We start from the raw sequence: 115,343 nt of genomic DNA, 5'->3' as shown, positions 1-115,343 counted from the left end.
ACTATCAAACAAATAACTTTGAATATTCGCAGGTAGAGCCTCGTACAATACGATTAAGTCATGAGCATTAGACTTTTTAGGCAAAGCGTCTTTCTTGTTGAACTGATAAGTCTCATTTAACTTCCCATGATTGCTAGTTACAGTGGTATGGAAGCTTTTGAGTATAATCTCAATACTCAGTGCACACATTACTGTTTGGATCCCCATACGCTGATGAGGTGATGTGGTACTAATCATGTAATAGTCGTATGCATTTTCGATCATGTAGGGTCTAAAATCGACACCACCAATTCCGGCAATGCTCGGACAAAATCTAACTTCACTCAATAAATTATCCCTCTGTGCCATAACGCCGCATTAAGGGGTGAACAACGCCTCCACCCAACCTAAAGCATTGTACCGTAAACACTAAATTTGAAGTAGAAGCAAAAATGCCAAGCGTTGAGAATCCCTCTTAAATGCTTTGTTAGAGCGCTGATTCAAGGGCAGTGACTTACGCTTTCTTAACGTATTTTGCCGTTACAAACATTTCGCCTGCACCATCAAGCTTACAATCCAATTGATGATCCTTACCTTCCACAATCCGCTTTATTACACCTTTTGTGCCAATTTTAAGGTTCTGAGAACTACCTTTAACTTTGAGATCTTTCACCAATGTGATTTTATCGCCTTGCTCCAACTGATTTCCATTCACATCATGAACTGTGAATTGATTTTCAGCCTCTTCAACTGGGTTCCATTCATAGCCACATTCGGGACAAACAAGATGTGTTTGATCTTGATAAACAAATTCAGATTGGCAATTTGGGCAAGGAGGAAATGACATTAGTTATGACTTCTATTAATTGATTTAACTTATATTTTAATGATTTATCACGTTCAGTCTATGCATTATGAAAGCGACAATGAGCACTAAAACATGAAAATCCGACTCAAATTGGTCGTGCGCTATAACGCCGCGTTAAGTAGTGAGCAACGCTACCACTGAACCTAAACCATTACACCGTAAACACAAAACTCACTGAAATTGAAAACGCCGAGTGTTGCGAATCTGTCTTAAACGCTTTGTTAGCATTCGGTTTTCTACTGAACACGTTTCCCTTTCAGTTGCGAAAATTCAAATATTGGTAAGTATTCAACCTGCAAGTAGGCGTTGTATAAGCTAATTGCTAGATTTGGAATAAAATTCGAGAAATCAAAATAGGCTTGCTCTTTTGAAGTTTCATCATGCCAATATCTAATTTCTACAAACGAATTAGACCACCGATGTATTTCGTTTTCGAAAACCTCTTTTCGAATATCACCAACCAAATCAATGTACATGCGTCTCACCCAATCTTTCCGATCTTCAGGAAGGCGTTTATATAAGTACCAAAGACCATGCTTTTTCCCGGGATCGACGCCTTGTTCAGCTAACACTCCTTTAAGAAACAACTCTGAAGCGAAAGCAAAGCAGACCATGGCAGGAGCAACTAATCTATTATTTTCTGCACTTTTCGCTGCAGCTAACCCAGCAAGTACAAACTCTTCCGCAGTATGTGTAGCACCACCATGCATTTTTTTTACTGACATTTATGTATGACCTCCGTGAGAATGCTAACGCCGCATTAAGTAGTGAGCAACACTACCACCTTACTAAACCATTGTACCGTAATCACAAAACTCAACTTGAAATGAAAACGCCGAGTGTTGCGAATCTGTCTTAAATGCCTTGTTAGTTTACCTACATGATAAAGCCAAAGTTTAGCGCCAAGATGCTGAATTAGTTATAAAACTACTGGCTTTGAACGCAGATGTAAAACTGGAAACTACGAAACTCAAACCCAACTAACAAAACGAACTTGACTAAGAAGCGACATACGCTAAACAACCAAAATTGAAACCAATCAAACTGACAAAGGATTCGTTCGATGAGCCTGACAACCAAGTGCGACTAAAACCAATATTCACGAATTAGCCACCAAGAACAAGAAACCACACCAAAGAACCATTACAAAAAAGTTAGAGCCAGTAAGTGACTGCCTAACCGCGAACGCTTCCCTTATAGTGCCACCGGAAAGTTCCTGTGATTAGCAAACCAACAGGTGTAAATCACAATAACCGGACAAGCTCTCGGAATAAAACCCTTTTTCTACTCTTGTAAACTAACGCCGCGTTAAGTGGTGAGCAACGCAGACCACTGCACTTAAAGTATTGTGCCGTAAACACTAAACCTGAAGCAAACCAAAAATGCCAATCGTTGGGAATCCGTCTTAAACGCTTTGTTAGTCGCTTTTTTCACTAGCACCTAGCTCTTCATTTTTATAACGCCCCATACTAAAGAACTGTATACTTTCGATCTCCTGCATTGATACTATAAGCTTAAAATCATTTTGATTAATTATTGAACTTTCGGACAAAATATCACTTTCAACAAAGTGACTATAATTATTTGTTGTTATATTCAACGTTAACTTTTTATCATCTCGATACCCAGATAATAAAGGTAAAATTGAGATACACTGATGCTCATAGTTAGTAAAATCTTCTCCTAAACATATACCCACATAACATTTTCTCGAATTCATACTGATTAAAATAGGATTAGAAGTTGCGATCGCTTCCAGTATAAAGCCTCTTCGACTGTCGCTTTCGACTAATTTTGCAATCAAGTTGAGCCGTATAAATTTATTTGAATATAGAATTTGACTTAGGAAAACAAAAACCAAAGAAATAAGTACAGCAACCAGGTAAACAAAACTATCATATTGCTCACCCGATTTTAGAAATTCAGTAACTTTTTCAAGCAAACTAGTTGGTAAGAAAAAATCGAGGTACTTGTAAATGGATGGGAATGCGAAACAGAGAAAATATGAAAGTAAATATATTACCGCACCTCTAGCAACGATAAATGAGTAGTATGCCCATCCATTTACTCTGGCGATCACATATCGCCACGGCATGTGATAACGAGATACTATATACCCGCAAGTAATCACGACGATAATTATAAAAGTGTTCATGGCAATTCTACCTCTCGAATACTATCTATCTTTTCCTGGAGTGCTTTTCTCGACTCGATATTATTTAGATCAATAAATATTTTACCAAACTCATCAACACTTATCTTCTTTTCATGCCCTACTAATATATTCCTTAGTCCTCGAGGAGCAATTAACTTCTTGATAAAAGAACAAATTAAACACCTTAGTTGTATGAATTTTTGTTTCCATTCTTTCATTTTTCTTCCTTAGTAAGCAGGTTCACTGTGCTAAAGCGACTAACGCCCAATTAAGGTGCGACAACGCTATGAAACCTGAGCTAAACCATTGCGCCGTAAACACAAAATTGAAACCAGAGTGAAATCGCCAAGCGTTAGGAGTCACTCTTAAATTGTTTGTTATATTGCCCACACGATGAAGCCAAGTTTAGCGCCAAGGTGCTGAATTAATTACAAATCTACTGGCTTTGAACTCAGAAGTAAAACGAATAGTTCGAAACTCAATCATAGACAACAAAACGCACTTGGCTAAGAAGCGAAATGAGTTGAAATTGGAGTATTTCGATTAGCTAGAATGACAAAGAATTCGAGCGAGAAACCTGACAACAAAGTGCGCTGAAGCCACAACTTTCAATGAAGTCCCCACGAAAAAGAAGCCGCGCAAAATGAACTTGAGCCAGCAAAACTTACTAATGAGGAGACTTGCGTGACGTTGTAGCTAATTAACCGACAAACATTCTACGTGCGATGGTCATTTTGATGGCATTTTTCACGAAAAGAACAGGTGTGTAGTTCGGACGCAGAACAAAGATAAACGGATAATTTAACCCTTTGAATCTTATGCAATATAACGCCCAATTAAGGTGCGACAACGCTATAACACCCAAACTAAACCATTGCACCGTAAACACAAATTTCAAATCGAAGTGAAATCGGCAAGCGTTAGGAGTCACTCTTAAATTGTTTGTTAGAAGCGTTCTTAACCGTTATGTAGAACCTAGAATTTTGGATTCGAAAGACGTAATTACTTATTCACTAGAACCACATTTGACGCAAGCATCATAAGTTCGCTTGCCTTCGCTGATAACAATGTACTTGCCTACACACTTTTCACACAAAACCAGTTTAGGATAAGCCAATTTGTCTTTTTTAGAGGATGAATCCCCTTCAGTTACATAAATTTTTCTCATTTGAACTTTCACATAATCATCTTAATGCGAACAATTATACTATGATTGAAACGAAATTTAGAACTAAGCGAGATAAGATAAATAGTTACTATAATTCAAAGTTTTATCGAAGCTTCTAACGCCGCATTAAGGTGTGAGCAACGCTGCCACCTGACCTAAGCCACTGCACCGTAAACACAAAACCCAACGTTGAACTGAAAATGCCAAGCGTTGGGAATCACTCTTAAATGCTTTGTTATAGCTCTATTTAGTACCCTAGTTTAACGAGACCATTATGAAGATATGCGGGCAACTGATACTTGGATGCTACATAATCAACGGATTCTGAACTTTGTGAACCTAGAGCTTCAGCATATAAACCATCCCAGTCGTTTGCACTCTCGCCAGACGCACCTCGGCCGATTAGCATCAAAGTTTGTAGCTCCGCCAATTCTTCAGAAGTTAACGAAGACACTTTCTGATAAAGGTCTCTATTACCGGGAACTTCTTCAATTGCATCCGACAAAGAAACCACTTGTGGTCTCCCGGTAACTGGATAGCAAATTTCCGCCAATTCAATAACTTCGCGTACTGTTTCAATAGTTAAATGATTCATGAATACCTCGTTATATAAGCTAGTTTGATACTACAAACTAGCGATAATAGCATTTGATTTCATATTTATATCTAACAGTTTCAGTATGTTAAGTTACCAAAAATGAGCTATAACGCCGCATTAAGTGGTGAGCAACGCAGACCACTGAACTTAAAGAATTTTGCCGTAAACACCGAAGTTGAAGCAAACCAAAAGTGCCGAGCGTTGGGAATCCGTCTTAAATGCTTTGTTATATGCTTTTTAGCGTCTAGCTCTTCTTTGCTGATACTCTAATGACTCGTCCGATATAATATTTGTAACTTTTCCATTTTGACGCTGAAGATGTTCAAAGTTTTGTGCTGCTTTTCGTTCAAGTCGTCTAGACCACCACTTAACTTCAGTAACCATACGTTTAGCTTTATTTCGCAGATTTTCAGCATTGGCTGATTTAGCCGTTAATGAACATTGTGGAGGTTCGATCCCCTGTTCACGGCAGTACTCAAGAGCCTCAGCCAGCCCTTTCTTATTCAAGATCGAGCTTGCCTTAAGTGCATGAGACTCAGCATAAGACATTGCTTCGCTGACCATTTCATAAATATTAGGCATATTTCCTCCGCCTGCATATAACGCCGCGTTAAGTAGTGAGCAACGCCGCCACTGAACCTAACCATACCACCGTAAACACAAGACCCAACGATGAAATCAAAAATGCCATGCGTTGGGAATCTGTCTTAAACGCTTTGTTAACTGGCAAGTTATGAGAGTGTCAACTGTGAGATCAAATCAGAATATCGACTCATGTATTCCATGTATGATTCACCATAATCAGTAAGACTGTAATGATCTTGGCTCTTCTTGACCAATCCGGAGCTGAGCAAATAAGCCATATACTGATGCAAGTCGGTATGGGAGAAAATATGAGCATAGTTTAACTTAACAGACTCAAAATACTAATGAGCATCTTGTACGCTAATAGCATTACCATTTGTAGTCATAGTACTTAACAGTTCAAATTGCGACCTGTAGATAAACTTGTTTACATGGAAGTAATTGTTCGATGCTTGCGATTGAGAAAGTGCCACTTCAGCTATTTCTAACTGTTTTTCAACTGAAATCTTATACGAGTCTCGGTGCAGCCTGATTTGCTTAAGTAATGCTTTACTATGCTTACTTTCATTTTCCTTTTGATATTCGACAAGCACCTGATAGTCCTGACTGATACTCGATATATCCGAATGATCGCTAGTAACCTGCGCAGCTTCTTTTACTTGCGCCGATTCAGAAAACTTTGCGAAAAAGCCCGCAGCTCGTAATTCAGTGACATTATTCCGCTTGAAAAACATCTCAATCGCCTTGGACAACTTTCCTCTAGAAAGAAGAACGATAAATGTCGCAGCTATCGGCCATGAAACAGCCCTAACTAAGTCGACAACATCTTTAGCAGACCAAACTATTTCTATCTTTTCTGGATTCACCTAAAGTTACCTCTGTACTATATTTGCCAGTTAACGCCCAATTAAGGTGCGAAAACGCTATAACACCCAAGCTAAACCATTGCACCGTAAACACAAATTTCAAATCGAAGTGAACTCGCCAAGCGTTAGGAGTCACTCTTAAATTGCTTGTTAGTTGCCCTTGCTCAAGGCTAGTGCTAACATTTGTACACACGAAAACTTAGGAGCCATTCATGGATACTAGAATTCAATTCCGTATTGATGACGAAATTAAACGCTTAGCTCAACAAATGGCGGAGAGCCAAGGTCGTACACTTAGCGATGCTTGCCGTGAGCTTACAGAGCAAATGGCGGAGCAACAACGAAAAACATTATCTCATGACTCTTGGATAACTGAACAAGTAAACTTAGCATTTGAGAAATTCGACTCCGGGAAAGCTACATTTGTTGATCATGACTCAGCAAAAACTAGAATGGCTGAACGAAAAGCTAAAATTCGCAATCGAGGCCATCAATGATTTTATGGGAAGAAGAATCATTGAATGATCGTGAGAAAATATTTGAATTTCTTTATGACTTCAACCCTGACGCAGCTGAAAAGACTGACGAAATCATTGAAGATAAAGTTGAAAACTTACTTGAACAACCTTTAATGGGTGTTCAACGAGATGATATTCGAGGCCGATTACTAATTATCCCCGAAATCTCTATGATCATTTCATACTGGGTCGATGGTTCAATTATTCGTGTAATGCGAGTTCTACATCAAAAGCAAAAATTTCCTGCAAACTAATAGTTTCGCAGGGCAACTAACGCCCAATTAAGGTGCGACAACGCTATAGCACCCAAGCTAAACCATTGCACCGTAAACACAAATTTCAAATCGGAGTAAAATCGGCAAGCGTTAGGAGTCACTCTTAAATTGTTTGTTAGATTTTCTTAACCTTGAACTCGACTATAATTCCCATAAAATGATGGATTGTGCTCGTATCAAGTATCTCAACCCCTGCCTCATCAACGATTTCACCGACATAGTCACTGCTTATCGTATGCGCACACACATTGACATCCAAGTGACTAAGATTTCCAACCTCAGAAAGCCATGACTTATATTGCAGCTCAAGATTTTTCTTTCTTTCACACTCTTCGGCTTCGCATTTCACTTTGTTATAAGAGTACAATGCAGAAAATAATGTAGACTGGATAACACTATTACCAGTCTTACCAGTTATATTGAAATATTCTAAGTTCCGCTTGAGATCTTTAATAACTAGCTTTCTAGCTGGATTAAAGCCCTTAAGTTCAATGACACAAATTGGTTGATGAGTCATATGGCTGCTATTTACAATATGTTCATATACCGCGATATCAGCTCTCTCTTTAGTATTAATCGTTGGCTTTCTTTCTCTGAATACTGTTGAGCCACGTTCCCAACTGTTTCCCCATTTAATAGGAGGTAAGCAATCCCTAGACAATTCCTTACGACTTTTTTCTAGGAATATCCTGTAAGGCTCACCATAAAATGAATTGAGATTATCAATTTCCCTAGCTACAGCAACAGTAAATAAGTATTCTGCATTTATCGGTTTTCCTCTTTCACCAGAAAATCGAAACATATCTTCACATGCAGACTGAGTAGCATTAAAAACTTGTTTGTACACCTTGAACTCCAATAAAAATCTAACGCCCAATTAAGGTGCGATAACGCTATAAAAACAGAGCTAAACCATTGCGCCGTAAACACAAATTTCAAACCGGAGTAAAATCGGCAAGCGTTAGGAGTCACTCTTAAATTGTTTGTTATGAGACATTATTACACAGTATTTTTTCTTGTACTTTTTATACTCATAACCCTTTGCACACCAGTCGCAACCAGAATAAAACACTGCCCCAACTATAGTTATTAGATAAATTCTATACGATACAATTGGAGATAAATTTAAATAGAAATCGTTTTTAACGAATGCACCACCAAAAAAAAATGGAATACAGAGTCCTAAACCACGACTTAAAAAGTGTCTAAAAAAGCCTTTTCGTTGAATTTTCAACCACTCTACTCGTCTTTTTCTATCCATAAATTTACTGTAGTCCTCCAAATGACTCTGGTGTACCCCACAAAAAGTAGACAGTACATAACTACATACTTTCGTACTCAACGGGGCTGACATGCCCCAACGCTGAGTGTCTTCTTTTTCGATTGTAGAACACTTCGATATATTCGAAGATCCCCATTCGGGCTTCTTCGATTGTTTGATAATCTTCTGCGTAAATCAATTCGACTTTCAGTCGACTGAAGAACGACTCCATTACTGCATTGTCCCAACAGTTACCCTGACGGCTCATGCTTGGTACGCCTCCATGCTTTCGCATGAAGTCCTGATACTTATAAGCTCTGTATTGTACACCACGGTCTGAGTGGATTAAGACGCCTTTCGGCGGCTTGCGTGACTTAAACGCCATTTTCAAAGCGTTGGTGATGAGCACCTCTGTCATATTGGTGTCTAATGACCAACCCACAATGCGTCTCGAGTGAAGGTCTAACACTGTCGCAAGATAGAGCCAACGGCTCTTTACCCAGATATAGGTGATGTCGGTGACCCACTTCTGGTTGGGGCTCTCGGCCTCAAAGTCTCTACGCAATAAATTATCGGCGACATTCGTCATCGCCGCGACATCTTTACTGTATTTAAACCCTTTTCCATTTCGAGCCTTAATACCCTTTTTCGTCATAATATCAGCAATATAGTTCACACTGCAGGCATAGCCTGCTTTGTTTAACTCTTCAGCTAAGCGAACTGAACCATACCTAGCCCGATACTCGGCAAAGGTACACATAACTAGCTGTTCAAAGCGGCTTCGACGCTTTGCTCGCTCGCTAAGCGAGCGACCTAACCATTTGTAGTAACCACTCGGGGACACGCCTAATGCACAACACATAAGAACAACGGCATACTCACCCACATAACTTTCGATGAACTCGTACTTCACTCTTGCTGCTTCGCGAAGTACGCCGAGACCTTCTTTAGGAATTCCATCTCATCTTTAAGTCGTTTGTTTTCGCGCTTAAGCGCTCGCAGTTCTTCGGATTCTTTCTTGGAGTAATCAACACCGTCTAAGGTGTTAAACTGTTTATCAGACAAGCGGTTAAATTGACGCTTCCAGTTAGCAATCTGTTGGGCGCTGACGCCCAACTCTTTCGCAACGGATGCGGCTGTACGACCTGGAAGCTCGGACAGACGAACTGCTTCTTTGCGGAATTCTTCGGTATACGCTGGATTACGATGTTTAGCCATAAATCACCTCTCAATTAGACCCTAGATCTAACTTAGTAAAGTGTCTACTAAACGTGGGGTACTCGGGAGCCTAACGCCGCGTTAAGGTGCGACAAACAAGTGTGCCATACTTGAGCGAAGCGAAAACGGCACGCGTTTGGAGTCACTCTTAAACGCTTTGTTATGAAAATTTCTCACCACGTGCGCCTACCCCTTAACACCAAGCAAGATTGTACACTCAGAACGTCCTAGACCGTAAAAACTGGAACAAAGAAAACCATATTCAGAAATGTGGTTAGTGAGCTCTTTATTTACAGCTTCATACTCGTCTAGCTCTGTCCCTGCATGAGCAAGATAAACACCACCAACTATCACTCCAAACTCCTGAGCTGCCATAAAATCAAGAGCTGAACTTTTACGATTAAAAGCAAATAGGAAATCAGAAGATTGATTGAGGTTTCTAATGTCAGCAATATCGATATTATTCGGCATTTCATCTGAGAAAAGCTTACCAGTTAAGTTCTGAACAACATCATGGATTGCAGCTAAGTCGTTTGAGGGGTTTTCAAAATTAACCAACTCAAGTCCTTTACCTGCACACACTTGAACTAATTTTTCACTTTGCTCTGGGCACAGGCCAGAAACAAAAAGCGCATCAAAATTGGAAACCTGCAATGAAGAGCCCAAAATATCTTCAAGTGGAATGAAGGTACCATTTGGCACAGAATCCAGATCAGGAAGAGAAATAGCTAACTGCAATTCATCCATATCAATTTCAATTGGTTCAAACATGACATTCCCTATTTTATGCGATTTTCATAACGCCGCGTTAAGTGGTGAGCAACGCTACCACAAGACTCAAGACATTATGCCATAAACACTGATGCATATCTTTAAACTGAAACCGCCAAGCGTTGGGAATCCGTCTTAAACGCTTTGTTAGCACAGCACTTAACACCCAACAAACAAAACATCATGCCATTTATATAAAAAGGCAATTAGCGATGATACGATTGGTAGACTTACTATTACCCAAGAGTCACTATGAATAAATACAATCCTCCTAAAGTACAAACGGGCATACTTGCAGAGCTAAAAGAAAAGCAATCGGACTCACACCCAGATACCAGAGGTTACGTGAATATTGATGGAGTGATGTATTGGATAAGTGGCTGGAAAAAAGTTGTTCCAGCAGATGGTACCTCATTTCAAACGTTGGCATTTACTAAGTTTTCTCAAGCCGATATCGAAAAATATTTAGCTTCTGAAATACCAAAAAGTATCGAGACTGACGATACTCCTACTAAAGAGAATGATGAGGTTTCAATTAAAGAAAACGAATTAACACTTCTTATTGAAGAAATGAAACAGTATGGTTTTTTAACTAGTAAAGAGCTGTCTAGTTTTATCGTCAGAAACCCTCAGTTGAGGATGAAGTACTCTAATATATCAGGTGTAGTTAAGTTAAAAGAAAACAATCATGAATGGGATTTTCACGGTGGATTCCCTGCCGATATTTACAAGAAAGTATGTATAGCTTTAGGGCTGTCTGATCAAGGCAGCAATGCGAAATATGCGGGATTTAGAAAGTATGACGATAGTAACTATGATGACATCATATAGTTTTTACTGATCGACTACTATTGGCGATGAGCTTATTCGTGCTTGCTAACGCCGCGTTAAGTGGTGAGCAACGCTACCACTCTACCTAAACCATTGTGACATAATCACTTAACTCAAAGTAAGCGGAAAGTGCCAAGCGTTGGGAATCCGTCTTAAACGCATTGTTATGCTCGTACTTCAACACGATCCCCATGACTTGGTGGAGTAGATGTAACAACGAAATACAGGTCTGTTTGACCTCGATTACTCAGTTGGTGTGGAGTATCACTTGCCACATGAAAACCTTGATTTTCGAGTAATTCAAAAATTTCCCCGTTTACTTCTAATGTCGCACAACCAGATATAACAAAGAAAAACTGTTCTGACTTCTTGTGGAGGTGACGAACCTCAGAGCAACCAGGAGGAACTCGTTCTTGAATTACACTGAGGTTCTGAGACTTAACTAGGTGCCAACCATCGCACTGCTCACCCCATTGATAATGTTCAGAATTTTTCACGGATACTACTGCCAAATTTCCTCCTAGAGCATAACGCCGCATTAAGGTGTGAGCGGCGCTTGGCTATACTTGAGCGAAGCGAAACTGCCAAGCGTTGCGAATCACTCTTAAATGCTTTGTTATGCTACTGATTTCGAGGGTTTACCTTGAGTAAGAAAGACCCAAGCGAAGAACAACATAAAGACAAAGTCATTTAACCCGTAGATGCTGTAGAAAATACCTGCAAATAAGTCTTGTTCATAGACACTACCAAGACTGTTCTCATTAAACCAAAGTAACCAAGCAACCACATACACGAGTTTCTCGATAGCAAATGCGCCCGCTAACCATTTGACTCCAGATGTAATCGAAGCTGCACCTAGGTAAGCTAAGCCCCATACAACAATCATCAGCAAACCAAAGTTAGACATAACTACAGGGTCAAATTCATTGATAACAGAATTAGTAAACGCACGAGAGAAAATCAGTACACCACCGATATTCATCATCGCAGCAGCGATAAAACCTAACTTTACATTGTCGTATTTCATACTTTCTCCGCCACCCAAAGCTTTTATGACAGCTTAGGGTAATATTAAACTCAGCTCCCAGTTTAACAGCTCTTGTCGACAAACTGGATAAGTAGCATAACGCCCAATTAAGGTGCGACAACGCTATAACACCAAACTAAACCACTGCACCGTAAACACAAAATTCAAACCGGAGTGAAATCGACAAGCGTTAGGAGTCACTCTTAAATTGTTTGTTATGCGTTTTTTCCAAGCTCAGAATCTAACCCTAACTTACTGCTAAAAACGAGCATACAACTAACTAAAATACCTATCTCGAAAAGCTGACATAGAAAAGATGCCGTCTTAAGCACCAGACCTGAATCCATCCACGGTATTGCTATTTCGATTAGCACAGCGGTTAGAACCAAAGTATACCCAACTCGTTGATGCCATTTACCTAAAACTGAAGAAAAATGGTGGAAAGCTAACAAATAGAACACCGAAAAAAAAGGCATTATAAACCAGGTAAAATACTCAAGAATTTCAATCAACGAGTTACTACCTTCGCCCAAAGTCGCCATTAGAATCGGGATAATAAAATTGAGTATCATGTAAAGAAACGGATAGGTAAGAATACCCAAGGCAAGATACCGAACTGATTTTATAACTCTACTTTCCACTTGTACTACCTTCTCAAGTTGGAGTGACGCATAACGCCGCGTTAAGTGGTGAGCAACGCAGGCCACCTTACCTAAACCATTGTGACATAAACACTTAACCTGAAGAAAGCCGAAAGTGCCAAGCGTTGGGAATCCGTCTTAAACGCTTTGTTAGTTTTGTTCTAAAAACGACGACTCCATTAACTCTAATTTATCGTCACGCTTCCTAGCTTGGTTTATTCTAAAGTTCTCATGTTTGAGTTTATCGAAAGCTTCCGGATTTCGGACACAATGGTAGTGATGATGCTCCATTAGTCTTTGCTCCTCTTCCTTGGCAACCTCTGCTTCAGATTTGATTTTTTGACCATTAATTGCTAACCATTTATCTGCACATTTGTACCATGCGTAAATTAGCGATATCGCAGCAAATACTGGAGTTGACCAACCAAGAAACGAAATTATCGCCGGAAAAACCACCAAAGTTGTAACTGCCCAATACTTCAATAACTTCCTAGATCGTAAATCTGCGTTAATTTTCATTTGAGCTTCAGACGAAGTGGTAAATGCTAACCCTTTATATATCCGTTTAAGCTCAGTTTCTGTCGGCATAGCTTTATCCAATTCACTCTGAATAAACCCACCCCAGCGAAATTTGTGAAGTTCCTCGCCACACACATAGGAACCCCCAACCAATAGCGATATTCCATTTCAACGATTTCCTTACATTCAGAAATCGTAAGATCGTCTATAATACGAACAGAAACAAAGGGCTTACTCTCAGCATTACCTATTACTAAAGGGTCATATTTTACGTAATAACCTCCTCGCTTAATCTCTAGACTTTCAAACATCACCCAATTATTCATATATCCTCAAAAAACTAACGCCGCGTTAAGTGGTGAGCAACGCAGGCCACCTTACCTAAACCATTGTGACATAAACACTTAACCTGAAGAAAGCCGAAAGTGCCAAGCGTTGGGAATCCGTCTTAAACGCTTTGTTAGTTTTGTTCTAAAAACGACGACTCCATTAACTCTAATTTATCGTCACGCTTCTTAGCTTGGTTTATTCTAAAGTTCTCATGTTTGAGTTTATCGAAAGCTTCCGGATTTCGGACACAATGGTAGTGATGATGCTCCATTAGTCTTTGCTCCTCTTCCTTGGCAACCTCGGCTTCAGATTTGATTTTTTGACCATTAATTGCTAACCATTTATCTGCACATTTGTACCATGCGTAAATTAGCGATATCGCAGCAAATACTGGAGTTGACCAACCAAGAAACGAAATTATCGCCGGAAAAACCACCAAAGTTGTAACTGCCCAATACTTCAATAACTTCCTAGATCGTAAATCTGCGTTAATTTTCATTTGAGCTTCAGACGAAGTGGTAAATGCTAACCCTTTATATATCCGTTTAAGCTCAGTTTCTGTCGGCATAGCTTTATCCAATTCACTCTGAATAAACCCACCCCAGCGAAATTTGTGAAGTTCCTCGCCACACACATAGGAACACCCAACCAATTGCTCACAATAATGTTCACGAGACTTTTCATAACGAAGGTTAACTTGCAGTGGTACTGGGAATCTTTTAAACCAATAGCGATATTCCATTTCAACGATTTCCTTACATTCAGAAATCGTAAGATCGTCTATAATACGAACAGAAACAAAGGGCTTACTCTCAGCATTACCTATTACTAAAGGGTCATATTTTACGTAATAACCTCCTCGCTTAATCTCTAGACTTTCAAACATCACCCAATTATTCATATATCCTCAAAAAACTAACGCCGCGTTAAGTAGTGAGCAACGCCTGCCACCCAACCTAAACCATTGCACCGTAAACACCAAAACTGACTTGAACTGAAAATACCGAGCGTTGGGAATCTGTCTTAAACGCTTTGTTATGTGCTCATATCAACAAGTTGCATTTGATGGATTTTTATGTATAAATAACCACTGTTTATAAACACAGCTCAAATCAAGGCGAGGCAGTATGAAAAAAATATTATTTGTTGCAGCACTACTGACAGCAAGTAGCGTTTACGCTAAAGAACCACAAGATTACTTAATCAAAATAGTCAACGATGACAACCAAGTTGTTTACCAAACTGGTGCAGGTTCGGCAATTGGCTTTCAAGCCCATAGTAGCATCAGGGAGAAAGGTACACTAGTTAGGGAGTGTCACAAATCTAACGGAAAAACAAAAAGTATCGCAAAGTCAGAATCTTACGACACTGGATATAGTAGCGAAATAGACCTTACAAAAGGGAACGTGAACATTGCCATAAGTTCTGTCGATTATAGTGATTATTCTAAACCTGACAAATCACTCGAATGTGAAAACACGGGGCAACCAAAGCAACTAATCGAAAGGTATTCTATTTCTTTTGAAACCGATTTAGAAACCATACAAGAATTCAAGTTGAGCTCTAAATACCGATTACAAGTACAAACTCTAGACAGCATCTAGATAATGCCTGCCACCTCAAAAGGGTGGCAATTTTCTGGGCACATAACGCCGCGTTAAGTGGTGAGCAACGCATACCACCCTACCTAAACCATTGTGCCGTAAACACTAAAACTGAATCAAACCGAAAATGCCGAGCGTTGGGAATCCGTCTTAAACGCTTTGTTATGTGTATTTTCATTCGATTAACTCGGACAACTTCTTATCCGCAATTTGTTTACCCAATGCAAATACTACTTTGACAGTTTCGGCAGGACCGGAGTCCTTAAAAGATGTTTTGACCTTCTCAAAAACACCCGGTTTAACAAGATCTGCTGCAAACTGATGACCTTGAGCTGTTAGTCGAAGTGGTCGGAAACTAATCTTGTAAGTGGAACCAAAACGATTAAAGCCTAACCCTTGATTTTGACCTACGCTCTCTAATAAACCTTGATCCTCTAATATTGCCAGATGAAAAACTAATGTCTTAAGAACGTCTTCATTATCATGTAAGTGCTTAAACTTAGGTAAGTTCAACATAAAGTCAGGGCTATCATGGGCTAATACTGAGTCCAAAAAGCTTTTTAAATAATCCAAATCAATTCTCATAATTTCCCAAACCTCCGCATACACATAACGCCGCATTAAGGGGTGAACAACGCCTCCACCCAACCTAAAGCATTGTACCGTAAACACTAAATTTGAAGTAGATGCAAAAATGCCAAGCGTTGAGAATCCCTCTTAAATGCTTTGTTATATTGCCCGCATGACAGAGCCAAGTTTAGCGCCAAGGTGCTGAATTGGTTACAAATCTACTGGTTCTGAACTCAGATGTAAAATGGATAGTTCGAAACTCAATCATAGACAACAAAACGCACTTGGCTAAGAAACGAAATGAGGCAAAATTTGAATAGTTCAGTTAGCCAGAATGACAAAGAATTTGAGCGAGAAACCTGACAGCAAAGTGCACTGAAGCCACAACTTTAAATGAAGTCCTCACAAAAAAGAAGCCGCGCAAAATGAACTTGAGCCAGTAAAACTTACTAACGAGGAGACTTGCGTGACGTTGCAGCTAATTAACCGCCACACTTTCTACGTGCGATGGTCATTTTGATGGCAAATTTCACGAGACGAACAGGTGTGTAACTCGGACGCAGAACAAAGATAAACGAATAATTTAACCCTTTGAATCTTATGCAATATAACGCCCAATTAAGGTGCGACAACGCTGTAACACCCAAGCTAAACCATTGCACCGTAAACACTAAATTCAAATCGGAGTAAACTCGCCACGCGTTGGGAGTCACTCTTAAATTGTTTGTTATATTGCCCGCACGACAGAGCCAAGTTTAGCGCCAAGGTGCTGAATTAACTACAAATCTACTGGCTTTGAACTCAGATGTAAAATGGATAGCTCGAAACTCTGTCATAAACAACAAAACGCACTTGGCTAAGAAGCAAAATAAGTTGAAATTGGAGTTATTCGATTAGCCAGAATGACAAAGAAGTCGAGCGAGAAACCTGACAGCAAAGCGCGCTGAAGCCACAACTTACAATGAAGTTTCCACGAAAAAGAAGCCGCGCAAAATGAACTTGAGCCAGCAAAACTTATTAACGAGGAGACTTGCGTGACGTTGCACTTAATTAGCCGACAAACTTTCTACGTGCGATGGTCATTTTGATGGCAACTTTCACGAAACGAACAGGTGTGTAGCTCGGACGCAGAACAAAGATAAACGGAGAATTTAACCCTTTGAATCTTATGCAATATAACGCCGCATTAAGGGGTGAACAACGCCTCCACCCAACCTAAAGCATTGTACCGTAAACACTAAATTTGAAGTAGATGCAAAAATGCCGAGCGTTGAGAATCCCTCTTAAATGCTTTGTTATATGGTCCTGGCAACGTAACTAATTTTTGACGTTCATTTCTTTTGCGCGGTCATAGCAAGCACCGCAAAGTAGTGTTACGCCAGCAAAGGCTTCAGATTCATCATTCCACTCACCACCATCGCTATTTACTTTGTCTTCGCAAGCACTGCACCATGAATCTGGTCGTTCATTCCCAGGCTCAGGTTCTGCCGACCAGAATCCCCTCGGCTTTCCGTCGCGAAGGCTTTCTACGACATGCTGACATACATACGTAGCCTGCTGCTTTCCGTGAGTACAACACTCAACATATTGTTCTTCTTCATTCATACCTTTGAAACCTTATAACGCCGCATTAAGGGGTGAACAACGCCTCCACCCCACCTAAAGCATTGTACCGTAAACACTAAATTTGAAGTAGATGCAAAAATGCCAAGCGTTGAGAATCCCTCTTAAATGCTTTGTTATATTGCCCGCACGACAGAGCCAAGTTTAGCGCCAAGGTGCTGAATTGACTACAAATCTACTTGCTTTGAACTCAGAAGTAAAACGGATAGCTCGAAACTCAACCATAGACAATAACACGCACTTGGCTAAGAAGCGAAATTAGGCAAATTTGAGTCATTCGATTCGCCAGAATGACAAAGAATTCGAGCGAGAAACCTGACAACAAAGTACGCTGAAGCCACAACTTTCAATGAAGTTCCCACGATAAAGAAGCCGCGCAAAATGGACTAAAGCCAGCAAAACTTACTAACGAGGAGACTTGCGTGACGTTGCAGCTAATTAACCGACACACTTTCTACGTGCGATGATCATTTTGATGGCATTTTTCACGAAAAGAACAGGTGTGTAGCTCGGACGCAGAACAAAGATAAACGGATAATTTAACCCTTTGAATTTTATGCAATATAACGCCGCATTAAGGGGTGAACAACGCCTCCACCCAACCTAAAGCATTGTACCGTAAACACTAAATTTGAAGTAGATGCAAAAATGCCAAGCGTTGAGAATCCCTCTTAAATGCTTTGTTATATTGCCCGCACGACAGAGCCAAGTTTAGCGCCAAGGTGCTGAATTGGTTAAAAATTTACTGGCTTTAAACTCAGATGTAAAACGGATAGTTCGAAACTCAATCATAGACAATAAAACGCACTTGGCTAAGAAGCGAAATGATCTGAAATTAGAGCCATTCGATTAGCCAGAATGACAAAGAATTCGAGCGAGAAACCTGACAACAAAGTGCGCTGAAGCCACAATTCTCAATGAAGTACCCACGAAAAGAAGCCGCGCAAAATTAACTTGAGCCAGCAAAACTTACTAACGAGGAGACTTGCGTGACGTTGCAGCTAATTAACCGACAAACATTCTACGTGCGATGGCCATTTTGATGGCATTTTTCACGAAAAGAACAGGTGTGTAGTTCGGACGCAGAACAAAGATAAACGGATAATTTAACCCTTTGAATCTTATGCAATATAACGCCGCGTTAAGTGGTGAGCAACGCTAACCACCGTACCTAAACCATTGTGACATAAACACTTAAAATGAAGAAAGCCGAAAACGCCATGCGTTGGGAATCCGTCTTAAACGCTTTGTTATGTTTTAACACAAACGGTTGATTTATTTGGCAAAGAACTGCAATGCAGACCTAGATTTCTGAATCAAATCACAAGCTCGGACTCACTTGACCGCCAGATGCGCCAAGCCAGAAACACGTAAGCCCACTTCCCTGACAATGAGGCAACTCGATCAAGCCTCAACAAACGCCCTTTCTTAGCAAAAGCAGCGCAGAACAATGGTTAATTGCCGAGGCAACTGCCAAGGTTATCGGCTGATTGGGAAATAAGCCCAAAGCGACTTTGAGCCAGAGAAACAAGACGACTAAACCACCCTGAAACCTGAATGAAGCAACCCACGAACTTTGGCATGTTTTACGGGTTAAGTAAATCAAGAATGGGGACAGACAATAGTGATTTTCTGAGTCTACTCGCAACGAATAGCCAAAAGGGCAAAGAACGACTCAAAGGCATTTAAGCCATTGAAATACTAGTAAAACATAACGCCGCGTTAAGTGGCGAGCAACGCTACCACTGCACTCAAGACATTATGCCATAAACACTGGTGCATATCTTTGAACTAAAGCCGCCAAGCGTTGGGAGTCCGTCTTAAACGCTTTGTTATATTGCCCGCACGACAGAGCCAAGTTTAGCGCCAAGGTGCTGAATTGGCTACAAATCTACTGGCTTTGAACTCAGAAGTAAAATGGATAGTTCTGAGTTCAATCATAGACAATAAAACGCACTTGGCTAAGAAACGAAATGAGTTGAGATTAGAGAAGTTCGATTAGCCAAAGTGACAAAGAATTCGAGCGAGAAACCTGACAACAAAGTGCGCTGAAGCCACAACTTTCAATGAAGTCCCCACGAAAAAGAAGCCGCGCAAAATGAACTTGAGCCAGCAAAACTTACTAATGAGGAGACTTGCGTGACGTTGCAGCTAATTAACCGACAAACATTCTACGTGCGATGGCCATTTTGATGGCATTTTTCACGGAACGAACAGGTGTGTAGCTCGAACGTAGAACAAAGATAAACGGATAATTTAACCCTTTGAATCTTATGCAATATAACGCCCAATTAAGGGGTGAGCAACGCTACCACCCAAACCTAAAGCATTCTGCCATAAACACTTAAGTGAAGTAGAACCAAAAATACCAAGCGTTGGGAATCCCACTTAAATTGTTTGTTATGTGACCACATGACGGTTAAAACTACTTTTCAGACATACATTCTGTTAAAGTCTTTTTGATGTCTGTAACCTAAATAAGGAGGTACTTATGTCATCACTAATTGATGCTGCTGAGTTTGTTTGCGATAGCATCCAAGCTAACCGAGTAGCACACAACGCTCGAAACGAGTTGTACCATTTCTTGATGGCTGTAAACAAGCACGGCTTGCAAGCAGTTGTTGAAGAAACCACTCGTTTGCTAATGTCTCGAGGGCATTCATACCTTCAAGCATCTCGCATGTCTATCGAACGAGCAACACATATGTTTGAAGTAGCAAACGGAACGAAGACTTATCAAAATGTTAGAAATACATTAGATAATGCACAATCAAACCCGGCAGTTCATACTGCACGTGTTGACTACGATTACTAAATAGTTTAACGGTAAATAAGCCAGAGGGAAGCACTAGTTTTACATGCGCTTCCCTTTATTCAACTCGGGTTACATAACGCCGCGTTAAGTGGTGAACAGCGCTACCACTGCACTCAAGACATTATGCCATAAACACTGATGCATATCTTTAAACTGAAGCCGCCAAGCGTTGTGAATCCGTCTTAAACGCTTTGTTATATGCAAACTCCCATCCCAAATGCAGAGCCAATTTCACTATTGATGATAGACTCAATCAATAACCTCCTAATTCAAAGTAAACACCATGAAAGACTGCAACCAATGTGGGAAATGCTGCATCAAATATGGCGATGGTGATTTAGCAGCCACGCAGGAAGAAATAGACCTGTGGGAGCTGTTTAATCCAGATATCTTTGAATATGTGAAAGATGGGAAAATCTGGTTTGATCCAGAAACCAGAGAACAATTAAACCATTGTCCATTTTTGGAGTTAGTCCCGAAGTCAAAGCCAGAAGAGAAAGATAAATATACATGCAGTATTTACTTCGACCGACCAGAAGATTGTCGCCACTACCCTAGCTACATCAACGAAATGGTTCGAGACGAATGTGAAATGATTGAAATCACTGACTTAGAAAACCCTAAGAAAGCTCAGAAAAACCTCGATAAGCTGATGAGTTCAAGCCGACCTTCGAGCTATTCCTAGGTTGATTTAGGCAATTGCATATAACGCCCAATTAAGGTGCGACAACGCTATAGCACCCAAACTAAACCATTGCACCGTAAACACAAATTTCAAACCGGAGTAAACTCACCACGCGTTGGGAGTCACTCTTAAATTGTTTGTTATATTGCCCGCAAGACAGAGCCAAGTTTAGCGCCAAGGTACTGAATTGGTTACAAATCTACTGGCTTTGGACTCAGAAGTAAAACGGATAGTTCGAAACTCAATCATAGATAACAAAACGCACTTGGCTAAGAAGCGAAATAAATTGAAATTGGAGTTATTCGATTAACCAGAATGACAAAGAATTCGAGCGAGAAATCTGACGACAAAGTGCGCTGAAGCCACAACTTTCAATGAAGTCCCCACGAAAGAGAAGCCGCGCAAAATGAACATTAGCCAGCAAACTTACTAACGAGGAGACTTGCGTGACGTTGCAGCTAATTAACAGCCAAACTTTCTACGTGCGATGGCTATTTTGATGGCAACTTTCACGAGACGAACAGGTGTGTAGCTCGAACGCAGAACAAAGATAAACGAATAATTTAACTCTTTGAATCTTATGCAATATAACGCCGCGTTAAGTGGCGAGCAACGCTACCACTGCACTCAAGACATCATACCATAAACACTGATGCATATCTTTGAACTAAAGCCGCCAAGCGTTGGGAGTCCGTCTTAAACGCTTTGTTATATTGCCCGCACGACAGAGCCAAGTTTAGCGCCAAGGTGCTGAATTGGTTACAAATCTACTGGCTTTGAACTCAGAAGTAAAATGGATAGTTCGAAACTCAATCATAGACAACGGAACGTACTTGGCTAAGAAACGAAATTAGGCAAATTTGAGTAATGCGATTCGCAAAAATGACAAAGGATTCGAGCGAGAAACTTGACGGCAAAGTGCACTGAAACCACGATTTTCAAGTTAGCATCCACGAAAAAGAAGCCGCGAAAAATGAACTTGAGCCAGCGAAACTTACTAACGAGGAGACTTGCGTGACGTTGCAGCTAATTAACCGACAAACATTCTACGTGCGATGGTCATTTTGATGGCAACTTTCGCGAAACAAACAGGTGTGTAGCTCGAACGCAGAAAAAAGATAAACGGATATTTTAACCCTTTGAATCTTATGCAATATAACGCCGCATTAAGGGGTGAACAACGCCCCCACCCGACCTAAAGTATTGTACCGTAAACACTAAATTTGAAGTAGATACAAAAATGCCAAGCGTTGAGAATCCCTCTTAAATGCTTTGTTATAATGCCCGCACGACAGAGCCAAGTTTAGCGCCAAGGTGCTGAATTGGTTACAAATCTACTGGCTGTGAACTCAGAAGTAAAATGGATAGCTCAAAACTCAACCATAGACAATAAAACGCACTTGGCTAAGAAGCGAAATGAGCTAAAATTAGAGCCATTCGATTAGCCAGAATGACAAAGAATTCGAACGAGAAACCTGACAGCAAAGTGCGCTGAAGCCACAATTTTCAATAAAACCCCCACCAAAATGAAGCCGCGCAAAATGAACTTGAGCCAACAAAACTTACTAACGAGGAGACTTGCGTGACGTTGCAGCTAATTAACCGCCACACTTTCTACGTGCGATGGTCATTTTGATGGCATTTTTCACGAAACGAACAGGTGTGTAGCTTAAACGTAGGACAAAGATAAACGGATAATTTAACCCTTTGAATCTTATGCAATATAACGCCGCATTAAGGGGTGAACAACGCCTCCACCCGACCTAAAGTATTGTACCGTAAACACTAAATTTGAAGTAGATACAAAAATGCCAAGCGTTGAGAATCCCTCTTAAATGCTTTGTTATATTGCCCGCACGACAAAGCCCAATTTAGCGCCAAGGTACTGAATTGATTACAAATCTACTGGCTTTGAACTCAGAAGTAAAATGGATAGTTCGAAACTCAACCATAGACAACAAAACGCACTTGGCTAAGAAACGAAACTAGGCAAAATTTGAATGGTTCTGTTAGCCAGAATGACAAAGAATTCGAGCGAGAAACCTGACAACAAAGTGCGCTGAAGCCACGATTTTCAATGAAGTTCCCACCAAAAAGAAACCGCGCAAAATGAACTTGAGCCAACAAAACTTACTAACGAGGAGACTTGCGTGACGTTGCAGCTAATTAGCCGACAAACTTTCTACGTGCGATGGTCATTTTGATGGCATTTTTCACGAAAAGAACAGGTGTGTAGTTCGGACGCAGAACAAAGATAAACGGATAATTTAACCCTTTGAATCTTATGCAATATAACGCCCGCTTAAGTGGTGAGCAACGCAATACCGATGTTTCCGCACACCACCTTAATCATTTAAATCAACGCATGGTAAAAATGCCACGCGTTGCGAATCCGTCTTAAAGCGTTTGTTAGCCGCTCATTCTCAAAGGTTATTGTTTACTCAACAGGAACTTACGCAAATCTCTTTCGGCACGCATAACAAACAGAATAAATACTTTGTCTGCGTCTTGTTTATAGAATACACGACATGGATTAACAACAACCTCACGGTAACTTAAATGTTCTAATTCAGGTGGAATACGCCCTGATTCCGGAAAACTCTCTAGACGCTCAACTTTAGAGAAAATCGTTTGAACCAATTGCTTTGCTGAAACGACATTTTCAAGTGCGATATATTCAGCGATATCATTGAGGTCGGATAACGCTGGCTCAGTCCAGATTATTTCAGCCATTTTGACATTTTGTCCTTGGCTGCTTCGTGATTAACCACTTTGCCATCAGCTAGTGCGCGTTCGCCTCGCGCAATACCCTCAAGAATTGACAAACGGTTTTGCATAAACTCGTAATCATCAACATCGATCAAATATGCAGATGGTTTACCGTGCTCGGTAATTAATACTGGTTCTTTAGTGTCGTGTAGATCGGCTAGGATCTTAGTTGCTTGACGCTTGAGTGATGTGACTAATTCTACTTTCATGAGAGCAACTCCAAAGGAATACTATAGTGATACTATTCTATCACTTTACGTATAGCAAGCTCCATGACGGCTAACGCCGCGTTAAGTGGTGAGCAACGCTACCACCTTACCTAAACCATTGTGACATAATCACTTAAACTGAAGAAAGCCAAAAATGCTAAGCGTTGGGAATCCGTCTTAAACGCTTTGTTATACGTTTATTGACATCTAATTTTAAGTTGTTGAATTTCTTTTACATTACATTCAAAACTTATATCACTTAAACTCCCTATTTCAACGTCATGAGCTTTGTCACCACTAATACCCTGAATACAGAGACGGAACTCTTGTTGGTGTGAGTAAACAATATCTTTTTTAAAGGGGGTTAAGAAATCAATTCCATTAGAGAAATCAATATACTCAACGGTCCCTCGACGATAAGCAATTCCTGTTTTATCGAAATAGGAATCCAACCGTTCATAGAAGGTTTTCAGGTCATGAATGATAACTACATGATCATATTCAAAGTCATTTAATAAATTAACATCGATGACGTCTGAAAGTTGGATAGCACCTTGAACTTCAACTATTGCGTAGTACATACAAAAAATCCGCGACCCTTCATATATTTCGTTGAAGTGTCGGCTAACCACATCATTTGAGTAAGCTATTTGTTCATAATCATTTGTATCAGGGTTTAATTTGGAAATAGTGACATCATGATGTCGCCCCACTCTGTGAGCTCCTTCATTCAGGTCTCCAATTTCACCATTTTCTGATGCACGGTATGACTTGAATGACCCCATACGAAACTGTCCATGGCTACGGAATTTAGGTAGGTAGGACGACTTACCGAATTTAATCAATAGATGAAGATACATACAGCCTCTTTAAACGTATAACGCCCAATTAAGATGCGACAACGCTATAACACCCAAACTAAACCATTGCGCCGTAACCACAAAATTCAAACCGGAGTGAAACCGCCACGCGTTGGGAGTCACTCTTAAATTGTTTGTTATGAAGCAGTTCTATCGGCTGGATGATTAACCCCGTCGTTTGTAACCACATCACCTAAATCAAATGGATTTACACCCTCAAGACAGCCAATATTAAAACCGTATTCTGTGGGAATTGAGCGACGTTGATGATGCGTATAAATACCACAATTTGAACAGAAGTAATGTTTCGCTGTATTCGTGTTAAATTGATACAACTTCAGAAATTCTTGTCCTTCAATGATTCTAATACCACTCAAATCGACGGAACCAACAATTGCGCCTTTTCTTCGACAAATTGAGCAATCGCACCTTCTAGGGTTTTCGATCCCATTTGGTAATGTTAACTCAAGAACTACCGAACCGCAGTGGCACGTAGCTCTATGTTTTAGCTTAATTTTTGTATTTCCAACTTGATCAATCATACTTAAAGCCTCCTTGCTTCATAACGCCGCATTAAGTGGTGAGCAACGCAGACCACTGGATTTAAAGTATTGTTCCGTAAACACAAAACCCAAAGCAAACCTAAAATTCCGAGCGTTGGGAATCCGTCTTAAATGCTTTGTTAGGCTAATTACTCACGGCACTCTCTTTTTGTAATTCCAGTGCCTTTATTCTTCCATTACTGCTCAAACGAACCTTGGTTTCGTGGAAGCTATTGATCTTCAATAAACCTTTTCCTTCCAGCACACGACATGCCTCTAAAATCTCCAATTTAGTAAATGGCGCTGAACTATAGTTTATATTTCGAATGTCCCACCATTCATCTACAACCTCACCTAGCTGATTGATTAGGCTCAATTCCAACTTAGAAAGGTTCTTACTTCGTGCCTTTTGAGCTTTGTCTGAAAGCAAGGCTAATATTGCAATTTTGGAGTAACTCAAACCCCAAAATACCTGTAAGCAACCAGAAAACACTGTCACACCTAAAACAACGGTTGCCCATGCTTTAGGTAATGGTTCTAAGATATTCGGAAATATCGTCGGGGTGATTAACAGAGCTAGACCCGTTATACAACATGCTCCAGTAAGTGTTTTAGAAACCGTAACATTCTTAAATATTTCAGAAACCCAGTTCACTCAATACCTCTTATTTACACTATTAGCCTAACGCCCAATTAAGGTGCGACAACGCTATAACACCCAAGCTAAACCATTGCACCGTAAACACAAAATTCAAATCGGAGTAAAATCGGCAAGCGTTAGGAGTCACTCTTAAATTGTTTGTTATACGAACATTTCCTCATATGTGCTGATTGCTTTAAATGCACCGCTTAGATCATTTTTACCATTAAAGTCATGCTTAACAGCAATGACGTCACAGCCACTAGATTTACCAGCACGAATGCCCGCTGTGGAATCTTCAAACACAATGGTTTGCTCAGGTGAAGCCGATAATTTACCAAGAGCTAAAGTATAGGCTTCAGGATCAGGTTTATGCTTAGTTACGTGCTCCTGCGTGATAACAAGGTCAAAAGCATTCTCTAGCTGCAACGAGGCTAAAATATTATCCACCATCCATGTTGCTGCTGAACTAACAACTCCACACTTTTTACCTGCTAGTTTTAACTGTTCTATGTAAGCCTTAGCCCCAACATTTAGCTCAAGATCATCATTGAGCATCTGTTCGTAATGAGTTCGAAAGTAGCAATTAAACTCTGTTAAGTCAGGAGCAATATTTGCATTTTCAAAGAAGTGACCCGTTACAACCTGCCAACTTTCACCCATAACATCTTTGTAAATGTTGTGGTCTACGTGTGCGCCATAATCCAAACACGCTAATGCTAACGCTTTGCCCTTTAAAGGCTCTGAATTTACTAATGTTCCGTCCATATCGAACAGATAAACTTCATAATCTTTCAATTCACTCTCCATGTTAAATTTTTCGAGTTCGTATAACGCCCAATTAAGGTGCGACAACGCTATAACACCCAAGCTAAACCATTGCACCGTAAACACAAAATTCAAACCGGAGTGAAGCCGCCAAGCGTTAGGAGTCACTCTTAAATTGTTTGTTATGAAGCAGTTCTATCGGCTGGATGATTAACCCCGTCGTTTGTAACTACATCACCTAAATCAAATGGATTTGAGCGACGTTGGTGATGAGTATAAATACCACAATTTGAACAGAAGTAATGTTTCGCTGTATTCGTGTTAAATTGATAAAACTTCAGAAATTCTTGTCCTTCAACGATTCTAATACCACTCAAATCGACGGAACCAACAATTGCGCCTTTTCTTCGGCAAATTGAGCAATCGCACCTTCTAGGATTTTCGATCCCATTTGGTAATGTTAATTCAAGAACTACCGAACCGCAGTGACACGTAGCTCTATGTTTTAGCTTAATTTTTGTATTTCCAACTTGATCAATCATACTTAAAGCCTCCATGCTTCATAACGCCGCATTAAGGGGTGAACAACGCCTCCACCCGACCTAAAGTATTGTACCGTAAACACTAAATTTGAAGTAGAAACAAAAGTTCCAAGCGTTGAGAATCCCTCTTAAATGCTTTGTTATATTGCCCGCACGACAGAGCCAAGTTTAGCGACAAGGTGCTGAATTGACTACAAATCTACTGGCTTTGAACTCAGATGTAAAACGGATAGTTCAAAACTCAACCATAGACAATAAAACGCACTTGGCTAAGAAGCGAAATGAGCTGAAATTAGAGCCATTCGATTAGCCAGAATGACAAAGAATTCTAACGAGAAACCTGACAACAAAGTGAACTGAAGCCACAACTTTCAATGAAGCCCCACGAAAAAGAAGCCACGAAAAATGAACTTGAGCCAGCGAAACTTACTAACGAGGAGACTTGCGTGACGTTGCAGCTAATTAACCGATAAACATTCTACGTGCGATGGTCATTTTGATGGCAATTTTCACGAGACGAACAGGAGTGTAGTTCGAACGCAGAACAAAGATAAACGGATAATTTAACTCTTTGAATCTTATGTAATATAACGCCGCATTAAGGGGTGAACAACGCCGCCACCTAACCTAAAGCATTGTACCGTAAACACTAAATTTGAAGTAGAAGCAAAAGTGCCAAGCGTTGAGAATCCCTCTGAAATGCTTTGTTAGATTACCTTTCGCACAAATCGCATGATTTAATTGAATTGAACTTTTTGCGCAATACACTATAATCTAACTGTAATTCCACTTTGGAGATTGACCATGCATACATTAACAGCAAATGATGCCAAACGTAATTTCGGAGAGCTGCTTCTCAACGCTCAACGTGAGCCAGTTAAGATAAGTAAAAATAACAAAGATGCCGTTGTGGTGATGTCGATTAGAGACTATGAAGAGCTCGAAACTATGAAAGCCGATTACATCAAGCATTGCTTTGAGTCTGCAAAAGCAGACTTAGCCCAAGGCAATGTAGTTGATGGTGAAAATTTCCTAAACGCGTTGTAAGTAAAAGTATGCAATATAAACTAAGTAAATTAGCACAGGCTCATTTGCACAAAATCAAAAATTATACAGTTACGAATTTTTCCGAAATGCAGTGGAACACATACAAAAATACACTTCTTACTGGATTTCAGATGCTCGCTGAAAACCCCGCAGTAGGCAGAAACTGCAACGATTTATATCAAAATGGATTTTATTTCCCGATTGGTAAACACACAGCGTACTTTACCAAGGAAGACGGCTTTATTTTAGTCGTTGCAGTTCTTGGACAATCGCAACTTCCACAAAACCATCTACGATAATTACCACACCCTAGCATTTTGAGTTAGGGTGCAATTTTTGATTGGTAAACTAACGCCCAATTAAGGTGCGACAACGCTATAACACCCAAGCTAAACCATTGCACCGTAAACACAAATTACAAATCGGAGTGAAATCGTCAAGCGTTAGGAGTCACTCTTAAATTGTTTGTTATATTGCCCGCACGACAGAGCCAAGTTTAGCGCCAAGGTGCTGAATTGGTTACAAATCTACTGACTTTGAACTCAGAAGTAAAACGGATAGTTCGAAACTCAATCATAGACATCAAAACGCACTAGATTAAGAAGCGAAATGAGCTGAAATTGGAGTCATTCGGTTATCCTAAATGACAAAGAATTCGAGCGAGAAACCTGACAACAAAGTGCGCTGAAGCCACAACTTTCAATGAAGTCCCCACGAAAAAGAAGCCGCGCAAAATGAACTTGAGCCAGCAAAACTTACTAATGAGGAGACTTGCGTGACGTTGCAGCTAATTAACCGACAAACATTCTACGTGCGATGGTCATTTTGATGGCATTTTTCACGAAAAGAACAGGTGTGTAGTTCGGACGCAGAACAAAGATAAACGGATAATTTAACCCTTTGAATCTTATGCAATATAACGCCCAATTAAGTTGCAGACCAACGCAAACCTGAACCCAAAGCAACGCACCGATTACACCCAAACCTATTGGAACTGAAAATGCCGCGCGTTGGCTGTCAGCTTAAATTGTTTGTTAGCAATTTAACTAAACGAAGCACCAAAACCTTCAAAAACACATTGATACTCCCAGCCCAGTGAAACCATAAAATCTAGCCATTGGGCGAGAATTTCCTTGGTAACGGATGTTGGATGAGAATACCCTTCAACAAACCACGAACGACTAATAAACCCTTCACTTCTAATTAGTGTCTCATAGTTTCCCAAAGCGTCGTTCAGTTTAATTGCTGACGTTTTACTCGGACATAAATAATTAAAATTTAGAACTACTTCTGTTTCACTTGTGACTTCATTTCTTAATAGTGATGACCAAGTCTCATCAAGCATGTTCAACTGACTTTCCAAATTTGATTGATAATCACTCAATTCAATTTCTCCATTGATTGCTAACGCCGCATTAAGGTGTGAGCGGCGCTTGGCTATACTTGAGCGAAGCGAAACTGCCAAGCGTTGCGAATCACTCTTAAATGCTTTGTTAGTTTATAACTTCCAACGCTTATATAGCTTCAAACATACCATTAAAACTAGAAGACTAATCGCATATCCAAGCATTGCCCAACTATTTTCAGGTGATTCAGATATAGTATAAAAAGCTGCCGCTGCAATGGCTAACATTAGTGGTTCAATCGTCTCATCAGGACCATCCGTAAACAACATGTAACTCAACTCTATACCTGCTGAGATTGCTAATGCATTACCTATATAAACAAAAGATTTAATGCCTAATATATGCTTATAGAGTTCATTTGAAGTAAACAGACCATTATCCGCAAAGTGCAAATTATCTAATAAATTGAATGTTTCCGCTACTTCTAGCAAACCTTTGCTTGCCAATGTCACGATAAGAAAAAAGCCAATTAAAAATTGAATTCCTGTTTTAATAATTTTCATACATTTCGGGATTGGTGTTTCGTATAAATCAAAATCACCTTCTGGTTCAAGGAAATCTTTTCTATCATCTAGCGCCAACTGAAATTTTTCTCTTGCATCAGCTAAACTACTTTGATGTTCAGCTATGATTTCCTTCCGAAGCTCTTCTTTTATTATTGCTAACTGCTTTTCCATTTCTATTTATCACACCAAAAAAATTAAAAATTTCAATATATGAACTAACGCCCAATTAAGGTGCGACAACGCTATAACACCACACTAAACCATTGAGCCGTAAACACAAATTTCAAACCGGAGTAAAATCGGCAAGCGTTGGGAGTCACTCTTAAATTGTTTGTTATGTTGATTTTTCACTTACATCCCAACCTAAAAAGCATAGGTTTCCACACTGTTTCATCATAAGGAATACCGCTAGAGGAACAACATGCTTTAGCCAAATCCTCACAAGTTGTACTTTTTGAAAAGGTGAAACGCTCTTTTTCGGTGCTTAATTTTTTAAGATGGAAGATTGCCTGAATTACATCAACTAGGAGAAGCCCTGTGTAATAACTTATCTTTTTCGAAGAGTTTCGTTCTTCAGAATTATCCATGGTGTGACTATTCAACATCCACGAATCTACATATTCGTCGCGTTTTTCGTTGTTTTTAACAAGACTTCTAATTACTGGACGTAGGCGAACTATTAGCTTCCTTTGTGTAGGAGTTACGAGTTTGTCGGTGCTCGCCAGTTCGATTACAAGTGCATCAATTAACGAAAGATCCAAAAATGGCAAGCCAGAATATTGCTCCCTCAATGGCTCTTGGTATTCTCCTACTAAGGTTGGAAACCAATTCTCTAGCGTGCCTGATAGATACTCAAACTCGTTGTAAAACGCTGATTCTAATCTTTGTGTTCTTTGTTTATTGTTTTTATCGGTAAATAGATAGCTAGCAAGAGCGCCTACTACAGCGCCAATTAGTGCACTAACTACAGCAATAAACCACTCCATTTATCAGGTCCTCACAAGTTTATAAAGCAACATAACGCCGCGTTAAGTGGTGAGCAACGCTAACCACCCTACCTAAACCATTGAGACATAAACACTTAAAATGAAGCAAGCCGAAAATGCCAAGCGTTGGGAATCCGTCTTAAACGCTTTGTTATGCGCGTTGTTGATTAGCTTGCTACCGCTCTAGTTCAATGTTATTTCGAATGTAAGTAGGAATAGCGAGCTTGTCGTCCAAACTTTCAAACTTGGACTCGGTATTAGCCCCAACAATTTCATTAAGTTCTTCAAAACCAACCCCTATGACTCTCGATGCTGTCATAAGACCATTAATAAATAACTTCTTTTCACGTTTGTGCTGCACTTCACTTGCTGGGATTTCGCAATAATCACTATATTCTTGAGAAATTAAAGCCAACAGCTCTGCTTTCGATTCCATACCCATACCTTTTAATCGAAATATATCGTCACATTATCAATTAGTTAACGAATAAGTTCTAGGGAATAGATCTAATATTTATCTTCGAGCGCATAACGCCCAATTAAGGTGCGACAACGCTATAACACCCAAACTAAACCATTGCACCGTAAACACAAATTTCAAATCGAAGTGAAATCGGCAAGCGTTAGGAGTCACTCTTAAATTGTTTGTTAGAAGCGTTCTTAACCGTTATGTAGAACCTAGAATTTTGGGTTCGAAAGACGTAATTACTTATTCACTAGAACCACATTTGACGCAAGCATCATAAGTTCGCTTGCCTTCGCTGATAACAATGTACTTGCCTACACACTTTTCACACAAAACCAGTTTAGGATAAGCCAATTTGTCTTTTTTAGAGGATGAATCCCCTTCAGTTACATAAATTTTTCTCATTTGAACTTTCACATAATCATCTTAATGCGAACAATTATACTATGATTGAAACGAAATTTAGAACTAAGCGAGATAAGATAAATAGTTACTATAATTCAAAGTTTTATCGAAGCTTCTAACGCCCAATTAAGGTGCGACAACGCTATAACACCCAAGCTAAACCATTGCACCGTAAACACAAAATTCAAATCGGAGTAAAATCGGCAAGCGTTAGGAGTCACTCTTAAATTGTTTGTTATACGAACATTTCCTCATATGTGCTGATTGCTTTAAATGCACCGCTTAGATCATTTTTACCATTAAAGTCATGCTTAACAGCAATGACGTCACAGCCACTAGATTTACCAGCACGAATGCCCGCTGTGGAATCTTCAAACACAATGGTTTGCTCAGGTGAAGCCGATAATTTACCAAGAGCTAAAGTATAGGCTTCAGGATCAGGTTTATGCTTAGTTACGTGCTCCTGCGTGATAACAAGGTCAAAAGCATTCTCTAGCTGCAACGAGGCTAAAATATTATCCACCATCCATGTTGCTGCTGAACTAACAACTCCACACTTTTTACCTGCTAGTTTTAACTGTTCTATGTAAGCCTTAGCCCCAACATTTAGCTCAAGATCATCATTGAGCATCTGTTCGTAATGAGTTCGAAAGTAGCAATTAAACTCTGTTAAGTCAGGAGCAATATTTGCATTTTCAAAGAAGTGACCCGTTACAACCTGCCAACTTTCACCCATAACATCTTTGTAAATGTTGTGGTCTACGTGTGCGCCATAATCCAAACACGCTAATGCTAACGCTTTGCCCTTTAAAGGCTCTGAATTTACTAATGTTCCGTCCATATCGAACAGATAAACTTCATAATCTTTCAATTCACTCTCCATGTTAAATTTTTCGAGTTCGTATAACGCCGCATTAAGGGGTGAACAACGCCGCCACCTAACCTAAAGCATTGTACCGTAAACACTAAATTTGAAGTAGAAGCAAAAGTGCCAAGCGTTGAGAATCCCTCTTAAATGCTTTGTTAGATTACCTTTCGCACAAATCGCATGATTTAATTGAATTGAACTTTTTGCGCAATACACTATAATCTAACTGTAATTCCACTTTGGAGATTGACCATGCATACATTAACAGCAAATGATGCCAAACGTAATTTCGGAGAGCTGCTTCTCAACGCTCAACGTGAGCCAGTTAAGATAAGTAAAAATAACAAAGATGCCGTTGTGGTGATGTCGATTAGAGACTATGAAGAGCTCGAAACTATGAAAGCCGATTACATCAAGCATTGCTTTGAGTCTGCAAAAGCAGACTTAGCCCAAGGCAATGTAGTTGATGGTGAAAATTTCCTAAACGCGTTGTAAGTAAAGTATGCAATATAAACTAAGTAAATTAGCACAGGCTCATTTGCACAAAATCAAAAATTATACAGTTACGAATTTTTCCGAAATGCAGTGGAACACATACAAAAATACACTTCTTACTGGATTTCAGATGCTCGCTGAAAACCCCGCAGTAGGCAGAAACTGCAACGATTTATATCAAAATGGATTTTATTTCCCGATTGGTAAACACACAGCGTACTTTACCAAGGAAGACGGCTTTATTTTAGTCGTTGCAGTTCTTGGACAATCGCAACTTCCACAAAACCATCTACGATAATTACCACACCCTAGCATTTTGAGTTAGGGTGCAATTTTTGATTGGTAAACTAACGCCGCGTTAAGTGGTGAGCAACGCCAACCACCCTGCCTAAACCATTGTGACATAAACACTTAAAATGAAGAAAGCCGAAAATGCCGAGCGTTGGGAATCCGTCTTAAACGCTTTGTTAGCTGCGTTTCAAAACTGGTAATACTTCAGCGGTTTCAGTATCTAGCATTTCTAAAACACTTTCAAAACCATGTATAGGCGACCAACCTAATTTCTCACGTGCGGACGACGAATCATATACGCGATCTAAGCTTTGAGGTAATTGCCAACTTCTTTGTTGAAATGCTAGAGCGATTTCTGGGCACTTACGTTTGATAGCAGCTCCAGCTTCAGTATATAGAGCTCCACAATCAGAAAAATGAAAAGGTGTTGCACCTGAAATTATAAAACGATTAAAACCGCTTAAGCGTTTTTCCACAGCACATAAATGAGCATTTGCTACATCGCGAGCATCAATACCACGAGTCAGGCGAAATACAGCCATTAAATCTGCTGGCTCAGGAAAACATCTCGACATTTGCAGCACAGTCACTGGAAGCTGAAACAGATTTGAAATTTCTTCTAGCTTAGTTTCAGCCGCAATTTTACTTTTATGATAAATCGACTTAGGCTGAGGGGTAACTTCCTCATCAATCCAACCCGCAATACTTTTAGGTGTCGAGGCATAGCCGTACAACGCAGTTGTACTGGTAAAAATAAAGTGCTTAACACCTGATTTTACTGCAGCCAAAGCCAATTTCTCAGTCGCATCTACGTTGATAGATGTAAACTCTGCATCAGGTACTAAACCAACATGAGGAGCGTGAAGAGCCGCTGTATGAACGATGACATCAATATTTTCAAGAACCCCATCGATCAGAGCGCTATCACGGATATCACCAATGTAATCGGCTGTTGAGCAAGGTGTTTTATCAATACCGACTACGTCATGTGTTCGCATTAATTTAATATAGATTGCACGCCCGACCCTACCCGCAGAGCCTGTTACCAAAATTCTCATTACGACACCTTACTAATGATTAACCTCAAAGCAGCTAACGCCGCATTAAGTGGTGAGCAACGCAGACCACTGGATTTAAAGTATTGTTCCGTAAACACAAAACCCAAAGCAAACCTAAAATTCCGAGCGTTGGGAATCCGTCTTAAATGCTTTGTTAGGCTAATTACTCACGGCACTCTCTTTTTGTAATTCCAGTGCCTTTATTCTTCCATTACTGCTCAAACGAACCTTGGTTTCGTGGAAGCTATTGATCTTCAATAAACCTTTTCCTTCCAGCACACGACATGCCTCTAAAATCTCCAATTTAGTAAATGGCGCTGAACTATAGTTTATATTTCGAATGTCCCACCATTCATCTACAACCTCACCTAGCTGATTGATTAGGCTCAATTCCAACTTAGAAAGGTTCTTACTTCGTGCCTTTTGAGCTTTGTCTGAAAGCAAGGCTAATATTGCAATTTTGGAGTAACTCAAACCCCAAAATACCTGTAAGCAACCAGAAAACACTGTCACACCTAAAACAACGGTTGCCCATGCTTTAGGTAATGGTTCTAAGATATTCGGAAATATCGTCGGGGTGATTAACAGAGCTAGACCCGTTATACAACATGCTCCAGTAAGTGTTTTAGAAACCGTAACATTCTTAAATATTTCAGAAACCCAGTTCACTCAATACCTCTTATTTACACTATTAGCCTAACGCCGCGTTAAGTAGTGAGCAACGCCACCACCCTACCTAAACCATTGTGCCGTAAACACTAAAGCCGAATCAAACTGAAAATGCCGAGCGTTGGGAATCTGTCTTAAACGCTTTGTTATGCCTGTCCTAAAACGCGCTCAATAAAAGCTGACTTTTTTCGACGATAGTCTTCATGAGCCCAACCTGTACAAGACATTTTGAGTTCATTGTATTGTTGAACCAACTCAGGGCTGTCACGGAGCTTGTCCCTAAACCTCACAAAGAAGTCAAATTCTGAGCCATTCGCTACAACTTGAAAAGCGACATCTTCACCTAAGCTATTTTCTAGCATGCAAAGCTCTGGAGTTCTTAACGTATTGGATTTTTCGTTGAAACCTAAAGTAGAGAGTAACTTCACTGCTTTTTCTAACTCGTTACCGTTAACACCAACAAGTATGTCTAGGTCTCCCTTAGATACAGCATTAGGGATAGAAGAAGCTCCAATATGCTCAATTGTTGCGCCTGGAAGTAAAGCGGCTATCTGAAGTTCATACTTATAATAGAGATTTTCACAGGAGACCTGATACTCATCTGCTTTGTAAAATTGCATATTTTCTCCCAAAAGGCATAACGCCCAATTAAGGGGTGAACAACGCCACCACCCAACCTAACGCATTGTGCCATAAACACTAAATTTGAAGTAGAAGCAAAAGTGCCAAGCGTTGTGAATCCCTCTTAAATTGCTTGTTATAAGGCGGACTTTTAGTTAAGTGCCTTTTCCAACCAAACCGAGCTGATGTACTGACCATTTTTCTTTGCGTATTCATTGAATACGCCAATTTCGCTAAAACCAAAACGTTTATGCAATGCAACTGAAGCGTCATTAGGTAGTGCGATACCTGATAACACCCTGTGGACTCCGTAATCAGAAATTGATGAGAACAGTTTAGAATATAGTTTTGCACCAACCCCTTTACCTTTTACTGTTGAAGCAAGGTAAACTGTCACTTCGACTGTATCCTCAAATGCTGAAATGTCCCTATATGGCTGGGAACATGCAAAACCTAGCAACTCCCCATTTTCGGTAGCAACGAAAAGTTGATGCTTACTATTGTATGAGAACTGAGAGAGCCAGTTTAGACGATCCTCTTGCGTAAATGCACACTCTTCAAAACGAGCATTAGTATGCTCAATATAAAAATTGAAGATGTCTGTAATAGCTGCAACATCGCTTAGTTTCCCTACTCTAATTTCCACGAAAGTTCCTTTTATTTTCGAGCCTTATAACGCCGCATTAAGGCGTGAACAACGCAATACACAACGGCTACCGCATTGCGCCTTAAACACAAAATTCCACGCAAACCAAAAATGCCACGCGTTGTGAATCGCGCTTAAATGCTTTGTTATCTCTCTTTTTCTTTTGACGGAAACTCTAACTCTTCGTACAAACTTTGAAGACATAGATCAATATTTAACATTGCCGCCTCATATACTGGGATAGTACTCTCAATGATATCCTTGTCTTCACTGTTCGCACACACGGCTAACTCCATACTACACATCATCGAACACTTGTTGTGAAGTTCAGAAAGTATTGCTTTTGAGCTCTCTGATAGGAAGATGAAGTCTTCTTGCTCTATTTCGTGCAGGGCTGTTAGGTGTAACAAAGCGGATTTATCTATATTTACATCCAAAGCTTCTAAAGTCATATGAAAATCGCCTCGGCTGTCATAAGAACCAATTGCTGCTTCACAGTATTTCTTAAAGTCCACAAGCCTTTTTTGTAGTTTTTTAAACACTCTTATTTTTTCATCTAAAAGGATATCGTGTTTTCTTGAAACAAGTGACAACTCTACTTTTAATCTTTCAATATCAGCAATGTACTCATTTTTAGTACTTTCAACTTTACGGGTAATGTCTTCAATATCTTCTTTTGTCGCTAGATTTTTTCCTTTTTCTGATGAATAGGAAAACAAATACTTTCGAAACAAAAATATACTTCCGATTCCAAGCAACGTAGTTATTTGCAAAATAATAAATACTGTTTCCATGATTCATTCTCTGAACTATTGAAGAGAGATAACGCCCTGTTAAGGTGTGAGCAACACAATACCGAAGCCACCGCATACAACCTTAAACACTAAGCGCAACGCATATTAAAAATGCCAAGCGTTGCGAATCACTCTTAAACAGATTGTTAGCTTGTAATTAATCTTGATCTCAACTTCCAACTACTAAAATCAGCTTCACAACCATAGAGCGTGAAATTTTGCGCCTTAATCATAGTCAACTGCTCTTTGAACCATTGTTCATCTTTTCCCTCATTCGAGCGAGAGCCATTGCGATTAACATTAACGCCAAGATATACTTCTTTTATAGCCTCTCTTGGAATGCCAAAACAATATAGCGGCTGACCAAGTACGCTGTTTCTAACTTTTTTCCATGAACTAGCAGTTGATTGAATAAGTACTTCATCGCACTTTTTGTGATAAGAGTGACAAAAATGAGAAATCGATTTTATAACTCTTACTTCTTCCTCGTACCCCCACTCCAATGATTTATACAAAAAAGCTTGCTTTAAGTAGTTTCTAATTTCATTTTTAAACTTTAATTCATTACTCTTGATTTCATCCAAATGCTGAATAGTAGGAACTCCATTTAAGCCCCTATTCTTCGTAGCAACATATATCATTTCTCCCATATGAACTGGAATCGTGAATTCATCTTCTGACATTAAACCAGCAATCTCCACATCAATGCCAATAACAGCACCTTTGTGCGCATCTCCATAATGTGACCACATTAATGGGTTTAACGGATTTCGCGTAAGAGACAATACAGCATAGCGTCGAGAGAAATTATTTTTGAATGCTCTTGTGGCTGATTGTGGAGTAACATCACCAGAAGAACAAAAACCAAAGTTAGTTCCCTCAAGCGGATCATTTAGATCTTCGAGACACGTAAAACCAAGCGAGCTCTCATTTATAATCTTGATTGCCGATGCAAAAGAAACATATTTGTATAAAATCATAAATCACCAAAACTGAATAATTGCGACATGCAAGCTAACGCCGCATTAAGGGGTGAACAACGCCTCCACCCAACCTAAACCATTGTACCGTAAACACTAAATTTGAAGTAGATGCAAAAATGCCAAGCGTTGAGAATCCCTCTTAAATGCTTTGTTATATTGCCCGCACGACAGAGCCAAGTTTAGCGCCAAGATGCTGAATTAGTTACAAATCTACTGGCTTTGAACTCAGAAGTAAAATGGATAGTTCGAAACTCAATCATAGACAATAAAACGCACTTGGCTAAGAAACGAAATGAGTTGAGATTGGAGAAGTTCGATTAGCCAAAGTGACAAAGAATTCGAGCGAGAAACTTGACGGCAAAGTGCACTGAAACCACGATTTTCAAGTTAGCATCCACGAAAAAGAAGCCGCGCAAAATGAACTTGAGCCAGCGAAACTTACTAACGAGGAGACTTGCGTGACGTTGCAGCTAATTAACCGATGCACTTTCTACGTGCGATGGTCATTTTGATGGCAACTTTCACGAAACGAACAGGTGTGTAGCTAGAACTCAGAACAAAGATAAACGGATAATTTAACCCTTTGAATCTTATGCAATATAACGCCCAATTAAGGTGTGAGTAACGCTACCACGAAACTCAACCAAACCACCGTAAACACTGTACTCAAATTAGAACCAAAAGTCCCAAGCGTTAGGAATCACTCTTAAATTGTTTGTTATGTGTTTGCCAACGCCTAACTCTAAGTGGCATAGTTACCCACCAATATACCTTTAGTGCTTTTTTATTGGCTAATACGTTTAGAACGAGTTTATCCCATAGTTTCTTTACTTTTCCCCGAAAACCTACATATGTATTCGAGTGCACCATAAAAGCAAATGGTCCAGCCAAAGTGTAAATAAGCGCATGCCTCATTTCACCAAATTCGAACTCTAGGAAGTCTAAATTCCATACGTGGTCCCACTTTCTACTCCAAGTGCTATTTAGGAACTCGGTATAAGTTGGAAAACCGAATGTGTCACTGATTTCCTTAGTTACTCCACCTTCACCATAAAAAACACCAGATAATGTAACTTCGCTATATGTAGTATAAATTCCATCGTCATCGATGGTTATGTCCTTCAAAGGTATTGACGGTAAGTGAGTTATAACAACTTGGTCATCTGAGAACAGTTCAAGATCTATTGGATTTTGATAGCAAACATTCCCAGAGAAAGCCTTTACATATCCAGAAAAACGGTTGTAAACGTTATTTTTACCTGTCTTTACATATAACTTAGACATCGGAACTTCGTTGTTTGAAATATACCGACTTGCTAGTTTAACATCATAGTCAATCTCATCGGCTAGCTCTTTAAAGTGTAGTTTTGATGTACGAGAAACATAGTCATTGTGAGAAATGATATATGCCCGAAGAAAAATCAATTTTTCTAGCCAATTCTTAATGAGCCCGAATAATCCGGGCGGTAATTTGAATTCCATTCGACTTCCTTAAGCACTGCTCGGATAGACACATAACGCCCAATTAAGGTGCGACAACGCTATAACACCCAAACTAAACCATTGTGCCGTAAACACAAATTTCAAACCGGAGTGAACTCGCTAAGCGTTAGGAGTCACTCTTAAATTGTTTGTTAGGCGCGTGTGAAGAACAATGCCGGACTCACATTAAATTTATCAGAAATAGCTTGAATGTGATCTTTTGTAAGTTGTCTTGAACCATTTAAAACCATTGATACTAGGCTCTTACCACCTATTACATCTTTTAGGTCATCAGCTTTAAGTTGATACTGATCCATCAATGTTCTCAATGTGGCGGCACCGCTATCTAAACTGTTAATAGAAGCATTGAATTGTGCAAATTCGTCTGCTTCATCTTCCCAAATTTCGATTGAATGAGATAACACTTCGATCAACGGTTTGTATAAATCATACTCTTCGATTAACTCTTCCATTAGCTCTAAAGCTTGATGGTACTCTTCTTCTGTTGAGATATGTCCCAAAAAACTTGCCATTGAAAACAGTTCCAAAGCTGTTGATTTCACTTCAGTAAAGTTTTTCATTTTGACTCCTTTGCATACTTCTTACACAGTTTGTCGTATTCATCATGAGGCACAATATGCTTAACAAAAATGCGGCTGTCTCGAAACTCTATAAACGCCATTAGGCGTAGATTGTTGCCACCAATATCAATCACATACCACTTATCTTTGTACTTAAAGTTATCTAGGCTAGGAAAAACATTTTTCATTGCCAATGGATCTGTGAAATTGTTGTTTTTCAGAGTCTTATAAAGTGACTCGATCGCAAGCGAATCATTTGGATATTTATTCGCCGCATCTGCGAATGGCTTTCTTGAAATTACGTGCATAGTTACCTCTAGTTCACTTAATGTGAATATAGCACAAACAAAAAAGTTCACAATATGTGTATCGAAATTTAAAGACGCCAAGCGTTGGGAGTCCGTCTTAAACGCTTTGTTATATTGCCCGCACGACAGAGCCAAGTTTAGCGCCAAGGTGCTGAATTTACTACAAATCTACTGGCTTTGAACTCAGAAGTAAAATGGATAGTTCGAAACTCAATCATAGACAATAAAACGCACTTGGCTAAGAAGCGAAATGAGCTGAAATTAGAGTCATTCGAAGAGCCAGAATAGCAAAGAATTCGAGCGAGTAACCTGACAGCAAAGTGCGCTGAAGCCACGATTTTCAATGAAATCCCCACCAAAAAGAAACCGCGCAAAATGAACTAGAGCCAACAAAACTTACTAACGAGGAGACTTGCGTGACGTTGCAGCTAATTAACAGTCAAACTTTCTACGTGCGATGGTCATTTTGATGGCATTTTTCACGGAACGAACAGGTGTGTAGCTTGAACGCAGAACAAAGATAAACGGGTAATTTAACCCTTTGAATCTTATGCAATATAACGCCGCGTTAAGTAGTGAGCAACGCTACCACCTAACCTAAACCATTGCACCGTAAACACCAAAACTCTACTTGAACTGAGAATGCCGAGCGTTGGGAATCTGTCTTAAACGCTTTGTTATGTGGGCACTATCGTTCGTTTAGGGGTTGAACAAACCTTTAAAGAGCATAAGACAAATAATTACAGGAACTCCCCCTAACAGCCAACCTAATATTGTAAAAAAGATACTTGAATAGATTAATTTCTCACCTGAAAATTGAGAAACTAGCTTTACACTGAGATAGGAAGAAACGAGAAATCCTGATATCACGAACAGTAAAACAAGGCTTATAATAGGATGATCCACACTCTCACCGTAAACCAACATATATGAGCCAATAATCTCAGAAAAAGAAATTACTGGAACTAAGTATATAATCAGAAACTTAACTACTGTGCTCATACTTCCTCTAACGATACCGATAAGTTGCCTTGCCCTCATAACGCCCAATTAAGGTGCGACAACGCTATAACACCCAAACTAAACCATTGCACCGTAAACACAAATTTCAAATCGAAGTGAAATCGGCAAGCGTTAGGAGTCACTCTTAAATTGTTTGTTAGAAGCGTTCTTAACCGTTATGTAGAACCTAGAATTTTGGGTTCGAAAGACGTAATTACTTATTCACTAGAACCACATTTGACGCAAGCATCATAAGTTCGCTTGCCTTCGCTGATAACAACGTACTTGCCTACACACTTTTCACACAAAACCAGTTTAGGATAAGCCAATTTGTCTTTTTTAGAGGATGAATCCCCTTCAGTGACATAAATTTTTCTCATTTGAACTTTCACATAATCATCTTAATGCGAACAATTATACTATGATTGAAACGAAATTTAGAACTAAGCGAGATAAGATAAATAGTTACTATAATTCAAAGTTTTATCGAAGCTTCTAACGCCCAATTAAGGTGCGACAACGCTATAAAACCTAGACTAAACCATTGCACCGTAAACACAAATTTCAAACCGGAGTGAAATCGCTAAGCGTTAGGAGTCACTCTTAAATTGTTTGTTATATTGCCCGCACGACAGAGTCAACTTTAGCGCCAAGGTGCTGAATTAGTTACAAATCTACTGGCTTTGAACTCAGAAGTAAAATGGATAGTTCGAAACTCAATCATAGACAACAAAACGCACTTGGCTAAGAAACGAAACTAGGCAAAATTTGAATGGTTTAGTTAGCCAGAATGACAAAGAATTCAAACGAGAAACCTGACAGCAAAGTGCGCTGAAGCCACGATTTTCAATTTAGCTTCCACGAAAAAGAAGCCGCGCAAAATGAACTTGAGCCAGCAAAACTTACTAACGAGGAGACTTGCGTGACGTTGCAGTTAATTAACCGACAAACATTCTACGTGCGATGGTCATTTTGATGGCAACTTTCACGAAACGAACAGGTGTGTAGCTCGAACGCAGAACAAAGATAAACGAATAATTTAACCCTTTGAATCTTATGCAATATAACGCCGCGTTAAGTGGTGAGCAACGCCAACCGCCCTACCTAAACCATTGTGACATAATCACTTAACTCAAAGAAAGCCGAGAGCGCCAAGCGTTGGGAATCCGTCTTAAACGCTTTGTTAGCTTACAAATTCTCAGCATCCACCCTAACTTATCAACGACCAACATCTGAACGATAGCAAACCCATATATTGCATGGAAATACGGCTAAGATCACTGATGATATGCATCAAAGCAAATATATTATCATACGAGAGATTTGCTCTTACACATATAAGGAATACAATTGTGGCACTTAAACCAGGTCCAAAACCAATTGCTAAGTCGACAGGAAAACCCGATCAGCGTCGACGTGACAATAAAAACACCCCGGGCAATACACCGGGCTTGAAACCTAGTAAGTCGTCGAATAAATAAGATGAATCACTGGTGTAAGCTACTATTTGGGTAGCTTACTTTTTACTACCTATCCCCTTGTTGACTCCAGTAAGCTAACGCCGCGTTAAGTGGTGAGCAACGCCAACCACCCTGCCTAAACCATTGTGACATAAACACTTAACCCAAAGTAAGCCGAAAATGCCGAGCGTTGGGAATCCGTCTTAAACGCTTTGTTATGAGCGTGGTTCAGCTAGATGATCTATGCCCAATTCTCGTTGCTTACGCTTACTTAAACCACTCGCGACAATTCGGTATGATTCCGATAAATAGTACTTTAGGTCATCGTCTAATTTGCCTGAAGTCTCAACTTGCTGTATCCACTTCATTCCACGACTAGCAAAATATGGAGCCGGTTTATAACCTTCACAATCACTTAGAAAGTCGAAGTTTAAGTTGGAGGTTTTAAACGTGAATGCAGCTTGGGAACCATCACTCCAACCACCTATGGCAAAGACTTTACCACCAACCTTCCATACATCGGAATTACCCCATTGAACGACGTGACTCGTTCCAGCAAAAGAGCCGCAAAAATGGTTAAATTCTTCGTAATTCATGCTGATTTCCCTATTAGCTCATAACGCCGCGTTAAGTGGCGAGCAACGCTACCACTGCACTCAAGACATTATGCCATAAACACTGGTGCATATCTTTGAACTAAAGCCGCCAAGCGTTGGGAGTCCGTCTTAAACGCTTTGTTATATTGCCCGCACGACAGAGCCAAGTTTAGCGCCAAGGTGCTGAATTGGCTACAAATCTACTGGCTTTGAACTCAGAAGTAAAATGGATAGTTCTGAGTTCAATCATAGACAATAAAACGCACTTGGCTAAGAAACGAAATGAGTTGAGATTAGAGAAGTTCGATTAGCCAAAGTGACAAAGAATTCGAGCGAGAAACCTGACAACAAAGTGCGCTGAAGCCACAACTTTCAATGAAGTCCCCACGAAAAAGAAGCCGCGCAAAATGAACTTGAGCCAGCAAAACTTACTAATGAGGAGACTTGCGTGACGTTGCAGCTAATTAACCGACAAACATTCTACGTGCGATGGCCATTTTGATGGCATTTTTCACGGAACGAACAGGTGTGTAGCTCGAACGTAGAACAAAGATAAACGGATAATTTAACCCTTTGAATCTTATGCAATATAACGCCGCATTAAGGGGTGAACAACGCCTCCACCCCACCTAAAGCATTGTACCGTAAACACTAAATTTGAAGTAGATGCAAAAATGCCAAGCGTTGAGAATCCCTCTTAAATGCTTTGTTATATTGCCCGCACGACAGAGCCAAGTTTAGCGCCAAGGTGCTGAATTGACTACAAATCTACTTGCTTTGAACTCAGAAGTAAAACGGATAGCTCGAAACTCAACCATAGACAATAACACGCACTTGGCTAAGAAGCGAAATTAGGCAAATTTGAGTCATTCGATTCGCCAGAATGACAAAGAATTCGAGCGAGAAACCTGACAACAAAGTACGCTGAAGCCACAACTTTCAATGAAGTTCCCACGATAAAGAAGCCGCGCAAAATGGACTAAAGCCAGCAAAACTTACTAACGAGGAGACTTGCGTGACGTTGCAGCTAATTAACCGACACACTTTCTACGTGCGATGATCATTTTGATGGCATTTTTCACGAAAAGAACAGGTGTGTAGCTCGGACGCAGAACAAAGATAAACGGATAATTTAACCCTTTGAATTTTATGCAATATAACGCCCAATTAAGGGGTGAACAACGCCTCCACCCAAACCTAAAGCATTGTGCCATAAACACTAAAACTGAAGTAGAAGCAAAAGTGCCAAGCGTTGTGAATCCCTCTTAAATTGCTTGTTATGTGCGTACTAAACATTGACGTACAATCTCAGCATGTCTTTGTGTTGAATACCATTTTCATAGATTGGCTCGAGGTAGTTTAACAAAAAATGGTCTTTGATAATTGAGTCTACTCGAAAGCCTAAACGCTGATAATAAGTCAGTTGATAACCAAATGTACCCGTACCAAGTTCTACACGATTAATTCCCTTACTTGGTAACTGAGATAGAACGAACTTTAGCAGCTTAGAGCCAATACCTTGGCCTTGGAGTTCTGGAGATACTGATACATTAAATATCTCAGCAAAGCAGTGAGTCTGCGCTTTAACGATACAAGCCGCTAAAATCTGCCCATGGTCTGATGCAGCAAAGCACCATGAATCAGATAAATATGAAGCGATGTTAACTTCAGAAGGATCAGCTTCAAGCAATAAATCTAGTGGAATATCGCTACTTTTGACTTCGATATATTGCATACTTTCTCCAAGCACATAACGCCGCATTAAGGGGTGAACAACGCCTCCACCCGACCTAAAGTATTGTACCGTAAACACTAAATTTGAAGTAGATACAAAAATGCCAAGCGTTGAGAATCCCTCTTAAATGCTTTGTTATATGTAGGGTGCATAACCAACAATTTTCAACTCTAGACAATGTTCAAATGAGTTCAAACTCTGCGCATGGAGTCCCTTGATGATATTTCATTTGCCAGGCTTGACCAGTAAAGACCCAGATCGACGAACGCTTAGAAAACGCGCTAACTTTACCTAAATTTGAAACCCATGCTGATTTGTATAAAAGTAACTGAACTGAAGGTTCTAACAAAATACACTCAAAATCTTGAGAGTGAATGTGACCATTTGAAGGCTCTTCACTTTGCATCACTCTCATAATAGAAAAGTAATCAAAACTACGCCCCGAACGCCCAACCTCTTTAAAGCTAGAATGAAGCAACCTTGCTACTTCATTTGGATCTTGCCTAATTTCATACTGATGTAGAGCGATTTCCTGCTCAATTAGAACTTCCATTATTTCTCCAATGCTGAAACAACATATAACGCCGCATTAAGTGGTGAGCAACGCTGATCACTAAACTTAAAGTATTGTGCCGTAAACACTAACGTTGAAGCAAACCAAAAATGCCGAGCGTTGGGAATCCGTCTTAAATGCTTTGTTAGGTGCGTTTAGAATGCATGATATACTACAACTTACTGATTCTTTGGCAATATTGGAGCATGTAAATGAATAACCCTGCACAACGGTTACTCAACATTTTGGAGCATGGGAAGCAATTTGGTACTAATCAAACTTGTAAAGCGGTCTGGTGTGAGATTTTAGATGTGGAATCAAAAAGTACACATATGCTGCTAGGTCGCATTGGTAAAACTATGGCATTAGCTGATGAAATCGTTTCTGAGCTTGGAAAACTTGAAAATGTTAAAGTTGAACGATATCTAGCATGGATTCCGAGGTTAGAAACCGCGTTTTCTAAAAGCCCTTTAGACCAACAATGGGGAAACTTTATCAACCATGTTGATACCCATGTCATTAACTATTTAGAAATGACATCCGACTTACTCAGTGCAAGAAGCCCACAAGCAGTTTTGAACAAAGATCAGTTGGATGAGATTAAAGATGAAGCTCTAGATCTCCTCAAGTTAATCGACGCTTCAAACATCGAGTCTAAGCTAAAAAAATACTTAACAGATCAAATAGCCCGGATATGCATCTCTATTGAGGAGTATGTAATTACCGGTGCAACAGACATAATTGATATTGTAGAGGCTACTTTCGGAAAAGCGCTATTACATAAAGAAATTGCTGAAGAGCGAAATAAAAGCGATGTAGGTAAAAGGTTTTGGAATTTCATGGGTAAAACGGCCTTAGCTTTTTCGGTCATTTCTGGGCCACTAACTATCGGTATTGCTGCAAAAGATCTAGGATTAATTGAAATAAAATCAGACGGTACAATCCAACCAATCGAGATTGAAAGTACAACTGAAAGTATTGATAGTACCCAACTTCAAAACGCTTGAATCAAATGGAGTTACCTACCATGTAAGTAACTCCAAAGCACCTAACGCCCAATTAAGGTGCGACAACGCTATAAAACCTAGACTAAACCATTGCACCGTAAACACAAAATTCAAACCAGAGTGAAATCGACAAGCGTTAGGAGTCACTCTTAAATTGTTTGTTAGAAGCATTTCGACTATGCCTGAGATGGCACTATTTTTACCCACTTTGCTCGCCATTCTGGAGCTTCAAACTCATCAGGCCAAAACTCTACTTGCTTACAAATAAGACCATTCTCAACGGTATGAAATGTAATTGCCCTAGCCTTTTGAACACTGTCTTTTATCGACACGTCCGTTACAACTTTTGTGCCTTCACAAACAATTGAGTTGATTTCAAATAGCCATTTACCATTAGCCGGGTAATAGGAATTTACATCACCAAAATCACTACGACCTGTAATAAGCTCTGACGATTGAGGCCAAAACCCTTCGAAATCTTCGCTTAACCATTCACTTGCTTTGTAAAAGTCATTACTTTGCATCGCTTCCCAAAATGAAAGCACAATATCCTTTGGATTCACTGAATCTCCTTACAGCTTCTAACGCCCAATTAAGGTGCGACAACGCTATAAAACCTAGACTAAACCATTGCGCCGTAAACACAAAATTCAAATCGAAGTAAAATCGTCAAGCGTTAGGAGTCACTCTTAAATTGTTTGTTAGAAGCATTTCGACTATGCCTGAGATGGCACTATTTTTACCCACTTTGCACGCCATTCTGGAGCATCAAACTCATCAGGCCAAAACTCAACTTGCTTACAAATAAGACCATTTTCAACGGTATGAAATGTAATTGCCCTAGCCTTTTGTACACTGTCTGTTATCGACACATCCGTTACAACCTGAGAGCCCTCACAAACAATTGAGTTAATTTCAAATAGCCATTTACCATTTGCAGGATAATAGGAATTCACATCACCAAAATCACTGCGACCAGTAATAAGTTCTGATGATTGAGGCCAAAAACCCTCGAAATCTTCACTTAGCCATTCGCTTGCTTTGTAAAAATCATTACTCTGCATTGCTTCCCAAAATGAAAGCACGATATCCTTTGGATTCATTGAATTTCCCTCCGGCTTCTAACGCCGCGTTAAGTGGTGAGCAATGCTACCACTGCACTCAAGACATTATGCAATAAACACTGATGCATATCTTTGAACTGAAGCCGCCAAGCGTTGCGAATCCGTCTTAAACGCTTTGTTATATTGCCCGCACGACAGAGCCAAGTTTAGCGCCAAGGTGCTGAATTGGTTACAAATCTACTGGCTTTGAACTCAGAAGTAAAACGGATAGTTCGAAACTCAATCATAGACAACAAAACGCACTTGGCTAAGAAACGAAATGAGCTGAAATTAGAGCCATTCGATTAGCTAGAATGACAAAGAATTCGAGCGAGAAACCTGACGGCAAAGTGCGCTGAAACCACGATTTTCATTTTAGCTTCCACGAAAAAGAAGCCGAGCAAAATGAACTTGAGCCAGCGAAACTTACTAACGAGGAGACTTGCGTGACGTTGCTGCTAATTAACCGACACACTTTCTACGTGCGATGGTCATTTTGATGGCAACTTTCACGAGACGAACAGGTGTGCAGATCAAACGCAGAACAAAGATAAACGGATAATTTAACCCCTTGAATCTTATGCAATATAACGCCGCGTTAAGGTGCGACAAACAAGTGTGCCATACTTGAGCGAAGCGAAAACGGCACGCGTTTGGAGTCACTCTTAAACGCTTTGTTATGAAAATTTTTCACAACGTGCGCCTACCCTTTAACACCAAGCAAAATTGTACACTCTGAACGCCCTAGACCGTAAAAACTGGAACAAAGAAAACCATATTCATAAATGTGGTTCGTGAGCTCTTTATTTACAGCTTCATATTCGTCTAGCTCTGTCCTGCCATGAGCAAGATACACTCCACCAACTATCACTCCAAGCTCCTGAGCTGCCATAAAGTCTAGAGCTGAACTCTTACGGTTAAAAGCAAATAGGAAATCAGAAGATTGATTGAGGTTTCTAATGTCAGCAATATCGATATTATTCGGCATTTCATCTGAGAAAAGCTTCCCAGATAAATTCAGAACAACATCATGGATTGCGGCTAAGTCATTTGAAGGATTTTCAAAATTAACCAATTCAAGACCTTGACCTGCACACACTTGAACTAACTTTTCACTTTGTTCTGGGAACAGTCCAGAAACAAAAAGCGCATCAAAATTGGAATCCTGCAATGAAGAGCCCAAAATATCCTCAAGTGGAATGAAGGTACCATTTTGCACAGAATCAAGCTCAGGAAGAGAAATAGCTAACTGCAATTCATCCATATCGATTTCAATTGGTTCAAACATGATATTCCCTATTTTATGCGATTTTCATAACGCCGCGTTAAGTGGCGAGCAACGCTACCACTGCACTCAAGACATTATGCCATAAACACTGATGCATATCTTTGAACTAAAGCCACCAAGCGTTGGGAGTCCGTCTTAAACGCTTTGTTATATTGCCCGCACGACAGAGCCAAGTTTAGCGCCAAGGTGCTGAATTGGTTACAAATCTACTGGCTGTGAACTCAGAAGTAAAATGGATAGTTCGAAACTCAATCATAGACAATAAAACGCACTTGGCTAAGAAGCGAAATGAGCTGAAATTAGAGAAATTTGAGTAGCCTGAGTGACAAAGAATTCGAACGAGAAACCTGACGACAAAGCGCGCTGAAACCACAATTTTCAGTGAAGTTTCCACGAAAAAGAAGCCGCGCAAAATGAACTTGAGCCAGCAAAACTTACTAACGAGGAGACTTGCGTGACGTTGCAGCTAATTAGCCGACAAGCATTCTACGTGCGATGGTCATTTTGATGGCATTTTTCACGGAACGAACAGGTGTGTAGCTTGAACGCAGAACAAAGATAAACGGATAATTTAACCCTTTGAATCTTATGCAATATAACGCCCAATTAAGGTGCGACAACGCTATAACACCCAAGCTAAACCATTGCACCGTAGACACAAAACTCAAACCGGAGTGAAACCGGCAAGCGTTAGGAGTCACTCTTAAATTGTTTGTTATAAGCGTGTTTCGTTTACCACGTTCTATCTAAATCCTCGGCGTACAAAGAAATAGCGCGTTTATACTCTATTATTGCGTCACTACTAGTGGTTGAAACTAGCAACTCAAGAAGCAAAGACGTCGCTTCTTTATGACGCCCTAGGTTGTAGAGGCACATTGCATAGAAAGGCTGAACCTCCATAGAATCAGGGTACTCGTTCAGAGTTTGCTCGAAATACGTAAGCGCATCTGAGTAGTTACCAAGACTTCGATAGGTGCTCGCCAAGCCAAATAAAGCATCGAACCGTTCTACTGACGATAGTAAACCCGACAGAGATGACAGATAATGACCAACTGCTTCTTGCTCTTTACCTTCATTATCATATGACCATGCAATTTGCAGGTGAGCCTTAGCTACATAGTTTTCATCGTTCAATAACGTTGAAAGCAAAGCTCTAGACTCTTGATATCGAGCTTTTTTGCGCAATTCAATGGCTTGTTTGATGATGATTTCCATAGTTTTCCTCGAAAGCTTATAACGCCGCATTAAGGGGTGAACAACGCCTCCACCCGACCTAAAGTATTGTACCGTAGACACTAAATTTGAAGTAGATACAAAAATGCCAAGCGTTGAGAATCCCTCTTAAATGCTTTGTTATATTGCCCGCACGACAGAGCCAAGTTTAGCGCCAAGATGCTGAATTAGTTACAAATCTACTGGCTTTGAACTCAGAAGTAAAATGGACAGTTCGAAACTCAATCATAGACAACAAAACGCACTTGGCTAAGAAGCGAAATGAGTTGAAATTGGAGTATTTCGATTAGCTAGAATGACAAAGAATTCGAGCGAGAAACCTGACAACAAAGTGCGCTGAAGCCACAACTTTCATTGAAGTCCCCACGAAAAAGAAGCCGCGCAAAATGAACTTGAGTCAGCAAAACTTACTAATGAGGAGACTTGCGTGACGTTGCAGCTAATTAACCGACAAACATTCTACGTGCGATGGTCATTTTGATGGCATTTTACACGAAAAGAACAGGTGTGTAGTTCGGACGCAGAACAAAGATAAACGGATAATTTAACCCTTTGAATCTTATGCAATATAACGCCGCGTTAAGTAGTGAGCAACGCTACCACAAACCTAACTACACCACCGTAAACACAAAACCCAACGATGGAATGAAAAATGCCAAGCGTTGGGAATCTGTCTTAAACGCTTTGTTATGTTTTAATCTTTAATTCTTCGATGCTGATTGTTCTTAGCTTATCGACTGATTCATTAACTTGACGAGAAATACGGAAAAAATGCTCATCCCAATCTTCTTCATTGTCCGTCTTTGACAAACCTTGCTTTAGCACTGTGATGGTCTCTGTAACCCTCGGATCTAGGTATATAGCCTTGACCTCAATTACATGGAACAACTTAGCAAATGACTCATCGTATTTTACTTTCAACTTTTCCGCTTGCGCCTTTGTTTCAGGATCTTGAGACTTTTTTAAATACTCTTCTTTCTCGTGCTCCCAAATACGGATTGTATACTCATCTGTTGTTTCATAAGCTAGCTCTGGAAATCTAAAATTGTAGTGCTCCCACTCAAAGTACTCATCCTTTTCATGAGCAACGTACTTTTTGACATGGAACAAGCAATCGAAGATTGCTTCGTAAGCTTCTTGTTTTTTCACCCATGCTTGCTGTGATATCCAGTTTTTCTGCGATAGTTCGGTCTTAATCTCTTCAACAACTGTAGTGTTAGACTCAAGTTGTTTTTGCAACTGTTCAAAGTCTTCTTTGTTAGCAAAGTTTTGCCCTTTCGTTTTAAAGTAAGACGCAAACCATGCCCCCAGACCAGAAACACAAAGAATGATAATGTATGTTTCAATACTTAATTCTTGTTTGAATTGAATCTGGCTTAAAATATTAGTTAACTCTTGAATTTCCATAGTTTCCTTAAAACATAACGCCGCGTTAAGTGGTGAGCAACGCAGACTACTGCCCTTAAAGTATTGTGCCGTAAACACTTAACCCGAAGCAAACCAAAAATGCCGAGCGTTGGGAATCCGTCTTAAACGCTTTGTTAGTTGAACTGTTCGACCGACCTACATTTGGGAAATGCCGAACACCCCCAAAACTGTTTACCTTTATTTTCACCACGCTTAGTTTCACGAACAACCATTTCTGAGCCACAACGTGAGCACTGCTTTATAGCTTCTTTTGCTTCTACGATTTCTTTCACATGTTGACGATGCTTAATATCCGTAACAATGCCTTTTTTGAGCTTAACTTCGTTTATCGAGTACACAAATTGACTATATTCTGATTCAGAGAACACTGGTTGTTCAAACTTTTTGATGTATTCCAAGCAACCACGCGCATAAGTCACGTTTTCAGGCATATCAGTTTTAAAAGTACTGTCACCGATGAAAACAACTACTGAGTGTAGTTTTTCACTGCCTACAGCCAGTAAGGATTCAAGAGTCTTAACATGTTTGTAATTTTGGTGAAGTGGGTTTTGAAATTTTGATGAGTGACGATAGATTTTCTGAGTCCATTGCTTTTGGTTTTTAGATCCAAAGATCCAACCTTTCATGTTTTTGGTTTCCACAACGAAAATACCAAACCTTGAGACAACAATATGGTCGATTTGTGTTGTGCCGTCGTCTGTAGGTAGAGTTACATTCCTCACCAATGTGTAATCGGAATCAGGCAACTGAGATAGTAGTTTGTTTACCAAAAACTCGCCAAATACACCTTTAAACCACCGACTCTTGAATATCGAAACGACAATCAACAAAGGGATGATGTACCAAACCTGAACTAATGCACTTATTAATATTCCGAAAATATCCACTGAACTCTCCTTGTTCAACTAACGCTGCGTTAAGTGGTGAGCAACGCAGACCACTGCACTTAAGGTATTGTGCCGTAAACACTAAAATTGAAGCAAACTAAAAATGCCAAGCGTTGGGAATCCGTCTTAAACGCTTTGTTATACAAACTACTTCCCAATTACTTCAGATATTTCACCTTCTATCAACCTTACTTTTCTTTGCTTAGAAGTTAATGGCGTATATGAAGCTAATGGTTGTTGAAAGTTTGATAGCATTTCTAAAGCATCACCTGATAGCCCATCCCACCAGCTAGGTTGCAAATAGATGTTTTCGAAAGAGTAGAACAAAAACGATATAATCTCTGTTGTTCTTTCTTCTTTCTCTAATAACAAAAGGGCATCAATAAAACACTGACAAGATTTAGCGCTATCTTTCAACCATGAGAAAACTATGTAGCTGTGTTCAATATCATTGATTATCGATACACAAAGCATGTCGAGTACTCTCGTATCATCTGCTAGTGATTGTAACTCAGTACCTTTAGCATCAACTAAAGGATAAAGAACACCGCTGCACTGTATAGGAATTAAACTATCATACTTAAATATCGTGTAACAAATTTCGTCATAACGTCTTTCGTTGAGTATTTGATCAAATCTATTTTTATGTTCGTTCGAGTCGCGAACGCCTAAATCCAAGCTCTTATTGTGCTCTGTCAAAAAATCTTGAAATAAAACTTGCTCCATTGGCAAAAGTCCTGCGTCTCCTTTATTCAAGAGACTACGGCTTTCACTTTGACTCAATTTAACAAAATGTTCTCGAGCAAAAGTACGATAAGTGAGGAGAAATACTTGTTCATTACTATGTTCAAATGGAAAGTCTTCAAAAGGCGAAAATAATTCCTTATCGTGCTTAGAGCAAAAACCCGTAAATGTAGAGGCTTTATTTATCCCAATTAATTCTGGCTGAAGAACTCCATTATTTTCATCAAACTTAAATATACTTGGCTTTAGACCATAAACATGTTTATTTTCTTCAATTGCCTTTAAAGAAGCTCCCTTAGAAACAGTATGTGAGTTAATGATATTACCCTTACAACCCGGCTTCATTTCTTCAGGGCAACTGCAATATTTTTTTCCATAAGCCTGTCTGAAACCTTTATCTATTTCCCACATTTCCGGAGAAGCCTCAGCTTCTCTATTTAAGTGACATTTCTTATATTTTTCCCCAGAACCACACCAGCATGGTTCATTTCTACCCAATTTTGCCATATCAAATGCTCCGAACTTCATTTGTTTGTATAACGCCCAATTAACTTGCGCAGCAACGCAATACGGTGGTTCTGCATTGCGCCTTAATCACTAAACCTGATTAGAAGTAAAAATGCCACGCGTTGCAAGTCAGGTTGAATTGTTTGTTAGGTTTGTGTGCTCAATAGCTAAATACAGTCCCATGCTCAACTAAACTAGACTTTTTATCTGCCCACCCTAATGCAGAATACAATTCAATGACACCTTTTGAAGCTGTATCTTTAATGTAGGCATCACCACCACTATACAGCCAACCATCATTAGGATTCGTATGCACTCCTGTAAATATGAATGCGCCATAATCAGAAGCGTCGATAACTTCACTTAATATTCCGACCAGTTCATCCACTTTAAATTCAGAACCAGAAATCACGGCTGAATGCATTACGTTAGTAAAGTCCACAGCTAGTATTGTTTGTCTGTTTGCATATGCATATGCAGATTTTGTTCTTATAGCACTAGCGATCTTCTTATACATATCACCGTGACGAAGTTGAGTAAAATGACAACTGGTACTTTCGATGAAGGCAGTTTCACCACTAGTTTTCAGGTTGAATTCAAAATCAGGGCTCTCTCGATTTTTGTACTTTAACCCCGCACTCACAAAGATAGCAGACAGATTAACTTCAAAACGCAAGCCAACGAATTGGCTCAATCTTGTGCACGTTCTTAAAAGCTTTCTGTGCTGCATAAAGTGTGATTCGGATTTATCTTTGATTTTGTTAAGGTCATTAACAAAGCCAAATAGCCGTTTTAACTCAATATCTCGATTATAGAAATTACCTTGAATGTGTAGATTTACAATCTCTACAATTACTTTACCTAGCGGATGTTTTCTATTTGCTTTCCCGTCTTTAATTAATGAAATATCAAGCATCGACTCAATGCTTGATATTATTGAAATCAGACGAGTTTCATATTCATTACTACTGATCGGCTCTAGCTGAGAGTCTAGTCTAATAAATGATAAATTTGCGTCCATATTACCCCTAAAACCTAACGCCCAATTAAGGTGCGACAACGCTATAAAACCTAGACTAAACCATTGCGCCGTAAACACAAAATTCAAACCGAAGTGAAATTGCCAAGCGTTAGGAGTCACTCTTAAATTGTTTGTTAGCTTAATATTTGTCAGTGATAAACCCTGCTCTAATTAGCAAATTCTACTATATAGATTATATTTGATAGTAACGTTTAATAAAAACAAAGTGGTAGCTATGTTCCTAACTCGATTAATTTATGTCAGCACTCTTTCAAAAGACTGCGATTTGAACGCTTTAACAGACATTCTTACGACATCACGCGAACACAACAAAGAAGCTAACATCACTGGACTACTAAGTCATAATCAGAAGTACTTTTTACAATGCCTAGAAGGTTCAAGAGAAGCTATAAATGATACATACAGTCATATCGTAAATGACAAACGACACAGCAAAGTCACCATTCTCTACTTCAAAGAAGTACATTGCCGTGAATTTGGAGACTGGTCTATGGGCGACATTCCTCAATCTCACTTAACTGCATTACTTAACTTACAATTTTCAGGCTCTGACCAATTCAGCCCTTACGATATGTCAGGTGAAAGCGCATATTTAATGTTACTAGAATTAAAGCAGAACCTACCGTCGGAATAGAACTTAAGCTAACGCCCAATTAAGGTGCGACAACGCCATAACGCCCAAGCTAAACCACTGCGCCGTAAACACAAAATTCAAATCGGAGTGAAATCGGCAAGCGTTAGGAGTCACTCTTAAATTGTTTGTTAGAAGCGTTCTTAACCATTATGTAGAACCTAGAATTTTGGGTTCTACAGACGTAATTACTTATTCACTAGAACCACATTTGACGCAAGCATCATAAGTTCGCTTGCCTTCGCTGATAACAATGTAATTGCCTACACACTTTTCACACAAAACCAGTTTAGGGTAAGCCACTTTGCCCTTTTTAGAGGATGAATCCCCTTCAGTTACATAAATTTTTCTCATTTTAACTTTCACATAATCATCTTAATGCGAACAATTATACTATGATTGAAACGAAATTTAGAACTAAGCGAGCTAAGATAAATAGTTACTATAATTCAAAGTTTTATCGAAGCTTCTAACGCCCTGTTAAGGTGTGAGCAACGCAATGCCGAAGCCTCCGCATGCCACCTTAAACACTTAAGCCAACGCATAGTGAAAATGCCACGCGTTGCGAATCACTCTTAAACAGTTTGTTATATTTTTATTTCTGACACTGCTAATAATATTTTGTAGTTATCTTTCCACTCCCCTTCAACGCATAAGTCATTGAAAGACAGCTGCTTGGAGAACAATAACGTTTCAAGAAAATATGTAGGCAACAAATTAGGCCAAGACTCATAGGCATTTGTTTTTTCGTCATTTTCAGTCCAAACATCTGCAAGTACGATCGAGTACCGACGGCGTTGGCTATGATTCGACCTCAGTTTTTTTTCTAACATTTTGATTGTGTTGATAGAAAACATTCGCTCTACATCTCGCTCAATACAACCCATTTGTTGCTTTACAGACGTTAGCCTTTTCGCTTCGATTAAAATGGTAATATTTTCATGAAAAACCACAGCGTCAATATGCTTTCCATCTATTAAACATATGGGCGCTTCAAACCAAGATATGCATGCTTCACCAAAAGCGCTCTCTAAGGCTACTACTAAATTATTTGTCAAATTTCGTTCTGTAAATCCTGTGCTGCCGTGGGCTGGATAATATTGAGACAAAATATTTGTATAGCGAGAACTCATAGCTCTACATGCTAATTCGAGCTTTTCAATCATGGTACATCCTCAAAAAATATAACGCCGCGTTAAGTGGTGAGCAATGCTACCACTGCACTCAAGACATTATGCCATAAACACTGATGCATATCTTTGAACTGAAGCCGCCAAGCGTTGCGAATCCGTCTTAAACGCTTTGTTATATTGCCCGCACGACAGAGCCAAGTTTAGCGCCAAGGTGCTGAATTGGTTACAAATCTACTGGCTTTGAACTCAGAAGTAAAACGGATAGTTCGAAACTCAATCATAGACAACAAAACGCACTTGGCTAAGAAACGAAATGAGCTGAAATTAGAGCCATTCGATTAGCTAGAATGACAAAGAATTCGAGCGAGAAACCTGACGGCAAAGTGCGCTGAAACCACGATTTTCAATTTAGCTTCCACGAAAAAGAAGCCGCGCAAAATGAACTTGAGCCAGCGAAACTTACTAACGAGGAGACTTGCGTGACGTTGCACCTAATTAACCGATAAACCTTCTACGTGCGATGGTCATTTTGATGGCAACTTTCACGAGACGAACAGGTGTGTAGTTCGGACGCAGAACAAAGATAAACGGATAATTTAACCCTTTGAATCTTATGCAATATAACGCCCAATTAAGGTGCGACAACGCTATAACACCCAAACTAAACCACTGCACCGTAAACACAAAATTCAAATCGGAGTGAAACCGGCAAGCGTTAGGAGTCACTCTTAAATTGTTTGTTAGCAGCGCAACCCCACGACTGTGACTTGCAACACCCTCACCCTATACATATGCTAAATATTATATAAAGGGGGATTCTATGACAAACACAAAAATCATTGCTTTGACTAGCATTCTTACATTTCTATCACCGATTACAATGGCTGATAAACCTGACTGGGCTGGAAAGGGAAAACCAAACCTTGAAGAGATATCTACCGCTTCTGATTTGAAACAGGTTGAGCGACAGCTAGACGAACAAGGTGATGAACTTGAAGATCTAATAGAAGAAAAAAAGAAAAAAGCTAAGAAGACCAAAAATAAAAAAGACAAGAAGAAGCTTGAACGTGAACTTGAAAAGCTCGAAGTTAAACAAGACGAAATTGACGACTTGAAGGAAAAGGTAAAAAGTAAGAAATCTGGGTTCGAGAAGCAAAAGGCAAAGAAAGCTGATCAAGTTCAAAATGAGCTAGGTAAAGGCTCAGAGCAAGGCCAAGCAAAAAGAGAAGAAAACAGTAAAAAATGGTGGAAGTTCTGGGAGTAGCTACTGGCAAACAGCTGAGAATAAAACCTTTCAGAGCGATAAATCACTAGCTCTGAAAGTTACTCGCTCTGTAGCTCTGCCGACACATACAATACAAAATTTGTGCGGCTGCTAACGCCCAATTAAGGTGCGAAAACGCTATAACACCCAAGCTAAACCATTGCACCGTAAACACAAATTTCAAATCGAAGTGAACTCGCCAAGCGTTAGGAGTCACTCTTAAATTGCTTGTTAGTTGCCCTTGCTCAAGGCTAGTGCTAACATTTGTACACACGAAAACTTAGGAGCCATTCATGGATACTAGAATTCAATTCCGTATTGATGACGAAATTAAACGCTTAGCTCAACAAATGGCGGAGAGCCAAGGTCGTACACTTAGCGATGCTTGCCGTGAGCTTACAGAGCAAATGGCGGAGCAACAACGAAAAACATTATCTCATGACTCTTGGATAACTGAACAAGTAAACTTAGCATTTGAGAAATTCGACTCCGGGAAAGCTACATTTGTTGATCATGACTCAGCAAAAACTAGAATGGCTGAACGAAAAGCTAAAATTCGCAATCGAGGCCATCAATGATTTTATGGGAAGAAGAATCATTGAATGATCGTGAGAAAATATTTGAATTTCTTTATGACTTCAACCCTGACGCAGCTGAAAAGACTGACGAAATCATTGAAGATAAAGTTGAAAACTTACTTGAACAACCTTTAATGGGTGTTCAACGAGATGATATTCGAGGCCGATTACTAATTATCCCCGAAATCTCTATGATCATTTCATACTGGGTCGATGGTTCAATTATTCGTGTAATGCGAGTTCTACATCAAAAGCAAAAATTTCCTGCAAACTAATAGTTTCGCAGGGCAACTAACGCCGCGTTAAGTGGTGAGCAACGCTACCACAAGACTCAAGACATTATGCCATAAACACTGATGCATATCTTTAAACTGAAACCGCCAAGCGTTGGGAATCCGTCTTAAACGCTTTGTTAGCACAGCACTTAACACCCAACAAACAAAACATCATGCCATTTATATAAAAAGGCAATTAGCGATGATACGATTGGTAGACTTACTATTACCCAAGAGTCACTATGAATAAATACAATCCTCCTAAAGTACAAACGGGCATACTTGCAGAGCTAAAAGAAAAGCAATCGGACTCACACCCAGATACCAGAGGTTACGTGAATATTGATGGAGTGATGTATTGGATAAGTGGCTGGAAAAAAGTTGTTCCAGCAGATGGTACCTCATTTCAAACGTTGGCATTTACTAAGTTTTCTCAAGCCGATATCGAAAAATATTTAGCTTCTGAAATACCAAAAAGTATCGAGACTGACGATACTCCTACTAAAGAGAATGATGAGGTTTCAATTAAAGAAAACGAATTAACACTTCTTATTGAAGAAATGAAACAGTATGGTTTTTTAACTAGTAAAGAGCTGTCTAGTTTTATCGTCAGAAACCCTCAGTTGAGGATGAAGTACTCTAATATATCAGGTGTAGTTAAGTTAAAAGAAAACAATCATGAATGGGATTTTCACGGTGGATTCCCTGCCGATATTTACAAGAAAGTATGTATAGCTTTAGGGCTGTCTGATCAAGGCAGCAATGCGAAATATGCGGGATTTAGAAAGTATGACGATAGTAACTATGATGACATCATATAGTTTTTACTGATCGACTACTATTGGCGATGAGCTTATTCGTGCTTGCTAACGCCGCGTTAAGGTGCGACAAACAAGTGTGCCATACTTGAGCGAAGCGAAAACGGCACGCGTTTGGAGTCACTCTTAAACGCTTTGTTATGAAAATTTCTCACCACGTGCGCCTACCCCTTAACACCAAGCAAGATTGTACACTCAGAACGTCCTAGACCGTAAAAACTGGAACAAAGAAAACCATATTCAGAAATGTGGTTAGTGAGCTCTTTATTTACAGCTTCATACTCGTCTAGCTCTGTCCCTGCATGAGCAAGATAAACACCACCAACTATCACTCCAAACTCCTGAGCTGCCATAAAATCAAGAGCTGAACTTTTACGATTAAAAGCAAATAGGAAATCAGAAGATTGATTGAGGTTTCTAATGTCAGCAATATCGATATTATTCGGCATTTCATCTGAGAAAAGCTTACCAGTTAAGTTCTGAACAACATCATGGATTGCAGCTAAGTCGTTTGAGGGGTTTTCAAAATTAACCAACTCAAGTCCTTTACCTGCACACACTTGAACTAATTTTTCACTTTGCTCTGGGCACAGGCCAGAAACAAAAAGCGCATCAAAATTGGAAACCTGCAATGAAGAGCCCAAAATATCTTCAAGTGGAATGAAGGTACCATTTGGCACAGAATCCAGATCAGGAAGAGAAATAGCTAACTGCAATTCATCCATATCAATTTCAATTGGTTCAAACATGACATTCCCTATTTTATGCGATTTTCATAACGCCCAATTAAGGTGCGACAACGCTATAGCACCCAAGCTAAACCATTGCACCGTAAACACAAATTTCAAATCGGAGTAAAATCGGCAAGCGTTAGGAGTCACTCTTAAATTGTTTGTTAGATTTTCTTAACCTTGAACTCGACTATAATTCCCATAAAATGATGGATTGTGCTCGTATCAAGTATCTCAACCCCTGCCTCATCAACGATTTCACCGACATAGTCACTGCTTATCGTATGCGCACACACATTGACATCCAAGTGACTAAGATTTCCAACCTCAGAAAGCCATGACTTATATTGCAGCTCAAGATTTTTCTTTCTTTCACACTCTTCGGCTTCGCATTTCACTTTGTTATAAGAGTACAATGCAGAAAATAATGTAGACTGGATAACACTATTACCAGTCTTACCAGTTATATTGAAATATTCTAAGTTCCGCTTGAGATCTTTAATAACTAGCTTTCTAGCTGGATTAAAGCCCTTAAGTTCAATGACACAAATTGGTTGATGAGTCATATGGCTGCTATTTACAATATGTTCATATACCGCGATATCAGCTCTCTCTTTAGTATTAATCGTTGGCTTTCTTTCTCTGAATACTGTTGAGCCACGTTCCCAACTGTTTCCCCATTTAATAGGAGGTAAGCAATCCCTAGACAATTCCTTACGACTTTTTTCTAGGAATATCCTGTAAGGCTCACCATAAAATGAATTGAGATTATCAATTTCCCTAGCTACAGCAACAGTAAATAAGTATTCTGCATTTATCGGTTTTCCTCTTTCACCAGAAAATCGAAACATATCTTCACATGCAGACTGAGTAGCATTAAAAACTTGTTTGTACACCTTGAACTCCAATAAAAATCTAACGCCGCATTAAGGTGTGAGCGACGCTTGGCTATACTTGAGCGAAGCGAAACTGCCAAGCGTTGCGAATCACTCTTAAATGCTTTGTTAGCTTAATGCCCAAGGAGTGCTGTAAAGTTCATCATAAGACGCCTCATGTACTACCTGAACACCAACACTATCTAAGAACAACTCTTGCCCTGTTGATAACGATTTTTCATTGGCATGGACAAAATATGCTTTTTTTCTACGTTGAGGGAATTGATTAAAGTACTTTGCTCGTTCGATTAACAACCATCGTAAAAACACTTCGGTTGTATCTAAACCGAGTCCAACAAAAACTAGGTCGTTATTAAAAACAACGTGCAACCAACTTTGATAACCTGACCACTCATCAACATTTTTTCCGGAGAACAACCTTGCTTCGTTCCCTTTATGGATTAATCGTCTAGCCCTCTCGACTGAACCCATGTAGTGAGACAAACCCAATCGTATACTTCGACTATATCTCTGTACCCCATTAATATGCCAGATCGCAAACTCATTAGCGGGATCATGTACTTCATGATCAGAGAAGTAACTTTGCCAAGGATAAAAGTCAGTAAAAGACTTTGAATCAAAGTGTGTAATATCACTTGTGATATTTGAGGACAATGTTTCTTCAAAGTTTGTTGTAAGTATTGGTACACCCTTGGTCTGAGCCCATTTGGAAATCGAGAGATGATGCTTTCTAGGAGCCCAGCTACTCATTAGTTCACAAAACTCTTTTTGTAAGTTGATTTCGTTAGACCTCTTAGTCAAATCAAGAGCATCATAAAACTCTGTAAGCGAAATTCCCTCAGGAGCAGACATCTGCTCTACTGACATACTGTGCTTTTCCCAAAGCTCCAGAAGCATTTTGTCCCAAGAATTATTCCCATCAGCTTTAGTGCAGTTATAACGATTGATTCCATTACCGATTACAAGCGCTGGCTTTAGGTTATCGTTATTTAGGATATCTACTAATTTCAAATTTAACCTCTTATTAAGCTAACGCCCAATTAAGGGGTGAGCAACGCTACCACCCAACCTAAAGCATTGTGCCATAAACACTAAATTTGAAGTAGAACCAAAAATGCCAAGCGTTGGGAATCCCTCTTAAATTGTTTGTTAGGCGAATTTTTCCTCAATGCCAAGAGCTATCTCTGCCAACTTATCATTAAACTCTTTGCTATCGATAGAGTAATGCGCTCGACGATGGCACGTGGGACATAGAGCTATGACATTTTCTGGACAGTCTGCACCGCCATCTGCAAGTCGAGTTAAATGATGAACTTCTAAGTAAGGACCTGATTTGGTTTCAAAGGGCGACTCTGCACTACACCCTTCACATTTCCCATTTGCACGCTTTTTAGCGTATAACTTTATGGCCTCACTACGATACCTAACATGAGAGACTTGTTCTTTAGTACCTACACCACTCGGAGTAACTGAAGTAGCAATGTCACGTAATTGTTTAAGCGATTTACCTTTAGTCGGTTTAGTTAAGTAAGAGTTTCTTTCACTACGAGCATTTGAAATTCTCGATTGTGGGAGCACGTCCAGATGAAAAATAAAAGCATCTCGTAACTGACCATTTTTGTCTGCGCGTTGCTCGACATGGTGTTCGATGTAATTACATACTCCAACGAAACGGACAAAACCAGTAGATGCCGATTCAAACAAAAGTATTTCTTTATTATTTTTCTGGTGTTCTAAGATTGCCAAATTACCTTTGACCATCTGCATATCACCTTCTTGCCCTTCCCCTGTGTACCTGAAGGTACCATCAGGCCCAAAGCCATCAGAATATCCAAATTCTTCGCCAGCGTCGCTGGTAAATATAAAGACATAAGGGTGTTGAGCAGGGGTTGCAATACCACCATATTGCTGCCCTTTGTATACTCCGTGAATATCGGAGCGACGATTATAGATTTTTCCAACTTCGAACAATGAACTCTCCTTCTTCGCCTAACGCCCAATTAAGGTGCGATAACGCTATAACACTTAAGCTAAACCATTGCACCGTAAACACTAAATTCAAACCGAAGTAAAATTGCCAAGCGTTAGGAGTCACTCTTAAATTGTTTGTTAGGTTTGTGCCTCAAAACTCATGAGATGATAGCTTTCTTTCCCTTTGCCCACTGTTTCTAGAATTGTGAAGCCTTGAGAAAGGTAAAACTTGGTAGCATTTGTATTTTGAACCAAACACTTGAGACTTAAGCGATTGCTTAGGGATTTAGCATGATTTAGTAATTTTAAACCAACACCTTGCTTAAGGTTTTGAGGGTTTACAAATAGATGATGTATGAAGTTTTCAGGCTTCCAGATTGAGGTAAAACCGATAACGGTATCCTGCTCTACAGCTACCCAAATTTCTTCTCCATCAGTGTCTTTCACAAAGTCAGTTGGACAATATGTTGCTGTGTCCATGAAAGTGAAAGTAGCAACTCTAGATTCAAAGTAAAGTTGCGCTGTTGCTTCGTGATGATGAGACTGAAACCTGACTATTTCCATGAACTTACCTATAAACCTAACGCCCAATTAAGGTGCGACAACGCTATAACACCTAAGCTAAACCATTGCGCCGTAAACACTAAATTCCAATCGGAGTGAAACCGCCACGCGTTGGGAGTCACTCTTAAATTGTTTGTTATGCAACTTAGCTAAGTGGGTAATTTGAACCTTTTAGTTTCGACACTTCAGCTTGTGGGAGGTTAACATATGAAAACTTCAAATTATCCTCATATAAAGGAACTTCAAATATCCCCCCAAACTCACGGACAGCTTCTGAGTTAAACATACATCCAAACGAATTTTTGAGATGATTAGTTACTTCTTGATAATCTGAAATTAGATAATTCATTTCAATAATAATTTGCTCGGTTTGTTCTAAAAACAGCGAGAACTCATAAAAGCTCATGACTTGAGAAAACTCTTTAAAATTAGGATAAAAGAAATCGCCCCCTCCATATGGACTTAGCCCACAAATTTTTCCCATTATCTCCTTGTGTATGCTATTTCTTTTTTCAATCATGGACATCAAGCCGTGATATCGCAGTTCTAAGTCTGTATATGTAATAACATCGAGCGCCTTGTAACGTTTACCTTGTAACGTTTCTTGACTCAACATAGCTTTTATTAAAAAATTATATTTGCTGTACTTTACCCCTGTATGCAAGGTGACAACTGTAAGTTCTGGCACCTGAAGTCCACGTGTAAACTTTGAATCATGAACTGTAACTTCATTACAACGGTCACATAATTTTCTTATTGCCAAATATCGAGATGATATTATTTCAACAAATTCAATATAGTCATCTAACTCTTCTCGACTCTTTTTTCTCTTTTCATTAACATCCATATTGTGAAACGTAGCCATAGCAGCGAGACACATAAGTAACAAACTAACGGCTAAGCCTTCGATAAGTTCATTTTCTGTAATGAACGCAATTATTAAAAGCAATACCCAAAAAGAAAACCAAAGCCCAAAGTTTCCGTAAAGAAAGTGTCTATTCTTCATAGTATCCTCCTAAAGTTGCATAACGCCCAATTAAGGTGCGACAACGCTATAAAAACCAAGCTAAACCATTGCACCGTAAACACTAAATTCAAATCGGAGTGAAACCGGCAAGCGTTAGGAGTCACTCTTAAATTGTTTGTTAGCTGTCTGTCGATGTTGTCAGGTTAGTAATGATATCTGCACGAAATAATTGTAATCACTCCATCATCAATCGCATAAACAAGACGATTTGAATCATCAATTCGGCGAGACCAAAAACCTGTTAAATTTTCCTTTAATGGCTCCGGTTTACCGATACCATCAAAAGGCGAACGTTTAACATCATTAATGAGCTTGTTAATTCGCTTAAGCGTTTTTTTATCCTGCCCCTGCCAATAAACATAACTATCCCAAGCCTCATCGGTCCAAGCTAATAGACGATTACTCATCGAAAATATCTCGCTGTATTACTTTACCCGCTTTGTATTGAGCGATAGATTTATTTAAATGCTCTGCATTAGCAGGAGAGCGCATTAAATAAATGGTTTCCATTAAGCTATTGTAATAATCCAGCGACATTACTACCGCATCTTCAGAATCTCTACGAGTGATTACTGTTGCATCCGCATCATTAACTACACCATCAAGAACGGCTTTCAAACCATTTCTAGCTTCTGTGAAAGAGACAATTCTCATAACGACCTCACATGTTCAATTTAAAGTACAAGTATAAATCAATATTGTGAGTTGTACAACAAATGGGACATTGGACTGCATATGCAGCTAACGCCGCGTTAAGTGGCGAGCAACGCTACCACTGCACTCAAGACATTATGCCATAAACACTGATGCATATCTTTGAACTAAAGCCACCAAGCGTTGGGAGTCCGTCTTAAACGCTTTGTTATATTGCCCGCACGACAGAGCCAAGTTTAGCGCCAAGGTGCTGAATTTACTACAAATCTACTGGCTTTGAACTCAGAAGTAAAATGGATAGTTCGAAACTCAATCATAGACAATAAAACGCACTTGGCTAAGAAGCGAAATGAGCTGAAATTAGAGTCATTCGAAGAGCCAGAATAGCAAAGAATTCGAGCGAGTAACCTGACAGCAAAGTGCGCTGAAGCCACGATTTTCAATGAAATCCCCACCAAAAAGAAACCGCGCAAAATGAACTAGAGCCAACAAAACTTACTAACGAGGAGACTTGCGTGACGTTGCAGCTAATTAACAGTCAAACTTTCTACGTGCGATGGTCATTTTGATGGCATTTTTCACGGAACGAACAGGTGTGTAGCTTGAACGCAGAACAAAGATAAACGGGTAATTTAACCCTTTGAATCTTATGCAATATAACGCTATCTAGACAGCTTCTAGCAACCTTTCTTCCACGCTACCGCCATCTTTCCTGTAGATAGCTTTACCGTATGCTAACACAAACATTCATGCAAAACAGTTAGATAGAGTACGATACTATGTGCTTATGCTCTCAATTAGACAACTAAAAGCCTCCTAGTCTCTATCAATTACCTTTGGCTTAAATCACTGTATAAAAAAACAGACCAAAGAGCGGTAAATGAAAACACAATTCATGCTACATATAAAAGAATACATGCATACACGACACTACTCCGTTAGAACCATTGAGTCCTATGTGCATTGGATAACCAAGTTTATTGTTTTCCACGATATGGAACACCCATCAAAACTTAATGACAAAGATATCGAACGGTTTCTTACCGATCTGGCCATTAATCAGAAAGTTGCAGCAAAAACACAGGCATTGGCACTTAATTCACTTCACTTCTTATATCGTGATATTTTCAAGGCTCCTATCACGCTTGATCTCAACTTTAAGCGGTCGATCATTGATAGAAAGTTGCCTGTCGTTATGACAACAAGCGAAACCAAAGTTTTTTTCAATCATATTGATCCTAAATATAAACTTCATGCACAGCTATTATATGGGTCTGGGTTACGTCTTATGGAGTGTGTCCGACTGCGAGTTCAAGACATTGATTACGATTATGGGCTAATACGGATTTGGCAAGGCAAAGGTGGGAAAAACCGGGCTGTCACCCTCGCGAGAGAACTTTACCCTATCTTAAAAGAGCAACAATCAATTGCTAGGCGATATTACGACAAAGACATTAATACACCAGGCTACGGTGGTGTGTGGATGAAAAATGCACTCTCTGATAAATACCCTCATGCCGATTTAGATTTCAACTGGCATTACCTATTTCCCTCGAGCAAAACAAGTATTGATCCTGAATCGAACCTATCACGTCGACAACATATCAGCGAGACGGCTTTACAGAGGGCCGTAAAGCGAGCAGCGAAAGATGCAGGGATAAATAAAAATGTCACTTGTCATACATTACGGCACTCATTCGCAACTCACCTGCTAGAGTCAGGAGCCGATATCAGAACCGTTCAAGAGCAGCTAGGACACAGCGATGTAAAAACAACTCAAATCTACACGCATGTATTAGAACGTGGGGCTAATGGCGTACTCAGCCCTCTTTCTCGATTATAAATCTCAAGTAACAGACGAAAAAAAAGAGAGCTTTCGCTCTCTTTTTAAAACATAAACAACGGCCTAATTAAAGAGCTGCTTTTGCTTTTTCAACTAGTACTGCAAATGCAGCTTTGTCAAATACCGCGATATCCGCAAGGATTTTACGGTCAATCTCGATTGATGCTTTCTTAAGGCCATTGATAAGACGGCTGTAAGATAGACCATTTTGACGAGATGCAGCATTGATACGAGCAATCCATAGCTGACGGAACTGACGCTTTTTGTTGCGACGGTCACGGTAAGCATATTGACCAGCTTTAGTCACTGCTTGGAAAGCTACGCGGTAAACACGTGAACGTGCTCCGTAGTAACCTTTTGCTTGTTTCAGAACTTTCTTATGACGTGCACGAGCTTGTACACCACGTTTTACGCGAGGCATTATGTCTCTCCTAAACTAAAATAAATAAACTAAAAAGAATTAAGCGTATGGCATCATACGTAGTACACCTGCAACTTCACACTTAGGTAAGATTGCATTTGGACGTAACTGACGCTTGTTCTTAGTAGTACGTTTAGTCAGGATGTGGCGTTTTGTAGCGTGCTTAAACTTGAAGCCACCAGCAGTTTTCTTGAAACGCTTAGCAGCACCTTTGTTGGTTTTCATCTTAGGCATGATGAAGACTCCGCATTGTTAGTTGTTAATAAACATAGTAATTAGGGCGAATAAAACGTCACCGCTGTAAACAGCAGTGACGCTATATTACTTGTAGGCCTTTAATTACTTCTTCTTCGGCGCCAATACCATAATCATCTGGCGACCTTCTATTCTCGTTGGGAAAGATTCGACTACTGCAAATTCTTCAGTATCCGCTTTCAAACGATTAAGAACGTCAACACCGATGCTTTGGTGGGCCATTTCGCGACCACGGAAGCGAATTGTTACCTTCACTTTGTTGCCGTCTTCTAGGAAACCAGTCAGGTTGCGTAGTTTTACCTGATAGTCTCCAATATCAGTCCCAGGACGGAATTTTATTTCCTTAATCTGGACCTGTTTTTGCTTCTTCTTCTGCTCTTTCGCAGCTTTGCTCTTCTCGAAGAGGAACTTACCGTAGTCCATCACACGACAAACTGGCGGCTCGGCGTTAGGGCTGATCTCTACAAGATCCATACCAGCTTCATTAGCTGCTTCAAGTGCCTCAGCAATTGAAACTACACCAACGGGTTCTCCGTCAGCGCCAGTTAGACGAACTTCACGTACGCCACGAATGTCACCATTTAAACGGTGCTGGTTTTGATTGGCCGGTTGTTGGCCACGTCTTCCGCCTTTAATAGCTATTCCTCCAGATTGAGCTTACGGCTTGAAACTTCGGCTTGGATGTATGAAATAAAGTCATCCACTTTAAACTTGCCTAAGTCCTTGCCCTTACGGGTACGTACTGCAATTTCGCCGGCTTCCATTTCTTGGTCACCACAAACGAGCATATACGGTACACGTTTCAAAGTATGTTCGCGGATTTTAAAGCCTATCTTCTCATTTCTCAAGTCCGCTTTTACTCTAAATCCACTTTTTTGCAGTTTTTTTGTAATTTCTTGCACATAATCTGCTTGTTTGTCAGTTATGCCCATTACAATTGCTTGTTCTGGCGCCAACCACGTAGGGAAGAAGCCAGCGTACTCTTCAATAAGAATACCAATAAAACGCTCAAGTGAACCTAGAATTGCTCGGTGAATCATAACTGGCGTATGACGCTCGTTATCTTCACCTACGTATGTTGCACCTAAACGTTCAGGAAGTGCAAAATCGAGCTGCACTGTACCACATTGCCACGCACGATCCAGACAATCATACAAAGTAAATTCAATTTTCGGTCCGTAGAACGCACCCTCACCTTCTTGGATCTCGTAAGCGATATCCATAGATTCTAAAGCAAGTTTCAAATCGGCTTCTGCTTTGTCCCACATTTCGTCAGAACCAACACGCTGTTCAGGGCGCGTAGATAGCTTAACGACAATGTTTTCAAAACCAAATGTGGTGTATGTATCGTAAACCATCTCAATACATGATTTCACTTCATCTTGCACTTGAGCTTCAGTACAGAACACGTGAGCATCATCTTGAGTAAAACCACGAACACGCATAATGCCGTGTAGTGCACCTGATGGTTCGTTACGGTGACATGAACCGAATTCAGCCATACGCAATGGTAGGTCGCGGTACGATTTCAAACCTTGATTAAAGATTTGCACGTGACCTGGACAGTTCATTGGTTTAATCGCGTATTCACGGTTCTCTGAACTCGTTGTGAACATCGCTTCAGCGTACTTGTCCCAGTGACCAGAACGCTCCCAAAGAACGCGATCCATCATTAATGGACCTTTTACTTCTTGGTAATCATATTCAGTCAGTTTTTGACGAATAAAGACTTCTAGATCACGGAAGATAGACCAACCGTTGTGGTGCCAGAAGACCATACCCGGTGCTTCTTGCTGCATATGGAATAGATCCAAGTGCTTACCAATTTTACGGTGGTCACGTTTTGCTGCTTCTTCTAGACGCGTTAAATGCGCTTTAAGTGCTTTCTTATCGTGGAAGGCAGTACCGTAGATACGTTGAAGCATCTTGTTGTCACTGTTACCACGCCAGTATGCACCCGCAACGTTTAATAGCGTGAAGTGTTGGCAGAAACCCATATGCGGAACGTGTGGACCACGACACATATCGATGTATTCTTCGTGATGGTACAGACCTGGACGATCGTCTTTAGAAACGTTCTCATCCAAAATTTCAATCTTGTACGTCTCACCGCGCGCTTCAAAAGCATCGCGAGCTTCCTGCCAGCTTACCGTCTTTTTAACAACTTGATATTTAGTCTTCGCTAGCTCTTTCATGCGTTTTTCAATGGCATCAAGATCTTCTTGGGTTAGCGAATGCTCAAGATCGATATCGTAGTAGAAGCCGTTGTCGATGGTTGGACCAATCGCCATTTTTGCTTCAGGGAAAAGCTGTTTAACCGCATGACCAAGCAAGTGAGCGCATGAGTGACGAACGATTTCTAAACCGTCTTCTTCATCTTTTGCAGTGATGATCTCAAGGCTTGCATCATTTTCGATTAGATCACAGGCATCAACACGTTGACCATCAACACGACCAGCAATGGTTGCTTTCGCAAGACCAGGACCAATTGAAGCGGCTACATCTAGAGTTGAAACTGGAGCATCGAACGGACGTTGACTACCGTCAGGAAGAGTTATTACAGGCATATATTATCCTTTACAGTGGTGTCGCACACTAAGCGACACATGCTAAGTTTTTACACTTCAAAAACAAAGAGTTAAATTAAAGTGTTAGTGGGTTTAATTGATTTGGTACAAATTTGGGTACAAGTACGGATGCGCCCTCCTAAATACTAAGGGCATTGTAGCGAATTGAAATGAAATGACAATGCTACAAGGTAAATTGATATAAATGGATAATAAGAAAGGTCAATTTGTTTATGAAACAAAAATATGTAAGTCATTTAATTTATATCGCTGATATATCAAGAGTATACATTTTTATTACATGATTTACTATATATACATTATGTCTTACTACTTTCAAAAATAGTTGTTTAAATTGAACTCTCATACAATGACCATAGTTGCCCACTGCATGAGAGACTAGTTACACTTTTCGATTAGAACAATAAACTAGGGCTTAAAAATGCCCTACAGTTTTAAATTCAATCTTTCGCCACATTAAAATACACTCTAGATGAGTTTTGCATTAGCGTCGTAGCTAAATAGACATCAACTCTATCGTTACCATTCAAATCTGCAGGATATAACTGAGGATAAATATTGTCCTTTAAACCCTGCATTACATGCTCTTGAGCGGCAACATTTCCTTTTCCATCAAAATAATAAATAAGATAAACATTATTTTCAGCATTAAAAGCTAGAATATCAAGATTACCATCACCATTCATATCTGCGATGTTTAATGTTTCACCATCAGAGCCATCAGGAAACTTTGGTAGTTCAAAATCAGTAAAAGTACCATTTCCATCGTTCCAAAATATTTTACTTACGCCACCTAGGTTCTGGTTATACCAATCCCTCGCACCAATGACTATATCCTTAAATCCATCCCGATTTAGATCTGCAATAGCCGTGCTTTGCGCATTTACGCCTTTGAAGCGAACATCAGAAAGCTTAAACGACCCATCTCCATTTCCTAGGTACAACTTACTATCTGGAATTGTATCCGAATCATAATTGGTATAGCACGAAGCAACTAAGTCATACTTTCCATTGTTATTAATGTCTGCAAAATCTATATCCAACATTCCACGATAATCGCAAATCTTTGAGATTGAAAAATCAGGTGTATCTTTGAATTTTGAAGAACCATCATTGATGTATATCTTTACATACTCTACAGAATAGAGTCTATATTGAACGGCTAAATCTAAATCACCATCACCATTTGCATCGACTAGCCTTACATGATTTATATTTCGATCGAAGTTTATTTCATGAAACTTTGTAAAATTACCCTTACCGTCATTTTTATATACCGCAAGAGGCCTCTTATTTACGCCGCCGATAACTAAATCTAAATAACCATCACCAGTTAGGTCACCAGCAGCTACTGTTGAACTATCATTTTGAGAATTCACTGGATCTAAAATTTCGCTATGATGAGAGAAGTTACCCTGTCCGTCATTTATCCAAAGTACGTCACCGTTAACTCCGACGCTGGTACCCGAGTTAGGTTCAAAGATATCTAAAAAGCCATTATTGTTGAAATCTGCAATGATACGATTTGATCTGGAGCTCTTTGTTTCAATTCTTTGGCCCGAATCAACAAGATCGACACCACTTATCTGTATTGGCTCCAGTGTGACTACTTTATTAAGTACTTGAAGTGGTTTTAGAGAAAAAACCGACTCATGCAGCTTCAAGTTTGTTTTTACCTTTAACTCATAGTCCCCAGCTACTTGGTGGGTTTTCAATGACCCACTTGAGTAAGTATCTCCAGTTAAGCCAATCAACTTCCCATTTAAATACACTTCAGCGCCAGCAACTGGTGCACCACTTTCTTCTATAACATTGAGCATAAAAGAACTCAGTAAGCGGCCACTGATAACACTGTTTCTTTTAAGTTCAAGCTTACAGCCTAGTACTTGATGGCTTTCGACGTTTATCACCGCGGTACAACTTGCATAAGGAATATCGCTAGAGCTAGGAACTTTTGTATCTGTATTATAGAAAGCCAGGTATGCAGTTAAAATGTCCTCACCATAAGTCTCAAAGTTACTTGAAGCTTTATAAATACCATTACTATCAATAACCTCTAATGTTTGCTCCTGTACAAGATGATCTCCAGCATTCATTCTAACCAATAAAGACACATGCTCTTCACCACTTGCTTCATCAACAATAATTTTTGGAATATTAATAATAAATTCACCGTTATCCACTAGACGATCAAGTGAGAAGTTAACATCTGCTTGTAACGGGACAATGTCTATACTTACATCTTCACTTTCTCCCAAATTGATTGTTGTATTACCGTCATTGGTCCCCACGATGATACTGCCTTCGTAAAAATTAAGGCCTACCTGATGAGATCCTGCCTCAACATTCACAGTAACTTCCGTAATCCCGATATTTTTATTAATGTCAAAAATGAATTCATCGCCCTGGTTAAGTGACATACCAAATTTCGGCTCATTGAAGTTGATGAGATCTGATGACGGATATTCGAATTTCATCGTTGACAGAAAGCCTACATTGTCAATATCAGTAATCGTGTCACCTATATTTGGTAGTAGTGTCAAACCAATATTTATATCACTGCCTGCCTCTATTTCCTGGGCAAGAGATTGAGCAATATATTGATTACCAGCGCGCTCTAGGATCAGAACAAAATCATATACTCCTGGTGTTAAAGAAATTACTCCATGTGATTCTACAGTTCCATCAGATCGCAAAGTCACTGACCAATCTAAATTTTGGACAACACCACTGTTTACATTGGTAGCCTTCAGCTCTCCAATAAAACGTTGGTCCTGTTTACTCGTAGGTATAGGATCATTCAGATTAAATAGTGCATGTTTCTCAGAATTTATTTTTTGAGAAAAGATGGAAGCAAATTTTGGAGATAATGAAGTTTCTACAGTACTACTGCCTGAATTATTTGTGGATGATGACTCTCCGCCGCCACAAGCTGTTAATAATAAAGCTAAGCCAAGAATGCCTAGCACCCTTTTGTATTTTATTGTTTTCATTTGATTTTCTAAATAGATTGGTTTGGGCCGCAGATACTACAAAATGAGAACCAGCTTTACATCACCTAGATGCATATTTTCATAGAATGTCACACCAAAATGATTCACAACAACTTATACTCCTATTCAGCATCTCATTTGTTAGTGAATAAACGCTTAATTTCTTTGGCAGAACAAATACCCTCGTACTTCATATTTATTAGCTAAACTTAAATGAAAGAACGTCGCATGCAGGGGGCAAGTTGATAAGAACAAACATTCACTCTTTTATTGTTCTTACTTTTTTACTTCTAACATCATCAAGTTTTGCGTTAGAAGCGCACAACTATGGCCCTTTGAATGCATATGCTCAGTCTCCATTACAATCCAATAGCCTTACCCCTCAACTACGGTCTGGCTACTCTCTAACAGAGAACAATGTCGAGCTTTACGCCAATTTCACAGCCGCGAGTATCTGGGCGCATACCGATGAATATTCGATTGATTATTATCAAAACCAGGTCAATGTAGGCGGAAAATGGCAATTAGATGAACGCTGGCAAATAGATCTCGGATACAGACTCAATTATGCAGGTGATAACCATTTAGATGGATTAACGAAAAGCTTCCACCAGCTGTTTGGCATTGATCAAAACGGACGTGATGAGGCAAGTAACCATCAATTCTCAATTTCAATCCCACAATATGATATAGACATAGAGGACTTCCAAAGCGATACACTTTCCAGTGCCACCACTTTATATCTCCAATATCAGTGGCTAAATGAACAGAATCACGGGTTGTCATTAGGAGGTTCGATATATTATAACCACGTCAATAGCGGAACATTTAAAGGCAGTGACTTTGAGCAAGCCGTACAGATTAACTACAGCTATCGAAACCTCTCTCACCAACTATTTAGCACGGTTGGATTGGCTATTCATGACACTGAACGGATATTCACACAGCTAACACACAAAAAAGTGACATTGTCACTCATCTTGGGTTATCAATATCAGATTGCACCTAATCACGAGCTACATCTTGAATACCGTTGGTACGAAGGTGCCATTGATACGCCTAAAAGTTTTTCTGAAGCATCGAATGAGTTTGTGCTTGGTTACCGCTATACCATGCCTCAATCGGCTCTAGAGATTTCTCTAACCGAAAATTTATTTAATATGGATAACAGCACTGACATCGCTTTTACGATTGGGTACCGTTATCACTTATCTTTACACTAAGGATTCTTTGATGAGTTTGCCTTAAATTACGCTCCTTAGATTAATGTTCTCTTCACTAAACCCTGCCTACTGTCCACTCCCAAAATTTCCACTCCTAAAATTCATTGCTCAATCAAAGCTATTGAAATTTTGCACAGATGGCTTACTCTATTTGTATAGTCAATTAAAAGTAAGTATGACCATGTCCAACTCTCCGCTCTACGTTCAGATCCGCCAGTTCATCGCCGATAATATCAATTCAGGCTTGTGGCCGGTTGGGCATAAGATCACTACAGAGTTGGAGTTGACCACTCAGTTTAATGTGAGCCGGATGACGGTAAACAAAGCCATTCGAGATCTTGTCGCAGAAGGTAAACTAGTACGAAAACCTCGATTAGGCACTTTTGTTTGTCAGCAAGATGAGAAGGCAGAGTCACCACTGCTTGATATTAGAAACATCGCTGAAGAAGTCTCAACCAGAGGGAAGCAGTATCACAATCAAGTCGTAAAACAGATTGCGATCAAAGCCGATGAACCCGTCGCGATCAAATTAGGCATCAGAATTGGATCTGATGTTTTTTATAGTGAAATCATTCATTTTGAGGACAATAGTCCAATTCAACTCGAAGTCCGCTGGGTAAATGCTATCTATGCACCGGATTATTTAGATCAAAACTTTTCCAAAGTGACACCCAATCAATACCTCTCCAACAACTGTCCATTGAGCGCCATTGAACATAGCGTAGAAGCCATTGTTCCAGAGTCGAATATTAAAGCCTCATTAGCACTTTCCGATAATGAACCCTGCCTTCTACTTAATCGCCGCACATGGAGTGGTGATAAATTAGTGAGTTCAGCTTTACTCTACCACCCAGGAAGCAAATACAAACTTACCTCTAAGATTGAGTTGAACTAAAGCATATTACTCTACCTTCCGATCACATTTTAGTAACATTAGACTTGTCGAACGCTAATTTTTGCTCTATTTATTTGTATATACATTTAAATTTACGTCGAAGTTGAGTTCTCATATGAATTTAGTTCTTACCAACGCTTGTTTAGTCACAATGCAAACTGGTGAATATGGCTATCAAGTCACAGAGCCAAAAACCGTGGTAGTTAAACAGGGCAAGATCCATTCAATTAACTCAAGTGTCGACATTCAACCAATCGAACTTAGTGATTATCAACAAATCGATTGCCAAGGGAAGTTAGTGACTCCGGGGCTTATTGATGCTCATACTCACCTTGTCTATGCAGGTAATCGTGCCAACGAGTTTGAAATGCGCCTTAAAGGTATTCCCTACCAAGAAATTGCCAAACAAGGCGGTGGAATACTATCGACGGTTAAAGCCACAAGGAACGCAACCGAAGAACAACTCATTGAACTTGCCCTACCCCGTTTAGATGGTCTTATCCGCTCAGGCGTGACTTCAGTAGAGATCAAATCTGGCTACGGGCTAAATTTACACGATGAACTGAAGATGCTTCGCGCGGCGAAAATGCTAGAAAATCACCGCAATATTAAAGTATCAACTACCTTATTGGCAGCTCACGCACTCCCTCCAGAATTTACCAACCGTCCAGACGATTACATTTCATACGTCTGTTCTGAGATCATTCCACTGGCCGCCCAAGAACAACTCGCAGACAGTGTCGATGTCTTTTGTGAAAGCATCGGTTTCAATTTGAATCAGACGCAAAAAGTCTTCCAAACGGCATTAGAACATGGCCTCAAAATAAAAGGTCATACCGAGCAACTCAGTAACCTTGGGGGCAGTGCGCTTGCCGCGGAATACGGCGCCCTCTCGGTTGATCACATTGAATACTTGGACAGTGATGGCGTTAAAGCACTGGCCCAATCGAATACCGTCGCGACCTTGTTACCTGGCGCATTCTACTTCTTAAGAGAAACTCAGCAACCTCCTATTAATCTACTCCGAAAGCACCATATACCAATGGCAATCGCTTCGGATCTCAACCCCGGAACATCACCGTTTGCAGATTTAACACTCATGATGAACATGGCCTGCACTCTATTCGGACTTACGCCAGAAGAGGCATTAAGAGGCGTTACGAGCCATGCCGCGCAAGCTATTGGCAAACAGGATTCCCGAGGACAAATAAATGAGGGCTTCGATGCTGATTTCGCGATTTGGAATATAGAGCATCCTGCCGATTTGAGCTATCAAGTGGGAACTCCCCGCTTAGCTCATCATATTGTGAATGGGAAAGTAAGCAGCGGCTTCATCAATCAGTTATGCAATCACGGAGAGATAAACCATGTCTAGTTCAAAACACACCTCTCACAATTTTAAATGGCATGGGCGAGATGACAAAGAAGATGGAGCGTTAGGGACTCGTGTTCATCACATTACTCAAACCGTAAGTTCTCAGGACTCCCAAGTTACTGATCAGTTTGAATCAAACAAACACGTCGCAATTGTCGGGTTCGAATGTGATGCTGGAGTAAAACGCAACAAAGGTAGAATTGGAGCGCATCAAGCCCCAAATCTTATTCGTCAGGCATTAGCGAATATGGCATGGCACCAATATTCGACTATTCATGATTTTGGTAATATTTCATGTGATGGCGACCAACTCGAATCCAGTCAAACTCAATGTGCTGATGTCATTGCTCAAGCCCTTCAACACAGCCCAGTAATTACATTAGGTGGTGGGCATGAAGTCGCGTGGGCTTCATTCCAAGGTTTGGCCAAGCATATAAACGCGCAATCTAAAACCGCAAGCATTCCACCTAGAATTGGCATTATCAACTTTGATGCCCATTTTGACTTGCGCAGCTTTGAAAGCGACCTACCTGACATAAAACCGAGCTCGGGTACACCATTCAATCAGATCCAACATTTTTGCTCTGAAAACAACTGGCCATTTCACTACGCCTGTTTAGGGGTGAGTCGAGCGAGTAACACAGCCGCACTCTTCAAACGCGCGGATGATCTTAACGTTTGGTACGTCGAAGACACCGAGCTTTCGCACTTTAATCATGTGTATCAATTGACCCAGTTACAGCATTTTATTGATGCGTGTGATTTTATCTACCTCACCATCGACCTTGATGTGTTCCCAGCAGCAACCGCTCCGGGTGTGAGTGCCCCAGCCGCCCGTGGTGTCAGCTACGATACCATCGCTCCTTTTCTAGAACGCATTTTAGATTGTAAAAACAAACTGATTATTGCTGACATAGCAGAGTACAACCCGAACTTTGACATCGATGGACAAACGGCTCGATTGGCGGCTCGACTGTGTTGGGATATTGCCAACGCTATGTCCGATGAGTCGTATCAAAAGCCCACTATTTAGCGGCAAAATTATGATCACTAGATAAAAATTGTAAAACAACACCTAAATCAATGAGAGGTTCAAAAGAGACCTCCATAACGTGAAACTGACCTTTAAAGGAGCATTACCATGACGGAACAACACTCGTCTGATCCACGTCTCGACACTTCACGCACCATACGTGCACCACACGGCACAACGTTACGCGCCAAATCATGGTTAACAGAAGCACCACTTCGCATGTTAATGAATAATTTAGACCCAGACGTTGCCGAGCATCCACACGCGCTGGTTGTCTACGGCGGTATCGGTCGAGCGGCACGAAACTGGGAATGCTATGACAAAATTGTTGAAGTTCTTGAGCGTCTTGAAGATGACCAAACACTGTTAGTTCAATCTGGTAAGCCTGTCGGTGTTTACCCGACTCACAAGAATGCACCGCGCGTATTAATCGCCAACTCCAATATTGTTCCACACTGGGCCAATTGGGAGCACTTCAATGAGCTAGATAAAAAAGGCTTGATGATGTACGGGCAAATGACAGCAGGAAGTTGGATCTACATTGGCTCGCAAGGCATTGTTCAAGGGACATACGAAACTTTTGTCGCCATTGCTAAGAAACACTTCCAAGGTGAAGCCAAAGGAAAATGGGTATTAACTGGAGGTCTTGGCGGTATGGGCGGAGCACAACCTCTTGCGGCGACTATGGCTGGCTTCTCTATGATCGCAGTCGAATGTGATGAATCACGAATTGATTACCGCCTACGTACGGGTTATGTCGATAAAAAAGCCACCAGCTTAGATGAAGCAATGGCGATGATAAAAGAGTCTGACACACCGATTTCTGTTGGGCTTCTTGGTAACGCAGCAGATGTTTTCCCAGAACTTGTTGAACGTAATATCACTCCTGACGTAGTAACCGACCAAACTTCGGCTCACGACCCTCTGAATGGCTATCTCCCACAAGGCTGGTCAATGGAGAAAGCAGCACAAGAACGTTTGGAAGATGAAGCGAAGGTAGTAAAAGCCGCTAAACAGTCCATGGCGATCCAAGTGCAAGCCATGCTCGACCTACAAGATCGCGGCGCAGCAACTGTCGATTACGGCAATAACATTCGTCAAATGGCGCTAGAAGAAGGGGTAGAAAACGCTTTCGACTTCCCTGGATTTGTTCCCGCTTATATTCGACCTCTATTCTGTGAAGGTATTGGGCCATTTCGTTGGGCTGCTCTGTCTGGCGATCCTGAAGATATATACAAAACAGATCAAAAAGTGAAAGAGCTTATTCCAGATAACCCGCAACTGCATAACTGGCTAGATATGGCGCGTGAACGCATTCAGTTCCAAGGTCTCCCTGCTCGTATTTGTTGGGTGGGATTAAAAGATCGTGAACGTTTAGGCCAAGCATTCAATGAGATGGTAAAAAATGGCGAGCTGAAAGCGCCAGTCGTCATCGGCCGAGATCACTTAGATTCGGGATCGGTCGCGAGTCCTAACCGTGAAACCGAAGGTATGATGGATGGGTCCGATGCCGTTTCTGATTGGCCGCTGCTTAATGCCCTACTCAATACGGCAGGCGGTGCGACTTGGGTTTCTCTGCATCACGGTGGTGGTGTAGGCATGGGATTCTCACAACACTCTGGAATGGTAATTTGCTGTGACGGCAGTGATGACGCTTCTGAGCGTATCGCTCGTGTATTGCATAACGATCCGGCAACGGGTGTGATGCGCCATGCTGATGCGGGTTATGACATTGCCAAACAGTGCGCCAAAGATCAAAAACTCGACCTACCTATGTTAAACGCTGAACTTAGCCGTCTGTAATGGAAGATATGACCATGATAAATTTACACCTTAATCCAGGCCACTTGAGCTTATCTGAACTTCGCAGCGTCAGCCGTGCTCCTATTAATCTGTCACTTAATCCTGACGCCATTCCTGACATCGAGGCTAGCACCCGTGTTGTTGAGCAAGTGATTGCCGAAGACAGAACCGTTTATGGTATCAATACTGGTTTTGGCCTATTAGCGAACACACGAATTGCGCCAGAAGATTTAGAAACATTACAGCGCAGTATTGTCCTTTCGCATGCCGCTGGTATTGGCAAATTCATGTCAGATGAGACCGTTCGTTTAATGATGGTGCTCAAGATCAACAGCTTGTCACGTGGCTACTCTGGCATTCGATTGAAAGTAATCAACGCACTGATTGAATTGGTTAATTCTCAAGTGTACCCATGCGTACCGCAAAAAGGTTCTGTGGGTGCATCAGGCGATTTAGCCCCATTGGCTCACATGAGTACCGTGTTGCTTGGGGAAGGCCAAGCTCGCCATAATGGTAAAATCATGTCTGGGCTTGAAGCGCTTAAAATTGCGGGGCTAGACCCGATCACGCTTGCGCCAAAAGAAGGGCTTGCGCTACTTAACGGAACTCAAGCTTCAACCGCTTTTGCTCTAGAAGGGTTGTTTGAAGCGGAAGATCTTTTCGCCTCAGCAACCGTATGTGGTGCCATGTCTGTAGAAGCGGCATTGGGAAGCCGTCGTCCGTTTGATCCGCGTATTCATCGCGTTCGTGGACATCGTGGGCAGATGGATGCTGCCACCGCTTATCGCCACCTTCTAGATAGCAGCAGCGAGATTGGCGAATCACATACCGCGTGCGAAAAAGTGCAAGACCCGTATTCATTGCGCTGCCAACCACAAGTGATGGGAGCCTGCTTACAACAGATCCGAAATTCAGCCGATATTTTGCAAGTTGAAGCGAACTCAGTGTCAGACAACCCACTAGTGTTTGCTGAAGATGGCGACATTATTTCGGGCGGTAACTTCCATGCTGAACCTGTAGCAATGGCGGCGGATAACCTTGCACTTGCGATTGCCGAGATGGGAAGTTTATCAGAGCGACGCATGGCCCTGCTGATTGATAGTGCCTTAAGTAAATTACCACCGTTTCTTGTAGACAATGGTGGCGTAAACTCAGGATTTATGATCGCTCAAGTAACCGCTGCCGCTCTGGCAAGTGAAAACAAGAGTTTGGCTCATCCTGCCTCTGTAGATAGCTTACCGACGTCTGCAAACCAAGAAGATCATGTTTCTATGGCGACTTATGCCGCGCGTCGCCTTCGCTACATGGCCGAAAATACACGTGGGATCCTAGCGGTTGAGTATCTATCCTCTGCACAGGGTCTTGATTTCCGAGCGCCAACGAAATCATCAGTTCGCATTGAAGAAGCCAAATCCATCTTGCGTGAAAAAGTCGCCTTCTATGATAAAGACCGCTATTTTGCTCCAGACATTGAAAAAGCGAACGCATTATTAAAGTCAGCCGTTCACAACCACCTAATGCCTGATAGCGTTCTATGCAGTTACTAATTTAACTCTGTGTCATTTCCATCTCTGGCATCGCTAAATTAATTAGCTTGATAGATTGTTAGATTGTTAGCTTAGAAAGTGAACCTCATCTAGACCATCGATTATCGGTGGTCTTTTTTATTAACAAAAACCCGCGAACTGAGTCAATTTATTCATATCAGCAACTGGATAGACCATTAAATGAAGATAGTTGGATATAATCAGCACAGATTTTTCAACAAGCTGAGAATTATGTTTCTATCTCCTTATTTTTCAAACGCAGACAAACGATTCCAATTCACTCGTGAACAAGCAAGTCATTTTGCTAAAAAAGTAGCGGGCGACTTCAACCCTATTCATGATGAAGACAACAAACGTTTTTGTGTGCCAGGCGATCTTCTCTTTGCCGTTCTTCTTCAAAAAGAAGGCATTAGCCAAAAAATGCGTTTTGACTTCTCAGGAATGGTCAGTGATGGTGTTGCTCTGAGCGTTGAAAATAAGAGTGAGAAAGAGAGCTCGCTAATCGATTCTAATGGCAAAGAGTATTTGCATATGAATCATCAAGGCGACGTTAGCCATGACGCAGCGTTCATTGAGCATGTTGTGACGAACTACGTACAATTCTCTGGTATGAACTTCCCTCACATCATGGTGCCTCTGATGGAAGAGCAACAGATGATGATCAACTGTCAGCGTCCTTTAGTGATTTATGAGAGCATGGAAGTGGAATTCAGCCGCCTAGATCTCACTCACCCAGAAGTCTCATTTGCTGGCGCAAGCTTTGATGTTGACGGTAAACGCGGTGTGGTGACGCTTAACTTTGAATTTAAAGAAGATGGCATCGTTGTAGGTAAAGGCGTTAAGCGCATGGTCGCAAGTGGACTTAAACCTTATGACCAAGCATCAGTGGATGATCTCGTCAATCGCTTCAACGAAAGAAAAGAGATGTTTCTTGCTCAGTTTGCTCAAGCAGCAGCATAACAACACTGATTCGAACCAATAGAAACACGCTAGAAGCAATTAACAAAAAAGGAACTATTAGGTTCCTTTTTTGATTCCGGCAAATTAAAAAGTTTGAGTCGCTTTAGAACCGTTTGTTTAGAACCATTCGTTTTAGAATAATACCGACTATATCCAGCGCCTAACACTCTGCTTATAATCTAAGTACTCTTCCCCAAATTTCTTCTCTAGCACCGCCTCTTCCGGCTCGATTTGAAACCGATTCATATACATAACGAAGACAATATTAAGCGCAACGCTGAGTAGGTTTTGGTAATAGATCGAAAGCCCAATCAGAAGCACCAGCAAACCTAAGTACATCGGGTTTCGGGTGTATCGGTAAATGCCACTGTCAACCACTGAAGATGCCTCTTCTGGTTTAACTGGGTTCACGGTTGTTTTAGCTTGGCGAAACGCCACAATACCTGAAATACCAACCACACCACTGATGGCGATTGAAACGAATAAAATAGCCAACGAGAATGGCACGGCGATGTGGGCCCCCGCTGCAAACGTATGAGCCAAATGCATAAGAAGAGCGACAACAATAAAAACAGCAACGGGAGGGATCTTTAATTCAAGAGCTTTCATCATTTAACATTCCTTGTTAATTCTTATTCATACAATTCGTATCGATTCCAGCACTCGACTTTACACTATCGAGCCACAATCTATTTTTGTATATACCAGTTTTACATAAACCCACTTCGCATGTACCAGAACAAGCCCAACAGCGTTGCTGAGATCACTCTGGTGTCACTTATATCCTAAACAACGGTATCCTAATCAGCGGTATCCTAGTCAACCAATTGTAGTAATGCTTGCAGTGGATGCGCCAACTTAACTCCTTCAAAGCGTTTCACTTGGCTACGGCATGAGTATCCCGTCACTAAGCATCTCTCTTTCGGTAAGTCCGCTAAACTTGGCTTCCAACTGAGCCCATAAATATCTTTCGACATCTGCAGTTTATCCACTTCATGGCCAAACGTACCCGCCATGCCACAGCAACCAACAGGCACAGTATTCAGCACGCCACCAAAATGAGTGAAAATCGCGCCCCACTCTTTTTCAGCGTTCGGTAGCTTTGTTTTTTCAGTACAGTGTGAGAATAGATACCAAGGTGACAATTCCGACGAACGAGCCTGAGTCTCTAGCTCAAATTCATTCAAACGGGGTAATAGCCACTCATGAACGGTTAACACATCAAAATCACCTCGCTTATCGCCAAGGATCTCGACATATTCATCTCGATAACAGAGCACAAGAGCAGGATCAACGCCCACCAGCGGGATTTCTAAATCAGCGACTTGAGACAAAAATGCCGATGTCGACTGCGCACTTTGAGCAAACTTTTTCAAAAAGCCTTTAATGTGTAGCGCTTTTCCATTGGGTTTAAAAGGCAGTAGCACAGGCACTTTACCCAAACGTTCAACCAGCAAGATAAAATCTTCTACCACTTGTGCATCGTAGTAACTAGTAAATGGGTCTTGCACAATCAGTACATGATCGGCTCTATCTTGTTTCGAAAGACCAGCCAGTCTTTGCAAGTCAAACTCTTGAAGGCTCGCCTTCCTTAAGCGCTTTTCTAAAGTGGGGACAGACAGCAGCGGAGCGTCTACATACCCAACGGTTTTGGCGGTTAAGCTTTGGATCCATTGCTGCGACAGAGCGGTATTAACCACTAAAGGCGCTTTTGCCATAAGCGGCAGCATGGTTTCAATATTCGCAACCAAGTAGTCTTTTACAGGACGCTGGTAACGAGAGTAATAGATATTCAGGAAACGAGAACGAAAACTTGGTACATCGACTTTGATCGGACATTGACTCGCACACGCTTTACACGCTAAACAACCATTCATCGCTTCATAAACTTCATGTGAGAAATCCTCTTCATGACGTTTATTGAAACTATGCCTCACTTTATCAACCATGGTTTTTATCGTTGGCGTCGACTCAAGAACTTGTTGTTCCAAATCCAAAATATCTACGCCTTGCTCAGTCAATTGCCTTAACCACTCCCTGACGAGTCCGGCACGCCCTTTTGGAGAATGACGTCTGTCAGCCGTGACTTTCATTGATGGACACATTGGCGAGCTAGTATCGTAATTAAAACACAGTCCGTTACCGTTACACTCCATCGCTTGTTTAAAGCTATCACGGACTTGGACATTAATCTGGCGGTCATAAAAACCACGTTTTGTCCCCGTCACTTTAACTAACTCGGCCTCGCTATCAAGCGGAGTACAAATTTTCCCAGGGTTCATTTTATTGAGCGGATCAAACGCCGCTTTTACACGGCGCAACTCTGTGAACAATTCAGGTCCAAAAAACTCCGGCCCGTATTCAGAACGGAAACCTTTACCATGCTCTCCCCACATCAAACCGCCATACTTCGACACCAACTTCACCACTTCATCCGAAATTTGGTGCATCAGTAGCTCTTGTTGAGGATCGCACAAGTCCAGTGCAGGACGCACATGAAGTACACCCGCATCAACATGCCCGAACATACCGTAGTTCAATGATTTCGCATCCAGTAGTTCACGAAATTCAGCGATAAAATCCGCTAAGTTTTCAGGTGGGACACAGGTATCTTCTGCAAATGCGACAGGTTTAGCACGACCTTTCGCCGCCCCCAGCAACCCAACCGCTTTTTTACGCATATTATAAATGCGCCCGATCTCAGATAAATCGTTACAAATCTGGTAACCAATAATGCCCGCATCTTCAGTTTCTAGCATCACGTCAAGTTGGTCTGTCAGAGCTTTAATTTGGGACTCAACTTCAGCTTCATCTTGGCCTGCGTATTCGACCATATTAACGCCCAGCATCTCTTTATCTGGAACATCGGTAAACAGATCACTCACGGTGTGCCATACAATATCTTGCTTGGCTAAGTTCAATACTTTTGAATCAATGGTTTCAACCGACAAGGCATTCGCTTCTACCATAAAGGGAGCATTGCGCAGCGCCGAATCAAAACTGTTGTACTTCACATTCACTAACGTTCGAGCTTTAGGAATTGGCGTCAAATTCAATTTAGCTTCAGTGATGAAAGCTAAAGAGCCTTCCGCTCCGCACAGCACCCGCGTTAAATCGAATTCATTGGTATCGTCATCAATTGCATTTTTGAGATCATAACCCGTAAGGAAACGGTTCAGAGGTGGGAATTTATCTAGAATTTGACTTCGCTTGTTTCGGCACACCTGCTCTGTGACCGAAAGAGCTTGATAAGCCAGTTCATCTTCACTTGGCAAACCACAAGATAAGTCAGATTCGAAACAAGACCCATCGGCAAAAACGGCTTGAAGAGAAAGAACATGGTCTGATGTTTTGCCGTATTTCAGCGAACCCTGACCAGAGGCATCGGTATTAACCATTCCGCCCAGTGTCGCTCGGTTACTGGTTGATAGATCTGGAGAGAAGAAATAACCAAAAGGACGAACAGCATCATTAAGCTGATCTTTGACGATCCCAGACTGAACTCGAACCCAACCTTCTTTATCATTTATCTCAATAACTTGATTCATGTGGCGAGAAAGATCCACCACAACACCTTGCGTCAAAGATTGACCATTAGTACCCGTACCGCCGCCACGAGGCGAGAAGGTGACTCGGTCATATTTTGGATTTGAGCTAATCTTACCAATAAGAATGACATCTTGAGTGGTTCGAGGGTGAACAACGGCTTGAGGGAGTTGTTGGTAAACACTGTTGTCTGTCGCCACCGCGAGACGGCTAGAATATTGAGATTCAATATCGCCAGAGAAACCAGCGGTTTTAAGTTCGTCTAAAAAGCAGACGACAACGGGATCAACATCCGTATTTAAATGAAGTCTTGGTAACATTGCGCTTCCTGCCCCTACTACGCTGATCCAATCAGCTATGGGTTTTGGTTAAAATAATCTTATTCTTTGAATTTAGTCACTTTACACCATCTAAAAAGGTGATCAAATCAGAATCTCAAGACGAAAATGAAACAAGTACTTCCGTTTTTATTTTTACAAGTCACAATGACGACATATAGCATATAAATTGACGCATTTAACGAGCGAATAAATAATGAAAAAAAATAAAGTAGTGACAACCGAAGACATCCTTCTCAAACTTTGTCAGTCAGTGTCTGGTGTACTCACATCTGCAACCAATTCAAAAGTGTCTTACTCTGCAATGGTGCAGAAAATCAACAAAACGAGCCTTAAACCTGATTTCGGCTGTTTCGTTCTATTTGACGGTGGCTTTTCTGGGTTAGTCGTTATCAACTTCACATCAAAGGCAGCATTAGAGCTTTACGCGAACTACATGCGTAATATGGGCATGCCAGAAGATGAATTAGCGGTTTTGCACACGTCAGATGAGGTTGGAGACGTTCTTGGTGAACTGACTAACCAATTAGTTGGCGACTTTACCAATAAGATCCGTAAAGAACTACAAACCAACATTACTCAAAACCAACCAAAAATGTTGTCACTGAATAAACAGGTAAACCTTTCTGTTGATACTAATCTAGATCGCCCACAAGCGCGTCGTGTTACTTTCTCGACTGAGAAAAACAACATTTTCTACCTTGAGTTGGCGATGGATAAAACAGAATTCATTCAATTAGAAGAATTTGAAATTGAAAAAGAGCAGTGCCCAGATTCAATTTTAGCGTCGACTCAAAAGAAAATGAAAGAAGAGCAGAATAAAACTGCAGCGGCATCAGGCGGCAACGATGCAGCAGCCGATCTTCTCGATGAGCTAGGTATTTAACCCTCACGCTCTACGACACTAATCAACGCCATCGACGAACTTCATTGGAAGCGAACATCGATGGCGTTTTTATTTCACATGTTTCCAAGATATCCAATCATTCTCTCCGCTAAGATTCTTTTTTCTCTCTACCGTTTTGAGTTAAATCTAAAAAACAGGTAAAATGTCTGACTCTTCAAAATAAGCGGATGTTAACAAGCAGTAGATGGATAAGAAAAAAGCCCTAAAGAAAATTGCCAAATGCCTAGAGCTTGGAAATTCAGCCAACGTCAATGAAGCAGCTAATGCCATCAAAATGGCTCATGCCTTGATGGTTAAATATGGCTTGGATAAGGATGATATTGAATTTATCAAAATGGGCAAAACTCAGTCCAGTCACCTTCTACCTGCTAATGTCAGTTCGACTATTTTACGTGTGATCCGCGGTATCAATACTAGATTCGGTGTCGAAGCCGTATTACTTAATCATAAAGGTCTGAAACGCGTTGAATTTATTGGTGAAGCTGACCGCGCTATTTTTGCAGCCTTTGCTTTTGATATCGTTTATCGTGAATTGAATGAGCATACTGGTCAGTTCCGAAACAGTTTTTCTGGTTCAGGCACAAGTAACCTTGAAGTGACTCGTCGAGTGAATTCCTTTGTTTCTGGTTGGGTTGAAGGTGCACTAGAGAAACTTCCTATTATTACGCCTGATGAAGAGTCTGCGAATAAGATCAATAATTACATTGATAAAGAGTTTGAAAATATCGATCGCGAAACCTTCAAGCAGCAATTAAGAGAAGCGATGAAAAATTTAACCGCTGATTATGAAGTTGGATTAAAGAAAGGCCGTAAAGTCTCTGTCAATCGTCCGATTAATGGGGCACAAGAACTCAAGAGACTTAAGTAACGGCACTCGCGATAAAATGTTAAGATACCGCATGCGATTCAGTTCATACTTTAGCTGAATCGTGCGTGATTACTTACCCTGACTATAAGAAGCCTTATTTAATGAAACGTTATTTGCTCATTTTTGCTTTTCTCTTCGTAAGCCTAACTTGCAATTTAGCGTATTCCAGCACTGATAATATCGCCCTTCTGACAGCCAAAGCGAATCAAAACGATCCTCAGGCTCAGTATAACCTCGCTCAATCTTACGCTTTAGGCGTCGACACCGAAAAAAACATCGACACAGCATTTCATTGGTATCAGCAAGCCGCAAAAAGTGGCCATAAAGCCGCGCAGTACAAATTAGCTCAAGCCTATGAACTCGGGGAAGGCACCACGATAAACCTTGAACATGCACTTCGCTGGTACACACAACTTGCTCTTGAGGGGGATAGCAAAGCGCCTTTGAAATTAGCGAGCCTATTTGAACGTACTAACGTTGATATTAGTGAACTAGATATGGCTGAAATCTGGTACCAAATTGCGGCAGACACCCTTTCCGATGCTAAGTTAAACACTCAAGCGGAGGATGGCTATTATCGAGTATTAGAGAGACAATTCAATACTCAAAGAGCCAAGCAACTCTCTTCTATTGACCAACTTGACGCTCAAATTGACCCCATCACTCTGGATATTCCTCAAGATGAACAGGACCTACCTGAAAATTCTGATAGTTGGTCATTTAAAACGTTCATGAACCAACTCAATATTTTTAGCGGTGACTCCAGCATTTTCATATATGCCCCTTGGCTAATTATCGCCATTCTCAGTCTAGTATTGATCATGGCAGTGAAACGCAATCGTCATGATCAAACCAATGAATTGATGGAGCAACAACTGAAGCTTCAGGAAGAACTAAAAGCTAAAACCTTTACGATAAAGCAGCTTAAGCGCCAACTAGAGACGGTATTTCGTGAATTCAAAAAGCATCAGAACTCTTCTAAAAATCAAAAACTGAATATTTCTTGCGCTATATTTGGCTTTACCCCATCAAACATACCCGATGAGAAAAAAATCAAATTACGCTTTAAACAACTATCAAGAATTTACCATCCAGATATGAAAGGCAGTGAAGAAGAGATGAAACGCTTAAATGGCGCTCTTAAAATAATTCTCCACAATGTTACAAAAAAGTAACAAATAATCAGAATTATCATGTCCAGCTTTCTCTATCTCCTATAAATATTGGCTTAGCAATCGATCTCCCTCTCAAAAATACGTAACAAACAGTTAACTTCATTGTACTATGTATGTCATAATGCACGCCGAAAATGACACCTGAAAACAAAAAGGTGGGGAGAAGATAATGTTCAAAATTGAAGGCGTTTGTGATTGGTGTAAACAGCCAGCTCTACTCGCGAAACATGATTATATTGATGGGAAACACCATCACTCATGTAAAGACTGTAATGCAATGGCAACACTGGATGTACGCCAATTCAATATTGAAGAACAGCAGATGCTCGCACAGCTTCAAAAAGCATCTTAAAGCATAGATAACTGATCGTTGCTCAAAACAGAAAATGGATAGAAAGCGCCGCGTACAAGGCGCTTTTTTGATCCCCCAGCATAAATTTTCAATCACTCTTAATCTAGGCAAACGCTTTATGCGCCAGTTCCCTCTATCTATAATAACGACTGAAAAAACTACTGTATAAGTCATTACTTACACTGGATAAACTCCCTCCTATTTACGTTATTAACTACATCTCGCGTTAACACCTCTCGATACACTCAAAGTGTGAAATAAAATAAACCCCTTAAAAATCAACAAATAATAATTAATGTCGAAATTTAGCTTGTGATCGGAGTCTATAAATCCATCAATTAATACTTGATCTTCTCCCTCAAAATAACTACTGTATAGACATACAGCATGTATAGAAGGACAGTGCCATGACTCCAGTATTTATGATTCAGAAAGCTTTAGCTCAAAAAACTTTGACTCAACAAGCAATGACTCAAAAAGCGATGACGCCATTAACGTTTAACTTTGACACTTTTGATCATCACGCTCATATTACCTCTATCAACTCTGTGCCAACTCAAGCGACACAGTTTTGGAAGCGTATCTCTGAGCTCTCGCATCAAAATCAATGGATACTTTTCACGGCTCAATGTCCGCGCCCTTCCATAAAGCAACTCACACGATTTAACACTTGCAGCAGCAAAGTGATTCATATGAAGGCTTCTAGCTACCAGTCTGAGTTTGAAATCGCAATCAAAGCGATTCAATCAGGTAATGCGAGTGCTGTTGTCGTTAGCAATAATATTGATGAATTTGGTCAACGCCAACTCAACATTTTGGCTAAGAAGCACCAATGCGAAGTGTTTTTTACTGAACATTCATCTCAGGTATTGCACTAATAATTTTGGTTTACCTCATGAACACAGCCCTGTTTGACTAAATTATTTCGCCTCCTTTATCGGAGGTTTTTTTTACTTCCACCAACACTTAGCAAACGTTTGCTTTTTGCTGGATGGAAATTAATTTTCTGGTATGATGCATCCAATAACGATGCCTACTAGAAACGATGCCAACTTGAAATGACGCCTACTAGGTATTTTCTCCGTGTGATGTTTAATAAAAGATAGGAATGTCTAATGAGCTTCGCTGACCAAGTTCTTGCCGTAAATGATGACCTCCCAATTCGTACCAATAAACCTGTTCATAGTGGAAAAGTACGCTCTGTTTATTGGTTGACTGAAGAAGACAGCCAACGATTAATCAAAGAAAAAGGATACAACGTCTCACCGGACGCTCCACTTGCGATTATGGTGATCAGTGATCGTATTTCTGCATTTGATTGCATATGGCGTGGCGAGAATGATTTGAAAGGTGTTCCAGGGAAAGGTGCCGCTTTGAACGCTATTTCTAATCACTGGTTTAAGTTATTTAAAGATCATGGCTTAGCGGATAGCCACATTTTGGATATCCCTCATCCATTTGTCTGGATTGTCCAAAAAGCGCGCCCAGTTATGATTGAAGCTATTTGTCGCCAATATATAACCGGTTCGATGTGGCGCGCCTATGCCAACGGTGAACGAGAGTTTTGCGGTATTGAAATGGCAGATGGCCTTGAAAAAGATAAAGCCCTACCAAACTTGCTTATCACGCCATCAACTAAGGGGATTCTTAAAGGCATTCCTGGTGTTCCAGAAGCTGATGATGTGAATATTACACGTAAGAACCTTGAAGATAACTTTGCCGACTTTAATTTCAGTAAGATTGAAGACATCGCTCAGTATGAAAAATTATTGAAAGAGGGCTTCGGAGTAATAAGTAACGCTTTAGCTCAAGTGGGGCAAACATTTGTCGATACCAAGTTTGAGTTTGGTTATGTGAATGATGCGCAAGGCATTGAAAAACTGATTTATATGGATGAAGTCGGTACTCCTGACTCTTCTAGAATTTGGGACAGCAACGAGTATCAACACGGAAAAATTGTTGAGAACTCTAAAGAGGGTTTCCGTCAGTTTTTACTCAATCACTTCCCAGATCCTGACATCCTTCTTAATAAAAACAGGATGCCTGAAAGAGAAGCACTTGCTCGTGATAATGCGCTTCCACTTGATGCATTAATGTCGGTATCTCGCACTTATATCGATATTGCGGAAAAAGTAACGGGGCAAAAAATAGAGTTAAGCGATAATCCGAAGCAAGAGATCATTGATATCTTAAGCAAAGAGTACAATCTTATTGATTAGTCCAATCTAAGCGATTCTGGTAAAAACAAAAAAAGAGCCATCATTTGGCTCTTTTTTAATGTTCAATTTTCACATCTCTACGTTTACCGAATAAGCACCAATGAACTTTGTTTATGTGGCATTAACTCATGTTCAGCGATTCAACTTAGTCACCAGCCACAAACTAAAGAGTGATGTAAAACTCATCTGGCGACGTGTTATTGATAACCAGTTGGCCGCGATCTTCAATATGCTTAATTTGCTCTTTCTCTAATGGGTAAGGCATTACGACTTTCAGCTCTTCAATCCCTTCAAGTTTGGCAAGTTTCGCCAAAGTGACAATATTGGACTCATCGCTTTTACGTGAGGACATGGATTTCAGTGCCATTTCCCATAAACGATCTTCTGGCTTGGTTAGCTCTTTGATGTTGTCACGCCAAACAATTCCAAATATCGGAGCAAACGAGCTCATTGCCTCTAAAAACGTCCATTTTTTACTGCACGAAGCACCAAGAAACGATGTGTAGTCAAATAGTACGCTCGCATCTTCCTGTTTATCCATAATGTCCCCCGACATAAACGCAACACGATATGTTGTGGTTAATATCAACCAATTCCCCCTATATAGCAATAGGATATAAAAGAACGGTCTTTTATACCCTCTCAACCATTCAAAAGGAAATATGAAACGCAAGCTTCTAACATAATTCACACATTAATTTCAAATATGCGCTTAATTGATTAATATTATGCAGAATAAATAAATACAAATTCGCCATATGTTTACTCCCCATATAAGTTGCATCTATTTATTACCGAACATCGACGACTCGACTCACTTTCTTATATTGAATTCGCCAACCTTTCCACGTTGGTAGCTCCCACCTTTTTGGATCGCCCTTTCTAGACCCTCGCTGATATATCACTTGTATCAACTTCTTCGAGACATAATATTCAACCGTTAACTGAAGATCAGCCAAAGCGATACTTTGAGGGTATTGGTGAGCAAAATCATCAAACTCCCAGTAAGGAATGCCTTCAAATGTAAAGTCACTGTTGTCGAAAATACATAGCTCTTCAACATCCTGAATCTCAAGTTCAGTGAGTTGGTCAATAAGCCACTGCTCAAAAGTAAGTTCATCATGGGTCGAGTGCTGTGCATCAAGTCCTAGCTCTACGTATAATTTCCATAGGTTGATCTCCATTCGCCGTTCGTCAGCGAGCCCGATGAGCCACTCATTTCGATTTACCGCATCAACAATTGGCTTTAAAAGCAGTTCTCCTTCTGGCATCACTTGCCGAGTCGTCAATAGGCGTCCTGCGTATCGCAATTCCATCTCCGTTAGAATTTGATTTTTTCCTGAGCTTTGTTCGCCACTTTTTACCACCGTTGTTTCACCCTGAACCCAATCCCCCAATTCAAGCTCAATTAACAAGCTAAGCGGAACTGGTAGCATAACGGTTGCTAAATTTAATGTTTGCTTAACGCCTCGCCCTGGAATGCTATGGGTATCCATCACAATGGCGGCCTCTGCTTTGTCAGAAAATCGACTATGCCTTCCTACCGCTACTTCCATCTCTCCATTTGCCAATGCTTGGCGACGTTTTTCTCTTCGAACGAAAACCAACTCCGGATGTAATTGAGCAATGCTAGTTAGAAATAGATGACGGTCATATCGCGAAGCAACGTCAAGCTGTGGCAATTCAAACGCCTCTCTCATTTGCTTAGACAGTCCCTTTGCCTCTTTTAGCGCTTCTTGTTCAACCTGAATCGAATCAAAGGTTCTCCCTCTGACTAGGTTAATCAATATTTCACCATCGCAATGATGAGGTTCCTGTTTCTCAATCGGTTGGTCATCATCCTGATGAGGTTTGATTTGATAAATCGCCGCAGGAACCGATAGTGCGGCTGCCAGATCAACCATCACTTCTTTTAATGCTCTTGATGGCATTCTAGTGACGAGGTCGGCATATAGAGCATCTATCGGAAGCGGTGATAAAATTGTCCCATGCGGTGTAATCTTACCTTCGGAATCGATGGCTTGCATAAGTCGCAATTTTTCCGTCGCAGAGGCCATGGATTTAGGTGGTAGATCGTCTAAGAATGACAACTGATCTAACGAATATCCACAACTCGCAGCCGTAAGCATAGGCTCAACTAACTCTTCTCGCTGTAATTCTGGTGGCGTCATACTTTCTAACGCGGCATGCTCTCCATACAATCGAATACACAGCCCATCCATTACCCGCCCGGCTCGACCTGCCCGCTGCTTAGAGCTCGCCTTTGAAATCGACTTTAAACTTAGAGTGGTGCGTCCATTTCTCTGAATAGTCCGCCGCTCAAGCCCAGAATCAATCACGGTTGAAATATTCGGGATGGTTAACGATGTTTCAGCCACGTTGGTTGCCAGCACCACTTTCTTTAGATGAACATCTGAGCTTTCAGAGTCACCACTATTTTCTGAATCATGAACCTGCAATGGTTGAGCGTTCAAGGCTAATTTACGCTCTTTATCTGAAACGGAGGCATGCAACTTCACAACAACACAGCCAGCAATACTTTGTAGCATCTGAGCACATTGTGTGATCTCTTTTCTTCCAGGTAAGAAGACCAAAATATCACCCGGACTTACTATCAGCTGTTTTTTAACTTCATCGACAATTCGATTCTCAAGCATTCTAATATCGGGAAGTTGCTGGCTCTCACTCGTACGATAGATATAGTCCACATCAAACAGGCGACCTTGGGATTGGAGCCGAGTGGCATTCACATATTCGGCCAGTCGATGCCCCTCTAATGTCGCAGAAGTGACAATAAGCCGATGACGATTCGCCTCCTTCAATAACGCCACCAGAAGATCGGTGTCCCAGCGCCGCTCATGAAATTCATCGATCATGACAATATCAAAATCCGCTAGTTTGTTTTCAGAAAACCAGCGCAGTGCGACTCCTGGGGTAACAAAAACAATGTCACTATCTTCGCTAAATTGAACGTCTAGTTTGATGGCGTAACCAATAGATTGCCCTACCCGCTCTAGCCGCTGACTGGCTGTATATTCCGCGAGTGAAGTACAGGCGATTCGACGAGGTTCAATCACTAATACTCGGCCGTGTTTCGATGCCCATATTGGAAGTTTGGTTGACTTACCCGATCCCGTTTCTGCTTCTACAACAAGATTATATTTTGCGATAGTGGCTTCAAATTCAGAAAATAGCGCGTCTATTGGAAGTGAATGCATGTTATTAGTAAATAATATGGAGATTTGCGTTATTATACTCCAAAGACATAAGCGAGTGTTTGTTTTCCCAAACCTTAGCCTATGCTATTTACAACTGAATAACTTAACCGTTATCATTTTTAAGATCCCCCAACCCCTACATAGGCACAAAATGAACAACGATAAACGCCCGCTCTATATTTCATATGCTGGTTCAGCACTTCTTAGTACGCCATTACTTAACAAAGGAAGCGCATTTTCAGCATCTGAACGTAGCTCTTTTAACCTAAATGGTTTACTTCCAGAGACGACTGAAACAATCCAAGAACAAGTTGGCCGTGCTTACCAACAATACTGTAATTTTGAAAATGATATGGATAAGCACATTTATCTGCGTAATATCCAAGATACAAACGAGACTCTATTTTATCGTTTAGTCCAAAATCACGTTTCAGAGATGATGCCAATCATTTACACGCCAACGGTTGGTGCGGCATGTGAAAATTTCTCTAACATTTATCGTCGTGGTCGTGGTCTTTTCATCTCTTATCCTAACCGCGATAAAATTGATGATTTGCTGAATAATGCGGCTAACCACAACGTAAAAATCATTGTTGTCACGGATGGGGAACGAATTCTAGGTTTGGGCGACCAAGGAATCGGGGGAATGGGAATCCCAATCGGTAAATTAGCATTATATACGGCATGTGGTGGGATAAGCCCAGCATACACACTTCCAATCGTGCTGGACGTAGGTACCAATAATCCACAACGTCTTGCAGATCCTATGTATATGGGTTGGCGTCATCCTCGTATTACTGGTGCAGATTACGATGCGTTTGTAGAAGAGTTCATTCAAGCTGTTCAACGCCGTTGGCCTGATGCGTTAATTCAATTCGAAGATTTCGCTCAGAAGAACGCAATGCCACTACTTGAGCGATACAAAGATCGCATCTGCTGTTTCAATGATGACATTCAAGGTACTGCCGCCGTCACTGTTGGCTCTTTAATCTCAGCTTGTAAAGCGGCGGGTAGTAAGCTTTCCGATCAACGTGTAACCTTCTTAGGTGCCGGTTCCGCGGGTTGTGGTATTGCTGAAGCGATCATTGCGCAGATGGTGTCTGAAGGTATTGATGATGCACAAGCACGATCTCAAGTTTACATGGTGGATCGCTGGGGCCTACTGCAAGAAGGTATGCCTAATCTGCTTGATTTCCAACAGCGCTTGGTTCAAAACAGTGCAAACACCAAAGATTGGGAAAGCGAAGGCACAGATTACTCACTTCTTGATGTGATGAAAAATGCTAAGCCAACGGTATTGATCGGCGTATCTGGTGCTCCAGGTCTGTTTAGCAAAGATGTTATCCAAGAGATGCACAAACATTGTGAGCGTCCGATTGTATTCCCTCTTTCGAATCCAACGAGCCGAGTAGAAGCAACACCGAATGATATTTTGCGTTGGACTGATGGCCAAGCTCTTGTGGCGACTGGTAGCCCATTCGATCCTGTCATGCACAACGGACAACGCTTCCCTATCGCTCAGTGCAACAACAGTTATATTTTCCCTGGCATTGGTTTAGGCGTACTTGCTGTCAACGCATCACGCGTAACAGATGCGATGTTGATGGAATCGAGCCGAGCTCTCGCGACATGTTCTCCACTTGCAATCAATGGTACTGGAGCATTGCTTCCACCACTGGAAGAGATCCACCTTGTGTCGAAGAAAATTGCTTTTGCTGTTGCTAAGAAAGCCATTGAAGAAGGCGTTGCTCTAGAAATCACCGATGAAGCGTTACAACTGGCGATTGATCAGCAGTTTTGGCAGCCGGTTTACCGTCGTTACAAGCGTACTGCATTTTAATTTTTACTGAATGACACTCTAACTTTTACTGAGTTGTATTCTAATTTAAAAAGCCCTTATGATTGTGACATAAGGGCTTTTTTTATATTATCAACATTCTCATTTTACCGATTTGGAATTATTAGTTTTAGTGAAGCCATTGTTACTTTCTTCATTACTCTTCCTTCGCCGACATCGAGCATTGATTCGATACATCTTGCTATGTATTTCTATATCGTTGATTCTTCTCGCTACTGTTGTGTTTTCTATCGACCGATGGGTCTCTTGGCAAGCTGAAGATAGAATTATTCAATCTTCAGAACAGGTCGATTACTTTGAGGTTGCTGTGGTACTCGGTACAAGTAAGTATTTAGGTCGCACTCTAAACGAGTATTACGCTCACAGAATTGAAGCCGCTATCGAGCTCTACCAAGATGATAAAGTAGACCACTTTCTTCTGAGTGGCGACAACGCACATCGCTCTTATAATGAACCTTGGACAATGAAACGAGATCTCCTCAAAGCGAACGTTTCAGAAGAGGACATTCACTTGGACTATGCAGGGTTTCGAACTTTAGACTCGATTGTCCGTGCAAAAGAAATTTTCGATACCGATGATTTTTTGATTATTACGCAAAAATTCCACTGTGAAAGAGCGCTATTCATAGCCCATTCTTATGACATCAACGCGCAGTGTCTAGCCGTTTCTGGCCCAACTCATCACTCCGGGTTCTCCATTCGTTTTCGTGAAATTTTTGCCCGAACTAAAGCTTTTTTAGATCTCTACATCATTAATACGCAGCCTAAATTCCTTGGTCCAAAAGAGCCAATCTTACCTAATCCAGCCTCTTCCGCTTCAAGAACCATATCAAATGGGTAATTTCTTACCCATTTTTAATTTTCTTCGTCACATTTTCATCTAGCACGTTCAAAACTCCTCAGCAGCTTTCTATTCAGTTAAGTAACATCAAGACAACAAAAGAGTACAAATTAAAACAATTAACTCAAGTCAGATACTTTACTAAGCAGAACTTAGCTTCAAATAACAATAATTACCTGAAGTTAAGTAAAAGGAGCACTTATGACAGCACTCGCAGTAACTTTACGGAACTGGTTTTTTACTCGAAACAGCATGATTCTTGTCGGAAACACTCTACTATTTTTTACTTTACTGAATGTTTTACCTTTTGATGAGAACGTTGTGACTGGCTTAAGTATCCTTACTTTTGTTGCAGTGCTTTGGTTAACGGAAGCGGTGCATGTCAGTATCACTGCCCTACTAGTTCCAATGTTGGCAGTTTTACTAGGGGTGTTTAATACCCAAACCGCGCTCAATAATTTCTCTAACTCTATCATCTTCCTTTTTCTTGGTGGGTTCGCTCTTGCTGCTGCACTACACAAGCAGGAACTCGATAAAGCTATTGCTGACAAAGTCCTCATTATCGCCAAAGGTAAAATGTCTGTCGCGGTCTTTATGCTATTTGGTGTGAGTGCTGGTTTATCAATGTGGATCTCTAACACCGCAACGGCTGCAATGATGCTGCCTTTAGTTCTTGGGGTTATGAGCAAACTGGATAAAAACAAAAACCACAACACTTATGTATTCGTACTACTTGGGGTGGCCTATTGCGCTTCAATTGGTGGTATTGCCACACTGGTCGGTAGCCCACCCAATGCTATCGCAGCCGCAGAAGTTGGCCTTAACTTTACGGAGTGGATGGCACTAGGGTTACCTATTTCCCTAATTCTTCTTCCAATCACTATGTTTGTTCTGTACATCATGATCAAACCCGATCTTAACCATAAGTTCGAATTAGATCATAAACCTGTGGAGTGGACAAACGGCAAAAAAATCACATTAGCGATTTTCCTTTTAACCGTTAGCATGTGGATATTCAGCAAGCCGATTAATGCCATGCTAGGTGGCTTCTCTAAATTCGATACGCTTGTTGCGATTGGCGCTATTGTTCTTCTTGGCGCATCAAAAGCAGTTGAATGGAAAGATGTCGAGAAGACCACGGATTGGGGTGTTCTTATCCTATTCGGTGGTGGTATTTGCTTAAGTAATATCCTTAAAGCAACAGGCACCAGTGTCTTCCTTGCGCACTCTCTAAGCGGCTTCCTTGAGCAAGCAGGAATGCTATTAACTATTTTGACTGTGGTTGGCTTTGTTGTCTTTCTCACTGAATTTGCCAGCAACACGGCAAGCGCAGCACTACTCGTTCCAGTATTTGCAACCATTGCTGAAGCTTTAGGTATTTCACCTGTGATCTTATCTGCTCTTATCGCTGTTGCGGCTTCTTGTGCCTTTATGTTGCCAGTCGCAACGCCACCGAATGCGATCGTTTTTGCCTCTGGTCATATAAAACAGCGTGAAATGATGCGAGTGGGTATGGTGCTAAATATCGTCTGTATTTTTGTACTTACTATCTTTGCGTGGATTTTCTGGTAAGCCGCTGCTTTTCAGAATGCGATTTCCCTGAGCACTACTCTGCAAGCTCCTATTGAGTTTGCAGGTTTCCCTTTTGGTGGCGTTCGCGTCACCTTTTTTCCATTTCCAGCACTTCCACTGTTTAACCTCGATCTTTTTCACTCTCTTTTTTGCTACACTACTCGTCTAAAATAAGAATAATCTTAAGAGTAATGTCATGTCTTTATTAGCTAAAGGTACGCTGAGTAAAATGCGTGCATCATTGGATGGAACAGTTCAATACCGCCTGCCTGTTGGTGAGGAGTTAGTTGACCTAAATCCATTCATCGGTAAGTCTCTAACCTTGGTCCATACTGGGAATATTTTCTGTAGTGCCTGTGGGAAGAAGACGAAAAAAAGCTACTCGCAAGGCCACTGTTTCGTCTGCATGAGAAAACTTGCCAGCTGCGATATGTGCATAATGAAACCTGAAACTTGTCACTATGAAGCCGGTACTTGTCGTGAACCGCAGTGGGGCGAAGAAAACTGCATGGTAGACCATTATGTTTACCTTTCTAATACTTCTAGCTTAAAGGTCGGGATCACTCGACACACGCAAATACCTACCCGTTGGATTGATCAAGGTGCGACTCAAGGCTTGCCGATCTTTAAGGTGAAAACTCGCCATATTTCAGGGCTGATCGAAATTGAATTAGCAAAACATATTTCGGATAAAACGAATTGGCGGACGCTTCTTAAGGGTGATGGCGAACCTATGCCACTGGAAGAAAAGTTCGCTCATTTATTACCGTTAGTTGAGCCAACCATTGCTGAGATTAAACAGAAATACGGGGATGATGCCGTACAACTTCTCAATGAAACGACCACTGCCATTGATTACCCTGTTGAAGAGCACCCCGTCAAAATAACATCTCACAATTTTGATAAAAACCCAGAGGTCACTGGTGTTTTGAAAGGCATCAAAGGCCAATATTTAATTTTTGATACTGGCGTGATTAATGTTCGAAAATTCTCATCGTATGAAGTCGAAGTAAACGACCCGCAATAGTGCATCTTCTTCATTAACGCTTCTCATTCATAATAAAAATGCCAGACAGATTTCACTCTGACTGGCATTTTCATTTAGCTATAGTTATCAACTATGTTTCTAATTGCTCTAACCCACCACTGCTAAGCAACACTATTCAGTTTTGGCTTAGAGGTGTTATTGGTTAGCGTTTCGCTGAAATCATGGCTAAAGTGGTCAACTTGAATCGCCTTGTATCTCAGTTTATCAGCCGCAATAATTTGCTCAACTTCCTCTTGGGTTAATACATTCGCTTGAAGGGCTTGTTCCAGCCTATCATTCAATAGACCTTTCCTCGCAATTTTACCCTCTTTCGCTGCGCGGTATAATTTACGCTCTAATCCTTTGATGTCGTACATTGCGATGAAGGCTTCTTCCATCAGACCTACGCTATCATTCTCATCGTCACCGATATAACACAGGTGAGTTAAGCGATCACGATGCGCTCCAGGTGTCATCACACTTTCCGCTAATCTTACCGTAAGCGTGTCGCTTGGTTTTTCAAAATGGTTACCTACTGGGAAAATCAGTGTTTTCAAAATTCGACCAACCGCTTTACTTGGGAAGTTGGTATAAGCTTCTTGCAATGATTTAGCAGCATTATGTAAACAGTGCTGAATGCCATAATGAACATAATCCAGATCCGCTTGTTGGCGTCCTTCATCTTCATATTTCTTAAGCACAGCAGATGCCATATATAGGTAGCTAAGACCATCACCTAAACGCGCTGAGATCATCTCTTTACGTTTTAGATCACCACCTAATGTCAGCATTGCAAAGTCAGCACTTACTGCTAATGCTCGGCTCATACGAGTCATATCTTGGTAGTACACCTTGGTAGGCCCGCTCATGTCAGCTTTAATGAAACGTGAACCTGTTAGGGCTGCACCAAATGCACCCAATGTGTTCTTCGTTGCATGGCCAATATGTTTGAATAGCAATGAATCAAACTGTTTTGCACCTTCTTTCTCATCTGGATTCGCAGCCGCTTCCATCTCTTTCAGTACATATGGGTGGCAGCGAGTGGCACCTTGACCGAATATCATCAAGTTACGAGTAAGAATATTCGCGCCTTCAACAGTGATTGCCACTGGAATGCCAAGATATGGCGCAACCAAGTAGTTCATAGGGCCATCTTGAATCGCACGTCCCGAGTGAATGTCCATCGAGTCATTTAGGATAGTACGCGCAATTTCTGTCATGTGATATTTAGCGATTGCAGTCACAATTCCCGGCTTCTCTTTTAGATCTAGAGATGTGGTTGTTAACGTACGACTTGCTTCGAGTAGGTATGTAAGCCCACCAATTCGGCCGAGGCTTTCCGCTACGCCTTCAAATTTACCAATAGACATACCAAACTGCTTACGAACATAAGCATACGCCCCGGTTGTTCGAGCCGTTAGATGCCCCATAGCAGAACCTAGCGCAGGAAGTGAAATACCACGACCAGCAGATAGGCATTCCACTAACATTCTCCAACCTTTACCCGCATAATCAGATCCACCAATTAGCCAGTCCATTGGAATGAAGACATCTTCTCCACGAGTTGGCCCATTCATGAATGCGAGCCCAAGTGGATCATGACGTTCACCAACCACGACACCTTCGTGATCGGCTGGAATAAGCGCACAAGTAATGCCTAGTTCATCTTTATCACCCAATAGGTGTTCTGGATCGTTCAGTTTAAAGGCTAAACCAACAACGGTTGCGACAGGTGCAAGGGTGATATATCTCTTGTTCCAACTTAATTTAATACCCAGTACTTCTTTGCCTTCATGGGTGCCGTAACACACTGTACCCTGATCTGGGATCCCACCGGCATCCGAGCCGGCTTCAGGACCAGTCAATGCAAAACAAGGGATTTCCGTGCCATCCGCTAGACGAGGTAGCCAGTAATCTTTCTGCTCTTGAGTCCCGTAATGTGATAATAGTTCGCCTGGTCCCAAGGAGTTTGGCACCATAACGGTAACCGCTGTACTGATACTGCGGGTCGCAATCTTGGTTACAATCGTAGAGTTAGCCAGTGAAGAGAAGTTTCTACCGCCGTACTCTTTCGCAATAATCAGCGAAAAGAAACGTTCTTTACGTAAGAATTCCCAGACTTCTGCTGGCAAATCACGATCTTCTTTCACTATCTTTTGATCGTCTAACATGGCGAGTAATGTTTCTAGCTCGTTATCAATAAATGACTGCTCTTCAGATGATAGTGTTGGTTTTGGATAATGGTGCAGCTTTTTGAAATCCGGTTTACCTGAAAACAATTCTCCATCCCACCAAACACTTCCTGCTTCCATCGCCTCTTTCTCTGTATTAGAAAGGGGTGGCAATACTTTTTTAAAAAATTTAAAAGCAGGGTCACTAACCCATTTTTGTCTTAGAGAGCTCATAGTTCAGATCCTTTTGTTCCATATATTGGTGGGTATTTTTATTAGTATCTTTGTTAGATATAGCTTTGTTATATCTATAGCTTTGTTATGCACAAGGCTTTGGTATTGCAATCAGTCGGCAGCAACGCCTGCTGATAAGTAGGGTATTATCTGGTCAATAACCGCAGTGGCATCAACCGCTTGTCCAAAATCGTTATAGGCAATTTCTGATAGTGCTTTACTCGACGCCATGGTGAACACGCAAGTTCCTAGTGTAAAATGCAAGCGCCAAAATAAGGTCGCAGGTGTTAAGCTAGGATTAGCAGTCATCACAGAGCGTGTAAAAAGTGAAAGCACTTCACTATAGCGAGTGGTAATAAACCATCTTAAATGCCCTTGGACATCGGTGTAACCACGTCCAATTAATGACATAAATAGGCTCGTCCCGTTAGGTCTAACACCATCTAAAGCCAACAATGGGGCCCGTAATGACTCGAACACCTCTTCCATGCTATATGAATCTTTATCGTTCAAATCGTTAGCATTCAACTCGATCAGCGCCTTCTCTACAGATGGCATGAATGCTTCTAAATATCGGTTCAGTACCGCTCTTACTAAGGTTTTCTTATCCCCAAAGTGATAATTGACTGATGCTAGATTCACGTTTGCTTTGCTCGTGATGCTTCTAAGAGATGTGTCGTTAAAACCATGCTCAGCAAATAGCCCTTCTGCGACATCTAAAATTTTATCTTTAGTACTACTTTTCGAGGCCATTTTAATCACTCGTATTAAACAACTGTTTGAAATATACTCTTAGCACATTTATTTAACAAGCAATTAACATCACACTTTTTACTATTGGTCGGACCAGAGGAAGATAACGCCTTGAATAGATAAGAAATAAAAAGATTCAAAATAATGACAAATAAATTGAACTGATGGGTAAGTTGGCAGTCTGATTAATTGTAACCAAGAGATGCATTGAGAAGTTAAACAGGCCGTCTAACTACTTCTATCTTGTTGGCTACGAAACCACTGCTTTTTCTAAATAACTCCTATATTTGTATCCGCCCAACCCATCTTGGTTTGGGCTTTTTTTTACCTTGCGTTTGAGAGGTAAACCTAATGGCCTAATAGCCAAATGAATAGTTAGCAAAGCTCAAAAGCCTCTTACCTTTCATGATAAGAGGCTTTTGTTCAGGCAATTAACTATGCCGCATCGTTTTTGATTATCTGGCTTAAAATATCTAGGCTCTCTAAGCTTGCTAAATCAGTCGTAATGTTTTCGATAACAATGCTTTGTTCAAACCCTCCTCCCTCTGATGGTACGCTAAGCGTAACATCATCACTTCCAACGGTGACATCAATACTATTGAGTAACGTCATCACATCATCCGAGTCATTTGGGTCATCAAGCAAGTCGTTTAAGTCGATCAAATCTTGTCCAACGGTAAAGTCTTTGACGACATCAGTACCGCTATCTAAGGTGCTATCCAACCAAGTAAAGATATTTTCACCATCATCACCGATTAATAGATCATTACCCAACTCGGCATTTAGAGGCTCGTTATCTGCCGCTGTTACAACGTTATAACCATCGGTTTCCAAAACATTGATCGTCACCGTTTCTTGGGTACTTTTATCCCCATTTGAGTCTATAGCTTGGTAATCGAATGTCACATTCTCTGTTATCTCTTGCGCACCTTCTAAGTATCGTAACTCCCAGCTCCCACCCGTTGAACTTAATGAAATGTCCACAATCGGGTTATCTGGTGATGAATAACTAAATTCATATAGGATCTGGCTATTCCCCGTATCACCTACCTCTTTTTGGTACTCTTCAGTATGAATGTCACCATTTTCAAGCGTGTAAGTAGCCACAATTTTCACACTGCTATTAGAATTAAACTCTCCTCCCATTCCATCGAGCCCGAGAGTAACAACATCGAGTGGGTTATCACTTAAATCAATATGCAGAGCCTCCTGCATATTCATACCGCTACCTTCATTATCCCCAATACCATACCCAACATGAGGTTTGTCACCTGTATATTGTTTCAATGGCTTATCGTTGTTATCAGTGATGGAAATTCGAACTTCTTTACCATTGTCGAGAGTGACAAGTCGCTCTGTATCGCTAACTTTTTCGCCCCAATTGTAGAATCCATCGTCAGACATTGGGGTATCTTCGGTTGGATCTTCTCGAATACCTATGGTAAACAGCTCGCCCTCTCCTGGAACATAACTGATGCTATCCTGTTCGAATTGAGTTTCGCTTGAAACATCCGCAGAGGTTATTTCACGTGTTACGCCATTTGGATCGGTATAGAGCAAAGTGCCAGCTTCAGGAAGTGAGTTAACTAAGATATGCAGTGGCACGGAGTTGTAATCGTCCTCAACATCAGAAATGAAATCATATGCCGCGTTATCTGAATTGAACACTATCGGAGTAACCACGACATCTCCAAGATCGATTTCAAAACTATCGGCTTGAGGGTTATCCGGATCACCATGAATAACAACGCTGATTTGATGGGTAACGCCATCAGTCGAACTCACGGTGTAGATTTCGGTGACGCTTTCACCTTCATCCAGATATTGCACCGCGTTGTTGTCGACGGTGTAGGTCCAGTCGCCATCGGCGTCAATCACTAAACTGCCGAGCGCCGCGGCATTGGTGGAGCCTGTCGGTGTGAACACCCCGTTCGGGTTGAACTCCGGATTGTCATTGGCGTCCACATCGCTGATGGTCAAGCTGCCTTCGCTGACCAAAGTCTCCGCCAGTGTCACGTCCACGTCTTCGGTGACGCTGCCTTCATCGCTGTCGCCTTCACCCACGGTGATGTCGGACGGATCTTCCGCGCCGTTAATGGTGATGGTGACCACATGCTCGGTCCCATCGGTGGCACTGACGGTGTAGATCTCGGTGACGCTTTCACCTTCGTCCAGATATTGCACCGCGTTGTTGTCGACGGTGTAGGTCCAGTCGCCATCGGTGTCAATGACTAAGCTGCCGAGCGCCACCGCGTTAGTGGAGCCCGCCGGCGTGAACACCCCGTTCGGGTTGAACTCAGGGTTGTCATTGGCGTCCACATCGCTGATGGTCAAACTGCCTTCGCTGACCAAGGTCTCCGCCAGCGTGACGTTCACGTCTTCAGTGACGCTGCCTTCATCGCTGTCGCCTTCGCCCACAGTGATATCGGACGGATCTTCCGCGCCGTTAATGGTGATGGTGACCACGTGATCGGTCCCATCGGTGGCACTCACGGTGTAAATTTCGGTGACGGTTTCGCCCTCGTCCAGATATTGCACCGCGTTGTTGTCGACCGTGTAGGTCCAGTCGCCATCGGCGTCAATGACTAAGCTGCCGAGCGCCGCCGCATTGGTCGAGCCTGTCGGCGTGAACACCCCGTTCGGGTTGAACTCAGGGTTGTCATTGGCGTCCACATCGCTGATGGTCAAACTGCCTTCGCTGACCAAGGTCTCCGCCAGCGTGACGTTCACGTCTTCAGTGACGCTGCCTTCATCGCTGTCGCCTTCGCCCACAGTGATATCGGACGGATCTTCCGCGCCGTTAATGGTGATGGTGACCACGTGATCGGTCCCATCGGTGGCACTCACGGTGTAAATTTCGGTGACGGTTTCGCCCTCGTCCAGATATTGTACCGCGTTGTTGTCGACCGTGTAGGTCCAGTCGCCATCGGCGTCAATCACTAAGCTGCCGAGCGCCGCCGCATTGGTCGAGCCTGTCGGTGTGAACACCCCGTTCGGGTTGAACTCAGGGTTATCATTGGCGTCCACGTCGCTGATGGTCAAGCTGCCTTCGCTGACCAAGGTGTCGGCCAGTGTCACGTCCACGTCTTCGGTGACGCTGCCTTCATCGCTGTCGCCTTCGCCCACGGTGATGTCGGACGGATCTTCCGCGCCGTTAATGGTGATGGTGACCACATGCTCGGTCCCATCGGTGGCACTGACGGTGTAAATTTCGGTAACGGTTTCGCCCTCATCCAGATACTGCACCGCGTTGTTGTCGACCGTGTACGTCCAGTCGCCATCGGCGTCAATCACTAAGCTGCCGAGTGCCGCCGCATTGGTCGAGCCTGTCGGTGTAAAGACCCCATTCGGGTTGAACTCCGGATTGTCATTGGCGTCCACATCGCTGATGGTCAAACTGCCTTCGCTGACCAAGGTGTCGGCCAACGTGACGTCCACGTCTTCGGTCACGCTGCCTTCATCGCTGTCGCCTTCACCCACAGTGATGTCGGACGGATCTTCTGCGCCGTTAATGGTGATGGTGACCACATGCTCGGTCCCATCGGTGGCACTGACGGTGTAGATCTCGGTGACACTTTCGCCTTCGTCCAGATACTGCACCGCGTTGTTGTCGACCGTGTAGGTCCAGTCGCCATCGGCGTCAATCACTAAACTGCCGAGCGCCGCCGCATTGGTCGAGCCTGTCGGTGTGAACACCCCGTTCGGGTTGAACTCCGGATTGTCATTGGCGTCCACATCGCTGATGGTCAAGCTGCCTTCGCTGACCAAGGTGTCGGCCAGCGTCACGTCCACGTCTTCAGTGACGCTGCCTTCATCGCTGTCCCCTTCACCCACGGTGATGTCGGACGGATCTTCTGCGCCATTAATGGTGATGGTGACCACGTGCTCGGTCCCATCGGTGGCACTGACGGTGTAGATTTCGGTGACGGTTTCGCCCTCGTCCAGATATTGCACTGCGTTGTTGTCGACCGTGTACGTCCAGTCACCATCGGCGTCAATGACTAAGCTGCCAAGCGCCGCCGCATTGGTCGAGCCTATCGGTGTGAACACCCCGTTCGGGTTGAACTCAGGGTTATCATTGGCGTCCACGTCAGTGATGGTCAAGCTGCCTTCGCTGACCAAGGTGTCGGCCAGCGTGACGTCCACGTCTTCGGTGACGCTGCCTTCATCGCTGTCGCCTTCGCCCACGGTGATGTCGGACGGATCTTCCGCGCCGTTAATGGTGATGGTGACCACATGCTCGGTCCCATCGGTGGCACTGACGGTGTAAATTTCGGTGACACTTTCGCCCTCATCCAGATACTGCACCGCGTTGTTGTTCACGGTGTAGGTCCAGTCGCCATCGGCGTCAATGACTAAGCTGCCGAGCGCCGCCGCATTGGTGGAGCCTGTCGGTGTGAACACCCCATTCGGGTTGAATTCAGGGTTATCATTGGCGTCCACGTCAGTGATGGTCAAGCTGCCTTCGCTGACCAAGGTGTCGGCCAGCGTGACGTCCACGTCTTCGGTGACGCTGCCTTCATCGCTGTCGCCTTCGCCCACAGTGATGTCGGACGGATCTTCCGCGCCGTTAATGGTGATGGTGACCACATGCTCGGTCCCATCGGTGGCACTGACGGTGTAAATTTCGGTGACACTTTCGCCCTCATCCAGATACTGCACCGCGTTGTTGTTCACGGTGTAGGTCCAGTCGCCATCGGCGTCAATGACTAAGCTGCCGAGCGCCGCCGCATTGGTGGAGCCTGTCGGTGTGAACACCCCATTCGGGTTGAATTCAGGGTTGTCATTGGCGTCCACATCGCTGATGGTCAAGCTGCCTTCGCTGACTAAGGTGTCGGCCAGCGTGACGTCCACATCTTCGGTGACGCTGCCTTCATCGCTGTCGCCTTCGCCCACGGTGATCTCAGACGGGTCTTCCGCGCCATTAATAGTGATGGTGACCACATGCTCGGTCCCATCGGTGGCACTGACGGTGTAAATTTCGGTGACGCTTTCACCTTCGTCTAAATACTGCACCGCGTTGTTGTCGACGGTGTAGGTCCAGTCGCCATCGGCGTCAATCACTAAACTGCCGAGCGCCGCCGCATTGGTGGAGCCTGTCGGTGTGAACACCCCGTTCGGGTTGAACTCCGGATTGTCATTGGCGTCCACATCGCTGATGGTCAAACTGCCTTCGCTGACCAAGGTCTCCGCCAGCGTGACGTTCACGTCTTCGGTGACGCTGCCTTCATCGCTGTCGCCTTCGCCCACGGTGATGTCGGACGGATCTTCCGCGCCGTTAATGGTGATGGTGACCACATGCTCGGTCCCATCGGTGGCACTGACGGTGTAAATTTCGGTGACACTTTCACCTTCGTCTAAATATTGCACCGCGTTGTTGTCGACCGTGTAGGTCCAGTCGCCATCAGCGTCAATCACTAAGCTGCCGAGCGCGGCGGCATTGGTGGAGCCCGCTGGCGTGAACACCCCGTTCGGGTTGAACTCCGGATTGTCATTGGCGTCCACATCGCTGATGGTCAAGCTGCCTTCACTGACCAAAGTCTCCGCCAGTGTGACGTCCACGTCTTCGGTCACGCTGCCTTCATCGCTGTCCCCTTCACCCACGGTGATATCGGACGGATCTTCTGCGCCATTAATGGTGATGGTGACCACGTGCTCAGTCCCATCGGTGGCACTGACGGTGTAGATTTCGGTGACGGTTTCGCCCTCGTCCAGATATTGCACTGCGTTGTTGTCGACCGTGTAGGTCCAGTCACCATCGGCGTCAATCACTAAGCTGCCAAGCGCCGCCGCATTGGTCGAGCCTATCGGTGTGAACACCCCGTTCGGGTTGAACTCCGGATTGTCATTGGCGTCCACATCAGTGATGGTCAAACTGCCTTCACTGACTAAGGTGTCGGCCAGCGTCACGTCCACGTCTTCGGTGACGCTACCTTCATCGCTGTCCCCTTCGCCCACAGTGATGTCAGACGGATCTTCCGCGCCATTAATGGTGATGGTGACCACATGCTCGGTCCCATCGGTGGCACTGACGGTGTAGATCTCGGTGACACTTTCGCCCTCGTCCAGATACTGCACTGCGTTGTTGTCGACCGTGTAGGTCCAGTCGCCATCGGCGTCAATCACTAAGCTGCCGAGCGCCGCCGCATTGGTCGAGCCTGTTGGTGTGAACACCCCGTTCGGGTTGAACTCAGGGTTATCATTGCCGTCCACATCGCTGATGGTCAAGCTGCCTTCGCTGACCAAAGCCTCCGCCAGTGTCACGTCCACGTCTTCGGTGACGCTGCCTTCATCGCTGTCGCCTTCACCCACAGTAATGTCAGACGGATCTTCCGCGCCGTTAATGGTGATGGTGACCACATGCTCGGTTCCATCGGTGGCACTGACGGTGTAAATTTCGGTGACGCTTTCACCTTCGTCTAAATATTGCACCGCGTTGTTGTCGACCGTGTAGGTCCAATCCCCATCGGCATCAATGACTAAGCTGCCGAGCGCCGCCGCATTGGTCGAGCCCGCCGGTGTGAACACCCCGTTCGGGTTGAACTCCGGATTGTCATTGGCGTCCACATCGGTGATGGTTAAGCTGCCTTCGCTGACCAAGGTCTCCGCCAGTGTCACGTCCACATCTTCGGTCACGCTGCCTTCATCGCTGTCGCCTTCACCCACAGTGATGTCAGACGGATCTTCTGCGCCGTTAATGGTGATGGTGACGGTTGTTTCCGTTACTCCATCAGCATTTAGTACAGTAAAGACATCATCTATTGATTCGCCCTGATCTAACTCTTGAATCGCAACCTGGCTATTATTGGCGAAATACTCCCAGTTACCATCTTCATCAACAGAAAGACTGCCGTAGAGACCAACAATATCAGCAGCAACAAACTTATCTTCCCCGCCGTCTCCACCAGTCCCAGGTTCCAAAATACCACTCGCTGACAAGTTACCCTCGACAACATCTACATCTTCAGTGACGCTGCCTGTATCTGCGACCAACTCTGGTACATCATCAGTACCATTGATTGTGACGGTAATCGTGGTCTCAGTGTCATCTGTCGTTGAGACGGTAATGGTATCAACGTAACTATCACCAACATTAAGTTCATCGAACGCTTCATTAGCAACAAATGTCCAATTCCCCTCTTCATCAATAGAAAATAAACCATAGTTATTATCACCTGGCTGATTTTCTATTGGTAAAAATGAAACTTCCTCAATATCTACATCCACAGCTCCCCCGGTCTCTATTGGGGCATCCGTTTCATCGACTTCAACATTTTCATCGCCTGAAATTATCGCAAATGCTTCAACCAGAAGTTCACCTAAAGCTAAGCTTTGTAATTCAGTTAAGCCTTGAGCCTCAAGACCAGACGTTTCAAAATTAGTGAACGCAAGGGTCTCAGCACCTGTTCGTTCTATATCGCCAGAACCAGTCGGACTTGACCCTATTTCGCCACCAGCCGCTGTCGCGAAATCTTCATTCTGAGTGGGGTCTTCTCCCTGTTCAATTTGAGCTAAAACTTGTGCTATTTCATCATCAATATTGATATTCTGAGGCAGCGCATTGTCTCCAATCAGCTGAGCTTCAATATTGACATCGTCAGGTTCTCCATTATCAATTGAAACAACTAGCTCGCCGGGTAGTGGTTTTTCTCCAGGTTCTAATTGCTTCAACTGACCTAGCCCATCTAATACAATCAGACCACTTGCCGCTGCTATATAATTAAGAGTCGTGGATTTCATGAGTTGATCCCTTCCGTCACTAAGAGTGTGCTCAAATATGTCTTATATCTGAATAAACATCGCACCTTTTGCATCTTATAAAACTAGTCGCCACACTAGTAACATTCAACTCAATAACAACCCTTAAAACCCATCAAACTCCAAGATGTCAATTTATAAGGGAATTTAATTTTAAAAAATTTGATAAATTTCTCGTTTTTCTCACTCTATAAACTAAGCTTGCTGATAATAAAGTCGCATTTTGATACTAGAGCGATCACACACTTTAGGTTGATCGACTGCATTTTTAGCGAGAAAAGAAAGAGGAGAATGACCTTGAAATGGACCAATCTCAATCTAATTAGTTGCTTGATTGTGTCGAGTTTTACCGCAAATAGCCAAACATTAGAGCAGGCAGTTGCGTATACTCTTGCAACCAATCCACAAATAAAAAGTGTGTTTAACGAATACATCAGTCTACGTAAAGACAACGATGCAACAAAAGGAGACTATAGGCCGAGTATCGATCTAGATGCTGGTATTGGCTATGAAAGGATTAACCCCGCTCAACAGAATGATCCAACCACCGATCTAACACGTAAAGAAGCGACGATTTCGCTTACACAACTTATTTGGGATGGTTCAGCTACGCTAAACAACATTGATCGAACCGCTGCCGATGCTGAATCGGTACGATTACAGCTATTAGCGGACGCTGAAAATAAAGCACTCAATGTTACCCAAATATATTTAGATGCGGTGAAAGCGAGTGAAGTTCTCGCTCTTTCTGAAAGTAACCTCGCGACTCACAAAGAGATCTATAAAGATATTAAACGCCGTGCAGAATCAGGATTAGGATCGACAGCAGACCTGTCTCAGGTTGAAGCTCGAATAGCCAAGGCTCACGGAAACTTACTTGCTGCGCAGAACAACTTAATCGATACCCATACCCAATTTAAACGAGAAGTGGGCCAAGCACCTTTAGGACTTATCTATCCTAGAGCTGATATTTCCAAACTCCCTCTTGCTTTAACTGAAGCCATCGATTTTGCTTTCGAAAAACACCCTGTCATTAAAGTCGCTAATGCTGATATCGATTCTGCTCGCTTCCAATATGAGCAATCGAAAGGCAATAATTACCCTACTCTTTCTTTTGAAGCTTCGCAGACATGGCGTGATGATGCTGGCGGTGATGAAGGTCGAAGTGACGAAACTCTAGCGATGCTTAGGCTCCGATATAATCTCTACAACGGAGGATCAGACAGCGACCGTAGTGAATCTGCCGCATACCAATTGAACAAAGCAAAAGATCTACGAGATACAGCATTCCGACAAGTAGAAGAAGGGCTTCGTCTATCTTGGAGTGCGCTTGATTTGACCTTGCAACAGAAAAACTTTTTAGCGGATCATGTAGATTCAGCCTCTCAGACCGTGATTGCTTACGAAAAACAGTATCGGATAGGTCAACGAACATTGCTTGATCTCCTCAATACTGAAAATGAACTATTTGAAGCGAGAAAAGATTACCTCGATGCGCACTATTCCGAGCAATATGCAAAGTATAGAGTGATGAATGCCACTGGGAGCCTACTGGATGCTTTACTGGTAGATATACCTGAAGAGTGGACGAAAGAGATGGAGTACTAACTATGAAATTTATCCTTGTAGTCCCTAGCTTAGTTCTGTCCATTTCAACCATGGTTTGGGCTGAGCAAGACTACCCCTACATAGATACACCAACAGCCGTTCAAGTTTCAGATTTACAAGATGACGACCGAGATGGTGTCGTGAACGCTCGTGATATTTGCCCTGGAACGCCAAGAGAATCACAAGTCGATAATGATGGCTGTGGAGAACTCATGCGCTCAGAGGAGGTAAGGCAACTCAAGATTCTCTTTGCTCATAACTCTTTTGAGATAAACCCAATTTTTTCAGAACAAATCCGTACGATGGCGGAGTTTTTAAAAACCTATAAAACGGCGTCAATTGAGATCCAAGGTTACGCCAGTAAAATCGGGTCACCAGAATACAACCTCGAACTTTCAAAGAAGCGAGCGAACAATGTTCAAAAACGGCTTATCTCCTATGGCATAACTAGAGACCGCGCTCGTATCGTTGGGTATGGTGAGTCCAAACTAGAGAGTCAAGGTGATGATCCAACATCCCATGCAATCAACCGAAAAGTTACTGCGACCGTTGTTGGCCTTAAAGAAGCGGTGATTGAAGAGTGGACGATTTTCACCACCATCAAGAAGTAACATTTTTCTGGACTCATAAATACAACAAAGCCCTCTACATTTAGAGGGCTTGTTTTTTGTCTAGGTTTTTGTCTAGAAGAGCACAACCATTATGCTTTCTTAGGCAATGATAGGCTTAATAGTGCGTAACCCAACACAGCCGCAGTTGTAGATCCCATTAAAATGCCCAACCTTGCGTAAGTATCAAAATCAGCACTCACCGAACCAAATGCAAGTGATGAGATGAATATAGACATGGTAAAACCGATACCACATAGCACTGATACTGCAAATATATGGACAAAGTTAATGCCTTCAGGCAACTTCGCTACGCCAGCTTTTACCGCAATCCAGCTGAAAGTAAAGATACCCAAAGGTTTGCCAACTAACAGCCCCAACGCAATACCTAGTGGCAGCATCGATGTCAGACCGTCCATTGAAACACCTTCCAATGAGATACCTGCGTTAGCAAATGCGAACAGAGGAAGAATTGCAAACGCGACATATGGGTGAAGTGCATGCTCAAGGTGTTTGAGTGGAGATCGCTCACCTTCATTGCCTTTCAGTGGAATAGCAAAACCTAGAACCACACCTGCAAGCGTCGCATGAACACCCGATTTGAGTACACTCACCCATAAAATAAAGCCAACAACCAAATAGATACTTATCTTAGTCACATGTTTGGCATTAAGCATAAAGAGCACACCAGTCATCGCAAAACCAATCGTTAATGCAATCGTTGACAGGTCACCGCTATAGAAAAGCGCAATGATCACAACAACACCAAGGTCATCGATAATAGCAAGGGCGAGTAGGAAAACTTTCAAACTAACAGGAACACGCTTTCCTAGCAGAGCCATGATACCTAGCGCGAATGCAATATCAGTCGCGGCCGGAATTGCCCAACCTTGCATTGCTTGTGGATCACCAGAGTTAAACAGTACATAGATCAGTGCAGGTGCCAACATACCGCCCACAGCCGCAATTGCTGGGAATATTGCCGTCTCTTTTGACTTCAGTGCACCTTCAAGTAATTCACGCTTAACTTCAAGACCAATCAAAAAGAAGAAAATCGCCATTAGACCATCATTGATCCAATGCGAAATAGACATGCCGAACACGTAGGTATGAAGAAACTCTTGATAAACACCATTAAACGACGTGTTTGCAATCGTCATTGCAATCGCAGCAGCAATGACTAATAAAATTCCACCAGCTGACTCCATTTTGAAGAAGTCGCGAATGACATCACTCATGATATCGTCCTTATATTTATTATGTTAATAATCTGATAACAAAGAATAGATCTGAGTTTATAGATCACCGACAGTTTGGAATAATCGATTGTTTAGATGTTTAACTTCGGAATTTCCGATGTTTAATAAACAATACAGCG

At 41.4% G+C, this 115,343-nt stretch carries 110 protein-coding genes and 1 pseudogene (1 of these 111 only partly in view); 37 read left to right on the top strand and 74 right to left on the bottom strand.

Features of this window, described 5'->3' with window-relative positions; genetic code table 11:
- From OCV39_RS05875 to OCV39_RS05840, 9 genes and pseudogenes are all read right to left on the bottom strand, one after another.
- Positions 1 to 327: the 5' portion of a hypothetical protein gene (locus tag OCV39_RS05875; RefSeq protein WP_261889248.1), read on the bottom strand. It extends 240 nt beyond the left edge of the window; only the first 327 of its 567 coding nucleotides appear in the window; the start codon lies at positions 325 to 327; its stop codon lies off the left edge, out of view.
- A 166-nt stretch (positions 328 to 493) separates the two neighbouring features.
- Positions 494 to 826: a zinc ribbon domain-containing protein YjdM gene (locus OCV39_RS05870; RefSeq protein ID WP_113796873.1), complete on the bottom strand. Its 333-nt coding sequence runs from the start codon at positions 824 to 826 to the stop codon at positions 494 to 496.
- A gap of 257 nt (positions 827 to 1,083) precedes the next feature.
- On the bottom strand, positions 1,084 to 1,572 hold the full coding sequence (locus OCV39_RS05865; RefSeq protein ID WP_261889247.1) for a HEPN domain-containing protein: 489 nt from the start codon (positions 1,570 to 1,572) through the stop codon (positions 1,084 to 1,086).
- Between the two features lie 692 nt (positions 1,573 to 2,264).
- A complete protein-coding gene (locus tag OCV39_RS05860; protein ID WP_261889246.1) occupies positions 2,265 to 2,927 on the bottom strand; it encodes a hypothetical protein in 663 nt (220 codons plus the stop codon).
- Between the two features lie 71 nt (positions 2,928 to 2,998).
- On the bottom strand, positions 2,999 to 3,220 hold the full coding sequence (locus OCV39_RS05855) for a hypothetical protein (RefSeq protein ID WP_261889245.1): 222 nt from the start codon (positions 3,218 to 3,220) through the stop codon (positions 2,999 to 3,001).
- Between the two features lie 1,197 nt (positions 3,221 to 4,417).
- Complete coding sequence (locus OCV39_RS05850) at positions 4,418 to 4,765, bottom strand: DUF3775 domain-containing protein (protein WP_261889244.1); 348 nt, start codon at positions 4,763 to 4,765, stop codon at positions 4,418 to 4,420.
- A 240-nt stretch (positions 4,766 to 5,005) separates the two neighbouring features.
- On the bottom strand, positions 5,006 to 5,350 hold the full coding sequence (locus OCV39_RS05845) for a hypothetical protein (RefSeq protein WP_261889243.1): 345 nt from the start codon (positions 5,348 to 5,350) through the stop codon (positions 5,006 to 5,008).
- A 149-nt stretch (positions 5,351 to 5,499) separates the two neighbouring features.
- Positions 5,500 to 5,664: pseudogene (locus OCV39_RS21165) on the bottom strand (winged helix-turn-helix domain-containing protein); the annotation flags it as partial.
- A gap of 30 nt (positions 5,665 to 5,694) precedes the next feature.
- On the bottom strand, positions 5,695 to 6,219 hold the full coding sequence (locus OCV39_RS05840; RefSeq protein WP_261889242.1) for a hypothetical protein: 525 nt from the start codon (positions 6,217 to 6,219) through the stop codon (positions 5,695 to 5,697).
- 212 nt (positions 6,220 to 6,431) lie between these two features.
- Between OCV39_RS05840 and OCV39_RS05835 the strand changes: the two genes are divergently transcribed.
- Both OCV39_RS05835 and OCV39_RS05830 read left to right on the top strand, forming a co-directional pair.
- Complete coding sequence (locus OCV39_RS05835; protein ID WP_017051427.1) at positions 6,432 to 6,716, top strand: type II toxin-antitoxin system RelB/DinJ family antitoxin; 285 nt, start codon at positions 6,432 to 6,434, stop codon at positions 6,714 to 6,716.
- A complete protein-coding gene (locus OCV39_RS05830) occupies positions 6,713 to 6,991 on the top strand; it encodes a type II toxin-antitoxin system RelE/ParE family toxin (RefSeq protein WP_261889202.1) in 279 nt (92 codons plus the stop codon). The genes OCV39_RS05835 and OCV39_RS05830 overlap by 4 nt, the downstream gene beginning before the upstream one ends.
- 136 nt (positions 6,992 to 7,127) lie before the next feature.
- Here the strand turns inward: OCV39_RS05830 and OCV39_RS05825 are convergent, their stop codons facing one another.
- From OCV39_RS05825 to OCV39_RS05810, 4 genes are all read right to left on the bottom strand, one after another.
- Entirely contained in the window at positions 7,128 to 7,859 is a 732-nt protein-coding gene (locus OCV39_RS05825) for a hypothetical protein (protein WP_261889199.1), read from the bottom strand.
- A gap of 475 nt (positions 7,860 to 8,334) precedes the next feature.
- The gene (locus OCV39_RS05820; protein ID WP_261889241.1) at positions 8,335 to 9,186 is read right to left on the bottom strand and encodes an IS3 family transposase; all 852 of its coding nucleotides are present in this window, start codon (positions 9,184 to 9,186) and stop codon (positions 8,335 to 8,337) included.
- A complete protein-coding gene (locus OCV39_RS05815; protein ID WP_017054517.1) occupies positions 9,183 to 9,491 on the bottom strand; it encodes a transposase in 309 nt (102 codons plus the stop codon). Before OCV39_RS05815 ends, OCV39_RS05820 begins: the two co-directional genes overlap by 4 nt.
- 186 nt (positions 9,492 to 9,677) lie before the next feature.
- Complete coding sequence (locus OCV39_RS05810) at positions 9,678 to 10,262, bottom strand: hypothetical protein (protein ID WP_261889200.1); 585 nt, start codon at positions 10,260 to 10,262, stop codon at positions 9,678 to 9,680.
- Positions 10,263 to 10,514: 252 nt separating this feature from the next.
- Between OCV39_RS05810 and OCV39_RS05805 the strand changes: the two genes are divergently transcribed.
- Positions 10,515 to 11,093 carry a hypothetical protein gene (locus OCV39_RS05805; RefSeq protein WP_261889201.1) on the top strand — a complete coding sequence of 193 codons (579 nt, stop codon included), beginning with the start codon at positions 10,515 to 10,517 and terminating at the stop codon, positions 11,091 to 11,093.
- Positions 11,094 to 11,257: 164 nt separating this feature from the next.
- Here the strand turns inward: OCV39_RS05805 and OCV39_RS05800 are convergent, their stop codons facing one another.
- The 5 genes from OCV39_RS05800 to OCV39_RS05780 all read right to left on the bottom strand — a co-directional run bounded on the left by OCV39_RS05800 (position 11,258) and on the right by OCV39_RS05780 (position 14,511).
- Positions 11,258 to 11,605 (bottom strand): cupin domain-containing protein, encoded by a 348-nt coding sequence (locus OCV39_RS05800; protein ID WP_261889240.1) that lies wholly within the window; start codon positions 11,603 to 11,605, stop codon positions 11,258 to 11,260.
- 104 nt (positions 11,606 to 11,709) lie between these two features.
- Complete coding sequence (locus OCV39_RS05795) at positions 11,710 to 12,120, bottom strand: hypothetical protein (RefSeq protein WP_113796089.1); 411 nt, start codon at positions 12,118 to 12,120, stop codon at positions 11,710 to 11,712.
- Between the two features lie 215 nt (positions 12,121 to 12,335).
- Positions 12,336 to 12,761, bottom strand: a complete 426-nt coding sequence (locus OCV39_RS05790) for a hypothetical protein (protein ID WP_261889239.1) — start codon at positions 12,759 to 12,761, stop codon at positions 12,336 to 12,338.
- A 150-nt stretch (positions 12,762 to 12,911) separates the two neighbouring features.
- The gene (locus OCV39_RS05785; RefSeq protein ID WP_261889238.1) at positions 12,912 to 13,349 is read right to left on the bottom strand and encodes a hypothetical protein; all 438 of its coding nucleotides are present in this window, start codon (positions 13,347 to 13,349) and stop codon (positions 12,912 to 12,914) included.
- 391 nt (positions 13,350 to 13,740) lie between these two features.
- Entirely contained in the window at positions 13,741 to 14,511 is a 771-nt protein-coding gene (locus OCV39_RS05780) for a hypothetical protein (RefSeq protein WP_261889237.1), read from the bottom strand.
- Between the two features lie 226 nt (positions 14,512 to 14,737).
- Here OCV39_RS05780 and OCV39_RS05775 point away from each other — a divergent pair, with 226 nt between their 5' ends.
- The gene (locus tag OCV39_RS05775) at positions 14,738 to 15,214 is read left to right on the top strand and encodes a hypothetical protein (RefSeq protein ID WP_261889236.1); all 477 of its coding nucleotides are present in this window, start codon (positions 14,738 to 14,740) and stop codon (positions 15,212 to 15,214) included.
- A gap of 174 nt (positions 15,215 to 15,388) precedes the next feature.
- On the opposite strand, the gene OCV39_RS05770 is transcribed toward OCV39_RS05775, so the two are convergent.
- The gene (locus OCV39_RS05770) at positions 15,389 to 15,799 is read right to left on the bottom strand and encodes a DUF2513 domain-containing protein (RefSeq protein ID WP_261889235.1); all 411 of its coding nucleotides are present in this window, start codon (positions 15,797 to 15,799) and stop codon (positions 15,389 to 15,391) included.
- 1,302 nt (positions 15,800 to 17,101) lie between these two features.
- Positions 17,102 to 17,389, bottom strand: a complete 288-nt coding sequence (locus OCV39_RS05765) for a hypothetical protein (RefSeq protein ID WP_017052330.1) — start codon at positions 17,387 to 17,389, stop codon at positions 17,102 to 17,104.
- A 2,509-nt stretch (positions 17,390 to 19,898) separates the two neighbouring features.
- On the opposite strand from OCV39_RS05765, the gene OCV39_RS05760 reads away from it, so the two are divergent.
- A complete protein-coding gene (locus tag OCV39_RS05760) occupies positions 19,899 to 20,222 on the top strand; it encodes a hypothetical protein (protein WP_261889234.1) in 324 nt (107 codons plus the stop codon).
- 283 nt (positions 20,223 to 20,505) lie between these two features.
- Complete coding sequence (locus OCV39_RS05755; RefSeq protein WP_261889233.1) at positions 20,506 to 20,907, top strand: YkgJ family cysteine cluster protein; 402 nt, start codon at positions 20,506 to 20,508, stop codon at positions 20,905 to 20,907.
- A 2,430-nt stretch (positions 20,908 to 23,337) separates the two neighbouring features.
- Here OCV39_RS05755 and OCV39_RS05750 read toward each other — a convergent pair.
- The 7 genes from OCV39_RS05750 to OCV39_RS05720 all read right to left on the bottom strand — a co-directional run bounded on the left by OCV39_RS05750 (position 23,338) and on the right by OCV39_RS05720 (position 27,237).
- Positions 23,338 to 23,640 carry a type II toxin-antitoxin system RelE/ParE family toxin gene (locus tag OCV39_RS05750; protein WP_261889232.1) on the bottom strand — a complete coding sequence of 101 codons (303 nt, stop codon included), beginning with the start codon at positions 23,638 to 23,640 and terminating at the stop codon, positions 23,338 to 23,340.
- Positions 23,628 to 23,885 carry a type II toxin-antitoxin system Phd/YefM family antitoxin gene (locus OCV39_RS05745; RefSeq protein WP_261889231.1) on the bottom strand — a complete coding sequence of 86 codons (258 nt, stop codon included), beginning with the start codon at positions 23,883 to 23,885 and terminating at the stop codon, positions 23,628 to 23,630. Before OCV39_RS05745 ends, OCV39_RS05750 begins: the two co-directional genes overlap by 13 nt.
- A gap of 197 nt (positions 23,886 to 24,082) precedes the next feature.
- Positions 24,083 to 24,745: a hypothetical protein gene (locus OCV39_RS05740; protein WP_261889230.1), complete on the bottom strand. Its 663-nt coding sequence runs from the start codon at positions 24,743 to 24,745 to the stop codon at positions 24,083 to 24,085.
- Between the two features lie 137 nt (positions 24,746 to 24,882).
- Positions 24,883 to 25,287: a GFA family protein gene (locus tag OCV39_RS05735; RefSeq protein ID WP_261889229.1), complete on the bottom strand. Its 405-nt coding sequence runs from the start codon at positions 25,285 to 25,287 to the stop codon at positions 24,883 to 24,885.
- A gap of 145 nt (positions 25,288 to 25,432) precedes the next feature.
- On the bottom strand, positions 25,433 to 25,942 hold the full coding sequence (locus tag OCV39_RS05730; RefSeq protein ID WP_261889221.1) for a hypothetical protein: 510 nt from the start codon (positions 25,940 to 25,942) through the stop codon (positions 25,433 to 25,435).
- 147 nt (positions 25,943 to 26,089) lie between these two features.
- Positions 26,090 to 26,737, bottom strand: a complete 648-nt coding sequence (locus tag OCV39_RS05725) for an HAD family hydrolase (RefSeq protein ID WP_261889225.1) — start codon at positions 26,735 to 26,737, stop codon at positions 26,090 to 26,092.
- 140 nt (positions 26,738 to 26,877) lie between these two features.
- Entirely contained in the window at positions 26,878 to 27,237 is a 360-nt protein-coding gene (locus OCV39_RS05720; RefSeq protein WP_261889228.1) for a GFA family protein, read from the bottom strand.
- 804 nt (positions 27,238 to 28,041) lie between these two features.
- On the opposite strand from OCV39_RS05720, the gene OCV39_RS05715 reads away from it, so the two are divergent.
- Positions 28,042 to 28,284 carry a type II toxin-antitoxin system Phd/YefM family antitoxin gene (locus OCV39_RS05715; protein WP_261889224.1) on the top strand — a complete coding sequence of 81 codons (243 nt, stop codon included), beginning with the start codon at positions 28,042 to 28,044 and terminating at the stop codon, positions 28,282 to 28,284.
- An 8-nt stretch (positions 28,285 to 28,292) separates the two neighbouring features.
- Positions 28,293 to 28,583, top strand: coding sequence for a type II toxin-antitoxin system RelE/ParE family toxin (locus tag OCV39_RS05710; protein ID WP_261889223.1), 291 nt, complete (start codon positions 28,293 to 28,295; stop codon positions 28,581 to 28,583).
- 743 nt (positions 28,584 to 29,326) lie between these two features.
- On the opposite strand, the gene OCV39_RS05705 is transcribed toward OCV39_RS05710, so the two are convergent.
- From OCV39_RS05705 to OCV39_RS05685, 5 genes are all read right to left on the bottom strand, one after another.
- On the bottom strand, positions 29,327 to 29,668 hold the full coding sequence (locus tag OCV39_RS05705; protein ID WP_261889227.1) for a hypothetical protein: 342 nt from the start codon (positions 29,666 to 29,668) through the stop codon (positions 29,327 to 29,329).
- Between the two features lie 114 nt (positions 29,669 to 29,782).
- Entirely contained in the window at positions 29,783 to 30,367 is a 585-nt protein-coding gene (locus OCV39_RS05700) for a hypothetical protein (RefSeq protein ID WP_017082416.1), read from the bottom strand.
- 176 nt (positions 30,368 to 30,543) lie between these two features.
- Entirely contained in the window at positions 30,544 to 31,182 is a 639-nt protein-coding gene (locus OCV39_RS05695) for a hypothetical protein (protein WP_261889226.1), read from the bottom strand.
- A 175-nt stretch (positions 31,183 to 31,357) separates the two neighbouring features.
- Entirely contained in the window at positions 31,358 to 31,618 is a 261-nt protein-coding gene (locus OCV39_RS05690) for a hypothetical protein (protein ID WP_171757638.1), read from the bottom strand.
- A gap of 670 nt (positions 31,619 to 32,288) precedes the next feature.
- Positions 32,289 to 32,936 carry an HAD family hydrolase gene (locus OCV39_RS05685; RefSeq protein ID WP_261889225.1) on the bottom strand — a complete coding sequence of 216 codons (648 nt, stop codon included), beginning with the start codon at positions 32,934 to 32,936 and terminating at the stop codon, positions 32,289 to 32,291.
- Between the two features lie 237 nt (positions 32,937 to 33,173).
- Here OCV39_RS05685 and OCV39_RS05680 point away from each other — a divergent pair, with 237 nt between their 5' ends.
- Both OCV39_RS05680 and OCV39_RS05675 read left to right on the top strand, forming a co-directional pair.
- Entirely contained in the window at positions 33,174 to 33,416 is a 243-nt protein-coding gene (locus OCV39_RS05680) for a type II toxin-antitoxin system Phd/YefM family antitoxin (RefSeq protein WP_261889224.1), read from the top strand.
- 7 nt (positions 33,417 to 33,423) lie between these two features.
- On the top strand, positions 33,424 to 33,714 hold the full coding sequence (locus tag OCV39_RS05675) for a type II toxin-antitoxin system RelE/ParE family toxin (protein WP_261889223.1): 291 nt from the start codon (positions 33,424 to 33,426) through the stop codon (positions 33,712 to 33,714).
- A 169-nt stretch (positions 33,715 to 33,883) separates the two neighbouring features.
- On the opposite strand, the gene OCV39_RS05670 is transcribed toward OCV39_RS05675, so the two are convergent.
- The 9 genes from OCV39_RS05670 to OCV39_RS05625 form a co-directional block, all read right to left on the bottom strand.
- The gene (locus tag OCV39_RS05670; RefSeq protein WP_261889222.1) at positions 33,884 to 34,765 is read right to left on the bottom strand and encodes an NAD-dependent epimerase/dehydratase family protein; all 882 of its coding nucleotides are present in this window, start codon (positions 34,763 to 34,765) and stop codon (positions 33,884 to 33,886) included.
- A gap of 159 nt (positions 34,766 to 34,924) precedes the next feature.
- On the bottom strand, positions 34,925 to 35,434 hold the full coding sequence (locus tag OCV39_RS05665) for a hypothetical protein (RefSeq protein ID WP_261889221.1): 510 nt from the start codon (positions 35,432 to 35,434) through the stop codon (positions 34,925 to 34,927).
- A gap of 146 nt (positions 35,435 to 35,580) precedes the next feature.
- Positions 35,581 to 36,054, bottom strand: a complete 474-nt coding sequence (locus OCV39_RS05660; protein ID WP_261889220.1) for a GrpB family protein — start codon at positions 36,052 to 36,054, stop codon at positions 35,581 to 35,583.
- A 152-nt stretch (positions 36,055 to 36,206) separates the two neighbouring features.
- Positions 36,207 to 36,701, bottom strand: coding sequence for a GNAT family N-acetyltransferase (locus OCV39_RS05655; RefSeq protein WP_261889219.1), 495 nt, complete (start codon positions 36,699 to 36,701; stop codon positions 36,207 to 36,209).
- Positions 36,702 to 36,847: 146 nt separating this feature from the next.
- On the bottom strand, positions 36,848 to 37,495 hold the full coding sequence (locus OCV39_RS05650; protein ID WP_261889218.1) for a hypothetical protein: 648 nt from the start codon (positions 37,493 to 37,495) through the stop codon (positions 36,848 to 36,850).
- Between the two features lie 146 nt (positions 37,496 to 37,641).
- Positions 37,642 to 38,475: a DUF2971 domain-containing protein gene (locus OCV39_RS05640; protein ID WP_261889217.1), complete on the bottom strand. Its 834-nt coding sequence runs from the start codon at positions 38,473 to 38,475 to the stop codon at positions 37,642 to 37,644.
- Between the two features lie 696 nt (positions 38,476 to 39,171).
- Positions 39,172 to 39,960 (bottom strand): hypothetical protein, encoded by a 789-nt coding sequence (locus OCV39_RS05635; RefSeq protein ID WP_261889216.1) that lies wholly within the window; start codon positions 39,958 to 39,960, stop codon positions 39,172 to 39,174.
- Between the two features lie 152 nt (positions 39,961 to 40,112).
- Positions 40,113 to 40,541, bottom strand: a complete 429-nt coding sequence (locus OCV39_RS05630) for a helix-turn-helix domain-containing protein (RefSeq protein WP_017053843.1) — start codon at positions 40,539 to 40,541, stop codon at positions 40,113 to 40,115.
- Positions 40,538 to 40,849: a type II toxin-antitoxin system HigB family toxin gene (locus tag OCV39_RS05625; RefSeq protein WP_017053844.1), complete on the bottom strand. Its 312-nt coding sequence runs from the start codon at positions 40,847 to 40,849 to the stop codon at positions 40,538 to 40,540. Before OCV39_RS05625 ends, OCV39_RS05630 begins: the two co-directional genes overlap by 4 nt.
- A 2,354-nt stretch (positions 40,850 to 43,203) precedes the next feature.
- Here OCV39_RS05625 and OCV39_RS05620 point away from each other — a divergent pair.
- Positions 43,204 to 43,332: a hypothetical protein gene (locus OCV39_RS05620; protein WP_261383053.1), complete on the top strand. Its 129-nt coding sequence runs from the start codon at positions 43,204 to 43,206 to the stop codon at positions 43,330 to 43,332.
- Between the two features lie 194 nt (positions 43,333 to 43,526).
- Here OCV39_RS05620 and OCV39_RS05615 read toward each other — a convergent pair whose 3' ends face one another.
- From OCV39_RS05615 to OCV39_RS05605, 3 genes are all read right to left on the bottom strand, one after another.
- Positions 43,527 to 43,907, bottom strand: a complete 381-nt coding sequence (locus tag OCV39_RS05615; RefSeq protein WP_130350976.1) for an MmcQ/YjbR family DNA-binding protein — start codon at positions 43,905 to 43,907, stop codon at positions 43,527 to 43,529.
- A gap of 1,288 nt (positions 43,908 to 45,195) precedes the next feature.
- Entirely contained in the window at positions 45,196 to 45,642 is a 447-nt protein-coding gene (locus tag OCV39_RS05610) for a GNAT family N-acetyltransferase (protein WP_261889215.1), read from the bottom strand.
- 181 nt (positions 45,643 to 45,823) lie between these two features.
- Positions 45,824 to 46,195 carry a nuclear transport factor 2 family protein gene (locus tag OCV39_RS05605; protein ID WP_261889214.1) on the bottom strand — a complete coding sequence of 124 codons (372 nt, stop codon included), beginning with the start codon at positions 46,193 to 46,195 and terminating at the stop codon, positions 45,824 to 45,826.
- Between the two features lie 212 nt (positions 46,196 to 46,407).
- Between OCV39_RS05605 and OCV39_RS05600 the strand changes: the two genes are divergently transcribed.
- On the top strand, positions 46,408 to 47,202 hold the full coding sequence (locus OCV39_RS05600; protein ID WP_261889213.1) for a hypothetical protein: 795 nt from the start codon (positions 46,408 to 46,410) through the stop codon (positions 47,200 to 47,202).
- Positions 47,203 to 47,378: 176 nt separating this feature from the next.
- On the opposite strand, the gene OCV39_RS05595 is transcribed toward OCV39_RS05600, so the two are convergent.
- The 8 genes from OCV39_RS05595 to OCV39_RS05560 form a co-directional block, all read right to left on the bottom strand.
- The gene (locus tag OCV39_RS05595) at positions 47,379 to 47,765 is read right to left on the bottom strand and encodes a nuclear transport factor 2 family protein (protein ID WP_261889212.1); all 387 of its coding nucleotides are present in this window, start codon (positions 47,763 to 47,765) and stop codon (positions 47,379 to 47,381) included.
- Positions 47,766 to 47,918: 153 nt separating this feature from the next.
- Positions 47,919 to 48,305 carry a nuclear transport factor 2 family protein gene (locus tag OCV39_RS05590; RefSeq protein WP_261889211.1) on the bottom strand — a complete coding sequence of 129 codons (387 nt, stop codon included), beginning with the start codon at positions 48,303 to 48,305 and terminating at the stop codon, positions 47,919 to 47,921.
- Between the two features lie 703 nt (positions 48,306 to 49,008).
- Entirely contained in the window at positions 49,009 to 49,593 is a 585-nt protein-coding gene (locus OCV39_RS05585) for a hypothetical protein (RefSeq protein ID WP_261889210.1), read from the bottom strand.
- 732 nt (positions 49,594 to 50,325) lie between these two features.
- Positions 50,326 to 50,808: a tetratricopeptide repeat protein gene (locus OCV39_RS05580; protein ID WP_261889209.1), complete on the bottom strand. Its 483-nt coding sequence runs from the start codon at positions 50,806 to 50,808 to the stop codon at positions 50,326 to 50,328.
- 705 nt (positions 50,809 to 51,513) lie between these two features.
- Positions 51,514 to 52,233, bottom strand: a complete 720-nt coding sequence (locus OCV39_RS05575; protein ID WP_261889208.1) for a hypothetical protein — start codon at positions 52,231 to 52,233, stop codon at positions 51,514 to 51,516.
- Positions 52,234 to 52,367: 134 nt separating this feature from the next.
- On the bottom strand, positions 52,368 to 53,141 hold the full coding sequence (locus OCV39_RS05570) for an NERD domain-containing protein (RefSeq protein ID WP_261889207.1): 774 nt from the start codon (positions 53,139 to 53,141) through the stop codon (positions 52,368 to 52,370).
- 147 nt (positions 53,142 to 53,288) lie between these two features.
- Positions 53,289 to 54,392, bottom strand: a complete 1,104-nt coding sequence (locus OCV39_RS05565; protein WP_261889206.1) for a YecA family protein — start codon at positions 54,390 to 54,392, stop codon at positions 53,289 to 53,291.
- Positions 54,393 to 54,552: 160 nt separating this feature from the next.
- Complete coding sequence (locus OCV39_RS05560; RefSeq protein ID WP_261889205.1) at positions 54,553 to 55,413, bottom strand: hypothetical protein; 861 nt, start codon at positions 55,411 to 55,413, stop codon at positions 54,553 to 54,555.
- A 235-nt stretch (positions 55,414 to 55,648) separates the two neighbouring features.
- Between OCV39_RS05560 and OCV39_RS05555 the strand changes: the two genes are divergently transcribed.
- Positions 55,649 to 56,068: a BLUF domain-containing protein gene (locus OCV39_RS05555; RefSeq protein ID WP_017052207.1), complete on the top strand. Its 420-nt coding sequence runs from the start codon at positions 55,649 to 55,651 to the stop codon at positions 56,066 to 56,068.
- Between the two features lie 584 nt (positions 56,069 to 56,652).
- On the opposite strand, the gene OCV39_RS05545 is transcribed toward OCV39_RS05555, so the two are convergent.
- Positions 56,653 to 57,231, bottom strand: a complete 579-nt coding sequence (locus OCV39_RS05545) for a hypothetical protein (RefSeq protein WP_261889204.1) — start codon at positions 57,229 to 57,231, stop codon at positions 56,653 to 56,655.
- A 787-nt stretch (positions 57,232 to 58,018) separates the two neighbouring features.
- Between OCV39_RS05545 and OCV39_RS05540 the strand changes: the two genes are divergently transcribed.
- From OCV39_RS05540 to OCV39_RS05525, 4 genes are all read left to right on the top strand, one after another.
- Positions 58,019 to 58,462 (top strand): hypothetical protein, encoded by a 444-nt coding sequence (locus tag OCV39_RS05540; protein ID WP_261889203.1) that lies wholly within the window; start codon positions 58,019 to 58,021, stop codon positions 58,460 to 58,462.
- A gap of 293 nt (positions 58,463 to 58,755) precedes the next feature.
- Positions 58,756 to 59,040, top strand: coding sequence for a type II toxin-antitoxin system RelB/DinJ family antitoxin (locus OCV39_RS05535; protein WP_017051427.1), 285 nt, complete (start codon positions 58,756 to 58,758; stop codon positions 59,038 to 59,040).
- On the top strand, positions 59,037 to 59,315 hold the full coding sequence (locus OCV39_RS05530) for a type II toxin-antitoxin system RelE/ParE family toxin (RefSeq protein WP_261889202.1): 279 nt from the start codon (positions 59,037 to 59,039) through the stop codon (positions 59,313 to 59,315). The genes OCV39_RS05535 and OCV39_RS05530 overlap by 4 nt, the downstream gene beginning before the upstream one ends.
- 242 nt (positions 59,316 to 59,557) lie before the next feature.
- On the top strand, positions 59,558 to 60,136 hold the full coding sequence (locus OCV39_RS05525; RefSeq protein WP_261889201.1) for a hypothetical protein: 579 nt from the start codon (positions 59,558 to 59,560) through the stop codon (positions 60,134 to 60,136).
- A 161-nt stretch (positions 60,137 to 60,297) separates the two neighbouring features.
- Here the strand turns inward: OCV39_RS05525 and OCV39_RS05520 are convergent, their stop codons facing one another.
- The 8 genes from OCV39_RS05520 to OCV39_RS05485 all read right to left on the bottom strand — a co-directional run bounded on the left by OCV39_RS05520 (position 60,298) and on the right by OCV39_RS05485 (position 65,976).
- On the bottom strand, positions 60,298 to 60,882 hold the full coding sequence (locus OCV39_RS05520; protein ID WP_261889200.1) for a hypothetical protein: 585 nt from the start codon (positions 60,880 to 60,882) through the stop codon (positions 60,298 to 60,300).
- A gap of 146 nt (positions 60,883 to 61,028) precedes the next feature.
- Positions 61,029 to 61,760 (bottom strand): hypothetical protein, encoded by a 732-nt coding sequence (locus OCV39_RS05515; protein ID WP_261889199.1) that lies wholly within the window; start codon positions 61,758 to 61,760, stop codon positions 61,029 to 61,031.
- Between the two features lie 108 nt (positions 61,761 to 61,868).
- Positions 61,869 to 62,771: a hypothetical protein gene (locus tag OCV39_RS05510; protein WP_261889198.1), complete on the bottom strand. Its 903-nt coding sequence runs from the start codon at positions 62,769 to 62,771 to the stop codon at positions 61,869 to 61,871.
- A gap of 138 nt (positions 62,772 to 62,909) precedes the next feature.
- Positions 62,910 to 63,731, bottom strand: coding sequence for an HNH endonuclease (locus OCV39_RS05505; protein WP_261889197.1), 822 nt, complete (start codon positions 63,729 to 63,731; stop codon positions 62,910 to 62,912).
- A gap of 138 nt (positions 63,732 to 63,869) precedes the next feature.
- Entirely contained in the window at positions 63,870 to 64,295 is a 426-nt protein-coding gene (locus OCV39_RS05500; protein WP_261889196.1) for a GNAT family N-acetyltransferase, read from the bottom strand.
- Positions 64,296 to 64,440: 145 nt separating this feature from the next.
- A complete protein-coding gene (locus OCV39_RS05495; protein WP_261889195.1) occupies positions 64,441 to 65,301 on the bottom strand; it encodes a hypothetical protein in 861 nt (286 codons plus the stop codon).
- Between the two features lie 164 nt (positions 65,302 to 65,465).
- Positions 65,466 to 65,729 (bottom strand): Txe/YoeB family addiction module toxin, encoded by a 264-nt coding sequence (locus OCV39_RS05490; protein ID WP_113795376.1) that lies wholly within the window; start codon positions 65,727 to 65,729, stop codon positions 65,466 to 65,468.
- Positions 65,722 to 65,976, bottom strand: coding sequence for a type II toxin-antitoxin system Phd/YefM family antitoxin (locus OCV39_RS05485; RefSeq protein WP_113795377.1), 255 nt, complete (start codon positions 65,974 to 65,976; stop codon positions 65,722 to 65,724). The genes OCV39_RS05490 and OCV39_RS05485 overlap by 8 nt, the downstream gene beginning before the upstream one ends.
- Positions 65,977 to 66,856: 880 nt before the next feature.
- Here OCV39_RS05485 and OCV39_RS05480 point away from each other — a divergent pair.
- Positions 66,857 to 67,819: an integron integrase gene (locus tag OCV39_RS05480; protein ID WP_113795334.1), complete on the top strand. Its 963-nt coding sequence runs from the start codon at positions 66,857 to 66,859 to the stop codon at positions 67,817 to 67,819.
- A gap of 67 nt (positions 67,820 to 67,886) precedes the next feature.
- On the opposite strand, the gene rplT is transcribed toward OCV39_RS05480, so the two are convergent.
- The 5 genes from rplT to OCV39_RS05455 all read right to left on the bottom strand — a co-directional run bounded on the left by rplT (position 67,887) and on the right by OCV39_RS05455 (position 74,076).
- Positions 67,887 to 68,240, bottom strand: coding sequence for a 50S ribosomal protein L20 (rplT, locus tag OCV39_RS05475; RefSeq protein WP_017052550.1), 354 nt, complete (start codon positions 68,238 to 68,240; stop codon positions 67,887 to 67,889).
- A gap of 39 nt (positions 68,241 to 68,279) precedes the next feature.
- Positions 68,280 to 68,474: a 50S ribosomal protein L35 gene (gene rpmI, locus OCV39_RS05470; protein WP_017052549.1), complete on the bottom strand. Its 195-nt coding sequence runs from the start codon at positions 68,472 to 68,474 to the stop codon at positions 68,280 to 68,282.
- Between the two features lie 105 nt (positions 68,475 to 68,579).
- Positions 68,580 to 69,131: a translation initiation factor IF-3 gene (gene infC, locus OCV39_RS05465; protein ID WP_084654942.1), complete on the bottom strand. Its 552-nt coding sequence runs from the start codon at positions 69,129 to 69,131 to the stop codon at positions 68,580 to 68,582.
- A gap of 2 nt (positions 69,132 to 69,133) precedes the next feature.
- A complete protein-coding gene (gene thrS / locus OCV39_RS05460; RefSeq protein WP_261889194.1) occupies positions 69,134 to 71,062 on the bottom strand; it encodes a threonine--tRNA ligase in 1,929 nt (642 codons plus the stop codon).
- A gap of 461 nt (positions 71,063 to 71,523) precedes the next feature.
- The gene (locus OCV39_RS05455) at positions 71,524 to 74,076 is read right to left on the bottom strand and encodes an FG-GAP repeat domain-containing protein (RefSeq protein ID WP_261889193.1); all 2,553 of its coding nucleotides are present in this window, start codon (positions 74,074 to 74,076) and stop codon (positions 71,524 to 71,526) included.
- 242 nt (positions 74,077 to 74,318) lie between these two features.
- Between OCV39_RS05455 and OCV39_RS05450 the strand changes: the two genes are divergently transcribed.
- From OCV39_RS05450 to OCV39_RS05420, 7 genes are all read left to right on the top strand, one after another.
- Complete coding sequence (locus tag OCV39_RS05450; protein ID WP_261889192.1) at positions 74,319 to 75,299, top strand: DUF3187 family protein; 981 nt, start codon at positions 74,319 to 74,321, stop codon at positions 75,297 to 75,299.
- A gap of 181 nt (positions 75,300 to 75,480) precedes the next feature.
- Positions 75,481 to 76,194, top strand: coding sequence for a histidine utilization repressor (gene hutC, locus OCV39_RS05445; RefSeq protein WP_261889191.1), 714 nt, complete (start codon positions 75,481 to 75,483; stop codon positions 76,192 to 76,194).
- A gap of 115 nt (positions 76,195 to 76,309) precedes the next feature.
- Positions 76,310 to 77,569, top strand: a complete 1,260-nt coding sequence (gene hutI / locus OCV39_RS05440; protein WP_261889190.1) for an imidazolonepropionase — start codon at positions 76,310 to 76,312, stop codon at positions 77,567 to 77,569.
- On the top strand, positions 77,562 to 78,602 hold the full coding sequence (gene hutG / locus OCV39_RS05435; protein WP_261889189.1) for a formimidoylglutamase: 1,041 nt from the start codon (positions 77,562 to 77,564) through the stop codon (positions 78,600 to 78,602). Before hutI ends, hutG begins: the two co-directional genes overlap by 8 nt.
- 108 nt (positions 78,603 to 78,710) lie before the next feature.
- The gene (gene hutU / locus OCV39_RS05430) at positions 78,711 to 80,405 is read left to right on the top strand and encodes a urocanate hydratase (protein WP_113795330.1); all 1,695 of its coding nucleotides are present in this window, start codon (positions 78,711 to 78,713) and stop codon (positions 80,403 to 80,405) included.
- A gap of 14 nt (positions 80,406 to 80,419) precedes the next feature.
- Positions 80,420 to 81,952, top strand: coding sequence for a histidine ammonia-lyase (gene hutH / locus OCV39_RS05425; protein ID WP_261889188.1), 1,533 nt, complete (start codon positions 80,420 to 80,422; stop codon positions 81,950 to 81,952).
- Between the two features lie 231 nt (positions 81,953 to 82,183).
- Complete coding sequence (locus OCV39_RS05420; RefSeq protein WP_261889187.1) at positions 82,184 to 82,912, top strand: DUF3581 domain-containing protein; 729 nt, start codon at positions 82,184 to 82,186, stop codon at positions 82,910 to 82,912.
- A 147-nt stretch (positions 82,913 to 83,059) separates the two neighbouring features.
- On the opposite strand, the gene OCV39_RS05415 is transcribed toward OCV39_RS05420, so the two are convergent.
- Together OCV39_RS05415 and ydiJ are read right to left on the bottom strand one after the other, a co-directional pair.
- Positions 83,060 to 83,521: a methyltransferase family protein gene (locus OCV39_RS05415; protein ID WP_261889482.1), complete on the bottom strand. Its 462-nt coding sequence runs from the start codon at positions 83,519 to 83,521 to the stop codon at positions 83,060 to 83,062.
- Between the two features lie 206 nt (positions 83,522 to 83,727).
- Positions 83,728 to 86,778: a D-2-hydroxyglutarate dehydrogenase YdiJ gene (gene ydiJ / locus OCV39_RS05410; protein WP_261889186.1), complete on the bottom strand. Its 3,051-nt coding sequence runs from the start codon at positions 86,776 to 86,778 to the stop codon at positions 83,728 to 83,730.
- Positions 86,779 to 86,992: 214 nt separating this feature from the next.
- Here ydiJ and OCV39_RS05405 point away from each other — a divergent pair, with 214 nt between their 5' ends.
- From OCV39_RS05405 to OCV39_RS05380, 6 genes are all read left to right on the top strand, one after another.
- Positions 86,993 to 87,682 (top strand): DUF3334 family protein, encoded by a 690-nt coding sequence (locus OCV39_RS05405; protein WP_261889185.1) that lies wholly within the window; start codon positions 86,993 to 86,995, stop codon positions 87,680 to 87,682.
- Between the two features lie 205 nt (positions 87,683 to 87,887).
- The gene (locus tag OCV39_RS05400) at positions 87,888 to 88,571 is read left to right on the top strand and encodes a DUF2786 domain-containing protein (RefSeq protein WP_017052536.1); all 684 of its coding nucleotides are present in this window, start codon (positions 87,888 to 87,890) and stop codon (positions 88,569 to 88,571) included.
- A 101-nt stretch (positions 88,572 to 88,672) separates the two neighbouring features.
- Entirely contained in the window at positions 88,673 to 89,746 is a 1,074-nt protein-coding gene (locus tag OCV39_RS05395; protein WP_261889184.1) for a J domain-containing protein, read from the top strand.
- 169 nt (positions 89,747 to 89,915) lie between these two features.
- On the top strand, positions 89,916 to 90,098 hold the full coding sequence (locus OCV39_RS05390) for a hypothetical protein (RefSeq protein ID WP_261889183.1): 183 nt from the start codon (positions 89,916 to 89,918) through the stop codon (positions 90,096 to 90,098).
- Between the two features lie 407 nt (positions 90,099 to 90,505).
- Positions 90,506 to 90,976 (top strand): hypothetical protein, encoded by a 471-nt coding sequence (locus OCV39_RS05385; protein ID WP_136993666.1) that lies wholly within the window; start codon positions 90,506 to 90,508, stop codon positions 90,974 to 90,976.
- A 237-nt stretch (positions 90,977 to 91,213) separates the two neighbouring features.
- A complete protein-coding gene (locus tag OCV39_RS05380) occupies positions 91,214 to 92,317 on the top strand; it encodes a phosphoribosylaminoimidazolesuccinocarboxamide synthase (RefSeq protein WP_261889182.1) in 1,104 nt (367 codons plus the stop codon).
- 163 nt (positions 92,318 to 92,480) lie between these two features.
- Here the strand turns inward: OCV39_RS05380 and OCV39_RS05375 are convergent, their stop codons facing one another.
- Positions 92,481 to 92,858 (bottom strand): hypothetical protein, encoded by a 378-nt coding sequence (locus tag OCV39_RS05375; protein ID WP_017052531.1) that lies wholly within the window; start codon positions 92,856 to 92,858, stop codon positions 92,481 to 92,483.
- 250 nt (positions 92,859 to 93,108) lie between these two features.
- Complete coding sequence (locus tag OCV39_RS05370) at positions 93,109 to 95,535, bottom strand: helicase-related protein (RefSeq protein ID WP_261889181.1); 2,427 nt, start codon at positions 95,533 to 95,535, stop codon at positions 93,109 to 93,111.
- A gap of 151 nt (positions 95,536 to 95,686) precedes the next feature.
- Between OCV39_RS05370 and OCV39_RS05365 the strand changes: the two genes are divergently transcribed.
- From OCV39_RS05365 to OCV39_RS05350, 4 genes are all read left to right on the top strand, one after another.
- The gene (locus OCV39_RS05365) at positions 95,687 to 97,375 is read left to right on the top strand and encodes an NAD-dependent malic enzyme (RefSeq protein WP_113795322.1); all 1,689 of its coding nucleotides are present in this window, start codon (positions 95,687 to 95,689) and stop codon (positions 97,373 to 97,375) included.
- A 184-nt stretch (positions 97,376 to 97,559) separates the two neighbouring features.
- On the top strand, positions 97,560 to 98,234 hold the full coding sequence (locus tag OCV39_RS05360) for a SanA/YdcF family protein (RefSeq protein WP_261889481.1): 675 nt from the start codon (positions 97,560 to 97,562) through the stop codon (positions 98,232 to 98,234).
- Positions 98,235 to 98,435: 201 nt separating this feature from the next.
- Positions 98,436 to 99,806 (top strand): SLC13 family permease, encoded by a 1,371-nt coding sequence (locus OCV39_RS05355; RefSeq protein WP_017052527.1) that lies wholly within the window; start codon positions 98,436 to 98,438, stop codon positions 99,804 to 99,806.
- A gap of 196 nt (positions 99,807 to 100,002) precedes the next feature.
- Positions 100,003 to 100,833: a DUF2797 domain-containing protein gene (locus OCV39_RS05350; RefSeq protein WP_261889180.1), complete on the top strand. Its 831-nt coding sequence runs from the start codon at positions 100,003 to 100,005 to the stop codon at positions 100,831 to 100,833.
- Positions 100,834 to 100,955: 122 nt separating this feature from the next.
- Here OCV39_RS05350 and OCV39_RS05345 read toward each other — a convergent pair whose 3' ends face one another.
- From OCV39_RS05345 to OCV39_RS05335, 3 genes are all read right to left on the bottom strand, one after another.
- Entirely contained in the window at positions 100,956 to 103,238 is a 2,283-nt protein-coding gene (locus tag OCV39_RS05345; protein ID WP_136993662.1) for an acyl-CoA dehydrogenase, read from the bottom strand.
- A gap of 111 nt (positions 103,239 to 103,349) precedes the next feature.
- Positions 103,350 to 103,991: a TetR/AcrR family transcriptional regulator gene (locus OCV39_RS05340; protein WP_017052524.1), complete on the bottom strand. Its 642-nt coding sequence runs from the start codon at positions 103,989 to 103,991 to the stop codon at positions 103,350 to 103,352.
- Positions 103,992 to 104,426: 435 nt separating this feature from the next.
- Positions 104,427 to 111,731: a VCBS domain-containing protein gene (locus OCV39_RS05335; protein WP_261889179.1), complete on the bottom strand. Its 7,305-nt coding sequence runs from the start codon at positions 111,729 to 111,731 to the stop codon at positions 104,427 to 104,429.
- Positions 111,732 to 112,046: 315 nt separating this feature from the next.
- Here OCV39_RS05335 and OCV39_RS05330 point away from each other — a divergent pair, with 315 nt between their 5' ends.
- Both OCV39_RS05330 and OCV39_RS05325 read left to right on the top strand, forming a co-directional pair.
- Positions 112,047 to 113,357, top strand: coding sequence for a TolC family outer membrane protein (locus OCV39_RS05330; protein ID WP_113796085.1), 1,311 nt, complete (start codon positions 112,047 to 112,049; stop codon positions 113,355 to 113,357).
- 50 nt (positions 113,358 to 113,407) lie between these two features.
- Positions 113,408 to 113,968: an OmpA family protein gene (locus OCV39_RS05325; RefSeq protein ID WP_371711104.1), complete on the top strand. Its 561-nt coding sequence runs from the start codon at positions 113,408 to 113,410 to the stop codon at positions 113,966 to 113,968.
- Positions 113,969 to 114,057: 89 nt separating this feature from the next.
- On the opposite strand, the gene nhaA is transcribed toward OCV39_RS05325, so the two are convergent.
- On the bottom strand, positions 114,058 to 115,203 hold the full coding sequence (gene nhaA / locus OCV39_RS05320; protein ID WP_113796044.1) for a Na+/H+ antiporter NhaA: 1,146 nt from the start codon (positions 115,201 to 115,203) through the stop codon (positions 114,058 to 114,060).
- Positions 115,204 to 115,343 lie beyond the last annotated feature (140 nt).

It is taken from the genome of Vibrio cortegadensis (assembly GCF_024347395.1).
Lineage (GTDB): Bacteria > Pseudomonadota > Gammaproteobacteria > Enterobacterales > Vibrionaceae > Vibrio > Vibrio cortegadensis.
The sequence above is the reverse complement of the archived record's forward strand: the minus strand, read 5'-3'. Positions and strand labels throughout refer to the sequence as shown.

What these genes read in the sequence shown, in the direction of transcription:
- OCV39_RS05870 (WP_113796873.1), bottom strand. Translation starts at nt 826, where the DNA reads ATGTCATTTCCTCCTTGCCCAAATTGCCAATCTGAATTTGTTTATCAA.
- OCV39_RS05865 (WP_261889247.1), bottom strand. Translation starts at nt 1,572, where the DNA reads ATGTCAGTAAAAAAAATGCATGGTGGTGCTACACATACTGCGGAAGAG.
- OCV39_RS05855 (WP_261889245.1), bottom strand. Translation starts at nt 3,220, where the DNA reads ATGAAAGAATGGAAACAAAAATTCATACAACTAAGGTGTTTAATTTGT.
- OCV39_RS05850 (WP_261889244.1), bottom strand. Translation starts at nt 4,765, where the DNA reads ATGAATCATTTAACTATTGAAACAGTACGCGAAGTTATTGAATTGGCG.
- OCV39_RS05845 (WP_261889243.1), bottom strand. Translation starts at nt 5,350, where the DNA reads ATGCCTAATATTTATGAAATGGTCAGCGAAGCAATGTCTTATGCTGAG.
- OCV39_RS05835 (WP_017051427.1), top strand. Translation starts at nt 6,432, where the DNA reads ATGGATACTAGAATTCAATTCCGTATTGATGACGAAATTAAACGCTTA.
- OCV39_RS05830 (WP_261889202.1), top strand. Translation starts at nt 6,713, where the DNA reads ATGATTTTATGGGAAGAAGAATCATTGAATGATCGTGAGAAAATATTT.
- OCV39_RS05815 (WP_017054517.1), bottom strand. Translation starts at nt 9,491, where the DNA reads ATGGCTAAACATCGTAATCCAGCGTATACCGAAGAATTCCGCAAAGAA.
- OCV39_RS05810 (WP_261889200.1), bottom strand. Translation starts at nt 10,262, where the DNA reads ATGTTTGAACCAATTGAAATTGATATGGATGAATTGCAGTTAGCTATT.
- OCV39_RS05805 (WP_261889201.1), top strand. Translation starts at nt 10,515, where the DNA reads ATGAATAAATACAATCCTCCTAAAGTACAAACGGGCATACTTGCAGAG.
- OCV39_RS05795 (WP_113796089.1), bottom strand. Translation starts at nt 12,120, where the DNA reads ATGAAATACGACAATGTAAAGTTAGGTTTTATCGCTGCTGCGATGATG.
- OCV39_RS05785 (WP_261889238.1), bottom strand. Translation starts at nt 13,349, where the DNA reads ATGCCGACAGAAACTGAGCTTAAACGGATATATAAAGGGTTAGCATTT.
- OCV39_RS05780 (WP_261889237.1), bottom strand. Translation starts at nt 14,511, where the DNA reads ATGAATAATTGGGTGATGTTTGAAAGTCTAGAGATTAAGCGAGGAGGT.
- OCV39_RS05775 (WP_261889236.1), top strand. Translation starts at nt 14,738, where the DNA reads ATGAAAAAAATATTATTTGTTGCAGCACTACTGACAGCAAGTAGCGTT.
- OCV39_RS05770 (WP_261889235.1), bottom strand. Translation starts at nt 15,799, where the DNA reads ATGAGAATTGATTTGGATTATTTAAAAAGCTTTTTGGACTCAGTATTA.
- OCV39_RS05765 (WP_017052330.1), bottom strand. Translation starts at nt 17,389, where the DNA reads ATGAATGAAGAAGAACAATATGTTGAGTGTTGTACTCACGGAAAGCAG.
- OCV39_RS05760 (WP_261889234.1), top strand. Translation starts at nt 19,899, where the DNA reads ATGTCATCACTAATTGATGCTGCTGAGTTTGTTTGCGATAGCATCCAA.
- OCV39_RS05755 (WP_261889233.1), top strand. Translation starts at nt 20,506, where the DNA reads ATGAAAGACTGCAACCAATGTGGGAAATGCTGCATCAAATATGGCGAT.
- OCV39_RS05750 (WP_261889232.1), bottom strand. Translation starts at nt 23,640, where the DNA reads ATGGCTGAAATAATCTGGACTGAGCCAGCGTTATCCGACCTCAATGAT.
- OCV39_RS05745 (WP_261889231.1), bottom strand. Translation starts at nt 23,885, where the DNA reads ATGAAAGTAGAATTAGTCACATCACTCAAGCGTCAAGCAACTAAGATC.
- OCV39_RS05740 (WP_261889230.1), bottom strand. Translation starts at nt 24,745, where the DNA reads ATGTATCTTCATCTATTGATTAAATTCGGTAAGTCGTCCTACCTACCT.
- OCV39_RS05735 (WP_261889229.1), bottom strand. Translation starts at nt 25,287, where the DNA reads ATGATTGATCAAGTTGGAAATACAAAAATTAAGCTAAAACATAGAGCT.
- OCV39_RS05725 (WP_261889225.1), bottom strand. Translation starts at nt 26,737, where the DNA reads ATGGAGAGTGAATTGAAAGATTATGAAGTTTATCTGTTCGATATGGAC.
- OCV39_RS05720 (WP_261889228.1), bottom strand. Translation starts at nt 27,237, where the DNA reads ATGATTGATCAAGTTGGAAATACAAAAATTAAGCTAAAACATAGAGCT.
- OCV39_RS05715 (WP_261889224.1), top strand. Translation starts at nt 28,042, where the DNA reads ATGCATACATTAACAGCAAATGATGCCAAACGTAATTTCGGAGAGCTG.
- OCV39_RS05710 (WP_261889223.1), top strand. Translation starts at nt 28,293, where the DNA reads ATGCAATATAAACTAAGTAAATTAGCACAGGCTCATTTGCACAAAATC.
- OCV39_RS05700 (WP_017082416.1), bottom strand. Translation starts at nt 30,367, where the DNA reads ATGGAAAAGCAGTTAGCAATAATAAAAGAAGAGCTTCGGAAGGAAATC.
- OCV39_RS05695 (WP_261889226.1), bottom strand. Translation starts at nt 31,182, where the DNA reads ATGGAGTGGTTTATTGCTGTAGTTAGTGCACTAATTGGCGCTGTAGTA.
- OCV39_RS05690 (WP_171757638.1), bottom strand. Translation starts at nt 31,618, where the DNA reads ATGGAATCGAAAGCAGAGCTGTTGGCTTTAATTTCTCAAGAATATAGT.
- OCV39_RS05685 (WP_261889225.1), bottom strand. Translation starts at nt 32,936, where the DNA reads ATGGAGAGTGAATTGAAAGATTATGAAGTTTATCTGTTCGATATGGAC.
- OCV39_RS05680 (WP_261889224.1), top strand. Translation starts at nt 33,174, where the DNA reads ATGCATACATTAACAGCAAATGATGCCAAACGTAATTTCGGAGAGCTG.
- OCV39_RS05675 (WP_261889223.1), top strand. Translation starts at nt 33,424, where the DNA reads ATGCAATATAAACTAAGTAAATTAGCACAGGCTCATTTGCACAAAATC.
- OCV39_RS05670 (WP_261889222.1), bottom strand. Translation starts at nt 34,765, where the DNA reads ATGAGAATTTTGGTAACAGGCTCTGCGGGTAGGGTCGGGCGTGCAATC.
- OCV39_RS05660 (WP_261889220.1), bottom strand. Translation starts at nt 36,054, where the DNA reads ATGCAATTTTACAAAGCAGATGAGTATCAGGTCTCCTGTGAAAATCTC.
- OCV39_RS05650 (WP_261889218.1), bottom strand. Translation starts at nt 37,495, where the DNA reads ATGGAAACAGTATTTATTATTTTGCAAATAACTACGTTGCTTGGAATC.
- OCV39_RS05640 (WP_261889217.1), bottom strand. Translation starts at nt 38,475, where the DNA reads ATGATTTTATACAAATATGTTTCTTTTGCATCGGCAATCAAGATTATA.
- OCV39_RS05635 (WP_261889216.1), bottom strand. Translation starts at nt 39,960, where the DNA reads ATGGAATTCAAATTACCGCCCGGATTATTCGGGCTCATTAAGAATTGG.
- OCV39_RS05630 (WP_017053843.1), bottom strand. Translation starts at nt 40,541, where the DNA reads ATGAAAAACTTTACTGAAGTGAAATCAACAGCTTTGGAACTGTTTTCA.
- OCV39_RS05625 (WP_017053844.1), bottom strand. Translation starts at nt 40,849, where the DNA reads ATGCACGTAATTTCAAGAAAGCCATTCGCAGATGCGGCGAATAAATAT.
- OCV39_RS05615 (WP_130350976.1), bottom strand. Translation starts at nt 43,907, where the DNA reads ATGAATTACGAAGAATTTAACCATTTTTGCGGCTCTTTTGCTGGAACG.
- OCV39_RS05610 (WP_261889215.1), bottom strand. Translation starts at nt 45,642, where the DNA reads ATGCAATATATCGAAGTCAAAAGTAGCGATATTCCACTAGATTTATTG.
- OCV39_RS05605 (WP_261889214.1), bottom strand. Translation starts at nt 46,195, where the DNA reads ATGGAAGTTCTAATTGAGCAGGAAATCGCTCTACATCAGTATGAAATT.
- OCV39_RS05600 (WP_261889213.1), top strand. Translation starts at nt 46,408, where the DNA reads ATGAATAACCCTGCACAACGGTTACTCAACATTTTGGAGCATGGGAAG.
- OCV39_RS05590 (WP_261889211.1), bottom strand. Translation starts at nt 48,305, where the DNA reads ATGAATCCAAAGGATATCGTGCTTTCATTTTGGGAAGCAATGCAGAGT.
- OCV39_RS05585 (WP_261889210.1), bottom strand. Translation starts at nt 49,593, where the DNA reads ATGTTTGAACCAATTGAAATCGATATGGATGAATTGCAGTTAGCTATT.
- OCV39_RS05580 (WP_261889209.1), bottom strand. Translation starts at nt 50,808, where the DNA reads ATGGAAATCATCATCAAACAAGCCATTGAATTGCGCAAAAAAGCTCGA.
- OCV39_RS05575 (WP_261889208.1), bottom strand. Translation starts at nt 52,233, where the DNA reads ATGGAAATTCAAGAGTTAACTAATATTTTAAGCCAGATTCAATTCAAA.
- OCV39_RS05565 (WP_261889206.1), bottom strand. Translation starts at nt 54,392, where the DNA reads ATGGCAAAATTGGGTAGAAATGAACCATGCTGGTGTGGTTCTGGGGAA.
- OCV39_RS05560 (WP_261889205.1), bottom strand. Translation starts at nt 55,413, where the DNA reads ATGGACGCAAATTTATCATTTATTAGACTAGACTCTCAGCTAGAGCCG.
- OCV39_RS05555 (WP_017052207.1), top strand. Translation starts at nt 55,649, where the DNA reads ATGTTCCTAACTCGATTAATTTATGTCAGCACTCTTTCAAAAGACTGC.
- OCV39_RS05545 (WP_261889204.1), bottom strand. Translation starts at nt 57,231, where the DNA reads ATGATTGAAAAGCTCGAATTAGCATGTAGAGCTATGAGTTCTCGCTAT.
- OCV39_RS05540 (WP_261889203.1), top strand. Translation starts at nt 58,019, where the DNA reads ATGACAAACACAAAAATCATTGCTTTGACTAGCATTCTTACATTTCTA.
- OCV39_RS05535 (WP_017051427.1), top strand. Translation starts at nt 58,756, where the DNA reads ATGGATACTAGAATTCAATTCCGTATTGATGACGAAATTAAACGCTTA.
- OCV39_RS05530 (WP_261889202.1), top strand. Translation starts at nt 59,037, where the DNA reads ATGATTTTATGGGAAGAAGAATCATTGAATGATCGTGAGAAAATATTT.
- OCV39_RS05525 (WP_261889201.1), top strand. Translation starts at nt 59,558, where the DNA reads ATGAATAAATACAATCCTCCTAAAGTACAAACGGGCATACTTGCAGAG.
- OCV39_RS05520 (WP_261889200.1), bottom strand. Translation starts at nt 60,882, where the DNA reads ATGTTTGAACCAATTGAAATTGATATGGATGAATTGCAGTTAGCTATT.
- OCV39_RS05500 (WP_261889196.1), bottom strand. Translation starts at nt 64,295, where the DNA reads ATGGAAATAGTCAGGTTTCAGTCTCATCATCACGAAGCAACAGCGCAA.
- OCV39_RS05495 (WP_261889195.1), bottom strand. Translation starts at nt 65,301, where the DNA reads ATGAAGAATAGACACTTTCTTTACGGAAACTTTGGGCTTTGGTTTTCT.
- OCV39_RS05490 (WP_113795376.1), bottom strand. Translation starts at nt 65,729, where the DNA reads ATGAGTAATCGTCTATTAGCTTGGACCGATGAGGCTTGGGATAGTTAT.
- OCV39_RS05485 (WP_113795377.1), bottom strand. Translation starts at nt 65,976, where the DNA reads ATGAGAATTGTCTCTTTCACAGAAGCTAGAAATGGTTTGAAAGCCGTT.
- OCV39_RS05480 (WP_113795334.1), top strand. Translation starts at nt 66,857, where the DNA reads ATGAAAACACAATTCATGCTACATATAAAAGAATACATGCATACACGA.
- rplT (WP_017052550.1), bottom strand. Translation starts at nt 68,240, where the DNA reads ATGCCTCGCGTAAAACGTGGTGTACAAGCTCGTGCACGTCATAAGAAA.
- rpmI (WP_017052549.1), bottom strand. Translation starts at nt 68,474, where the DNA reads ATGCCTAAGATGAAAACCAACAAAGGTGCTGCTAAGCGTTTCAAGAAA.
- thrS (WP_261889194.1), bottom strand. Translation starts at nt 71,062, where the DNA reads ATGCCTGTAATAACTCTTCCTGACGGTAGTCAACGTCCGTTCGATGCT.
- OCV39_RS05455 (WP_261889193.1), bottom strand. Translation starts at nt 74,076, where the DNA reads ATGAAAACAATAAAATACAAAAGGGTGCTAGGCATTCTTGGCTTAGCT.
- hutC (WP_261889191.1), top strand. Translation starts at nt 75,481, where the DNA reads ATGTCCAACTCTCCGCTCTACGTTCAGATCCGCCAGTTCATCGCCGAT.
- hutI (WP_261889190.1), top strand. Translation starts at nt 76,310, where the DNA reads ATGAATTTAGTTCTTACCAACGCTTGTTTAGTCACAATGCAAACTGGT.
- hutG (WP_261889189.1), top strand. Translation starts at nt 77,562, where the DNA reads ATGTCTAGTTCAAAACACACCTCTCACAATTTTAAATGGCATGGGCGA.
- hutU (WP_113795330.1), top strand. Translation starts at nt 78,711, where the DNA reads ATGACGGAACAACACTCGTCTGATCCACGTCTCGACACTTCACGCACC.
- hutH (WP_261889188.1), top strand. Translation starts at nt 80,420, where the DNA reads ATGATAAATTTACACCTTAATCCAGGCCACTTGAGCTTATCTGAACTT.
- OCV39_RS05420 (WP_261889187.1), top strand. Translation starts at nt 82,184, where the DNA reads ATGTTTCTATCTCCTTATTTTTCAAACGCAGACAAACGATTCCAATTC.
- OCV39_RS05415 (WP_261889482.1), bottom strand. Translation starts at nt 83,521, where the DNA reads ATGAAAGCTCTTGAATTAAAGATCCCTCCCGTTGCTGTTTTTATTGTT.
- ydiJ (WP_261889186.1), bottom strand. Translation starts at nt 86,778, where the DNA reads ATGTTACCAAGACTTCATTTAAATACGGATGTTGATCCCGTTGTCGTC.
- OCV39_RS05405 (WP_261889185.1), top strand. Translation starts at nt 86,993, where the DNA reads ATGAAAAAAAATAAAGTAGTGACAACCGAAGACATCCTTCTCAAACTT.
- OCV39_RS05400 (WP_017052536.1), top strand. Translation starts at nt 87,888, where the DNA reads ATGGATAAGAAAAAAGCCCTAAAGAAAATTGCCAAATGCCTAGAGCTT.
- OCV39_RS05395 (WP_261889184.1), top strand. Translation starts at nt 88,673, where the DNA reads ATGAAACGTTATTTGCTCATTTTTGCTTTTCTCTTCGTAAGCCTAACT.
- OCV39_RS05390 (WP_261889183.1), top strand. Translation starts at nt 89,916, where the DNA reads ATGTTCAAAATTGAAGGCGTTTGTGATTGGTGTAAACAGCCAGCTCTA.
- OCV39_RS05385 (WP_136993666.1), top strand. Translation starts at nt 90,506, where the DNA reads ATGACTCCAGTATTTATGATTCAGAAAGCTTTAGCTCAAAAAACTTTG.
- OCV39_RS05380 (WP_261889182.1), top strand. Translation starts at nt 91,214, where the DNA reads ATGAGCTTCGCTGACCAAGTTCTTGCCGTAAATGATGACCTCCCAATT.
- OCV39_RS05375 (WP_017052531.1), bottom strand. Translation starts at nt 92,858, where the DNA reads ATGGATAAACAGGAAGATGCGAGCGTACTATTTGACTACACATCGTTT.
- OCV39_RS05370 (WP_261889181.1), bottom strand. Translation starts at nt 95,535, where the DNA reads ATGCATTCACTTCCAATAGACGCGCTATTTTCTGAATTTGAAGCCACT.
- OCV39_RS05365 (WP_113795322.1), top strand. Translation starts at nt 95,687, where the DNA reads ATGAACAACGATAAACGCCCGCTCTATATTTCATATGCTGGTTCAGCA.
- OCV39_RS05355 (WP_017052527.1), top strand. Translation starts at nt 98,436, where the DNA reads ATGACAGCACTCGCAGTAACTTTACGGAACTGGTTTTTTACTCGAAAC.
- OCV39_RS05350 (WP_261889180.1), top strand. Translation starts at nt 100,003, where the DNA reads ATGTCTTTATTAGCTAAAGGTACGCTGAGTAAAATGCGTGCATCATTG.
- OCV39_RS05345 (WP_136993662.1), bottom strand. Translation starts at nt 103,238, where the DNA reads ATGAGCTCTCTAAGACAAAAATGGGTTAGTGACCCTGCTTTTAAATTT.
- OCV39_RS05340 (WP_017052524.1), bottom strand. Translation starts at nt 103,991, where the DNA reads ATGGCCTCGAAAAGTAGTACTAAAGATAAAATTTTAGATGTCGCAGAA.
- OCV39_RS05335 (WP_261889179.1), bottom strand. Translation starts at nt 111,731, where the DNA reads ATGAAATCCACGACTCTTAATTATATAGCAGCGGCAAGTGGTCTGATT.
- OCV39_RS05325 (WP_371711104.1), top strand. Translation starts at nt 113,408, where the DNA reads ATGGTTTGGGCTGAGCAAGACTACCCCTACATAGATACACCAACAGCC.
- nhaA (WP_113796044.1), bottom strand. Translation starts at nt 115,203, where the DNA reads ATGAGTGATGTCATTCGCGACTTCTTCAAAATGGAGTCAGCTGGTGGA.